113 protein-coding genes, 1 tRNA gene and 1 riboswitch (1 of these 115 only partly in view) are annotated in these 115,343 nt (G+C 44.4%); of the genes, 96 read left to right on the top strand and 18 right to left on the bottom strand.

Going from position 1 to position 115,343, the window contains the following annotated elements:
* On the top strand, positions 1–524 hold the final stretch of the coding sequence (locus tag LCM10_RS07530; protein ID WP_224875516.1) for a methyl-accepting chemotaxis protein. The gene continues 1,225 nt to the left of window position 1, outside the view; 524 of the gene's 1,749 nt are visible here — the last part of the coding sequence; its start codon lies off the left edge, out of view; its stop codon occupies positions 522–524.
* A gap of 107 nt (positions 525–631) precedes the next feature.
* Here the strand turns inward: LCM10_RS07530 and LCM10_RS07525 are convergent, their stop codons facing one another.
* Positions 632–979: a hypothetical protein gene (locus tag LCM10_RS07525; protein WP_224875515.1), complete on the bottom strand. Its 348-nt coding sequence runs from the start codon at positions 977–979 to the stop codon at positions 632–634.
* Positions 980–1,344: 365 nt separating this feature from the next.
* Here LCM10_RS07525 and LCM10_RS20765 point away from each other — a divergent pair, with 365 nt between their 5' ends.
* The 9 genes from LCM10_RS20765 (at position 1,345) to LCM10_RS07480 (ending at position 9,793) form a co-directional block, all read left to right on the top strand.
* A complete protein-coding gene (locus LCM10_RS20765; protein ID WP_224875514.1) occupies positions 1,345–2,040 on the top strand; it encodes a DUF4912 domain-containing protein in 696 nt (231 codons plus the stop codon).
* Entirely contained in the window at positions 2,037–4,343 is a 2,307-nt protein-coding gene (locus tag LCM10_RS07515; protein ID WP_224875513.1) for a glycosyltransferase family 4 protein, read from the top strand. The genes LCM10_RS20765 and LCM10_RS07515 overlap by 4 nt, the downstream gene beginning before the upstream one ends.
* Positions 4,340–5,347: a nucleotidyltransferase family protein gene (locus LCM10_RS07510; RefSeq protein ID WP_224875512.1), complete on the top strand. Its 1,008-nt coding sequence runs from the start codon at positions 4,340–4,342 to the stop codon at positions 5,345–5,347. Before LCM10_RS07515 ends, LCM10_RS07510 begins: the two co-directional genes overlap by 4 nt.
* A gap of 6 nt (positions 5,348–5,353) precedes the next feature.
* Entirely contained in the window at positions 5,354–5,935 is a 582-nt protein-coding gene (locus tag LCM10_RS07505; protein ID WP_224875511.1) for a hypothetical protein, read from the top strand.
* A 57-nt stretch (positions 5,936–5,992) separates the two neighbouring features.
* On the top strand, positions 5,993–6,142 hold the full coding sequence (rpmG, locus tag LCM10_RS07500) for a 50S ribosomal protein L33 (protein WP_064091498.1): 150 nt from the start codon (positions 5,993–5,995) through the stop codon (positions 6,140–6,142).
* A 141-nt stretch (positions 6,143–6,283) separates the two neighbouring features.
* A complete protein-coding gene (locus tag LCM10_RS07495) occupies positions 6,284–6,847 on the top strand; it encodes a 5-formyltetrahydrofolate cyclo-ligase (RefSeq protein ID WP_224875510.1) in 564 nt (187 codons plus the stop codon).
* Positions 6,840–7,628, top strand: coding sequence for a DUF92 domain-containing protein (locus LCM10_RS07490; protein ID WP_224875509.1), 789 nt, complete (start codon positions 6,840–6,842; stop codon positions 7,626–7,628). The genes LCM10_RS07495 and LCM10_RS07490 overlap by 8 nt, the downstream gene beginning before the upstream one ends.
* A gap of 54 nt (positions 7,629–7,682) precedes the next feature.
* A complete protein-coding gene (locus tag LCM10_RS07485) occupies positions 7,683–7,862 on the top strand; it encodes a hypothetical protein (protein ID WP_224875508.1) in 180 nt (59 codons plus the stop codon).
* Positions 7,863–8,227: 365 nt separating this feature from the next.
* Positions 8,228–9,793 (top strand): rhomboid family intramembrane serine protease, encoded by a 1,566-nt coding sequence (locus tag LCM10_RS07480; RefSeq protein WP_224875507.1) that lies wholly within the window; start codon positions 8,228–8,230, stop codon positions 9,791–9,793.
* On the opposite strand, the gene LCM10_RS07475 is transcribed toward LCM10_RS07480, so the two are convergent.
* Positions 9,790–10,671 (bottom strand): hypothetical protein, encoded by an 882-nt coding sequence (locus LCM10_RS07475; protein WP_224875506.1) that lies wholly within the window; start codon positions 10,669–10,671, stop codon positions 9,790–9,792. The genes LCM10_RS07480 and LCM10_RS07475 overlap by 4 nt on opposite strands.
* A 141-nt stretch (positions 10,672–10,812) precedes the next feature.
* Between LCM10_RS07475 and LCM10_RS07470 the strand changes: the two genes are divergently transcribed.
* The 8 genes from LCM10_RS07470 to LCM10_RS07435 all read left to right on the top strand — a co-directional run bounded on the left by LCM10_RS07470 (position 10,813) and on the right by LCM10_RS07435 (position 19,878).
* Positions 10,813–12,270, top strand: coding sequence for a spore germination protein (locus LCM10_RS07470; RefSeq protein ID WP_224875505.1), 1,458 nt, complete (start codon positions 10,813–10,815; stop codon positions 12,268–12,270).
* A 152-nt stretch (positions 12,271–12,422) separates the two neighbouring features.
* A complete protein-coding gene (locus LCM10_RS07465) occupies positions 12,423–12,626 on the top strand; it encodes a YqgQ family protein (RefSeq protein WP_224875504.1) in 204 nt (67 codons plus the stop codon).
* A gap of 13 nt (positions 12,627–12,639) precedes the next feature.
* Complete coding sequence (locus tag LCM10_RS07460; RefSeq protein WP_224875503.1) at positions 12,640–13,605, top strand: ROK family glucokinase; 966 nt, start codon at positions 12,640–12,642, stop codon at positions 13,603–13,605.
* A 511-nt stretch (positions 13,606–14,116) separates the two neighbouring features.
* Positions 14,117–15,982 carry an LTA synthase family protein gene (locus LCM10_RS07455; RefSeq protein ID WP_224875502.1) on the top strand — a complete coding sequence of 622 codons (1,866 nt, stop codon included), beginning with the start codon at positions 14,117–14,119 and terminating at the stop codon, positions 15,980–15,982.
* Positions 15,983–16,094: 112 nt separating this feature from the next.
* On the top strand, positions 16,095–17,291 hold the full coding sequence (locus LCM10_RS07450; RefSeq protein ID WP_224875501.1) for a M14 family metallopeptidase: 1,197 nt from the start codon (positions 16,095–16,097) through the stop codon (positions 17,289–17,291).
* Between the two features lie 301 nt (positions 17,292–17,592).
* The gene (locus tag LCM10_RS07445; RefSeq protein WP_224875500.1) at positions 17,593–18,696 is read left to right on the top strand and encodes a hypothetical protein; all 1,104 of its coding nucleotides are present in this window, start codon (positions 17,593–17,595) and stop codon (positions 18,694–18,696) included.
* 7 nt (positions 18,697–18,703) lie between these two features.
* Positions 18,704–19,015, top strand: a complete 312-nt coding sequence (locus tag LCM10_RS07440) for an MTH1187 family thiamine-binding protein (protein WP_224875499.1) — start codon at positions 18,704–18,706, stop codon at positions 19,013–19,015.
* A gap of 389 nt (positions 19,016–19,404) precedes the next feature.
* Positions 19,405–19,878, top strand: coding sequence for a DUF4367 domain-containing protein (locus LCM10_RS07435; RefSeq protein ID WP_224875498.1), 474 nt, complete (start codon positions 19,405–19,407; stop codon positions 19,876–19,878).
* An 886-nt stretch (positions 19,879–20,764) separates the two neighbouring features.
* Here LCM10_RS07435 and LCM10_RS07430 read toward each other — a convergent pair.
* Positions 20,765–20,938: a DUF2759 domain-containing protein gene (locus LCM10_RS07430; protein WP_224875497.1), complete on the bottom strand. Its 174-nt coding sequence runs from the start codon at positions 20,936–20,938 to the stop codon at positions 20,765–20,767.
* A 215-nt stretch (positions 20,939–21,153) separates the two neighbouring features.
* Here LCM10_RS07430 and LCM10_RS07425 point away from each other — a divergent pair, with 215 nt between their 5' ends.
* Positions 21,154–21,786: an MBL fold metallo-hydrolase gene (locus LCM10_RS07425; RefSeq protein WP_224875661.1), complete on the top strand. Its 633-nt coding sequence runs from the start codon at positions 21,154–21,156 to the stop codon at positions 21,784–21,786.
* A gap of 53 nt (positions 21,787–21,839) precedes the next feature.
* On the opposite strand, the gene LCM10_RS07420 is transcribed toward LCM10_RS07425, so the two are convergent.
* The gene (locus tag LCM10_RS07420; protein ID WP_032087678.1) at positions 21,840–22,085 is read right to left on the bottom strand and encodes a DUF2626 domain-containing protein; all 246 of its coding nucleotides are present in this window, start codon (positions 22,083–22,085) and stop codon (positions 21,840–21,842) included.
* 352 nt (positions 22,086–22,437) lie between these two features.
* On the opposite strand from LCM10_RS07420, the gene LCM10_RS07415 reads away from it, so the two are divergent.
* Positions 22,438–22,818, top strand: a complete 381-nt coding sequence (locus tag LCM10_RS07415) for a Spx/MgsR family RNA polymerase-binding regulatory protein (protein WP_263621383.1) — start codon at positions 22,438–22,440, stop codon at positions 22,816–22,818.
* A gap of 59 nt (positions 22,819–22,877) precedes the next feature.
* Here the strand turns inward: LCM10_RS07415 and LCM10_RS07410 are convergent.
* Positions 22,878–22,949, bottom strand: a tRNA-Gln gene (locus LCM10_RS07410).
* A 545-nt stretch (positions 22,950–23,494) separates the two neighbouring features.
* On the opposite strand from LCM10_RS07410, the gene comGA reads away from it, so the two are divergent.
* The 9 genes from comGA to LCM10_RS07365 are packed head-to-tail and all read left to right on the top strand — an operon-like array spanning position 23,495 to position 28,132.
* Complete coding sequence (gene comGA, locus LCM10_RS07405; RefSeq protein WP_224875496.1) at positions 23,495–24,535, top strand: competence type IV pilus ATPase ComGA; 1,041 nt, start codon at positions 23,495–23,497, stop codon at positions 24,533–24,535.
* Positions 24,486–25,541: a competence type IV pilus assembly protein ComGB gene (gene comGB / locus LCM10_RS07400; RefSeq protein WP_224875495.1), complete on the top strand. Its 1,056-nt coding sequence runs from the start codon at positions 24,486–24,488 to the stop codon at positions 25,539–25,541. Before comGA ends, comGB begins: the two co-directional genes overlap by 50 nt.
* 1 nt (position 25,542) lies before the next feature.
* A complete protein-coding gene (gene comGC / locus LCM10_RS07395) occupies positions 25,543–25,881 on the top strand; it encodes a competence type IV pilus major pilin ComGC (RefSeq protein WP_224875658.1) in 339 nt (112 codons plus the stop codon).
* Positions 25,868–26,320, top strand: coding sequence for a competence type IV pilus minor pilin ComGD (comGD, locus tag LCM10_RS07390; RefSeq protein ID WP_224875494.1), 453 nt, complete (start codon positions 25,868–25,870; stop codon positions 26,318–26,320). The genes comGC and comGD overlap by 14 nt, the downstream gene beginning before the upstream one ends.
* Entirely contained in the window at positions 26,304–26,621 is a 318-nt protein-coding gene (locus tag LCM10_RS07385) for a prepilin-type N-terminal cleavage/methylation domain-containing protein (RefSeq protein WP_224875493.1), read from the top strand. The genes comGD and LCM10_RS07385 overlap by 17 nt, the downstream gene beginning before the upstream one ends.
* Positions 26,599–27,048, top strand: coding sequence for a competence type IV pilus minor pilin ComGF (comGF, locus tag LCM10_RS07380; RefSeq protein ID WP_224875492.1), 450 nt, complete (start codon positions 26,599–26,601; stop codon positions 27,046–27,048). The genes LCM10_RS07385 and comGF overlap by 23 nt, the downstream gene beginning before the upstream one ends.
* Positions 27,005–27,397, top strand: coding sequence for a hypothetical protein (locus tag LCM10_RS07375; protein ID WP_224875491.1), 393 nt, complete (start codon positions 27,005–27,007; stop codon positions 27,395–27,397). The genes comGF and LCM10_RS07375 overlap by 44 nt, the downstream gene beginning before the upstream one ends.
* A 5-nt stretch (positions 27,398–27,402) precedes the next feature.
* A complete protein-coding gene (locus LCM10_RS07370) occupies positions 27,403–27,900 on the top strand; it encodes a shikimate kinase (RefSeq protein WP_224875490.1) in 498 nt (165 codons plus the stop codon).
* A gap of 40 nt (positions 27,901–27,940) precedes the next feature.
* Entirely contained in the window at positions 27,941–28,132 is a 192-nt protein-coding gene (locus LCM10_RS07365) for a YqzE family protein (protein WP_318247476.1), read from the top strand.
* A gap of 45 nt (positions 28,133–28,177) precedes the next feature.
* Here LCM10_RS07365 and LCM10_RS07360 read toward each other — a convergent pair whose 3' ends face one another.
* Positions 28,178–28,969 (bottom strand): YqhG family protein, encoded by a 792-nt coding sequence (locus LCM10_RS07360; protein WP_224875488.1) that lies wholly within the window; start codon positions 28,967–28,969, stop codon positions 28,178–28,180.
* The gene (locus LCM10_RS07355; protein WP_224875487.1) at positions 28,938–30,638 is read right to left on the bottom strand and encodes a DEAD/DEAH box helicase; all 1,701 of its coding nucleotides are present in this window, start codon (positions 30,636–30,638) and stop codon (positions 28,938–28,940) included. Before LCM10_RS07355 ends, LCM10_RS07360 begins: the two co-directional genes overlap by 32 nt.
* 176 nt (positions 30,639–30,814) lie before the next feature.
* A riboswitch (glycine riboswitch) is annotated at positions 30,815–30,906 on the top strand.
* 224 nt (positions 30,907–31,130) lie between these two features.
* On the opposite strand from LCM10_RS07355, the gene gcvT reads away from it, so the two are divergent.
* Genes gcvT through gcvPB form a run of 3 tightly spaced genes read left to right on the top strand, consistent with a single transcriptional unit; the run spans position 31,131 to position 35,061 of the window.
* Positions 31,131–32,234 carry a glycine cleavage system aminomethyltransferase GcvT gene (gene gcvT, locus LCM10_RS07350; RefSeq protein ID WP_224875486.1) on the top strand — a complete coding sequence of 368 codons (1,104 nt, stop codon included), beginning with the start codon at positions 31,131–31,133 and terminating at the stop codon, positions 32,232–32,234.
* 18 nt (positions 32,235–32,252) lie between these two features.
* Entirely contained in the window at positions 32,253–33,599 is a 1,347-nt protein-coding gene (gene gcvPA, locus LCM10_RS07345; protein WP_224875485.1) for an aminomethyl-transferring glycine dehydrogenase subunit GcvPA, read from the top strand.
* Positions 33,592–35,061 (top strand): aminomethyl-transferring glycine dehydrogenase subunit GcvPB, encoded by a 1,470-nt coding sequence (gene gcvPB / locus LCM10_RS07340; protein ID WP_224875484.1) that lies wholly within the window; start codon positions 33,592–33,594, stop codon positions 35,059–35,061. Before gcvPA ends, gcvPB begins: the two co-directional genes overlap by 8 nt.
* Before the next feature lie 166 nt (positions 35,062–35,227).
* On the opposite strand, the gene LCM10_RS07335 is transcribed toward gcvPB, so the two are convergent.
* Entirely contained in the window at positions 35,228–35,611 is a 384-nt protein-coding gene (locus LCM10_RS07335; RefSeq protein ID WP_224875483.1) for a rhodanese-like domain-containing protein, read from the bottom strand.
* A 267-nt stretch (positions 35,612–35,878) separates the two neighbouring features.
* On the opposite strand from LCM10_RS07335, the gene LCM10_RS07330 reads away from it, so the two are divergent.
* The 3 genes from LCM10_RS07330 (at position 35,879) to LCM10_RS07320 (ending at position 40,678) form a co-directional block, all read left to right on the top strand.
* Positions 35,879–36,715, top strand: a complete 837-nt coding sequence (locus tag LCM10_RS07330; RefSeq protein WP_224875482.1) for a biotin/lipoate A/B protein ligase family protein — start codon at positions 35,879–35,881, stop codon at positions 36,713–36,715.
* Between the two features lie 346 nt (positions 36,716–37,061).
* Positions 37,062–39,626, top strand: a complete 2,565-nt coding sequence (locus LCM10_RS07325) for a vitamin B12-dependent ribonucleotide reductase (RefSeq protein WP_224875481.1) — start codon at positions 37,062–37,064, stop codon at positions 39,624–39,626.
* Between the two features lie 170 nt (positions 39,627–39,796).
* Complete coding sequence (locus LCM10_RS07320; RefSeq protein WP_224875480.1) at positions 39,797–40,678, top strand: patatin-like phospholipase family protein; 882 nt, start codon at positions 39,797–39,799, stop codon at positions 40,676–40,678.
* A 25-nt stretch (positions 40,679–40,703) separates the two neighbouring features.
* On the opposite strand, the gene LCM10_RS07315 is transcribed toward LCM10_RS07320, so the two are convergent.
* Positions 40,704–41,084, bottom strand: a complete 381-nt coding sequence (locus LCM10_RS07315; protein WP_224875479.1) for an SA1362 family protein — start codon at positions 41,082–41,084, stop codon at positions 40,704–40,706.
* 302 nt (positions 41,085–41,386) lie between these two features.
* Between LCM10_RS07315 and LCM10_RS07310 the strand changes: the two genes are divergently transcribed.
* From LCM10_RS07310 to LCM10_RS07175, 28 genes are all read left to right on the top strand, one after another.
* A complete protein-coding gene (locus LCM10_RS07310; RefSeq protein ID WP_224875478.1) occupies positions 41,387–41,947 on the top strand; it encodes a YqhR family membrane protein in 561 nt (186 codons plus the stop codon).
* 91 nt (positions 41,948–42,038) lie between these two features.
* A complete protein-coding gene (gene aroQ, locus LCM10_RS07305) occupies positions 42,039–42,485 on the top strand; it encodes a type II 3-dehydroquinate dehydratase (protein ID WP_224875477.1) in 447 nt (148 codons plus the stop codon).
* 4 nt (positions 42,486–42,489) lie between these two features.
* A complete protein-coding gene (locus LCM10_RS07300) occupies positions 42,490–43,554 on the top strand; it encodes a M24 family metallopeptidase (protein ID WP_224875476.1) in 1,065 nt (354 codons plus the stop codon).
* Between the two features lie 39 nt (positions 43,555–43,593).
* Positions 43,594–44,151: an elongation factor P gene (gene efp, locus LCM10_RS07295; RefSeq protein WP_224875475.1), complete on the top strand. Its 558-nt coding sequence runs from the start codon at positions 43,594–43,596 to the stop codon at positions 44,149–44,151.
* A gap of 220 nt (positions 44,152–44,371) precedes the next feature.
* On the top strand, positions 44,372–45,295 hold the full coding sequence (spoIIIAA, locus tag LCM10_RS07290; protein ID WP_224875474.1) for a stage III sporulation protein AA: 924 nt from the start codon (positions 44,372–44,374) through the stop codon (positions 45,293–45,295).
* Positions 45,296–45,811 carry a stage III sporulation protein SpoIIIAB gene (spoIIIAB, locus tag LCM10_RS07285; protein WP_224875473.1) on the top strand — a complete coding sequence of 172 codons (516 nt, stop codon included), beginning with the start codon at positions 45,296–45,298 and terminating at the stop codon, positions 45,809–45,811. It begins immediately after the preceding gene.
* Between the two features lie 71 nt (positions 45,812–45,882).
* Positions 45,883–46,089 carry a stage III sporulation protein AC gene (gene spoIIIAC, locus LCM10_RS07280; RefSeq protein ID WP_224875472.1) on the top strand — a complete coding sequence of 69 codons (207 nt, stop codon included), beginning with the start codon at positions 45,883–45,885 and terminating at the stop codon, positions 46,087–46,089.
* A gap of 14 nt (positions 46,090–46,103) precedes the next feature.
* A complete protein-coding gene (gene spoIIIAD / locus LCM10_RS07275; protein ID WP_224875657.1) occupies positions 46,104–46,496 on the top strand; it encodes a stage III sporulation protein AD in 393 nt (130 codons plus the stop codon).
* Positions 46,497–46,519: 23 nt separating this feature from the next.
* Positions 46,520–47,713 (top strand): stage III sporulation protein AE, encoded by a 1,194-nt coding sequence (spoIIIAE, locus tag LCM10_RS07270; RefSeq protein ID WP_263621381.1) that lies wholly within the window; start codon positions 46,520–46,522, stop codon positions 47,711–47,713.
* 13 nt (positions 47,714–47,726) lie between these two features.
* Positions 47,727–48,347: a stage III sporulation protein AF gene (spoIIIAF, locus tag LCM10_RS07265; RefSeq protein ID WP_224875471.1), complete on the top strand. Its 621-nt coding sequence runs from the start codon at positions 47,727–47,729 to the stop codon at positions 48,345–48,347.
* Positions 48,337–48,987, top strand: coding sequence for a stage III sporulation protein AG (gene spoIIIAG, locus LCM10_RS07260; RefSeq protein WP_224875470.1), 651 nt, complete (start codon positions 48,337–48,339; stop codon positions 48,985–48,987). The genes spoIIIAF and spoIIIAG overlap by 11 nt, the downstream gene beginning before the upstream one ends.
* Positions 48,988–49,001: 14 nt before the next feature.
* Positions 49,002–49,559, top strand: a complete 558-nt coding sequence (locus LCM10_RS07255) for a SpoIIIAH-like family protein (protein ID WP_224875469.1) — start codon at positions 49,002–49,004, stop codon at positions 49,557–49,559.
* Between the two features lie 302 nt (positions 49,560–49,861).
* On the top strand, positions 49,862–50,362 hold the full coding sequence (gene accB / locus LCM10_RS07250) for an acetyl-CoA carboxylase biotin carboxyl carrier protein (protein WP_224875468.1): 501 nt from the start codon (positions 49,862–49,864) through the stop codon (positions 50,360–50,362).
* 14 nt (positions 50,363–50,376) lie between these two features.
* Positions 50,377–51,729, top strand: coding sequence for an acetyl-CoA carboxylase biotin carboxylase subunit (accC, locus tag LCM10_RS07245; protein ID WP_224875467.1), 1,353 nt, complete (start codon positions 50,377–50,379; stop codon positions 51,727–51,729).
* 23 nt (positions 51,730–51,752) lie between these two features.
* Positions 51,753–52,163, top strand: coding sequence for an Asp23/Gls24 family envelope stress response protein (locus LCM10_RS07240; protein WP_224875466.1), 411 nt, complete (start codon positions 51,753–51,755; stop codon positions 52,161–52,163).
* A 289-nt stretch (positions 52,164–52,452) separates the two neighbouring features.
* Positions 52,453–52,836, top strand: coding sequence for a transcription antitermination factor NusB (gene nusB / locus LCM10_RS07235; RefSeq protein ID WP_224875465.1), 384 nt, complete (start codon positions 52,453–52,455; stop codon positions 52,834–52,836).
* A 20-nt stretch (positions 52,837–52,856) separates the two neighbouring features.
* Positions 52,857–53,723 (top strand): bifunctional methylenetetrahydrofolate dehydrogenase/methenyltetrahydrofolate cyclohydrolase FolD, encoded by an 867-nt coding sequence (gene folD, locus LCM10_RS07230; protein ID WP_224875464.1) that lies wholly within the window; start codon positions 52,857–52,859, stop codon positions 53,721–53,723.
* Positions 53,724–53,836: 113 nt separating this feature from the next.
* A complete protein-coding gene (xseA, locus tag LCM10_RS07225; protein ID WP_224875463.1) occupies positions 53,837–55,207 on the top strand; it encodes an exodeoxyribonuclease VII large subunit in 1,371 nt (456 codons plus the stop codon).
* Positions 55,191–55,424, top strand: coding sequence for an exodeoxyribonuclease VII small subunit (gene xseB / locus LCM10_RS07220; RefSeq protein WP_224875462.1), 234 nt, complete (start codon positions 55,191–55,193; stop codon positions 55,422–55,424). The genes xseA and xseB overlap by 17 nt, the downstream gene beginning before the upstream one ends.
* Before the next feature lie 3 nt (positions 55,425–55,427).
* Positions 55,428–56,318 carry a polyprenyl synthetase family protein gene (locus LCM10_RS07215; RefSeq protein ID WP_412103368.1) on the top strand — a complete coding sequence of 297 codons (891 nt, stop codon included), beginning with the start codon at positions 55,428–55,430 and terminating at the stop codon, positions 56,316–56,318.
* 706 nt (positions 56,319–57,024) lie between these two features.
* Positions 57,025–57,636: a hypothetical protein gene (locus LCM10_RS07210; RefSeq protein ID WP_224875461.1), complete on the top strand. Its 612-nt coding sequence runs from the start codon at positions 57,025–57,027 to the stop codon at positions 57,634–57,636.
* Between the two features lie 31 nt (positions 57,637–57,667).
* The gene (dxs, locus tag LCM10_RS07205) at positions 57,668–59,560 is read left to right on the top strand and encodes a 1-deoxy-D-xylulose-5-phosphate synthase (protein WP_224875460.1); all 1,893 of its coding nucleotides are present in this window, start codon (positions 57,668–57,670) and stop codon (positions 59,558–59,560) included.
* A 7-nt stretch (positions 59,561–59,567) separates the two neighbouring features.
* Positions 59,568–60,401 carry a TlyA family RNA methyltransferase gene (locus LCM10_RS07200; RefSeq protein ID WP_224875459.1) on the top strand — a complete coding sequence of 278 codons (834 nt, stop codon included), beginning with the start codon at positions 59,568–59,570 and terminating at the stop codon, positions 60,399–60,401.
* A 218-nt stretch (positions 60,402–60,619) separates the two neighbouring features.
* A complete protein-coding gene (gene ahrC, locus LCM10_RS07195; protein WP_224875654.1) occupies positions 60,620–61,069 on the top strand; it encodes a transcriptional regulator AhrC/ArgR in 450 nt (149 codons plus the stop codon).
* 137 nt (positions 61,070–61,206) lie between these two features.
* Complete coding sequence (gene recN / locus LCM10_RS07190) at positions 61,207–62,916, top strand: DNA repair protein RecN (RefSeq protein WP_224875458.1); 1,710 nt, start codon at positions 61,207–61,209, stop codon at positions 62,914–62,916.
* A gap of 125 nt (positions 62,917–63,041) precedes the next feature.
* Positions 63,042–64,331 (top strand): SpoIVB peptidase, encoded by a 1,290-nt coding sequence (spoIVB, locus tag LCM10_RS07185; protein WP_224875457.1) that lies wholly within the window; start codon positions 63,042–63,044, stop codon positions 64,329–64,331.
* A 354-nt stretch (positions 64,332–64,685) separates the two neighbouring features.
* Entirely contained in the window at positions 64,686–65,465 is a 780-nt protein-coding gene (spo0A, locus tag LCM10_RS07180; protein WP_224875456.1) for a sporulation transcription factor Spo0A, read from the top strand.
* A gap of 162 nt (positions 65,466–65,627) precedes the next feature.
* Entirely contained in the window at positions 65,628–66,353 is a 726-nt protein-coding gene (locus LCM10_RS07175; protein WP_224875455.1) for a glycerophosphodiester phosphodiesterase, read from the top strand.
* 32 nt (positions 66,354–66,385) lie between these two features.
* On the opposite strand, the gene LCM10_RS07170 is transcribed toward LCM10_RS07175, so the two are convergent.
* Positions 66,386–66,625 carry a DUF2627 domain-containing protein gene (locus LCM10_RS07170; RefSeq protein ID WP_224875454.1) on the bottom strand — a complete coding sequence of 80 codons (240 nt, stop codon included), beginning with the start codon at positions 66,623–66,625 and terminating at the stop codon, positions 66,386–66,388.
* Positions 66,626–66,761: 136 nt separating this feature from the next.
* Here LCM10_RS07170 and LCM10_RS07165 point away from each other — a divergent pair, with 136 nt between their 5' ends.
* The 17 genes from LCM10_RS07165 (at position 66,762) to LCM10_RS07085 (ending at position 91,647) form a co-directional block, all read left to right on the top strand.
* On the top strand, positions 66,762–68,831 hold the full coding sequence (locus LCM10_RS07165; RefSeq protein ID WP_224875453.1) for a sigma 54-interacting transcriptional regulator: 2,070 nt from the start codon (positions 66,762–66,764) through the stop codon (positions 68,829–68,831).
* 135 nt (positions 68,832–68,966) lie between these two features.
* Positions 68,967–69,875, top strand: a complete 909-nt coding sequence (yqiS, locus tag LCM10_RS07160) for a phosphate butyryltransferase (RefSeq protein WP_224875452.1) — start codon at positions 68,967–68,969, stop codon at positions 69,873–69,875.
* 31 nt (positions 69,876–69,906) lie between these two features.
* A complete protein-coding gene (bcd, locus tag LCM10_RS07155) occupies positions 69,907–71,004 on the top strand; it encodes a branched-chain amino acid dehydrogenase (RefSeq protein ID WP_224875451.1) in 1,098 nt (365 codons plus the stop codon).
* 153 nt (positions 71,005–71,157) lie between these two features.
* A complete protein-coding gene (gene buk, locus LCM10_RS07150) occupies positions 71,158–72,264 on the top strand; it encodes a butyrate kinase (RefSeq protein ID WP_224875450.1) in 1,107 nt (368 codons plus the stop codon).
* Between the two features lie 19 nt (positions 72,265–72,283).
* Positions 72,284–73,708 carry a dihydrolipoyl dehydrogenase gene (gene lpdA / locus LCM10_RS07145; RefSeq protein ID WP_224875449.1) on the top strand — a complete coding sequence of 475 codons (1,425 nt, stop codon included), beginning with the start codon at positions 72,284–72,286 and terminating at the stop codon, positions 73,706–73,708.
* Positions 73,709–73,780: 72 nt separating this feature from the next.
* Positions 73,781–74,779: a thiamine pyrophosphate-dependent dehydrogenase E1 component subunit alpha gene (locus LCM10_RS07140; protein WP_224875448.1), complete on the top strand. Its 999-nt coding sequence runs from the start codon at positions 73,781–73,783 to the stop codon at positions 74,777–74,779.
* Positions 74,780–74,792: 13 nt separating this feature from the next.
* Positions 74,793–75,776: an alpha-ketoacid dehydrogenase subunit beta gene (locus LCM10_RS07135; protein ID WP_224875447.1), complete on the top strand. Its 984-nt coding sequence runs from the start codon at positions 74,793–74,795 to the stop codon at positions 75,774–75,776.
* 42 nt (positions 75,777–75,818) lie between these two features.
* A complete protein-coding gene (locus LCM10_RS07130; protein WP_224875446.1) occupies positions 75,819–77,129 on the top strand; it encodes a dihydrolipoamide acetyltransferase family protein in 1,311 nt (436 codons plus the stop codon).
* Positions 77,130–77,680: 551 nt separating this feature from the next.
* Complete coding sequence (locus tag LCM10_RS07125) at positions 77,681–82,042, top strand: S8 family peptidase (RefSeq protein WP_224875445.1); 4,362 nt, start codon at positions 77,681–77,683, stop codon at positions 82,040–82,042.
* Between the two features lie 223 nt (positions 82,043–82,265).
* Positions 82,266–84,080 carry a methylmalonyl-CoA mutase family protein gene (locus tag LCM10_RS07120; RefSeq protein WP_224875444.1) on the top strand — a complete coding sequence of 605 codons (1,815 nt, stop codon included), beginning with the start codon at positions 82,266–82,268 and terminating at the stop codon, positions 84,078–84,080.
* A 16-nt stretch (positions 84,081–84,096) separates the two neighbouring features.
* Entirely contained in the window at positions 84,097–86,229 is a 2,133-nt protein-coding gene (scpA, locus tag LCM10_RS07115; protein ID WP_224875653.1) for a methylmalonyl-CoA mutase, read from the top strand.
* Positions 86,229–87,260 carry a methylmalonyl Co-A mutase-associated GTPase MeaB gene (meaB, locus tag LCM10_RS07110; protein ID WP_224875443.1) on the top strand — a complete coding sequence of 344 codons (1,032 nt, stop codon included), beginning with the start codon at positions 86,229–86,231 and terminating at the stop codon, positions 87,258–87,260. The genes scpA and meaB overlap by 1 nt, the downstream gene beginning before the upstream one ends.
* Positions 87,261–87,676: 416 nt before the next feature.
* Positions 87,677–88,114 carry a BrxA/BrxB family bacilliredoxin gene (locus LCM10_RS07105; protein WP_224875442.1) on the top strand — a complete coding sequence of 146 codons (438 nt, stop codon included), beginning with the start codon at positions 87,677–87,679 and terminating at the stop codon, positions 88,112–88,114.
* Positions 88,115–88,322: 208 nt separating this feature from the next.
* Positions 88,323–89,111, top strand: coding sequence for a transporter substrate-binding domain-containing protein (locus tag LCM10_RS07100; RefSeq protein WP_224875441.1), 789 nt, complete (start codon positions 88,323–88,325; stop codon positions 89,109–89,111).
* Between the two features lie 72 nt (positions 89,112–89,183).
* Entirely contained in the window at positions 89,184–89,843 is a 660-nt protein-coding gene (locus tag LCM10_RS07095; protein ID WP_224875440.1) for an amino acid ABC transporter permease, read from the top strand.
* The gene (locus LCM10_RS07090; protein ID WP_224875439.1) at positions 89,836–90,552 is read left to right on the top strand and encodes an amino acid ABC transporter ATP-binding protein; all 717 of its coding nucleotides are present in this window, start codon (positions 89,836–89,838) and stop codon (positions 90,550–90,552) included. Before LCM10_RS07095 ends, LCM10_RS07090 begins: the two co-directional genes overlap by 8 nt.
* A gap of 111 nt (positions 90,553–90,663) precedes the next feature.
* Positions 90,664–91,647: an aromatic acid exporter family protein gene (locus LCM10_RS07085; RefSeq protein ID WP_224875438.1), complete on the top strand. Its 984-nt coding sequence runs from the start codon at positions 90,664–90,666 to the stop codon at positions 91,645–91,647.
* Between the two features lie 147 nt (positions 91,648–91,794).
* Here the strand turns inward: LCM10_RS07085 and prli42 are convergent, their stop codons facing one another.
* Entirely contained in the window at positions 91,795–91,890 is a 96-nt protein-coding gene (gene prli42 / locus LCM10_RS07080; RefSeq protein WP_224875437.1) for a stressosome-associated protein Prli42, read from the bottom strand.
* A gap of 190 nt (positions 91,891–92,080) precedes the next feature.
* On the opposite strand from prli42, the gene mce reads away from it, so the two are divergent.
* The 6 genes from mce to gndA all read left to right on the top strand — a co-directional run bounded on the left by mce (position 92,081) and on the right by gndA (position 98,846).
* Positions 92,081–92,500, top strand: a complete 420-nt coding sequence (gene mce / locus LCM10_RS07075; protein WP_224875436.1) for a methylmalonyl-CoA epimerase — start codon at positions 92,081–92,083, stop codon at positions 92,498–92,500.
* Complete coding sequence (locus LCM10_RS07070; RefSeq protein WP_224875435.1) at positions 92,500–94,047, top strand: acyl-CoA carboxylase subunit beta; 1,548 nt, start codon at positions 92,500–92,502, stop codon at positions 94,045–94,047. The genes mce and LCM10_RS07070 overlap by 1 nt, the downstream gene beginning before the upstream one ends.
* A 74-nt stretch (positions 94,048–94,121) precedes the next feature.
* Positions 94,122–95,243 (top strand): M20/M25/M40 family metallo-hydrolase, encoded by a 1,122-nt coding sequence (locus LCM10_RS07065; protein ID WP_224875434.1) that lies wholly within the window; start codon positions 94,122–94,124, stop codon positions 95,241–95,243.
* Between the two features lie 186 nt (positions 95,244–95,429).
* A complete protein-coding gene (locus LCM10_RS07060; RefSeq protein ID WP_224875433.1) occupies positions 95,430–95,906 on the top strand; it encodes a chemotaxis protein CheW in 477 nt (158 codons plus the stop codon).
* A gap of 16 nt (positions 95,907–95,922) precedes the next feature.
* Positions 95,923–97,176, top strand: coding sequence for a DNA polymerase IV (locus LCM10_RS07055; protein ID WP_224875432.1), 1,254 nt, complete (start codon positions 95,923–95,925; stop codon positions 97,174–97,176).
* Positions 97,177–97,436: 260 nt separating this feature from the next.
* Positions 97,437–98,846, top strand: a complete 1,410-nt coding sequence (gene gndA, locus LCM10_RS07050) for an NADP-dependent phosphogluconate dehydrogenase (RefSeq protein WP_224875431.1) — start codon at positions 97,437–97,439, stop codon at positions 98,844–98,846.
* A 102-nt stretch (positions 98,847–98,948) separates the two neighbouring features.
* On the opposite strand, the gene zwf is transcribed toward gndA, so the two are convergent.
* A complete protein-coding gene (gene zwf / locus LCM10_RS07045; RefSeq protein ID WP_224875430.1) occupies positions 98,949–100,451 on the bottom strand; it encodes a glucose-6-phosphate dehydrogenase in 1,503 nt (500 codons plus the stop codon).
* Positions 100,452–100,764: 313 nt separating this feature from the next.
* On the opposite strand from zwf, the gene rnz reads away from it, so the two are divergent.
* Together rnz and LCM10_RS07035 are read left to right on the top strand one after the other, a co-directional pair.
* Positions 100,765–101,694 (top strand): ribonuclease Z, encoded by a 930-nt coding sequence (rnz, locus tag LCM10_RS07040; RefSeq protein ID WP_224875429.1) that lies wholly within the window; start codon positions 100,765–100,767, stop codon positions 101,692–101,694.
* A gap of 12 nt (positions 101,695–101,706) precedes the next feature.
* Positions 101,707–102,243, top strand: coding sequence for a histidine phosphatase family protein (locus LCM10_RS07035; protein ID WP_224875428.1), 537 nt, complete (start codon positions 101,707–101,709; stop codon positions 102,241–102,243).
* A gap of 845 nt (positions 102,244–103,088) precedes the next feature.
* On the opposite strand, the gene namA is transcribed toward LCM10_RS07035, so the two are convergent.
* Entirely contained in the window at positions 103,089–104,105 is a 1,017-nt protein-coding gene (gene namA / locus LCM10_RS07030; protein WP_224875652.1) for an NADPH dehydrogenase NamA, read from the bottom strand.
* 96 nt (positions 104,106–104,201) lie between these two features.
* Positions 104,202–105,023: a pyrroline-5-carboxylate reductase gene (gene proC / locus LCM10_RS07025; RefSeq protein WP_224875427.1), complete on the bottom strand. Its 822-nt coding sequence runs from the start codon at positions 105,021–105,023 to the stop codon at positions 104,202–104,204.
* Between the two features lie 543 nt (positions 105,024–105,566).
* Here proC and LCM10_RS07020 point away from each other — a divergent pair.
* From LCM10_RS07020 to LCM10_RS07010, 3 genes are read left to right on the top strand one after another with little or no spacing between them, the layout of a single operon-like run.
* The gene (locus LCM10_RS07020) at positions 105,567–106,532 is read left to right on the top strand and encodes an MBL fold metallo-hydrolase (RefSeq protein WP_224875426.1); all 966 of its coding nucleotides are present in this window, start codon (positions 105,567–105,569) and stop codon (positions 106,530–106,532) included.
* Positions 106,533–106,547: 15 nt separating this feature from the next.
* On the top strand, positions 106,548–107,342 hold the full coding sequence (locus LCM10_RS07015) for an SDR family NAD(P)-dependent oxidoreductase (RefSeq protein ID WP_224875425.1): 795 nt from the start codon (positions 106,548–106,550) through the stop codon (positions 107,340–107,342).
* Positions 107,343–107,392: 50 nt separating this feature from the next.
* Positions 107,393–107,923 (top strand): YobA family protein, encoded by a 531-nt coding sequence (locus tag LCM10_RS07010; protein ID WP_224875424.1) that lies wholly within the window; start codon positions 107,393–107,395, stop codon positions 107,921–107,923.
* Between the two features lie 41 nt (positions 107,924–107,964).
* On the opposite strand, the gene LCM10_RS07005 is transcribed toward LCM10_RS07010, so the two are convergent.
* Positions 107,965–108,870 (bottom strand): alpha/beta fold hydrolase, encoded by a 906-nt coding sequence (locus tag LCM10_RS07005; protein ID WP_224875423.1) that lies wholly within the window; start codon positions 108,868–108,870, stop codon positions 107,965–107,967.
* Positions 108,871–109,112: 242 nt separating this feature from the next.
* Between LCM10_RS07005 and LCM10_RS07000 the strand changes: the two genes are divergently transcribed.
* From LCM10_RS07000 to LCM10_RS06985, 4 genes are all read left to right on the top strand, one after another.
* Entirely contained in the window at positions 109,113–109,967 is an 855-nt protein-coding gene (locus LCM10_RS07000) for a GRP family sugar transporter (RefSeq protein ID WP_224875422.1), read from the top strand.
* 84 nt (positions 109,968–110,051) lie between these two features.
* On the top strand, positions 110,052–110,837 hold the full coding sequence (locus tag LCM10_RS06995) for a glucose-1-dehydrogenase (protein WP_224875421.1): 786 nt from the start codon (positions 110,052–110,054) through the stop codon (positions 110,835–110,837).
* 230 nt (positions 110,838–111,067) lie between these two features.
* Complete coding sequence (locus LCM10_RS06990; RefSeq protein ID WP_224875420.1) at positions 111,068–112,330, top strand: DNA polymerase thumb domain-containing protein; 1,263 nt, start codon at positions 111,068–111,070, stop codon at positions 112,328–112,330.
* Positions 112,331–112,353: 23 nt separating this feature from the next.
* Entirely contained in the window at positions 112,354–112,689 is a 336-nt protein-coding gene (locus LCM10_RS06985; protein WP_224875419.1) for a YolD-like family protein, read from the top strand.
* A gap of 49 nt (positions 112,690–112,738) precedes the next feature.
* Here LCM10_RS06985 and LCM10_RS06980 read toward each other — a convergent pair whose 3' ends face one another.
* A complete protein-coding gene (locus LCM10_RS06980; protein WP_224875418.1) occupies positions 112,739–112,954 on the bottom strand; it encodes a CDGSH iron-sulfur domain-containing protein in 216 nt (71 codons plus the stop codon).
* 129 nt (positions 112,955–113,083) lie between these two features.
* On the opposite strand from LCM10_RS06980, the gene LCM10_RS06975 reads away from it, so the two are divergent.
* On the top strand, positions 113,084–113,416 hold the full coding sequence (locus LCM10_RS06975; RefSeq protein ID WP_224875417.1) for an iron-sulfur cluster biosynthesis family protein: 333 nt from the start codon (positions 113,084–113,086) through the stop codon (positions 113,414–113,416).
* 20 nt (positions 113,417–113,436) lie between these two features.
* Here the strand turns inward: LCM10_RS06975 and LCM10_RS06970 are convergent, their stop codons facing one another.
* Together LCM10_RS06970 and LCM10_RS06965 are read right to left on the bottom strand one after the other, a co-directional pair.
* A complete protein-coding gene (locus LCM10_RS06970) occupies positions 113,437–114,354 on the bottom strand; it encodes an aminoglycoside phosphotransferase family protein (protein WP_224875416.1) in 918 nt (305 codons plus the stop codon).
* Positions 114,351–115,283, bottom strand: a complete 933-nt coding sequence (locus tag LCM10_RS06965) for an alpha/beta hydrolase (RefSeq protein WP_224875415.1) — start codon at positions 115,281–115,283, stop codon at positions 114,351–114,353. The genes LCM10_RS06970 and LCM10_RS06965 overlap by 4 nt, the downstream gene beginning before the upstream one ends.
* Between the last annotated feature and the right edge of the window lie 60 nt (positions 115,284–115,343).

The following is a 115,343-nucleotide window of genomic DNA, read 5'->3' as shown; positions in this document are numbered from 1 at the left end:
TTCAGACAAACCTTCTTTCACTGAATGCTTCAATTGAAGCCTCCAGGGCAGGCGATGCAGGAAAAGGATTTGCTGTGGTGGCGAATGAAGTGAGAAAACTTGCAGGGAATGTGCAACAATCACTTACTGAAATCAATGCGGTTGTTCAGAATGTACAAGCATCCACCGGACAAGTGTCTACTTCACTAAAAAAAGGTTATGTAGAGTTACAATCAGGAAAAGAGCTGATTTATTCTTCCGCAGAGAATTTTAATCATATAAAACAGCAAGTTGAAGAAATGGCAGGCTTCATTTCTGATATCTCTAATAGTATTGATTTGCTTAATGAAGGTAAGGCTCAGATGAGCGGAGCTTTTCAGGCAGTATCGACTCTGGGCGAAGAACTGAATGGCGGTACCATCATGATCTCATCTTCTGTTCAAGAGCAGCATGTGATGGTAGAGAACATGTTCATGAATTCAGATAATTTGCTGAATGAAGCTGATGAACTATCCAACTTGGTGAAAAAGTTCAAAACATCTTGACCTTACAAGTAAAGCCTGGCTGTCATCTTCGTGACAGCCAGGCTTTCAGATTGTAAGAAGCTATGGAAAAAGGCACTCATCTCTGTTCTAAGCAGACCTTAGCACCTTTATAGAGACGAAATGATGTCCTGTACGTCTGCTTTGGAAAGGGCTGACTGTTTCGCGATTCGATCAAGCGGAATCCCTTGTTGATAAAGTGCGATCACCTGGTTCCTCACCACTTCATGCACCGTTCTTTTAACCGGTACAGGACGTTTCATTCCCGCATCTGCATCAAGCATCAGTTCCTCCTCCAATACCTTCAATCGCTTCTTCAGCTGATAATTCTCCTGGAGGATCGTCATCGACAGTTCTTCCACTTCTTTTTCAATCTCAGAGTATCTGTCCTTTTGAAAAAAAGACAGAATGAATAGAAGGATGGAGATCCCTAGTAAACTCGTAAGTAAAACTTCCAAAAAATCACCCCATGCTAAATAGATCTTTCTTATTTATAGCATAGAAGTTCAACCTTCTCTAGATAAGGATAAGAATAATTTGTAAAATCGCTAAATAATTTGTCGCATTCCCGTGGCGTAAATTCAATGAAAATTGTCGGTTGTAAAATGAAAACGCTTCAACCTTCATGTTTGGACTCGGATCATGAAGAATATTCCATCATCTTCCCCTCTAAATCTGGATTTCAGCGTCTTTAACAAGATACGACAAAATGCGTTTATTGTAGGTTTTTGAATACGGTGTTACGATTGAATCAAGGATGAATTGTCATAATATTTAAATGAGTTCATATACTATCTTTTTATTGCTGGGAGGTCCGGAAACCGTGTTAAATGACATCATTAAAATGAGGGAACAAGGGATATCGTTCAGAAAAATTGCAAAAGAGCTGGGAACGACTGTTGGTAAGGTTCAATACCAATGGGTGAAACATCAGAAAATGACGGACAGTGCTGAAGGGGCGGAAGCTGTGAAGGCAGTAGTAAAAACGACTGCCAAAAGAACGGGGAAAATGAAGAAAAGAGCTGCTTTACGGCCTGGAAGGTTGGACGTACCGGAAGCCCATGACTTCATGATTACATATTCCACTTTTTCAAGAGTGTATTGTTACTGGAATGTATCACAGAAGTGGATTGAGCATACCCGCTCTCAATTCAACCTGGAACCCCATTCTCCATTCGTTCTGAGAGTGTATGACATCACTTCGATCATCTTCAATGGACATAATCATCATTCATATATGGACTGTTATGTACCGCACAATGAGTGCGACTGGTTCCTGAACGGACTTAAAGAAAATAGGAGTTACTGTGTCGATCTTGGTCTCCGGTTGCCTTCAGGTGAATTCCTTGCCATCAAGCGATCGAATGTCATTCATACACCCATTGTCTCAGAGGCTGTCGATTATTGCGGCATGAAAGAGTTAAGGGCGTTTGAAGAGGGGAAGATCAGTGAACCTAAATGGGTGGAGCACGTCAGCACCTATTCTTATTATGTGACAAGTAAGGGGGATGAATCATGAACAACAATCAAACGCTCATATTCCAACCTGTATTCGAGGGCAACATGGGGTGGGATGATTTCGAACAATCCAGACAGGCACACGTCAAACTATTTAATGAGCATGTGAAGTTGCTCGACTTCCTCGAAGGAAATGAAGATGAGCCAATTTCGATCATCTTGAATCCTCTGGTCTTCGGCATCTTTACTTCAAATGAATATATGGAGGCGGTCGATCAATTCCTTGAAGAAAAGATCGGGGCTTACCAAGAGGAGAAAGAGAAAGCGGTCCTTCTATATTCGAAGTGGTTGAAATGGAATAAAAACATGGCTCAGGCATATAAGGGGATCGTTCAAGAAGGAAAGGCGCTCATCATTCCAACGACTGTGAACAGCCTTCCTCTTACCCATTACCGGACATCCACTTCCATGCAGATCCAAGTGAGGGCAAGTGTTGAATTATACAAAAGGTATCTAGGGGTAGACCCTGAGTTTTTTTGGCTTCCAAAAGCTGCATATGTCCCTGGGATTGATCTTTACCTTCTTAAAGAGGGGATCAAGGCAACGTTCATCTCTTCCTTTTCCTTCGATTTCAGCGAGAAAGAAGAAGTTGGGGCGAGAATCCTAAGAAGTCCAAGAGGTCTGAGTTTAATCCCGGTTCATGAAGGGGACAAGAACGAAGCATTTGGAGTTCCCCATGCGACTCTGCATTTAGGCACTATGGTAGAAGAGACTGATGAAGAGACACTCACTTCCATTCAACACTGGATCAATGCTTCCGCTTCCTTGGCGAGGGTTGGATTTGGCTATATCGGCATGGAAAAACAAGAGCCGATTATAGAAGATGCTCAAATGAAGGAAATCAGGAAGGTTCACGAATTGGAAGAAATCTTGGAGAGAGTGAAGTCGGAAACGGTGGTAAACAGTCAAGAATATCATCAAATCATGAGGGAATTCATCTCTTTATTGCATCGGGTTGACAGCGGCATAACCGAAATTGATCGGTTCAAACAAGTCATTACTTTAATCATGGATGGAAGAACGGAGGATCCCCTTTATCAACATCAGCTGAAGCAGAATAAAATTCCTTCGGATGACATTTTGGAGGCAATCTCTGATTACAGGCCATCATCACCACACAAGGATAGCCGGGATGCCGTTTTGATTCTCAGCTGGGAATATCCCCCGAATATTGTAGGTGGACTGTCGCGACATGTATACGACCTCGCTAATAACCTCGTCAGGAAAGGAAAAAAAGTCCATGTGCTGACGGCAAGGTCCAAGGATTCATTGGCCATTGAAGTAATAGAGGGAGTGACGATCCATCGGGTCCATCCATTGCATCCATATGAAGAAAATTTCTTCAAGTGGGTTTTTGACCTTAATCAATCCTTCATTCAATATGCACATGATCTGATAAAAGAAGAACGGATCACTCATATCCATGCCCATGATTGGATCGTATCCACATCTGCCATCAAGCTGAAGGAATATTACTCCTTGCCCTTGATTACAACGATCCATGCGACCGAACATGGAAGGAATCAAGGAATTCATACCGAACTTCAAGAGAAAATCCATCGTGAAGAACAGCTGCTGGTTTCCCTTTCCGATTATTTAATCGTTTGCAGTGATCATATGAAGGAAGAAGTGCAGTCTTTGTTTACCTTCGAGGCACCGATTGAGGTGATCCCAAATGGCGTAGAACTTGAACGCATGGTAGACGTTCAGTCCATTCAAAAGATTGGTGTGGACCGGCCTTATTTCTTCTCGGTCGGACGGATGGTACATGAGAAAGGGTTCGAAACATTGATCCGTACTGCTGCACTTATGAAAAATGATGGACATCACATTTCATTCATCATCGCAGGAAAAGGTCCAATGCTTGATCATTATCGTCAGCAGGTGAAACAAGGCAATCTTGAAGACACGGTGATTTTCACCGGCTTCATATCGGACGAAGAGAGAAACAGCTACTTGAAAAACTGTATCGCAGTCATCTTTCCAAGTCTATATGAACCATTTGGAATCGTTGCTCTGGAAGCGATGGCTTTCAGAAAGGGTGTAGTGGCATCCGAGACAGGCGGACTGAAGAGCATTGTAAAGCATGAGCAGAGCGGCCTGTTGTTCCAGCCAGACAATGAAAATGATCTTTATGCTCTTCTTCAATCATTGATGAATGAGCGGGGAAAATCTGAACGATTGGGCGAAGTCGGATTCAAGTTGGCGCAGTCGATGTTCAGCTGGGAGAGGATTGCAGAAAGGACAATGCATGTTTACGAAGATGTCCTCCTTCAGACAAAAGTAGAAGGATTGCGACGATGAAAGCCGTCATTCTGGCAGGAGGAGAAGGGAAGCGGCTGAGGCCTTATACGATTACCGTTGCAAAGCCGATGGTTCCGATTATGAACAAGCCGATCCTTGAATATAGCATTAATCTGCTGCATTCATACGGCATTAAAGATATCCTCATAACCACTTGCTATAAAAGCGATAGCATAAAAGAATATTTTGGGGACGGAAGCCGATTTCATGTGAATATCAGTTATCTCGAGGAACGTAGACCCCTAGGGACGGCAGGCGGGATCTTCTCTGCAAAACATCTTCTAAAAGAGCCTTTCTTAGTCTTAAGTGGAGATGCCTTTACAAATCTTCCAATCGATAAGGTGATCGACTTTCATAGAAGAAAGAAGGCGGCCATGACGATGGTGTCGAAGGAAGTGGCCGACCCGAGAGAGTATGGTGTATGCCAGACCAATCAAAATAGGGGACTTATAGGTTTCGAAGAGAAGCCTGCACATTGGCAAGGTAACGAAGTGAATACCGGCGTATATATCGTCGAGCCTTTCTTACTTGAGAAATACGCTCGCAAGGGTCCGATGGATTTCAGTCAAGATCTCATCCCTCGCCTTTTAGATAATCATGAGTCGGTATACGTGTATAAGACAAATGCATATTGGAGGGATATCGGTAATCCTGAAGAGTATAAAAAGGCACGTGAAGACTTATTGAGGGGACAATTCGCACCCGAACGCATATCAGGCTCCTTTCCGATGATGGATCCATCGATCTTGGCCCCATTCATCACCAGGGTTCAAGTATCCTGCCCGAAAGTGAAAAAGCCATTCGTCATGGCTAAGCTCCTGGAAACGGTTCCTGCCACGGATGAAGAGGAATTCATGATCGAACATCGGGATGGGGGCTGGACGAGAATCGTAAGCGATCCAGACAGGGGCTTCATCATCTACTCGAAAGCGGAGCGCGAGAATCTAGCAAGGGAGCTTGCCAGGTATTACGGAAAAAAAATAAAAACATGGCAAAAGGTGTAGAGGCTGATGAATGATTTTCAAAAACCAAACAAATTCCATATTCAAGGAATCGCCTGGAAGGAAGCCAATTCGTATATACCTCTCGAAAAACTCGAGCATTCATTTAACGGGATAAACGTCCATCTTTCTAAAGGAACAGAGGAATGTGGGGATTCGTTAACATTTGAATTTGAAAATGTTACAAAAGAAACGAGGAAATTAAAAGTGTTCTTCCTGGTGGAATGGCTAGCATGTTGCGAGGAAACGATCGGTGTCCTTTCCCTCTCTAATGATGCATTCTACAATTACCGGAAACAGGATATGGCGATGTCCAATGTGGTGACGTGTGCAGACAATGTCAAAAAAACACTTTATCCGTTGAATCTGAAAGGGCTCAAACTCTGGAAAAAGTCCTTAAAAACGGGCATTCTTCATTACTATCCAATAACAAACGGACTCCATATGATGGCCTATATGCTTGAATATACATTCAAGCCATTTGAAGTGAAACAAGGGAAAATATTCGCGGTTGAAGAGGGTTTGCACGGAGAAAAACCAATTTTAGCCGAGAGAATAAAAAACGGACTAGCATTTCAGCAGGAAAAATGATATTATAGAAAAGTCGTATGGATAGATGAAGATAGAGAAGTTTGGAGGGAAATCATAATGCGTGTAAACATTACTTTAGCTTGCACAGAAACTGGTGAGCGTAACTATATTACTACTAAGAACAAGCGTAACAACCCAGACCGTCTTGAGCTAAAAAAATATTGCCCGAAATTAAAGCGTGTGACTCTTCACCGCGAAACGAAGTAAGCAGCCGGATTTTATCCGCTGCTTTTTTTTTGCCATCAGCTTTTCCTAAGGCGAAAGAGATTTTATTGGGTGGCTTAAAAGTTACAAGGTGAGATACCGTTCTGACTGCTGATATAATTTGTAGTTAAGAGGAGGGCAATCATGGATAAAAAAACGTTGAGAGCTAAACAACTTGAGACTTTGAAGGAAATTCCCACTTTAGAATATGAACAAAAGTGCCACAAAATAGAGCAAAGGCTTTTTCGCTCAGAGGAATGGTCGGACAGTCAGGTGATTGCAGTCACCGTTTCTAAAGCTCCGGAGGTCAATACATGGAATGTAATCAAACGAGGCTGGGAGCAGGGAAAGACCATCTGTGTACCCAAGTGCACACCGCAAACGAGACAGTTATCCTTTTATGCACTGGATTCATTTACATCTCTGGAAAAAGTCTATTATGGCCTTTACGAACCGAAGCCAACCATTTGCGAGTCAATACATAAAGAACAGATCGATGCAGTCATCGTCCCCGGGCTTGCTTACACTTCAAGCGGGTACCGTTTGGGATTCGGAGGCGGGTATTACGACCGGTTCCTTTCTGGATACGAAGGGTATACCCTATCCTTGGCTTTCACAGAGCAGATTGTGGAGACACTGCCCGTTGAGCCATTTGATATCCCGGTAGCAAAGCTCATAAGTGAAGACGGATGGTTACACTGTGAATGAATCGCTTGCTTTCACAATCCTCTTTATCGTGCTTGTGTCTTACGGTGGTTGGAAAACTAAGAACTTAAGTATTTCCGGAAGCATTTCCGCTTTTGTATTCGGCTTGATCCTCACCTTTTCTTATGATTGGAAAGCCCTACTGTTAGTAGGTGCATTCTTTCTGAGCTCCAGCATCTGGTCGAAGCTTTTTTCTCAATCTAAAGAAGAGATCAAGGGACGTTTGGAAAAATCGTCTGTGAGAGACTGGCAGCAAGTATTGGCTAATGGAGGTCCTGCCGCCATCTTCATCCTCCTATATTACTTTACGGGAGAAGGTGTATGGCTTGTCTCATTCGGCGCAGCGATTGCGGCTGCGAATTCTGATACTTGGGCATCAGAGATCGGCCCATTGAGCAGTGATCCGCCTTTTTCCCTCCGCTCGTTCAAGCGAGTGGAAAAAGGGACATCAGGTGCTGTGTCTTACATCGGTACGCTTGCTGCTTTTACAGGTTCATCCTTTATCGCGATTCTCTTCATGGTTCTTATCGGTCCTTTCGAATGGGGAATCTTCTTATTGATCAGTGCTGCAGGATTCGTGGGCAACCTCATTGATACGGTAGCGGGCGCGTATGTACAAGTGGAGTTTACATGTCCTGTATGCAATGGTAAGACAGAGGCTACCTCACACTGTGGTACGAAAACGGTAAAAAGCAAGGGAATCGGATGGGTGGATAACGAAAGTGTCAATTTCGCTTCAAGTCTTCTTGCGGGACTGTCCATCCTTCCGTTCTATTCGCTTTGAAAAAACAATGGATAAACTGGGGGAGGAAGTATCAAACTAAACCCAGGAGGGATCATGATGAACGGATGGACGAAATGGATCGTACTGGGCAGCCTGATTTTATTGCTGATTCCAAATCGATATCGAATACTCAATTTGCTTCTAGGGAATAACTTTATACGCCGTTTTGCTGTACAGGGAGCAATGAGCATCCCTGGACTTCGCTCGAAGTTCATTCAAAGTACATTCCGCTAAAAGAAAAGAGTCTGGGACAAAAAGTTTTAGACAAAATGAAACCCGAACTAATCAGTCTGTTGAGAGACAAATTAGTTCGGGTTTTTATATTGTTTAAGTATACGATTAGATTTTACTGCTATGTAGAGATTGATTGGAGTGGGGCTCAGCTTGGCGAGGACGCTCACGGGCTACCCGCGGAAGGCGAAGTCTTATACGGAAATCATTAGCGGTATTAAAAACTGGAACTGATTTTGTTCGATTTTATATGTTGATTTCTAACTATATCCCAACCTCATTTTCTTTAGCGTTTTCACTCCAGCATCTTAATAGCTTTACATCGTAAAAATAGACAGGGTATAGTAGCATTAAATCAGAATGCAGGAATGAGACATCCTGTAAATCAATGGAAAGTAGTGGATGTAGTGAATTTAAAGTATCATTACCTCTTTTGGAAAATGACCCATTATCTTATCAAACATAAACGATACAGGGTGTTGAACCTTTCACGGGAGCAAGACGAAATTTGGCTGGAATCGACCGAATTGAAAGAGCCTGACATCATCAGGCTACGCCTGAAAGACCTTGACTGGGGAGGCTGGGTGAAAAGGGATATCGAGTTGACGTCGCAAAATGCAGAACGCATTCGAAAAAAAAGACATAAGCGCAGGCTGAAACTAAAGAATCTGTACATATCGACTTACCCTCCGGTGGATGATGAGGGTAATTTATTCGGGGTGCAAGCAACTGAAAGAGAACGAAACGTCATAGAATCCTTGTTGGTTGATGAGGCTGCGGGAACGGAAACACTTAATAACGATGATTTATTCAGTGAAGGTGATTGGGACCTTCCGGAGGATGTACTCGAAGCACATGTTGAATGGATGAAGAATAATGCCTTAAGTGCATCGAATGAACAACTTCAAACAGAAAGGAAGTTATTTCAACGAGGAAAACCATTATTCACGTATCTATTCATGGCAATACAGGTGATCATGTTTTTAGTTTTGGAGATGAATGGAGGAAGCCAAAATCCCCAAACCTTGATCGAATATGGGGCCAAGTATAATCCGTTGATCATCGAAGGGGAATGGTGGAGACTTGTGGCACCGATCTTTCTGCACATTGGATTGCTCCATTTACTAATGAACACCCTTGCCCTCTTCTACTTAGGGACGGCCGTTGAGAAAATTTATGGAAGGACCCGATTTGTTCTCATCTATCTGCTATCCGGGATTGCCGGATCTTTTGCCAGCTATTTATTTACAACCAACCTCTCTGCAGGGGCAAGTGGCGCCATTTTTGGATGTTTTGGCGCACTACTATATTTTGGTGTTCTTTATCCGAAAATCTTTTTCAGGACAATGGGTACGAATATCATCGCGGTCATTATACTGAACCTGGCTTTCGGATTTACAATCCCGGGCATTGACAATGCGGGACATCTGGGAGGGCTGACCGGTGGTTTTCTGGCTGCAGGTATCGTCAGTGTGCCAGGGGTCTTACGCCCGGTAAGGCAGTTGCTGGTCCTTTTGCTTTCTGTTTTACTGGTCGGCGCTTTTTATGTGAACGATCAGCAGGCATCCCCATCCGAGTGGGATGTGAATACTTTAAATGGTGTGGCTCAGGAGAAGATTTCCAACCAGGAATGGGAGGAAGCTGAAAAACTATTGAGCGATGTGGTCGACAATGGTTCCCCGAATGCAGAAACCTACTTTTATCTCTCTTATGCAGAAATCAAGCTGGGTGACTCGCTCCAAGCGAAGGATAACCTGATAACTGCGCTCGATAAGAGGGACGATTTTCACGAAGCACATTATAACCTCGCCCTTCTTTTGGCTGATAGCGGCGAATATGATGACGCCTTGATTCATGCAGAAAAAGCCTATGAATTAAACAATCAAGAAGAAAAATATAAGGAACTTATCAATCAACTAAAGGAACGGAATTAAAGGACGGGAATCTGTTGCTTTAATAATGAAGGGGCTCCCTTGTTATCAATCAAGAGTACAAGGACTTCTTTTTTATCTTTTTTGATCAGAATCAACGGGATGGTGCTGTCGAGGGAATCAACGATGGTACCATCTTCTTTTTTAATTCCTAAATAATAATTTTTATATAAACCCTCCCATAGATTTCCGATCAATCTCTCCCATGACATCTTGTCAAATCCTTCTAGAGGCTCATTTTCCATGGCAGGGAGCTCTGTGAGTGGGAACGCATGGTATTCTTCGACCTGTATCCCAAGAGATTCGATGCCTTTCTCCCACAAGAAGTCCAGTTGTTGTGACGAAACCCGATCCAGGATGCTCTTCCACTCTTTCTCTGCATCATTGCCAGGCTTTCTGAAAGAGTTCAATGGACTGAAATTGGAGTCTATTACATAGAGGCGGTCCTCGGTCATCTTTTGTGAGCTTGTATACTTTTCATCATCATCATGAATCTCGGAATAATGAAAGGACAGTGCCTGTAAGAGACTGCTCTCCTTTCCTTTGATCGTCTCTTCCTGGACGATTTGATCGGTGTCCTGTTCCCATTCATTCATCTTTCCCTTCAAACGTCCATTGATGAATAGGAATCCGACATCCTGACGTAGATATGCGGGTGTATCAAGTTTAGATGAAGTCTTCCAGTTCACCTCATAATGTTGATTTTTCTTCTCAGGTTGAAGTGTGAGGAGGGTACTCGCAGATTCATAGGTAACGTCCTCGTTGATCGGGAAAAAAATGATGCTTTCACGGGTTTGGGGTTTATAAATGAATTCGATTCCGATGGCCAATATGACCATGAAAATCAAAAAGGGGAGAGCATGGATGACCTTTTGTTTCATAAGCTTCACTCCAATGGTTTGTCCGGTGCTACATTCATATGCCGGCGAGTGGTTAATTATGTTACCATGTATGATTTATCCTTCCATTGTCTAGGATGGTAAAGTGGTAAAACATGTTAATGGATGAGGAGTGAGGGCTGGATGACAAATGAAAAAAAGCCTGTCTCTATAAAGATTGAAGAGAATACAAGATATTTGAAAGATGTGCTGGCTGTCGATAAGAGCTTCGATGTCATACAGCTGGATTTAGAATATGCCGAAAGAAAAATGGCCATGTTCATGGTCGATGGCTTCGTCAAAGATGACATCATGCATTATTTGATGAAACTCTTATCAGGTCTGGATCCGGATCAATTGGAAGAAAACACGTTACACAAATTGTTGAAAACGTATATCCCTTATATTGAGATCGAACAGGTTGACGACCTTGATAAAGTTGTCGATTTAGTGCTGGCTGGTCCAACCGCACTAGTGGTGGATGGAATCGATAAGATCATCATCATCGATGCCAGGACCTATCCAGTACGTGGGCCGCAGGAGCCGGATATAGAAAGGGTAGTACGGGGTTCGAGGGACGGATATGTTGAAACAATCGTCTTCAATACCGCATTGACAAGAAGAAGAGTACGGGATCCTTCTCTCAGGATGGAGTACATGCAGGTCGGGAGAAGGTCAAAGACGGATATTGTTGTTTCCTATCTTGAGGATATAGCAGACCCGGAATTGGTAAAAAAGATCAAAGACTCGATTTCCAAGATTGATACCGATGGACTTCCAATGGGCGAAAAAACACTGGAAGAATATATTTCCGGGCGGCATTGGAATCCTTATCCAATGGTAAGATATACGGAGAGGCCGGATACAGCGGCCACTCATCTTTATGAGGGACACGTGATCATCATGGTCGACGGTTCACCGAGCGTCATGATCACGCCGACGACGTTTTGGCATCATCTGCAACATGCGGAGGAATACCGCAATAAGCCGACTGTCGGGGCTTACTTAAGATTTGTTCGGTTCATCGCGGTCTGGAGTTCCATTTTCCTGCTTCCGCTATATTACTTATTTGCGGTACAACCAGACTTACTCCCTGCACAATTCAGTTACATCGGGCCGACTGAAACCGGAGAAGTCCCTTTATTCCTTCAATTCCTATTGATTGAGATCGGAATAGACATACTCAGGATGGCGGCCATCCACACGCCTTCTTCCCTTGCGACGGCACTAGGGCTGGTGGCCGCATTGATGATCGGTCAGGTAGCCGTGGAAGTCGGGTTATTCGTCAATGAAGTCATCTTATATCTTGCGATTGCTGCAATCGGTACATTCTCGACTCCAAGTTATGAGTTGAGCCTTGCGAACAGGCTTGTGCGGATCTTTCTGCTCGCATCGACATCCTTATTTGGAGTCTACGGTTTTGTAGGGGGCACTTTTCTCTGGTTGATTGCATTATCACGGATGAAATCATTCGACATCCCTTATATGTGGCCGTTCATTCCGTTTAACTTCCGTGCGTTCAGGGACGTGTTCCTGAGGTCACCGATCCCTCTCAAAAATCGGAGGCCGCGTTTCCTTCATCCGAGGGATCCCGATCGTTAAGAGGTGTTGCATGAAGACTTCCTTAAGGTTTTATTCCTGTAGGAAGTCTCTTTTTTATTTCAATCTGCTCTCCTTTATTTCGATAAGAAAGAATTGAGTACACTGCCTTTTTATCATATACTTTAAGGTGAAGAAAGAAAGCAGGTGTAAGAATGAAAACGATTTATGATATCCAACAGTTCCTTAAATCATATGGGACAATCATCTATGTTGGACATCGTCTTTCAGACCTGCAGTTGATGGAAGACGAGCTGAAAGAGTTGTACAAGTCCCAGTTGATCGATACGAGGGATTTCCAGACAGCTTTGCTGATATTAAGGCAGGAAATAGCGATAGAAAAAGAAAAACAAGAATAAGGGTGATTCTAAGATGGAAAAATGGCTGGTAGGTGTAGATCTCGGAGGTACGACGACGAAGATCGCATTCTTGAGTAAATACGGTGAATTGTTACATAAATGGGAAATCCCCACGGATACTTCTGAGAACGGTAAGAACATCATCGTCAATATAGCGAAAGCCATCGACAGGAAATTGGGCGAGTTTGATCAATCCAAAGATAAATTGGTCGGGATCGGCATGGGTGCACCAGGTCCGGTTGATGTGACAAAAGGGATTATTTACGAAGCCGTGAACCTTGGCTGGGATCAAAATACTCCATTGAAAGACCTCCTGGAGGTGGAAACAGGACTCCCGGCTGTCATTGACAATGATGCCAATTGTGCTGCACTCGGAGAAATGTGGAAAGGCGCCGGAGACGGTGCAAAGGACCTCGTGTGTGTCACACTTGGCACAGGTGTTGGAGGAGGAGTCATCACCAATGGTGATGTTGTGCATGGCGTAAGGGGTGCCGGCGGTGAGATTGGCCATATTACAGTGGTGCCCCAAGGCGGATTTCAGTGTAATTGCGGTAAAACTGGCTGTTTGGAAACGGTCGCTTCTGCCACCGGTGTCGTCCGTCTGGCAAATGAACAATTGGATTCGACCTCAACTGAATCGGTTCTAAGAGATACACGCAACCAAAAGCGTGAAATCAGTGCAAAAGATGTGTTTGACGCCGCTAGAAATAATGATGAACTTGCAAAGGGAGTAGTCGATCAGCTTGCCTTTTATCTTGGCCTGGCACTTGCAAATGCAGGGAATGTATTGAATCCGGAAAAGATTGTGATCGGAGGCGGAGTATCAAGGGCCGGTGATATTCTGTTGAATGGGGTGAACGACTATTTCAAACAGTTTGCCTTCCCGACGGTTAGGACTTCTACTCATTTGAATATTGCCACGCTCGGAAATGATGCTGGAGTGATCGGGGCAGCATGGCTGGTAAAGAATAAAATATAAACGAAACTGGGGCGCCTTTTGGCGCTCTTTTTTTGTCTTTGTGTTTAGGGCACATGCCTAGTTAGTGAAATCAGTCCTTCATATGGAAAAAATCCGACAACCTACGGAATTGGGCAGCGGTGTCTAACAGAGGCATCCAAAAGATCACAACAAACTTTGGGAATAGAGCTTTTCTGAAACGTATTAATGTTAGCGGACAACCGGACTAGTGGGTAACATGTCGTGTTTTGATAGCAGAGGTAGAGCATATTTGTGGTGCTAAAGAATCATTTTTAGATAATGGGGACAGGATGAAACTTTTTACTGTTTCATACGTCTAATAGGATGGGTAGGAGAATAAGGTGTAAAATATCATTTTAACCTATTGGTATTAATTGAGGTTTGACGTTTTGTAAAAAAAGTATTAAGATAACTCATGGTTCTATTTTAGAAATCCCTTAATTTACCAGGGAATAACTTACAATTTATGTTACATACGAAGGACCAGCGTAAGTAGCAAGGAGGTAACAAAATGAATAATAAAAAGATTCCAAAGGCTCCGCTTGTCGTCATTGCGGCATTATTGCTTTGGATCAAAACGTACATCGTCTATAAAACTAGCTTTGATATAAAAATAGAAAACACAATTCAAGAGATCATCCTCTTTATGAATCCGCTAAGTTTCTTACTCTTCATCTTCGGAATCGGGTTATTGATGAAGAAGGATAAGTCCCGGACCCGTTATGTGATCATCACGAGCTTCATCTTATCATTCATCCTTTATGGGAATGTTGTTTTTTATCGATTCTTTGATGATTTCTTGACGCTTCCTGTTCTTTTCCAAACAAGCAACTTCTCTGATCTCGGAGGAAGTGCGAGTGCAATCATGAGCTGGAAGGACCTGTTCTATTTCTCTGATGTCATCATCTTGATCGCTTTGATCAAACTTATACCGTCAGGGTTCTCGCTTGGTAATTACAGTCGTGCGAGCAGAAGGGCCTATTTCCTTGTTGCGACTGCTCTTATGTTCTTTAACCTTGGCCTCTCTGAATCGGAAAGGCCTCAGCTTCTGACAAGGACGTTCGACCGCGAGATGCTAGTAAAGAATATTGGGACATACAATTATCATTTGTACGATATCTTCCTTCAATCGAAGTCTTCTGCACAGAGAGCATTGGCAGACGGAAGTGAGCTTGCAGGGATTGATAACTATATTAGAGCAAGTTACATCGAGCCAGATGACGAAATGTTTGGTGTAGGGAAAAACAAGAACCTGATTATCGTATCAATGGAATCACTTCAGAACTTCGTCATCAATGAAGAAGTGAACGGACAGGAAATCACACCATTCCTGAATGATTTCATCGGTGAGAGTTACTATTTCGATAATTTCTATCATCAAACACAGCAGGGGAAAACATCTGATTCCGAGTTCCTGCTCGATAATTCACTTTATCCACTGAACAGGGGTGCGGTATTCTTTACCCACTCAGGTAATGAATTCGAATCAATGACAGAGAAACTAAATGAAAATGGTTACTACACAACAGCCATGCATCCTAATAATAAGAGTTTCTGGAACCGTGACATCATGTATGATTCACTGGGGTATGACCGTTTCTATTCATTGAAGGACTACGAAGTGACAGATGAAAACTCTGTTAACTGGGGGATGAAGGATATCCCGTTCTTTGAACAGTCCGTCGAGCATATGAAGGAAATGCCGAAACCGTTCAGTACGAAGATGATTACACTGACAAATCATTATCCTTTCACGTTGGATGAAGAAGATCAATTGATTGAACCGTATACATCAAAGGATGGTACAGTCAATCGTTACTTCCAAACCGTCCGTTATATGGATGAAGCATTGAAAAACTTTATTTCCGACTTGAAGGAATCAGGCTTGTATGAAGATTCCATCATCGTAATGTACGGTGATCACTATGGAATTTCCGAGAACCATAATACAGCCATGAGTCAGTATCTAGGAAAGGAAATCACTCCTTTTGTGAGTACCCAGCTGCAAAGGGTTCCGCTCATCATCCATGTTCCTGGACAAGAAGGGAAGACGATTTCCAAAGTTTCCGGTCAAATCGACCTTAAACCGACGATTCTCCATCTGATGGGAGTCGACACAAAGAAAGAGATCCAATTCGGTGCAGACCTTTTCTCTGACCAACACGAGGACTTCGCAATCCTGAGGGATGGGCGCTTCATCACAAAGGATTATGTATATGCCGGTGAAACATGCTGGGATAAGGGTACAGAAGAAGAAGTCGAAATGAAATACTGCAAACCATACCAAGAACGTGCAACTGAAGAATTAGAGTATTCCGACAAGATCATCTACGGAGACCTGCTTCGTTTCTACGAAGAAACAGAATACCGGGATTAAGATCAATAACTGGTAAGAAAGCTTGCGAATTGAATTCGCAAGCTTTTTTTTGTCATGATTCATGGAGTCTTTCATATGAGTAAGTAAGGATGGTATCAGGGAGGTCATATCCGTGAAAATCACTGTTAGAAAAGGCGATACATTCTGGTACTACAGTCAACTTTTTTTCTTGCCAATAGATTTACTGATCGACTCAAATCCTTCATTGGATCCCGATGACTTGAAGATCGGTGCGGAAGTGGAGATACCGGGATTCGTAAAGGAACGTTATACAATCCAACAGGGGGATACATTCTGGAACCTCGCCCTTCAAAAAAATATTGGTGTGGATGCTGTCTTGTTAGTAAATGAAAATATAAATCCTAACACATTGAATATAGGGGCAACCGTCAATTTGCCTTCGAGGGTCATCAAGCCGATTGTTAACGGAAGGCAGGCTTACACATCGGAAGTGCTGAAGAAGGACCTTGAAAGACTGAAAGAACGATATCCCTTCATTAGGTTGAACTCAATCGGAGAAAGCGTAATGGGGAAACCCCTATATGAAGTTGAGATTGGCAATGGAAAGAAAAAGGTTCATATGGATGCATCATTCCATGCTAATGAGTGGATCACATCGTCAGTCTTGATGACATTCATAAATGAATATCTGTTATCATTGACAAATTCGGGACGGATTAGGGGGGTGTATACCCCATTGGTGTACAGGGATGTAAAAATCTCTTTCGTCCCGATGGTCAACCCGGACGGGGTAGATCTTGTGTTGAAAGGACCACCTGCCAATTTGAAAGATCAGTTGCTCAAAATGAATAGCGGAAGCACTGATTTTACCGGATGGAAGGCAAATATCAGAGGGGTGGATCTGAATAATCAATTTCCGGCTAAATGGGAAATCGAAAAAGAGAGAAAGGAACCGAAGTCACCAGCCCCGAGGGATTTCCCAGGTGATAAGCCCCTTTCAGAACCCGAGGCAATCGCGATGGCAAACCTTGCAAAAGAAGAAGAATTCGATCGATTGCTTGCTTTACACACACAAGGAAAAGAGTTTTACTGGGGATATGATGGCTTGGAACCGGATGAATCAAAACGCCTAGCGAAAGATTTCTCTAGAGTAAGTGGGTATGAATCGGTTAGGTATATAGACAGTTATGCAGGTTATAAAGACTGGTATATTCAAGAGTTTCAGAAAGCGGCGTTTACACTCGAGTTGGGAAAAGGAATCAATCCGCTTCCGCTGTCTCAATTCGATGAGATTTATCGAGATACATTGGGGATTTTTCTTGTCACGATGTATAGATGGTATGAATGAAGGGTGAAATAAGAAAAATAGGTGATTTTTACTGTTTTTTTTGAAGGGAACATAGTAGATTTTTCAGTGTGGGAGGAGTAAAATTAATCATCGAGTTTTTTCTGGCGAGGAACGATCCTCTAGAATATAAATCCTTTTATTGGATATGTGATGACCACCGTGTGACAAGGCTGATGATGCGAACGTCACATTTCATGGTCATCATTTTTTGAATTATTGACATGTTTTTAACATTATTTTGAAACATTTTTCATGATTAAACGTACTACTTAATAGGAGAGATTTGGAAGGGGGAGTTTTTTTGAAAAGATACAATCTGATCGTATGTTTCTTTTTTGCAGTCATCATGATAACAGCATGTCAATCACAAGACGCTAAAACTCCCCCGTCTTCAGTCGCTTCCCAACCGAAACCAGTGTTTCATCAAATAAAAACGCATATTCTCCAATCGGAGTCATTCAAAGAGAATATCGACTGGTTATCAGACACAGAGATCTTGACTGTCAAAGACGAAAACGGATCAACCGCTTTATATATAACGGACCTAGTCGATGGAACGAGCAAGAAAATCTATGAGTTATCTGCTCCGTATGTACAATCGATCGTTTCACCTGACAGGGATAAGATCCTGATCCACTCTGCCCCATCTACATACTCTGCCTTGATCACGATTATCGATCGTAATGGGAAGGAAATCGTTCGTGAAGAGGTTCCATCCTATGAGATGTCGGTTGAATGGAATGCCTTCAATACGGATAAACTCCTGATTACAAGCTTTGCAGAAGATTGGAGCTATGAAGTGAATGAGCTTGACTTAACAGACACTGAAATGGAGGCAATCGAAATCGAGCAGCCTTTCTTTAAATGGAATTCAGAAGTTTCTGTCCTTTATCAGGATTGGAATGATGAAGAGTTAAGTGTTTCAGCCCCTCTGGTAAGTGAGAATCTCTTGGATCGGAAAAGGCAAATCATCGATCCTTGGAGCATCCATTTCAATCGTTTCCGAGAGTTTTTGTTATCGGTCCATGAGAGCGGGGAAGCGGACGACTCTTTTTCCTTCCAATTGTTCAATGAAGAAGGGGAGGTCCTGTCCCAATTCAACATGATCCTTCTAAGCCGGTATTCTGATTGGTTCATTCCATACTATGATATGATAGAGGAGAAGAAAGAGTTGATCATCTTCAAGGCAAACGATAATGGTTCTTTTGATTCTTATTCAGGTGCTTTTTCACTTGTGAAGTGGGATGTAATCAAGGGAAATGAAAGTATCGTATATGAAGACCTTCCACTGGAAGAAATTCAGTGCTCCCCTCAAGGTGATTATTGCTTATATGGCAATCGGCTTGAAAAGGTGATAAACATGAGAGAACCTGTTGTTTTGCAATTAATACAAGAGGAAGGATAGATTTATCATGGCTATTGTTGACGTTACGGTCATTCCAATCGGTACAGAGACACCAAGTGTAAGTTCCTATGTCGCTGACCTGCAAAAAATACTAAAAAAACATGAAGCGGAAGGAACGATCCGTTTCCAACTGACTCCGATGAACACCATCATAGAAGGGGAATTATCCACCCTGCTAGGAGTCATCCAAGAAATTCACGAAGCCCCATTCCAAAAAGGGATAAAGCGTGTTGCGACCAACATCAGGATTGATGACAGAAGGGATAAAAAGGGGACGATGGAAGGAAAGCTTTCTTCCGTTCAACGGCATATGGAGTGAATTGAAAAAAAGCGGTCACCTTGATGAGTAAAGGGTTCCGTTTTCGGGTGCATTTTGTATAAACGACTTTAAAACTGACCTATGGATTGGCATAGGTCAGTTTCTTATTATATCAAGGGGTTAAAGCGTGTGAATGGCAGTCCAAATGACAAGTTTTAATCCGGACAACAGCTATTGTCCTCATAATAAAAGGTGCCAAAATGAGGGTCAATTGCCTCGCCGTTTTGACTGTCAAAAATAATTCGGCAACCTAACCTATGGTGAAATAAGGTTAGGCAGAGAAATCTTCTATTCCATTAAAGGGCAGGTTAACGGAATAAGTCAGTGTGCCTACATATGAAACTTTTTCAAACCTAACACGTAAATAAAAATATAAGGGGGAAATTTTTATGATGAAAAGAATACTATTTTTACTATTGTCGTTACCATTGTTTTTAATGGGGTGTAACCAAGGCTCCTCGAATTTAGAAGAATACAATCAAAGTGAATTGAAAGAAAAAATAAGTGAGCAGCTACTCCAACCTAAGCTTCCAGCAAAGCTGCCGTTTGAGTTAGCAGAGTCATCATTTGATGCAGGTCCTTCTGGGAATGAAAGTACCAAAATAATCATTGATTTCTATGGAGAAAAAAATGAGCATTTAGGACTCGTCGCTTCAAGTAAAGTCAGTTTAAGCTCGGATTTAGAAAAAGAAAGTGTAGATATCGGAGAAATAAAAGGAAAATATGCAGAAAACGAAAATGGAGTAAAATATTTAATGTGGAAAGAAGGGAAAATAAATTATACATTACAATATTTTTCTCAGGCTTCTGAAACGAAAATTGAAAAACAGGAACTTATTGATACAGCAAAGTCCTTTGAATAGTTTATTCTATTAAAGGGGGCTATAGCTGAAGATTGGCAACTGATCTTCAGCTTTTCGTATATTCGATTAAAGGAGCAGGATTGTTGAATAGTACAATAATTGTGTATTGTGTTTAGGACCACAAATATAAAGGAGTTTTTTGCAATATGGCTTTATTATTTTTACTATCTCTTATAGTGGGAATATATTTGTTAACATTGGGAATTTGGGAGTTAAGAGAAGGAAAAAACAGAAAAAAGTACACTACATATACTGTTATTGGTTTATTTTTGATTTTTGTTTTTCCAAGGTTATTTTCCTCATTCTAAGAAGACAACCTTCTTCAGCTATAGGGGGCTTTAATGGAAGATCGTTGTGCCGGTACCAATTACTATTACAAAAAGAAAAGAGGCTGGGACAAAAGTGTTTTACCCTAAGTAAAACCCGAACTAATTTCGGTTATAAAAGACAAATTAGTTCGGGTTATTAATTTGAACAAAAGGACATTTGAATTTACCTCTATCTAGCGGTTGATTGAAGTGCAAGATGAAGACTCCTGCAGCTAGACATGTGAGACCCCGCAGGCGAAGCCGAGGAGGCTCACGGGCTACCCGCGGAAAGCAAAGTCTTGCACGGAAATCATTAGCGGTAGTAAGAGACTACACTCAAATTGTTGGTCTTTATGTGGAAGTTTTTAAGTTTTGTCCCAGCCTCTTTTTACTTTTTTATAGCCGCCAGTTTGGGTGTCAAAATAAGTAGTGTCATTAGGAATTATTTTTTGGGTTATAGCACCTCAAAACGGAACCCTTTACTTGATGAGGCACCCGCCTTGTTTATATGGAGTAGTAACTTGCCAAAGTAAAAAGCCTTCCTGTACAGGAAGGCTTTTTACTTTGAATCATTCGATTTAGTGACCACCTGGATATCCAGAGTGAAGGACAGTCATAATCGTAAACCAGCCAAAAACGCCAAGTGTCGCCAATGAAAATACAATGCCGAGAGCATTTTTGTTTTTGAATGTGCTTACTACTGCAAACAAAGCCAATAATGAAACCAGTGCTGTAATAATTACAAGACCCATTTATATGACCCCTTTCATGTAAAAATATGTTTTACTAACCGCTTACAAAATACTGATATTTAATATGTACATAAATGCACTCATTAACATTTTATAGTTTTTTCTATTATTTGTCGAGGTTAAAAATTGACACTTCTATGGCATTTGTTTTTCTCTTCCTCATTGCTTCTGCTACAATAGCAGTATCTTGTTAAAGTAAATGGAGGTAGAAAATGATGCAATGGAAGCGCATGCCGTTAGGACCGCTGCAAACCAATTGTTACATTCTATGGGATGATGCCAATAGATGCTTGATCATTGATCCCGGTGCTGAAGGTGAAAAATTAGTAAGCTGGCTGGATGCACAAAATTTAAAGCCTGTGGCAATCCTATTGACTCACGCTCATTTCGATCATATAGGCGCTGTCGATACTGTGAGGAATACATATCATGTACCGGTATACCTACACGAGAAGGAAGCCGAGTGGCTGATCGATCCAGGGTTGAATGGCTCAGGGCTTTTTGGAATGGGGAATATTCAAACTGCGCCTGCAGATCACCTACTATCATCAGAAAAAACGCTATCGATCGGCGGTTTTACACTGGGACTATTTGAAACTCCGGGACATTCACCTGGAAGTCTTTCTTATTATGTACAAAGTGAGGGAATAGTATTTGCCGGGGATACACTTTTTATGGGGAGCATCGGCCGAAGCGATTTGCCCGGCGGGAATCATGAACAATTACTCTCAAGTATTCATGATCACTTACTGACTCTTCCGGAATCCACCGCGGTACTTCCGGGACATGGCCCAGAAACGACAGTTGGTGAAGAAATGGACGGAAATCCTTTCTTGAACGGTTTTTAATATCGGTAGACAAAAAAATTCCCTTTAGCCATTTGGCTAAAGGGAATTTTTTATTAGTGTCCTCCTGCACCCGGAGTCATCATAAAGGTCGTCCAGTAAGTAAACCCAGCGAAGAACACAGTCAGATAGGCACCGAATATGTAGATATACATGCGTTCGGATAGTTTAAGATAGCTTAACATAATGAAGAATCCTGTTTGGCCTAAAAAGATTAATGATGTCGTTGTCATATCACCAAGATAGAACATTACAGCAAAAATTCCAGTCCAGAATCCAAGAACTCTGTACATACGATCCATATGTAACCCTCCTTTGCACCCTAAGTCCATCATTCAATATTATAAATGAACATTACTATAAAAGTAAATATCTGTTTGATGATAGTTTGTGACGATTAGGTGATATCTACTCAAATTAATTTTTTTTGATAGAAAATGCCTTTAGAAAAAATGTGGTGGCAATCACTTTGTACAACTTATATATAACCCTAATCGTACCTTCTGAATAGGATTGGACCGGGATTGATCATCACTGTTACAAAATGTTCAAAAATACTGGAGGGAAAATACTGTACAAAAGTTATACATAGGGTATACAATGTATGTAATCAATAAAGTGAATTGCTTCTTACACAAAAAGGAGGAAACGATAATGGGGAACTTGACGTTTTTTACGTATCCGAGCTGTACCTCTTGCAGGAAAGCTAAAAAATGGTTGAACGCGAATTCCGTTGATTTCAATGAACGCCATCTTTTCAGGGAGACGCCTACCCGGGAAGAATTGGTACAATTACTTTCCTTAACGACTGAAGGCCTTGACGAAATCCTGGCAACACGGAGCCAGACATTCAAAGAATTGGGGAAAGACGTGAATGACCTTCCGCTTTCTGCCGTAATCGATTTGATGATCCAAGAACCGAAGCTCCTTCGTCGTCCGTTACTCACTGACGGCAAGAAATTGGTGGTCGGATACAACCCGGACGGTCTGAAAAGCTTCTCGGATAAAAAACCAGCTCTCCAAAAAAGCAGTTAAAGAGGATTGGAAGGATTGACAAAGGCAGGCATTTTAAAAAATGCCTGCCTTTGTCTGTACTGGGCTAGCTGGATTCGAACCAACGCATGTCGCAGTCAAAGTGCGATGCCTTACCGCTTGGCTATAGCCCATCGGGTTACAAAAAATAGTATGAGAAGTTTGGATGGGAAATATACAGTGAGTTTAAATTTTTTTATTTTTTTATGAGGAGAGAGTTCAATCTCGGAGTGTGTGTCTAGATTATAATTATTCTTATAAGATCATAAAATCCGAATTGGGATCATATTTTTCAGTTTAGGATCATAAGTCTTTAAATTGGAGCGTATTTTTTGTCGAATGGATCATAAAAGCCGTTTAAGGATCATAAATCCTCTTAAGCCAGTAAATTTGACGTCACCCACAGGTCAATATCAATAAAAAATGATACATAATCCTTAAAACGAGTACTATTCCTTCGAAAAAGAACGATTTTTTGTTAACTTCACGACTGATTCCCATTGAAATCAGTCAGGTGATATCTGCAAACTAAATTTCACAAAAGCCACCCAAGAAAAAAACTCCATTCCACAATAAAAAAATAAAGGGATTTGTAAATATTTGTCGTATATAGAAGTTAAGGAAAAAGAAAGGTGGTGCCACTACGATTTATCAATCGGTAGAAGCTCTATCAGAAATCATGCTTAAAGATGCAATTAGGGGTGATGCATCCGACATTCACTTTATCCCCAGACTCAATGATTACCACATCCAGTTCCGCAAAACGGGGGTGCTCTCCCCATTTCAATCAATTTCCCATGATCAAGGTGAAAGACTCATCGCCCATCTGAAATTCATGGCGCAGATGGATATCGGGGAAAAACGCAAACCTCAAAGCGGCTCCTTCAACACAACGATCAGTGACTCACCTGTGTCCCTTAGAATCTCCACCCTGCCGACCAATCATCTCAAAGAAAGTCTAGTCATCCGGATCCTTCCCCAGGAATTCCAAGTCCCACTCGAAAAAATGTCCCTTTATCCTTCTTCTGCAAGAAAACTTCTCGCCCTGCTTATGTATTCCCATGGACTCATCATTTTCACAGGCCCTACAGGCAGCGGAAAGACCACGACCTTATATTCGCTTGTCCATCATTGCTCTTCTGCTCTCAACCGCAATGTCATCACCTTGGAGGACCCCATTGAGAAAGACCACGAAGATATGGTTCAGATTCAAGTGAATGAAAAAGCCGGGATTACTTATTCCACGGGATTGAAAGCAATATTGAGGCATGACCCCGACATTATCATGGTTGGAGAGATCCGTGACCGGGAAACTGCTGAAACCGCGATCCGTGCGGCACTTACTGGCCACCTGGTTTTAACGACCTTACACACCAAAGATGCCAAAAGTGCGATTTACAGGCTGATGGAACTTGGCGTCCACTGGCATGATATTCAGCAGACTTTGATTGGGGTTTCAGCTCAAAGGCTGGTGAAGCTCAATTGTTCGGTTTGCGGGACTGTATGCAAGGCGGATTGTAAAGGCAGACACATGTTGAAAAGGACCTCGGTCTATGAAATTCTGACGGGGAGTGCCCTTAAGGAAGTGATAAGAGAAGCAAGGGGAGAAGATGCATATTATCAATATCCCACACTTCGAACACTGATCAACAAGGGGGTGGCATTGGGATTTGTTCCGAATTCTGAGTTCCACAAATGGATACATGAAGAAAATGGATGATCAAGGAAAGTTCCTGAAGAGGACAGGTGATCTCCTGGAGAAGGGATATACATTTTCAGAAGCAATTGATTTTCTTCTTGTTCCAGGGCAGAACGGCTCAGGTAAATTAAACAGGAGGATCACCAACTCTCTGCACAAGGGAGAATCACTCTCTTCGATATTTGACCGTCAATTCAACATGCCGAAGCAGGTATCAGCGCAGATATATTTTGCAGAGCACCATGGCGAGATGAGTTCCACCCTTAAAGAAGCCGGGGAGTATCTGCTGAAGATGAGTGAAGGTAGACAAAAATTACTGAAGGTCCTCCACTATCCTCTTTTTCTCGTCATGTTCGCGATTATGCTAATGATCCTTCTCCGAAGGGTCCTGTTCCCCCGCTTTCAATCGTTATATCAAACACTCGGTTATGACCAATCAGAAAGTTACAATTACCTCTTTTGGTTCATCGAAAGCTTTCCTTCGTATTTCCTGTGGTTCATCCTGATTGCGGCAATGACCATTCCATTCATCTATTTATCAAAAGATAAATTATTACAAGTAAAACACATCAAGTTCCTGACAAAGATTCCACTGCTTTCTTTTTTCATCAAACACGGGCAGACCCACTTTTTTGCGAGGGAACTAAGCTTTCTCCTTAAAAACGGCGTGTCGATCACTGAATCGTTGAAAATCATTGAGAAACAGACATACCGGCCTACCCTGCAATACATTTCAAGGAACCTGCTGAACGGGTTGAAGGAAGGCAGGCCGCTTTATGAATGCACCTCAAGGGTTTCCTTTTTTCAAGAAGAGTTGTCCTACGTTGTTTCCCACGGTCAAAAGAACGGGAGGCTTGCAGATGAATTGAAGATGTATAGTGAAATTTGCTTTTCAGAATTAGAAGAGAAGGGGAACGGGATGCTGAAGTACATCCAGCCGGCGATCTTCACGTTTGTCGGCTTGTTCATCATGGCCATTTACTTTTCCATCATGATGCCGCTGTTTCAAATGATGCAGGGCATTTAATCTGAATAAAAGGAGGATCTCTATGTTAAAGAATGAAAAAGGTTTTACCATGATTGAGATGATGATTGTGTTGTTGGTCATCTCTGTCCTGTTATTCGTTACGATCCCGAATGTTACAAGTCAGAGCAATAAGATCAATTCGAAAGGATGCGAAGCGTTCATCAATATGGTGGAAGGACAGGTAGAAGCGTACAAAATGGATAACGGCAGTGCCGTACCGGTCACGATGGCACTGCTCGTTTCAGATGAATATATTAGTGCGGAGCATCAAACATGCCCAAATGGACAATCATTGACCATCGATGCCGAGGGGAATGTGGATGTAGTTGCTGCAGAGTAAAGGGATTTCTCATCAAGGCGGTTACACATTCATTGAGATGCTCCTTGTATTATTGATCGTAACGGTCCTCTTGTCGTTTACTGCGTTCTCAACTGCACCATTGAAAGCTCATACTGAAAAAAACCATTTCATCTCTCAGCTCCAATCGGACTTGTACCTCATACAAAGCCAAAGCTTCTTTTCACAATCCTCAACGACCTTGCTGTTTTATCCTTATGCAAATAAATATGTAGCGAAAGATTACTTTGGGAATACGCTTGTTTCACGGACTCTTCCTCATGGCATCCACATTTCAGAGAACAACAATTTAGATGAAATCATTTTCAACCCATCGGGCAATACCAACCGGTTCGGTTCAGTGTATTTCAGTAATGGGGATACAACGATCAAATTATCATTTCAAATCGGACAGGGAAGATTTTATGTTCAAGAATTCTGACGGTTTTTCACTTATCGAAAGTTTGGTCGCGTTTAGCTGCTTCATGGTGATGCTTGCATTTTTCTTCCCCCTAAGCATCAGGATGATCACCACACTGGAAGCAAAACAGCAAAGGGTGGAAGCCATGAAGTTCCTTCAGGAAGGAATTGAGCATGCAGTCGTGACGGGTGACTATAAAAACAGTACAAGGATGTATAAGGGAGACCTTTACACGTTGAGTTGGAAAGAGAGCGATCATTCCATTGCTTGTGTCATGTTCAAAACGAAAGGAGGTACCAATGAAATATGCGTTTCTGAATAATAAGGGATTCACCCTGCTCGATGCCATGCTGTCCTTTCTCATCTTTTCTTTCCTATCATTAAGTATTCCACTCATCATCAAAGGACTTCACACCATCGAAAAGGAAAGTATCCCTCCGAGGTACTATGAATGGAATCTGTTCAGTGAGAGTCTAAGGATGGAAGTGTGGGGAGGAAGCGGATTTCTCTTTTCCAATGAAGGAATCACGTTTGAAAGCAATGGGAAGGTCATAACCTATGAGCGGTATCAAGATTCAATAAGGAGGAGGGTTGACGGACAAGGACATGAGGTAGTGCTTCAAGGGATCGATTCGTTTGAGTTTTCGGAGGTCCCGAAAGGAATCATGGTTTCCGTCGTTTTTAAGGAAGGGGAGAGTGTGGAGAGTGAATTTTATCATTACACAGACATTCAAACGGAAATACCTTAATAATAGAGGCTTCCTGCTTCCCTATTCAATGCTTTTGTTCATGATCGTCCTCACGGCAGCTGTATTGTCGTCCAGCCTTTTTCTGAGTAAATACCGTTATCTATCTAATATGGAAAAGGTATATGAAAGAAAACTGAGCATTGCCCATGGTGCACTCATTGGGATGGAACAACCTGCATCCTTCTCAGTCAGGCATAAAGGAGATTTCGGTGAAACAGAAGTAGTCAGTTCTTTTCTGAACGAACAAGAATTGCTGATGGAGATCACCTTTCAATCCAATGAGAAGGTTTTTAAGCCGGTCTCTGTTGTGTATAATAGGGAAACAAAACAAATAATAGATTGGAAGTAGTGTGCATGGCGATTTTTTTAATAGGTTTCATGGGAGTGGGGAAGACGACTGTAGGCAGGGAAATCGGGTTACTCCAGGATCTCCCCGTCATTGATATGGATCACTTCATAGAAGAGCAGGAAGGCCGAGCGATTAAGGAAATTTTTCGGGAAGAGGGCGAAGATTATTTCCGTACAATCGAAACACAGGCCTTGAAGGAACTGAAAAAGAAGGAAGCAGTGATCACAACAGGCGGAGGGGTCATTGAACGAATAGAGAACAGGGACATGCTTATGGAAAGCGGGAAGGTAATTCACCTTTACTGTTCATTCGAAGAATTGTGGGGGCGGTTAGAGGGAGACAGTGAACGGCCGCTCGTTCAGAAAAATTCCAGGGAGGAACTGCGCAATCTGTATAACCGCCGGATGCCCCTTTATAGAAGTGCCAGCCATTCAGAAATCGACACCACGGGTAAGTCGATTGAAGAAACGATAAACGAATTGAGGCACCTCGTTGGGTCATGATTAAATTTTGGCCGTGAGGATATAATGATAAAAGCGAAAGGTGGTGCCCCCTGTGTCTGTAAATGATTACGTTAAATTCATAACTCAAACGTTTGTACAGCATTATGAAAAACCATCGAATGAAAGAAAGTCCCTTAAACACAAAAGGAAAAGTGAGCGCCCCCCTTTTATGCTGCGCTGGTTTGGGATCCTTCCTTATGCTTTTATGGTCTTGTTTAAGAAGAATAAATAGAAACCGCCACTGCTTTTTTTGCAGGGCGGTTTCGTTTTTTAAACCTTACTGAGGCTGTTGCAGGTAAAAAATCCCCCCATTGATGATATCGATTGAAATCTTGGGTTCATATTGTTCCTTTAATGCCTGTTTTTCAAGTTCATAGGCTTCTGGCATCTCTTCATGATCACCGTAGAAGTGATCCAACAGCCGCAGGTCTTCATCCCACCTCTTCCTCGCCTCATCTGCCCAAGTGAACGACTCGGTTTGTACTCCCTGCATGAGGTGACTTTGAATGCGGTTGATCCCGCTTTTAGGTTTGATGATCGGTGTTAGTGTGAAAGAGAAGTCCGGAATTTTAGGCGTCAATTTCTTAGATAGTAAAAAGGAGTGAAAATCTTCTTTGATCTGTCCGTTGATTAAATTGAGACCGATGCTCTCTATGCTGTCTTTCTTCAAATTCGTCACGTGAGACAGTTTGATATTCAGTCCGAGCCAAGGATGAAGCGGTACTTGCTGTCCGCTGAAACCATTCCGTTCTTCATATAGTCGGATGTAGCCGGCAAGGTTCCTGGTTGAACGGAATATTTGATGCAGGCGTGGCGATCCAAAATGAATCAGTTCCCCCTTGAGGTCCTCCGGGGCTTTTTCCCCGTCTGTAATGAGTGATAGTGTCATCGGATTGGGCACACCACCTGTCTTCTCTAGGTAATGCCAGTAAAATGGCCTATTCATCAGTTCTTTATCGAGATCAATCGTCAATTGAACGGTCATATAACCTTCTCCGCTTGCAAGCAATTCACATCCGTTTGCAGTGAAGTATCGCTCAAGAAATCGATGAATTTCGTGTTGCTGCATTGGCTCTTTCCTCCTTTAGTTCTTCGGCAAATTGAATCATGCTTGTCAGGTTCTCCATCTTTATCTTTAATTCACCCTCGGATTTTGAAGTGGAAAGGATGTCAGTGACATGCTCTTCAAAATCAGCGAAATCAAGGCGCGTGAGGATCTCATCCAACTGCCCTATGACCCTTTCGAACAAGTTGATTTTTTCATAAAGTAACTTCAGGATATGTTCTTCGACCGTATCACGGGTGGCGAAATTGTAAATATGCACATCCTCTGTCTGCCCCAGACGATGGACGCGGCCGATTCTCTGTTCAAGTCGCATCGGGTTCCACGGTAGATCAAAATTGATAACATGGTGGCAGAATTGAAGATTGATCCCTTCGCCTCCCGCCTCTGTTGCTATCAAAACCTGGGCATGATTTTGGAAAAGCTGGCGCATCCAATCTTTTTTCCCCCGTTTAAATCCTCCCCTGAATGGAACCGATACGATGCCGTGCTGTTTCAAGAACCATTGCAGATATAATTGAGTCGCCCTGTATTCGGTAAAGATGATCACCTTATCATTTATTTGTTGAATCAGCTCCAACGTTTTTTGTGCCTTTGAATTGGTTGTTACATTCTCGACTTTTTTCATCAGAGTGCCAATCGTATTCTCAAATGCTTGAGAAGGGTGTTCTTTTTTCTCAATCATGTTTTTCAATGTATAAAAAACGGACTCCCTGCTGCTGCAAGCTTCCCGCTGCAGTGTGAGAAGTGAAAAGGCACTTGAGCTCGATGAGTCATCATAGCTCCCCCTCAGCATATTAATGCTGTTGTATAGGTCTCGTTCCTGTTCATTGAAATCAATGAGTATCGTTTTAACATGACGTTTTGTCCATTCAATGCCTGTATCGCTTCTCCTATTCCGGATCATAACTTTATTGATTAGGTGATTTAAATGTTCATCATCCTGGACGGTACGATCCCCTTGTTTATATCGATCTGCAAAACCGGATTCGTTTCCTAAATGACCAGGCTTCAGTAGTGAAACAAGGTGGAAGATTTCTTCTACCTTATTTTGGATAGGAGTCGCAGTCAGCAGTAAACAGAACTTCTTTTTCAAGTTCTGGACAAACTCATAGTTTTTGGTTTTATGATTTTTCAGTTTGTGAGCTTCATCGATGATGACGAGATCATAGTCCTGCTCATACACTTTTTCCCTGTGGGGACTGCGTTTAGCAGTGTCCATGGAAGATACGACAATATCACACTGGTCCCACACATAACTTTTTCGCTGCGGGACGGCTGGAATAAAGAACTTGCTGTTTAATTCATATGCCCATTGTGAGACCAGTGAAGCGGGGACCAGGATCAATACCTTTTTCACTAATCCCCTTATCATGTATTCCTTCAGTACCAGACCTGCTTCAATTGTTTTTCCAAGTCCCACTTCGTCTGCAAGAATCGCTTTGCCATTCATCGTTTCCACAACTTGTCTGGCTGCTTCTAACTGGTGGGGGAGAGGAGTTACATTTGCCAAATGTTTTGGTGCTTGCAGGCCTTCAAAGTTCGGAATTGCGAGGTGCCTCTCACATTCGACTGCAAGCTTATAAAGCTCCCAATTACCCCAGGGACCGTCATTGTTGATCAGTGTCTCAAGACCTTCGCCCCACTCCTCATTAAATAGAACATCAACATTCATGCGAAAAACATCTCCTTAATGATCGAAAAATGATTGCTCAAAACTTATATTTGATGGTAGGATGAGAATAGATAACCTAATGTTTTGAAAACTGTAATAATCCGAACATTCACATCGATAACATTTCTACTGTATATACTTCTAGTATGACCAAATGTTGCATGGAATATTGGCGAATGATAGCAAGGGGAGAGACTGTGCCGAACAGCGCCGAAGGAGCAAACATCTTACATGTGAATCTCTCAGGCAAAAAGACTCTTGTTGGACGCAACTCTGGAGAGTGTTTCCGTATGGAAACCACCAAAGGGGAAAGCCGGTTTGTCGGTAAACTTTCAGGTGAAAAGGACAGAGAAACTTCTTTTATATAAAAGGGGTTTCTCTGTCCTTTTTCTTGCGGTCCCATGCACGAAGAATCGGTATGGAGATCTGCAGGGTGTTTTGGAACCAGAAGGCAGCAGAAGAAATACTTGATGAAATTAAGGGGGAATTCCAATGGCAGATTTAAAGCAGACACCTCTATATGAAGTGTACAAAGAATATGGAGGGAAAACGATCGACTTCGGAGGCTGGGCTTTACCGGTTCAATTCTCAAGTATTAAAGAAGAACATGAAGCCGTCAGGACCCGTGCTGGTCTTTTTGATGTTTCACATATGGGGGAAATTGAAGTGAAGGGTGAAGGCGCCCTCGAATACTTACAAAAAATGATGACCAATGATGTGTCCAAAATAAAGGACGGCGGTGCCCAATATACGGCAATGTGCTATGAAGATGGCGGGACCGTGGACGATCTTCTCGTTTATAAAATCAAAGACCATGATTATTTACTGGTCGTCAATGCAGCCAATATCGATAAGGACTATGAATGGTTGAAACAGCACCAGACTGATGGTGTTGAACTGAATAATATCTCTGAACACATGGCTCAGCTTGCATTGCAGGGCCCGCTCGCCCAGGATGTTTTGCAGAAGCTTACGAACAATCATTCATTAACGGATATCGGGTTCTTTAAGTTCCAATCCGAAGTGAGCATCAACGGCCGTCGTGCCCTTGTTTCCCGTACTGGATATACAGGTGAAGACGGTTTCGAAATTTACTGTGACGCTAGTGATGCAGTAGCTATCTGGAAGGATATCCTGGATGCAGGAGAAGCAGAAGGTGTTCTTCCGTGTGGATTGGGTTCCAGGGATACCCTTCGTTTCGAAGCGAATCTTGCGTTATATGGTCAGGAGCTCTCGAAGGATATTACGCCGATCGAAGCAGGCATCGGATTTGCAGTAAAGGTGAATAAAGAGATCCCTTTTAACGGGCAAGAGGTATTGAAGAAGCAGAAAGAAGAAGGTGCTTCAAGGAAACTCGTTGGCATTGAAATGATTGATCGGGGGATTCCTCGCCATGGCTATAAAGTATTCTCCGGCGAAGAAGTAATCGGTCATGTGACAACCGGTACTCAATCTCCTACCTTAAAGAAGAACATCGGCCTTGCGCTGCTGTCGAAGGAATTCACTTCAGTGGATGCAGAAGTCCAGGTGGAAATCAGAGGGAAGAAGTTACAGGCAAAAGTAGTTCCAACACCATTTTATAAGAGAACGAAATAATAGGGGGGCATTTCGGTCATGAAGCATCGTTATTTACCGATGACAGAGCAAGATCAGCGGGAAATGTTAGACAGCATTGGAGTTAATAGCATCGACGATTTATTTGAGGATATCCCTGAGAAGGTCCGCTTCAAAGGTGAATACAAGATCAAACCTGCAAAATCAGAAACAGGATTGGTGAAAGAACTGACAAAAATGGCTGCAAAGAATGCGGACCTAAAAAGTCATACATCCTTTCTTGGGGCTGGCGTTTATGATCACTATGCACCGATCATCGTAGACCACGTCCTGTCAAGAAGTGAATTCTATACAGCTTACACACCTTATCAGCCTGAAATCTCGCAAGGGGAACTGCAAGCGATATTTGAATTCCAGACGATGATCTGCGAGCTGACTGGTATGGATGTGGCGAACTCTTCCATGTACGACGGAGGTACGGCTCTTGCCGAAGCAGCGATGTTGAGTGCAGGTCAGACGAAGCGCAAGAAGGTGCTTGTCTCAAGTACCGTCCATCCTGAATCCCGTGATGTGTTAAGGACTTATGCAAATGGACAATACATCGATGTTGTGGAAATTCCGCATAACAACGGTGTTACGGATGTCGAAGAATTAAAGAAATTGATGGGCAGCGATATTGCAGCCGTGATTGTCCAGTATCCTAACTTCTTCGGAAGAGTGGAGGAGTTAAAAGCGATTGAAGAAGTGGCGCATAGCGAGAAGGCCATGTTTGTTGTCTCCTCGAATCCCCTTGCTCTCGGCGCACTGACACCTCCCGGGAAACTTGGTGCTGACATCGTGGTCGGGGATGCACAGCCGTTCGGGATCCCGAGTGCTTTTGGTGGACCTCACTGCGGGTATTTCGCAGTAAGTAAGAAGTTAATGCGGAAAGTTCCGGGGCGCCTTGTTGGTCAAACGGTCGATGAAGAAGGGCAAAGAGGATTTGTCTTGACGCTTCAGGCTCGCGAGCAGCATATCCGTCGTGATAAAGCGACTTCCAATATTTGTTCGAATCAGGCATTGAATGCCCTTGCAGCATCTGTTGCCATGACGGCCCTCGGTAAGCAGGGTGTGAAAGAGATGGCGATCCAAAACATCCAAAAGGCCCATTATGCGAAAGAAGCAATCAAAAACAAAGGATTTGAAATTGTATTCGAAGGTCCTTCATTCAATGAATTTGTTGTTAAAGTGAATGCTCCTGTCAGAGAAATAAACCAAAAGCTCCTGCAGAAAGAAATGATAGGTGGATATGACCTCGGCCTTGTCGATGAGAACCTTAAGAATCATATGTTGGTGGCCGTAACAGAACTTCGCAGCAAAGAAGAAATCGATGCATTTGCACAGGAATTGGGGGATTGTCATGAATAACAAACAAGATCAGCCTCTTATCTTTGAATTATCGAAAGAAGGACGTGTCGGATACAGTCTTCCTGAATTGGATGTACCTGAGGTCGATGTTGCAGAATTGATCCCTTCTGATTATATCCGAACAGAAGAACCTCATTTACCGGAGGTTTCTGAACTTGATATCATGCGTCACTATACAGCATTGTCCAAACGGAATCATGGTGTGGATTCAGGGTTCTATCCACTTGGATCATGTACGATGAAGTACAATCCGAAGATCAATGAAAATGTCGCCAGGTTGAATGGTTTTGCCCATATCAATCCTCTTCAGGAGCCTGAAAGCGTACAGGGTGCACTTGAATTGATGTATGATCTTCAGGAACATCTGAAAGAAATCACCGGCATGGATGAAGTGACCCTTCAACCGGCTGCAGGTGCACATGGTGAGTGGACCGGCCTGATGATGATCCGGGCTTACCATGAAGCGAATGGTGATACAAAACGTACGAAAGTCATCGTCCCGGATTCCGCTCACGGAACGAATCCTGCAAGTGCGACTGTTGCTGGATTTGAAACTGTAACCGTTAAGTCTGATGATAACGGACTCGTGGACCTTGAAGACTTGAAGCGTGTTGTTGGGGAAGATACAGCAGCATTGATGCTCACCAACCCAAATACGTTAGGGTTATTTGAAGAAAACATCCTTGAGATGGCTTCGATCATTCACGAAGCTGGCGGAAAGCTTTATTACGATGGTGCAAACCTGAACGCCGTATTATCCAAGGCAAGGCCAGGGGATATGGGCTTCGACGTCGTTCACTTGAATCTCCACAAAACCTTTACGGGGCCGCACGGTGGGGGAGGACCAGGAAGTGGTCCTGTCGGAGTGAAGGAAGATTTGATCCGTTATCTTCCTAAGCCTGTACTTGTGAAAAACGGCGATCAATTCGAATTCGACTATAATCGCCCGGATTCCATCGGTCGTGTGAAACCTTATTACGGTAACTTCGGTATCAATGTACGTGCCTACACATATATCCGTTCCATGGGTCCGGATGGCTTAAAGGCTGTAACTGAAAATGCCGTACTCAATGCGAACTATATGATGAGAAGATTGGCACCTCATTTCGATCTGCCTTATGATCGTCACTGCAAACATGAATTCGTCATCAGCGGGAAGCGCCAGAAGAAGCTCGGCGTCCGTACACTTGATATTGCGAAGAGGCTGCTTGACTTCGGTTACCATCCGCCAACCATCTACTTCCCGTTGAACGTAGAGGAATGCATGATGATCGAGCCTACTGAAACAGAGTCGAAAGAAACATTGGATTCATTCATTGAAGCGATGATTCAAATCGCAAAAGAAGCAGAAGAAACACCAGAGATCGTCCAGGAGGCACCACACACAACCGTGATCAAGCGCATGGACGAAACCCTGGCAGCAAGAAAACCGATTCTCCGCTACACTCCAGAGGTTCAGTAACGCATTAAAGCGATGAGGGACGTACCTTGAAATGAATAGAAAAAGGATTGCCGTCAAGGCAATCCTTTTTGCTTATTTATTGGCCTTTTTTTATAGGGGGTTGTCCACCCGGGCTGGGAACCTTCGTCAAGTTCCCAGCCTAGGTTCAATAACCCGGTTAAAAGGACTATTTTTTATGTTTGATCTTACCTGTCCATTTTTTGAATCCGCCCTGAAGGTGGTGAAGGTTACGGTAGCCTTTGCGGTGAAGCATCTGGGCTGCGCGCGCACTTCTCATCCCGCTTTGACAATACAGGTATACAGGCTGATCGTTGCGGATTTCTTTTTGTCTCATCTTCATTTGTGATAGAGGAATATTACGGGCGCCAAGGATATGACCGTTGTCAAATTCGTTGGCTTCCCTTACATCGATGAGCTGGGCTTTACGGTAACCAGCTTTGAACTCTTCCTCGGTCAGCGTGTTGACCACTCTTTTTTGATTAAAGTACGTGAATAAGGAATACGCAATGATCCCTCCAAGTACCACTAACAAAATATACAAACCATCCATCTTGCTTTCATGCTCCTTTCTGCAAATGCACTAACTACTATTATATTCATGATTACCGATAGAATCAAAAGAAATTTCCCGTATGATGACATCATCTGAAAGGGGGAGTGGGATCGGTGACTGTCCCGTAGATGACTGATTACATCTCACATAGCGTGTTTCCCCCAAGTATGCAAAGACTTTCCAATCTGTTTTTCTTTGTTTTTTTAAGGGGATTTGATAGACTAGTAACGGATTCAATACATAATGATCAAATGAGGTATGTATATGACGAAAGAAACATGGAGATTCATTGATTCCGGTAATTGTTCACCATCCTATAATATGGCACTCGATGAAGCGTTGCTTGATTGGCACAGTGAGGGGAAAATTCCTCCAACCATCCGTTTTTATGGCTGGGATCCGGCTACTTTGTCGGTCGGCTATTTTCAAAAAGTGGAAAAAGAAATCAACATGGATGCCGTCAAGGAACATGGACTTGGCTTTGTAAGGAGACCCACTGGTGGTAGGGGTGTCCTTCATGATAAGGAACTCACATACAGCGTCATCGTATCCGAAGAACATCCCGAGATGCCAAAGACTGTCACCGAAGCATACAGGGTCATCTCAGAGGGGATCCTAAAGGGATTTCAGGGCCTTGGACTGGAAGCTTACTTTGCTGTCCCTAGAACAGCGGAGGAACGGGAAGGGTTGAAAAATCCGCGTTCCGCTGTATGCTTCGATGCACCCAGCTGGTATGAGTTGGTGGTGGAAGGAAGGAAAGTGGCCGGAAGTGCACAGACACGTCAAAAAGGGGTCATCCTTCAGCACGGTTCCATCCTTCTGGATTTAGATGAAGATATGTTGTTCAGTCTCTTTAAGTATCCATCCGAAAGAGTAAAGGAGCGTATGCAAAAAGCGTTCAAAAATAAAGCGGTGGCCATGAATGAGATCTCGTCTAAGCGAATCACGATGGACATGGCGAAAGAAGCTTTCAAGAAAGGCTTTGAAGATGGGCTGGATATTCACCTTGAACCATATGAACTTTCGGAAGAAGAAACACAATATGTAGAACAGCTGGCTAAAACACGATATGAATCAGATGAATGGAACTTTAAACGATAGAAAATTTTTGTTTGGAAAAAAGCGATGCGTGTCGCTTTTTTCCTATTTTACCAACTATTTCTGAGAGCGGGAGATTTTCAACTCTCAAATTAATAGATTTCCGTGTGAAATAGGAATATTATCTATTGGATTCTCCTGTTTTCTATTATTTTCTGCCTATTAAGCGTTTGACAAACAACTGAAAACTTGACCTCAACACAATATATGGTGTGTCGAAAAATATATTATACACCATATATTGTGTTTATTTATTGATTTTAGAATTGGCCTGTGATAACGTATTAATTGTTAAAGTAATGATTTAAAGATGATAGATGAAATATTTAAGGTAGAAGGAGCTGTCAATATGACTGTTGCGTCGAAGAATACAATGAAATTGAACAAAGAAAGATTGAATCAGGATATCGGATTGTTCCCCCAAGTGCATCCCATCACCCCGGAAATGAAAACCACTCATAAAGGTGTGTCCCGCCTGGTAATGATCGACCGCTATTCTTTCAAAGACACTGAGAAGATCACCCTAACAGCTGGCGACTTCGTCGTATTGACGATCAAGGAAGATCCAAAGTTTCCTGCAAGGGGGCTTGGATATATAACGAGCATCGATTGGGAAAGCAAAAAAGCGGATGTATGGATCGAAGAGGAATACAGAAGTGCAATCGATAAACCACATGAGATCGAAACGGGTATCGTGACGCGTACACTCGATGTGATTGAAAAACCTTTGGAAGTGTACTATGAACAAATCGCAAGGCGTAACGCAACAGGCTTGGCAGAAGTGGAAAATACCCCTGAAAAGAAACAAGAATGGTTTGAGAAGTTCTATCATGAGCTCGTCAACCTGCATTTCGTACCTGCAGGCCGTGTGTTATATGGAGCTGGTGCAGGCACTGATGTAACGTACTTCAACTGTTATGTAATGCCATTCGTACAGGATTCGCGCGAAGGGATTTCAGAGCACCGCAAGCAGGTCATGGAAATCATGAGCCGCGGTGGCGGTGTAGGGACGAACGGTTCCACCTTGCGTCCACGTAACACCCTCGCCAAAGGTGTAAATGGCAAATCTTCCGGTTCGGTTTCATGGCTTGATGATATCGCGAAGCTGACTCATCTTGTCGAACAGGGAGGTTCAAGACGAGGTGCCCAAATGATCATGCTTTCCGACTGGCATCCTGATATCATTGAATTCATTATTTCGAAGATGCAGAATCCCCGCATTCTCCGTTACCTGCTCGAGAATACCGAGGATGAAACGATTAAGAAAGCTGCAGAAGATAAATTGAAGTTCACTCCGCTCACGGAGCAAGAAGAAGCGATGTACCAAGGAATCCTTAACTACAGGCAAATCCCTGGTTACGGTGGATTCGATGAAAAGATCTTGAAATCAGCAGAGGAAAAATTAAGGACGGGTGGTACCTACAGTGTACATAACCCTGAATTCCTAACAGGAGCAAATATTTCTGTCTGCCTGACAAGTGATTTCATGGAAGCAGTGGAAAAGGATGAAGAATACGAGCTGCGCTTCCCGGATGTAGAAAGCTATGACAAGGATCAGATGCACTTCTATAATGAAGAGTGGCATAACATTGGTGATGTACGAGAATGGGAAAAGCTTGGATATAAAGTAAGGACATACAGGAAAGTAAAGGCGAAAGAGCTTTGGAACCTGATCAATGTATGTGCCACTTACTCGGCGGAACCAGGTATCTTCTTCATTGATAATGCAAATGACATGACTAATGCAAAGGCATATGGTCAAAAAGTGGTGGCGACCAACCCATGTGGGGAACAACCACTTGCCCCTTATTCAGTGTGTAATCTGGCAGCGGTCAATCTTGCGCAATTTGCGGACAAGGATTCAAAGACGGTCGATTTCGAGAAATTGAAGAAAACGGTTGAAGTTGGCGTCCGTATGCAGGATAACGTCATCGATGCAACACCTTACTTCCTTGAAGAAAATAAAAAGCAGGCGTTGGGTGAACGACGCGTCGGCCTAGGTGTAATGGGGCTTGCTGACTTGTTGATCTACTGTGAGAAGGAGTATGGCTCAGAGGAAGGCAATAAGCTTGTCGATGAAGTGTTTGAGGTGATTGCGACGACCGCATATCGTGCTTCTGTCGAATTGTCCAAGGAGAAAGGAAGCTTCCCGTTCCTGACAGGGGAAACAGAAAAAGAGACTATGAGGCTTCGTAAGGCATTCGTTGAGACTGGCTTCATGAGAAAAATGCCTGAGGACGTACGGAATGACATTATAGACCATGGTATCCGAAACTCTCATCTCCTGACGGTTGCGCCTACAGGGTCTACCGGTACAATGGTGGGGGTATCAACGGGGCTGGAACCGTATTTTTCATTCACTTATTACAGAAGTGGACGTCTTGGCAAGTTCATTGAAGTGAAAGCAGATATTGTGGAAGACTACTTAAAACGCAATCCTGAAACAGATCCGGATGCACTTCCAGATTGGTTCGTTTCATCAATGAACCTTGCTCCGGAAGCTCATGCCGATGTGCAATGCGTCATCCAGAACTGGATCGACAGCTCCATCTCCAAAACGGTGAACGCCCCTCGCGGCTACACAGTGTCAGAAGTGGAAAAGGTGTACGAACGCTTGTACAAAGGCGGAGCCAAAGGTGGCACGGTCTATGTCGATGGAAGCCGCGATTCACAGGTGCTCACACTGAAAGCGGAAGAGAACAGCTTTGACGATGAAGCGGAGCAAGAGGAAGTAAAGACAGAAAAAAAACCGATTGTATTGCTTGATACGATCCAGGATGTACGCTCGACCGATGTAACAATCGGATCTGAGGTAGGAAATACATGTCCCGTCTGCCGTAAAGGAACGGTTAAAGACATGGGCGGCTGCAACACTTGTACAAATTGCGGTGCTCAGCTGAAATGCGGACTATAATTCTTTTTTGGTAGGAAGAGGACTCTTGTCCTCTTCTTTTTTTGCATTCTTATAAGTTTAAGCCCCGACTTCCATCGCTGACGTCTCCCTGGATAGGCACAGTATTTTTTGTTCTAAATCCCCATTAATTAAATTAAAGATGTATAAACAGCTTTGAAGGAGTGGAGCCTGTGGACATCGATGGAGTATTTTCTGGCGGAGGAGTTAGGGGGCTCGCCTTGATAGGTGCCTACCAGGCGATCGAAGAAAAAGGTTTACGCTTCAAAAGAGTGGCCGGGACTAGTGCAGGTGCCATAGTGGCGGCATTTGTCGCAGCGGGATACACTAGCGGCGAGTTAAAGGATATAATGGAAGAAATGGATCTTGGACATTTATTGGACTCGAATGCCGTCCTTCCGATCCCCTTCTTAAAATGGTTTCGAATCTATTATCGCTTGGGTTTATACAAAGGAGCGGCACTTGAGAGGTGGATTGAGCAAAAGCTTAAAGCAAGGGGAATTTATACATTTGCAGATCTCCCTGATAAGTCCTTGAGGGTAATTGCTTCGGATATCTCCAATGGGAGACTCCTTGTATTACCTGACGACCTGGAGAAATACGGGGTCCCCCCGGAGACATTCCCTGTTGCACGAGCGATTAGAATGAGTGCAAGCCTTCCTTATTTTTTTGAGCCTGTTAAACTCCGTTCGTTGGAGGGGACCAGTTTACTGGTGGACGGTGGTGTCCTCAGTAATTTTCCGATGTGGCTGTTCGACCGGGAAAATGTGAAAAAAGTACGGCCGGTGATCGGTGTGAAATTGAGTCATGATTTCATGGAGCGGCCGAAAAATAAAATCAACAATGCCATTGAACTATACAGTGCACTATTTCAGACCATGAAAGATGCGCATGATGCGAGATATATATCAAGGAAGCATGAGAAGAATATCATTTTCATCCCTACCAAAGGGGTTTTGACGACTGAATTTGAACTTTCTGATGATAGTAAGGAAGAGTTGTTTCAGATGGGGAAGCACCAGGGGGAACAGTTTCTGAAGAAGTGGACGTATTAATAGATAAAAAACAATCGGACTCTCATCAAAAAGAAGCCCGATTGTTTTTTTTATTCTTTTTTCCTTCAATGACCGTAAGATTTGCACTCGATTTACTACGGTTGGTCCGTTTCTTGGTCAATGGTGAAACAGAAGGTTTATTTGCCTTGCCTGCCGATCGTTTCTTCAGCCTTTTCTTTGATTGTTTGGCTGCTTTAAGAAACGCTCTTTGTTCGTTGCTTCCAGTACCACGTTTTTGGCTGAACCATTTCCGATAAATAAAATAGATGACACCAACGACGGCTGCTGTTACAAGTAGCTTACGGAGAAGTCCCAGGGGATTTGTCATTAGCCAAGATCCCAATCCAATGACCGCTAAGATGATTAAGGTATATATCATGATATTACGAGCGTTCAACAAAGCCACCTCCTTACGAATTCGGTCCTTATATCATTATTTTAGACAATTAATTTGGATTTTAATCGTTCTTTTGGGTGCAATTTCCCTTTTATGATACCAAGGGAAGAGGGGAAATACTTTTAAAGCTTCATCTTCATCTTCATATGGGAAGTTACGACCTTCCCATACTCTACATTTTACTAAAAATTCTTAAAAAGAACCAGACTGGTGAACTGAAATGTTATGACCGACCAATTGTTGAAGAAAAAGGGAGTTTATGCAAAAGTTTTTTATGGAATGGGACATACTATGAGCGGAGGTGTTCAAAGATGTCCGAAGATAACAAACAAAGTGAGAAGGATATTAAAGGAGACCAATCAAACCCGAGCCTTGAGCAGAACCAAAGCGAAAAGCCGATGTCTTTCATTGCAATCGTCGTGTTGACGGGGTTTATTGGTGGCCTTCTGTGGAGTGCAGTTGCGTACCTTTCGTATTATTTTTCCTTCACAAAGATCGAACCGAATATCGTCTTCGAACCGTGGGCGGTCGGAGATTGGAAAGAACAGTGGATAGGAATCATTCTCTCGATCGTGGCTTATGGGATCATTTCTATCGGGGTGGCACTCGTTTACTATGGACTGCTTAGGAAATTCAAATCAATGTGGGTGGGTGCAGGGTATGGCATTGTCTTGTTTTTTGCTGTATTTCTGATATTGAAACCTTTATTTCCAAGCATGAAGTCCCTGACGGCCACTGATTACCATACATTGATCACCACTTTCTGCATCTATATCCTATATGGTGTCTTCATTGGCTACTCGATCTCGTATGAAGAGAATGAGCTGAGACATCAGGAAATGAAGGAAAAGTCAGGCGAAGTAGTGCAGTGACCTCCCTGTTATCAGATAATTTAGTAGTTATGCACAAAAGGTTTATGTTAGAATGTTCATGTTGAACATTCTATTTTTTTAGGGGTTAATCATGAAAAAGATATTATTGCTAAACGGCCCGAATCTTAATAGGTTAGGAAAGCGTGAACCTGAAATCTATGGTCACACGACCCTTCAGCAGCTTGAGGCGGGGCTGAAGGAACAGGCGGAAGCGTACGGCTATCAGCTGGTATGTGCTCAGTCAAATCATGAGGGAGAGCTGATTGACTATATCCACAGTGCTGAAGATGAAGGGTATGGAGGGATCATACTGAACCCGGGGGCATTCACCCATTATTCATATGCACTGAGAGATGGGGTTGCTTCTGTGACGCTGCCTGTCATCGAAGTTCACATTTCCAATATCCATAAGCGGGAGAGTTTCAGGCATCACTCCGTCATTGCGGCGGTAACGACCGGACAGATTGTCGGTTTAGGACTTTATGGTTATGAATTAGCCTTGAATGCAATTATTAATCACATAAAAGGGAGAGTGTAAGGGGATGAAAATTGAACGACTGCGAAACGCGTTTTCTGAAAGCGGAATAGACGGGATTTTGATCACAAGTACATACAACAGACGTTACATGACGAACTTCACGGGTTCTTCAGGGGTGGTCTTGATATCGGCTGACAAAGCATTATTCATAACGGATTTCCGATATACAGAACAAGCGGCGGAACAAGCTTCCGATTATGAGATTGTTCAGCATAAAGGCCCGATCCAGGAGGAAGTGGCCAAACAAGCCGCTGCGCTGGGGATCAAGAAGCTTGGATTTGAAAAGGATTATATGACATATAGTGCGTTTGAAAGATATCAAAAGCTTTTGGAAGCGGAATTGGTGCCTGTGTCCGGTGTTATTGAAAAGTTACGCTTGATTAAGACTCCTGAAGAGCTTAAGATAATTAAGGACGCGGCAGACATAGCGGATGCGGCATTCAAGCACATATTAGATTTTATCAAGCCGGGTGTGACAGAGCTTGAAGTTTCAAATGAATTGGAATTCTTCATGAGAAAAGCAGGTGCAACTTCTTCATCATTTGATACCATCGTGGCATCAGGGACCCGCTCTGCACTGCCTCATGGAGTGGCAAGCGATAAAGTCATCGAAAAAGGTGATTTTGTTACATTGGATTATGGTGCATACTATAAAGGATATTGTTCTGATATGACTCGTACATTATCTGTTGGGGAGCCAAGTGAAAAGCTGAAGGAGATTTATGATGTTGTCCTTCAATCACAGCTCCTTGCCATGGAAAAAATCAAGCCTGGGATGACAGGGAAAGAAGCAGATGCGATTGCTCGCGATTACATAACAGATAAAGGTTATGGTGAGTGCTTCGGACATACATTAGGACATGGAATCGGTCTTGAAGTTCATGAAGGACCGGGACTTTCTACACGTTCTGATGTAGTACTCGAGCCTGGTATGATTGTAACGGTTGAACCGGGAGTGTATGTACCTGGGGTAGGCGGTGTGCGTATTGAAGACGATACACTCATCACCGAGGATTCCAACGAAACATTGACACACTCAACTAAAGATCTAATCATTCTACCATTTTAGTCCTTGTAAGAGGTCTAATTGACAATAGGAGGAACAAACATGATTTCAGTAAATGATTTTCGTACAGGTTTAACAATCGAAGTGGATAATGGAATTTGGAGAGTTATGGACTTCCAACATGTAAAGCCTGGAAAAGGGGCAGCATTTGTCCGCTCTAAACTTCGTAATCTTCGCACAGGTGCCGTGCAGGAAAAAACGTTCCGCGCAGGTGAAAAAGTGGCGAAAGCTCAGATTGATAATCGCAGAATGCAATACCTGTATGCGAATGGAGACATGCACGTATTCATGGATAATGAGAGCTATGAGCAAATTGAACTACCAGCAGCATCAATCGAGTATGAATTGAAGTTCCTAAAAGAAAACATGGAAGTCCAAATCATGATGTATGAAGGTGAGACGCTTGGAGTTGAGCTTCCGAATACGGTTGAGTTGACTGTAACGGAAACGGAGCCTGGCATCAAAGGAGATACAGCTTCCGGTGGGTCTAAACCGGCTACGGTTGAAACAGGGTTAGTCGTAAACGTACCATTCTTCGTGAACGAAGGGGACGTACTCGTCATCAACACAACTGACGGGACATACGTGTCACGCGGGTAATCACATACGAAAGAACCACCTCAAAGCCTGGACAGGTCAAACTGTCCAGGCTTTTTTTGTTCACTTGATTCTTTATCACGTTAATGTGACGAGGGACGTACCTTCTGAATTCTGTGTCATATTATCCTGTCAGAAGAATACATTGTATTATCTGGAGGCTTGTACGTGAGTCGTGAGTTAAAGCGGCAAGTCCGGTGGAATCAGAAGAGGAGGTACTCTTATGCAAGAAGTTCTAGCCCTGCTACCCAGCTCTATATCTGAAAGAATCCTTTCACTTCCACAAAACATCCTGGATCTTACCGAGGAAATAAGAATCCGGACGAACCGGATACTGGAAGTCACGGCAAGGGGGATTCCTCATTTCCTCCCATATACGGTTACACAGGAAGACTGTGAACAGCTCATCAATAAATTATCTCACCATTCCTTTTATACCCTTGAAGAAGAACTGAGGAGAGGATACATCACGATCGATGGGGGACATAGGGTGGGGCTGGCCGGAAAAGTCATTTTAGAGAAGGGATCGGTCAAGGGGATCCGTCATCTGGCCTCCTTTAACATTCGTGTTGCGAGGCAGAAGATCGGGATCGCCGAGCCACTCATACCCTACCTATTCGATGGAAGCTGGAAACATACGATGATCATCGGTTCGCCTCAAACCGGTAAGACGACCCTCCTCAGAGACTTGGCGAGAATCATTTCATCAGGCATACCGGAGAAGGGGGTCCCTCCCTTCAAGGTTGGGATTGTTGATGAACGCTCCGAGATTGCAGGCTGCGTGAATGGGATCCCGCAACTGTTATTCGGTCCACGGGTGGATGTGCTCGATGCCTGTCCTAAAGCGGAAGGGATGATGATGCTCATCCGGTCGATGAGTCCCGATGTCTTGATTGTAGATGAAATAGGACGTGCGGAAGACGGCCAGGCCATTCAGGAAGCAGTGAACGCAGGCATTGCCCTGATCATGACCACTCACGGAGCAACCTTGAAAGAGGTGACGAAGAGACCGGTCATCAGTGAAGTCATCGGATTGCGGAGCATTGAGAGGTACATTGAATTAAAGAGGGGAACAGACCCTGGACAAGTGTCGGAAGTGTGGAATGACCGTGGAGAATCTTTAATGAATAAAGTGGGTGTGAGGTAAATGATTAAAATCTTGGGTGCCGTCTTCATTCTTCTCTCTACTTCATGGGCTGGCTTTGAAGTATCCAAGTATCTGACGGAAAGACCGAGGCAGCTTCGGATGCTCAAAGTGGCCCTTCAGTCCCTTGAAGCTGAAATAACATACAGTCACACTCCCCTCCATGAGGCGACAAGGAAAATCTCGAAACAACTTCAAAAGCCTGTCTCTTGGTTCTTTGAGAACTTCTCGAAAAAACTGACAGAGAAGGAAATCTCGGTGAAACAAGCGTGGGAAGAAAGCTTAGATGAAGTATGGAAATTAACCGCGTTTAAGTCAGGGGAATTTGAGATATTAAAACAATTTGGTGAAAACCTCGGTAAACATGATCTGTTCACACAACAAAAACATATTCATCTTGCCTTGAAACACTTGGATCGGGAAGAGATAGAGGCAGTCGAGAAACAAAGGAAGTATGAAAAAATGACAAAAAGCCTCGGTTTTTTATCAGGCCTTCTCCTCATCATCCTCTTGCTTTAAGGCGGAAGAGAAGAATCCACGAACGGTGCGGCCACAGCGCGATTGATTTAACAAATCAGGAGGGAAATATTATGGGAATCGATGTAGATATCATATTTAAAATTGCTGGGGTGGGGATCGTTGTCGCCTTCTTGCACACCATCTTGGATCAGGTGGGGAAAAAAGAGTACGCACAATGGGTTACACTGTTCGGCTTCATCTATATTCTCTTCATGGTTGCATCAATCGTGGATGATCTGTTCCAAAAAATCAAATCAGTGTTCCTATTTCAAAGTTAAAGGGGGAGTCAGCGATTGAAATCATACAAATTGTCGGCATCGCCCTCGTATCCACGTTTCTGGCTTTAATCGTAAAAGAACAGAAACCGAACTTTGCTTTTTTGCTCATCGTCTTTGTTGGATGTTCCATCTTTCTATACTTGATCGACCAGATCTACACCATCATTCATATGCTTGAGAAGCTTGCGGCCAATGCAAATGTGAACCTCGTATATGTTGAAACGATATTGAAAATCATCGGCATCGCCTACATAGCGGAATTCGCGTCTCACATTACGAAAGATGCCGGTCAGGGGGCGATTGCTGCAAAGGTGGAACTTGCGGGGAAAATCTTGATACTGGCCATGGCGGTACCGATCTTGACTGTAATCATTGAAACAATCATCAATATGATTCCGTCGGGGTAAGAGAGGATGAAGAGGTGGGAATATTGCAGCAATTATACCGAATACTCGTCGTAGCACTATTATTCTTTTTCATTGGAGCCTCTATAGGACAAGCAGAAGGCAGTGAACAACAGGCAGACAAGGGACTGCAGCAAAAGGTGCTGGACAGCCAGCTAGAGGACTTGGGGATCGATGAATTGAAACAATTCTGGACAAGCATCGTCGATCAATATGGAGGGTATCTTCCAGAGAGCCAAAAGGGGAGCTTGGTGGATTTCATACAAGGGGAAAAGGAATTCTCGATGAAAGCCTGGTTCAGTGGGGTGTTGAGGTTTGCCTTTCAAGAGCTGGTCATGAACGGAAAGCTATTGGGGACGTTGATATTGCTGACGATCTTGAGCATGTTCCTTCAATCTCTCCAAAATGCATTTGAAAGTGGAAATGTAAGCAAGGTCGCATATGGGATCATCTTTATGGTATTGATCATCATTGCGTTAAACAGCTTTCATGTTGCCATTGATTATACGCAGGAAGCAATTTCGACGATGATCAATTTCATCATCGCCTTGATTCCTTTGCTGCTCGCCTTGATCGCGGCATCGGGAGGAATTGTATCCGCCGCATTTTTTCATCCGGTCATCCTGTTTTTGATGAATACGAGCGGCTTATTGATACAAAATGTCGTTTTGCCGCTATTGTTCCTATCAGCTTTGTTAAGCATCGTAAGCACACTGTCCCCGCATTATAAAGTAACCCAGCTTGCCAATTTACTTAGAACCTGGAGCATCGGGCTTCTCGGCGTTTTCATGACCGTATTCCTTGGAGTGATTTCCGTCCAGGGTGCAACCGCTGCCGTGACGGATGGCATCACAATCCGTACCGCCAAATTCATCACCGGGAATTTTGTCCCTGTCATCGGTCGGATGTTCACCGATGCCACCGATACAGTCATCAGTGCTTCAGTCCTATTAAAGAATACGGTGGGGATTGCGGGGGTGGCCATCGTGTTGATCATCGCCGCCTTCCCGGCCATCAAGATCCTGATGATCGCGTTCATTTACAAGCTGGCCGCCGCTCTTCTTCAACCGCTTGGGGGAGGTCCTGTGATTGAATGCCTCGATACGATTTCAAAAAGTGTCATCTACGTATTCGCGGCACTTGCGATTGTATCCTTCATGTTCTTCTTAAGCATCACCGTCATCATTGCGGCCGGAAATATTACCATGATGGTTCGATAAAGGAGGAGATACAATGTCATTCCTGACTGAATGGATTACGAATATCATCGTATTTGTACTGTTGGCGACCGTCATTGACATGCTCCTCCCCAGTTCGAATATGCAAAAATATGTGAAGATCGTGACGGGATTATTATTGATCACCATCATTCTCACGCCTTTATTAAAGTTGATGACTTCCGATGTCGACGCAATTGTGGACTCTTTCCACCTGAAGGGATCTTCGCAAGATCATTCTGTAGAAAATTTAATCGAAATGAAGAAAAAAGAAATACAAGCCTCACAACGTGCATATATTTTAGAACAGATGGCTGTCCAAATGAAACAACAAGTTGAAAAGGAGTTGATGGATGAACACGGAAAAGTCATTGAAGAAGTGGTAGTAAAAGCAGATGATTTGGAAAACATCCCAGATAGTATCACAGAAGTGACGGTGTACCTCTCTTCAGCTAAAGAGGGGCAAGCGATTGAAGCCGTCAGGAATGTGGAGATCGATACGGGAGAAAAGACACTCGTCAAAAAGACAGATCATAACGGATCCCAGATGGCCTCCTTGTTAGCGAAAGAATGGAACCTTTCACCCGAAAAAATAATCATAGCCGAGGGAGGGGCGGGAAGCGAAAATGAACTTTAGTAAAGGACCCGTAAATCTCATAAAAGAATGGTTGTCGAAAGAAAATGCACAATCACCTCCTGAAAACAAGAAAGGAAAGAAATTTCAGTACTTTCTGATTGTCCTGCTGCTTGGGGTCGCTTTCATGCTGATCAGTGATCTCTGGAAAAGTGAACCAAGTGTCGCGGTTAACGGGGATGTCACTCCGGAGGATAAAGAAGGTGTCGCTGCATTCGGAACGAATAACAAAAAAGACACATCGATGCGTGGTTATGAGGATCAATATGAAAATCAGCTGAAGGAAGCGCTTGACCAGATTGTCGGCGTCAGTGATGCACTCGTTGTCGTAAATGTAGAAGCGACCGAACAAAAGGTGTATACAAAGAATGAAAAAAACCAGTCCCAAAGCACCACTGAAGAAGATAAACAGGGTGGGAAACGCTCGATCGAAGAAAAAACGAGCGAAAACGAGATCCTGATCATCCGGGATGGTGATAAGGAAGTACCTGTCATCAGTGAAACCAGAAAACCTAAAGTCAGCGGAGTCCTTGTGGTAGCAAAGGGTGCCGATAACATACAAATCAAAAAATGGATACTGGAAGCTGTTACCCGCGTCCTGGACGTACCGGTTCATCGGGTATCGGTTCTACCTAAAGATTAAGGGGGAAATAATAGATGTTATTGAAAAAACAAACAGTTTGGCTTTTAACAATGTTAAGTCTTGTGATTGTACTTTCGGTTTACTATATCACTTCGCCGACACAACAGGTGACAGACATGGCCTCCGAGCAAAATGATGGAAGCAAACAAGCGAAAGAAGGGGACAATAAAGAAACGATGTCAAACGGTGACGTGGAAGTCGTAACCGATTCAGCTGGTAACGAAGTATTCGAAGCAATGAGAATGGAAGTGGAAGATCAGCGTGCGCAGCTTCGTGAAGAATTAGAAGCAAAAGTCGGAGATCCCGAATTATCTGCAGAAGAAAAAAGTGCAGCATATGAACAAATGGAAAACTTGAGAGAACTTGCAATGACAGAGTCCGTGTTGGAAACAACGATCAAGACGATCGGTTATGACGATGCATTGGTAAGAGCGAATGGGGAAAGCATCCGAATCACCGTGAAAACGGATAAAGAGCACACAACCGCCAATGCAAACGAAATCATCCGCCTTGTAATGAGTGAAGTAGGAAATGTCAAGCCAGTGGCAGTGGAATTCCAACCATCCAACTAATTGTATATAACCAAAGCAGTCCTTTCAAAAGGGGCTGCTTTTTTATTTCGTTGCCCTCAAGTGGTTGTTTTTTATTGAGTTGTCAACATATCACGGCCACCCCGTTCTATATTTAACTAGAGTACCGTCACGAAAAACAAAGGTATTATTTTATTTTTTTGAAAAAAAGAGCTAAAATAGAAATGAAGTATGTATGCGCTTCAAAAATGTGGCGTTAAGTACATGTTGAATTTATACGAGGTATTATCGTATGATATTAGTAGTTAGTCATAATTTTTCAAACTATAAGAGGGGTGTCCAACGTGTTAAAAATTCAAGAAATCCGTGAAATCATCAAACTCATCGATCAATCCAGTGTGGATGAGTTTTCATATGAGTATGAAGGTTCCAAGATTGAACTGAAGAAAAATGCAGCTGCACCGCAATTCATTCAGCAAGAAGTACAACAGCCTGCTCCACAAGCCGTGCAACAGGCACCAGCTCCAGCACCTGTACAGGCAGAAGCTGCGCCTTCCCAAGCGGAAGAAAGTAAGCCAGCAGAAGCGAAAGCTGATGATTCTAACTTACATAAAATCACTTCTCCGATGGTAGGAACATTCTACCAATCTTCTTCTCCTGATAGTGATGCTTACGTGAAAGTAGGCTCTAAAGTGGATGACAGTTCAGTTGTCTGCATCGTTGAAGCAATGAAGCTATTCAACGAGATTGAAGCGGAAGTGAAAGGTGAAATAGTAGAAATCCTGGTTAAAGACGGTCAATTAGTAGAATATGGACAGCCGTTATTCCTAGTCAAACCTGAATAAGGAGCGATAACTTTATGATCAAAAAGGTATTGATAGCCAATAGAGGAGAAATTGCGGTTCGCATCATCCGTGCTTGCCGCGAAATGGATATAGAAAGCGTAGCTGTTTATTCTGAAGCGGATAAAGAGGCGTTGCATGTACAGCTTGCAGACGAAGCATATTGCATCGGACCTACATCTTCAAAAGACAGTTACTTGAACTTTACCAATATCATTTCCGTTGCGAAGTTAACGGATTGCGATGGGATTCATCCTGGATATGGATTCCTTGCAGAAAACTCCGATTTCGCTGAACTTTGTCGTGAATGCAATATCACCTTCATCGGACCATCTCCGGAAGCCATCTCCAAAATGGGGACGAAGGACGTGGCACGTGAAACGATGCGCGAAGCAGGGGTACCGATCGTCCCTGGTTCGAAAGGAATCGTGAAAGACGCGGATGACGCGGTCAAGCTTGCTGAATCCATGGGCTATCCCGTCATCATCAAGGCGACGGCAGGTGGAGGCGGTAAAGGGATCCGCGTTGCCAAAACGCAGGAAGAGCTTGTGAAAGGCGTCAACATCACCCAACAGGAAGCAATGACCGCTTTCGGTAATCCGGGTGTTTATATCGAAAAATTCATCGAGGACTTCAGACATGTGGAGATCCAGGTCCTTGCAGACAATTTCGGTAATGTCATTCACCTAGGGGAACGTGATTGTACGATTCAACGCCGTCTTCAAAAGCTGATCGAAGAAACACCATCACCTGCACTGAATGAAGAAATTCGTGCCGAGATGGGTGAAGCTGCAGTAAAAGCAGCTCAAGCGGTTGATTATACAGGCGCAGGCACGGTAGAATTTATCTATGACTACAACAATCAATCGTTCTATTTCATGGAAATGAATACTCGTATCCAAGTGGAGCATCCTGTAACGGAACAGGTGACAGGAGTGGACTTGATCAAGGAACAGATCAAAGTGGCTTCTGGTGAGAAACTGTCTCTTACCCAGGAAGAAGTCACCTTCACAGGATGGGCAATGGAATGCCGGATCAATGCAGAAAACCCTGAAAAGAACTTCATGCCTTCTGCAGGAAGGATCGAAATGTACCTTCCTCCAGGCGGACTTGGCGTAAGAGTCGATTCTGCTGCATATCCTGGTTATATGATCCCTCCTTATTATGATAGTATGATTGCGAAAGTCATCACGTATGGAGCGACACGTGAAGAGGCGATTTCACGTATGAAACGTGCCCTGAGTGAATTTGTTGTAGAAGGGGTGCATACAACCATCCCGTTCCATTTGAAACTATTAGAACATGAAACCTTTGTAGGTGGAGAATTCAATACGAAGTTCTTGGAAAAATACGAAGTAATGAAATCCTAGTGTGAATTCAGGAGGTGCCAGACATGGCGGAAAATCAAAACCTTTTACAAATGTCTCACGGTAAAGACGGCCTTGGGAAGATTGAAATCGCACCTGAAGTAATAGAAGTGATTGCAGGAATCGCAGCATCGGAAGTAGAGGGTGTATCCCAAATGCGAGGAAGCTTTGCAACAGGTGTAGTCGAGCGTCTTGGAAAGAAGAACCACGGTAAAGGTGTAAAGGTGGAGCTTGCAGAAGAAGGAATCATCATTGATGTCTATTGCATCATGAAATTCGGAGTCTCAATTCCTACCGTTGCACAAAAGATCCAGGATAACATCCGTCAAGCCCTATCGAATATGACGGCACTTGACGCAGATGAAGTAAACGTCCATATCGTGGGCGTGCAGTTTGAGAACCAAACCATCGAAGCAGAAATCGATGAAGAGATGTAAGGAATGATTGAGGGAACGGCCTTTATAGGTCGTTCTTTTTTTGTTGACCTTGTTCCTACACATTGTTGTATTTTCTCGGAATATGGCAGCGGTGTTTAAACGATTCATTTTTATTTGTCAGCGCTTTAGAATGCAGGTGGAAATAAATGGAATCATCAATCTTCGTTAACAAAGCCTCACAATCTATTCAGAATATTATTTTTTCTCCATTTGCGTGCGTATCGACATCGGTTTATGCTATTATCAAAGGTATGAAAATTGACAAAGATTAAAGGAGTAATAATAAGACATGAAGAGAAGAGTTGCTCGTGAGAAAGCTTTACAAGCTTTATTTCAAATAGATATGAGCGGTATTGAACCCCAGGAAGCATTAGTGAATGTTGTTGACGGAGAAGAAGTGGATGCATTCTTGGAAGGGCTTGTACTAGGATTTATGGAAAATAAAGAGAAGATCGACGGCATAATAAGAGAAAACTTGGAGAAGTGGTCGTTTGACCGCCTTGCGAAAGTGGACCGGAATATTTTGCGAATCGGGACATTTGAATTGCTTTTTGGAGAAGATGCTCCGGATAAAGTCGTCATTAATGAAGCGGTTGAAATTGCGAAGACTTTCGGCGATGATCAATCAAGTAAATTTGTGAACGGCGTACTCTCTAAAGTAAGTCAATCTTAACCAGGATAGGGGCTTTTGATATGTCAGCGGAACTCATTGACGGCAGGCTCATTGCTAACTATTACCGTGAACAATTGAAGAAAACGATCCATGAGTTGAAAACAGAGGATGTGATTCCTGGACTAGCCGTGATTCTGGTCGGTGATAACCATGCTTCGGGCACGTATGTACGAATGAAAAGAAAAGCGTGCGGCGAGCTGGGGATTCATTCTGAGTTATATCATTATGAAGAATCCTTAACACAGGATGAATTGGTCCTTAAGATCGAAGAGTTAAATGGAAGAGATGACATCCATGGCATCCTGGTGCAATTACCACTGCCCCAGCACATCAACCCCATTACGATCATTGAAACCATTTCACCTTCTAAAGATGTGGATGGATTTCACCCCGTCTCTATAGGTAAGATGGTGACAAATCAAGATACGTTCTATTCTTGCACACCTCTCGGGATCATGAAGATGCTTGAGTATGAAAATGTCGACATCAAAGGGAAGCACGTGGTGATCCTTGGAAGAAGTAACATTGTTGGCAAGCCTGCAGGTCACCTTTTCCTCAACAGGGATGCGACGGTCACCTACTGTCATTCACAGACAACGAACTTGTCCGAGTACACGAAGAAAGCGGATATCCTCGTTTCAGCAGTCGGTAAGCCTGATTTGATCAGGGCTGAAGATGTCAAACAAGGAGCGGTTGTCATAGATGTTGGAATGAACAGAAACGCGGAAGGGAAATTATGCGGGGATGTCAACTTCCACGAAGTAAAAGAAGTTGCGGGTAAAATTACCCCTGTGCCGGGAGGGGTCGGTCCGATGACCATAACCATGCTTCTGTATAACACTGTCAAGTCTGCACGCTGGCAGCTTGTCAATCGCCAAAATGGATAAAACATAGTAGACTATAGATAACAACTAAGAAGGGACGGCATACCAGCTTGTCCCTTTACGTATTCCTGCATGCTAAAATAAGGTGAAACTGTTTTTAAAGGAGTAAGGTGAGTATGGAACAGGATCAGTCCAGATATTTAACGGTACAAGCACTGACGAAATACATAAAGCGTAAATTCGATAAAGATCCCCATCTGTCGAATTTGTTTGTCAGAGGAGAAATATCCAACTTTAAACAGCATTCAAGCGGACATATGTACTTTACATTGAAAGATGACCGGGCAAGGATCCTTTCAGTCATGTTCTCAAGCCATAATCAACAGCTCAAGTTCAGGCCGGAAAGCGGTATGAATGTGCTGATACGCGGTGATATTTCCGTTTATGAAGCTGGTGGACAATATCAGATTTATGTAAAGGAGATGCAGCCGGACGGAATCGGTGAGCTTTACCTTGCATATGAACAATTAAAGGAAAAGCTTGATAAAGCCGGCTACTTTGATCAAGCGAGAAAAAGGATGATCCCGAAGTTCCCTTCCAGGATTGCAGTCGTTACATCCCCGACCGGTGCCGCGATAAGGGATATCATTACAACGATCAAGAGAAGATATCCAATCGGTGAAATCCTCATTTTCCCTGCCCTGGTCCAAGGTGAACGGGCGGCCGGTTCGATTGCGGGAGCCATAAAAAAAGCGAATGAAACTAAGGGTATCGATGTCTTGATCACGGGCCGCGGCGGTGGTTCCATTGAAGAGCTTTGGGCATTCAATGAAGAAATCGTGGCACGGGCGATTGTCGAATCTCGAATACCGGTGATTTCCGCTGTCGGACATGAGACGGACTTCACGATCGCAGATTTTGTAGCCGATCTGAGGGCGCCGACACCGACGGCAGCAGGTGAACTGGCGGTGCCTCATATCGATGATCTGCTCGAACGGATCATGAACCGTAAGTTAAGGATGATTAAATCATTCAAGGCAAAACTCCAATCTGAACGAAATCGCCTCAACGGCTTAACGAAATCATACGCATTAAGGAACCCACATACGTTGTATCAACAAAAGGTCGAGCATGTCGACAGATTGACGGAACAGTTGCAAAGAAATATTTCCTTGAACATATCCAGACAGAGGGATTCCCTGAAAGTGTTGGTTTCAAGGTTGGAGCGCGTACACCCATCCTTTACACTTAAGATCCAGCAGGACCGGGTGAAGTTCTTGCGGGAGCAAGTGGAAAAAGAGTTCAAGGGAGTACTTAAAGATAAAGCAAATAAGTTTCAATCGATCATCTCAACATTGGATGCACTGAGCCCATTGAAGGTCATGGAAAGGGGTTATAGCCTTGTCTATGGACCCAATGGAGAGCTGGTCAAATCCTCCCAACAAGTCTCAAGAGGGGACAAACTTGAAATCGGTGTCAAAGATGGTGCAATAATATGTGAAGTAGATACGATAAAGGAGCGAATTGATAATGGCAAAGACGAATGAAGAGCTGTCATTTGAAGAGGCAATGAAGCAACTGGAGGAAATCGTCGATAAATTGGAAGAAGGGGAAGTCCCTCTAGAGAAAGCGTTGCAGTTCTACCAAAAAGGGATGGAGCTATCCAAGTATTGTCACGATACCTTGAATAAAGCGGAGAATCAGTTAACCAAGATGATCACGGATGAAGGTGAAAAAGACTTCGAAATCAAAGAGGAGGAGTAGCACGTGAGCCTTCATGCTGACCTGGAAGTGTTCCAGCAAAAATACAAGAAGAAGATTGAAGAAATCATGACCGGTTATGTCGATGAGAAGAGTCTGCCATCCACTATTAGGGAAAGCATGATGTATTCTTTGAAGGCTGGCGGTAAAAGGATCAGGCCGATCCTACTATTGGCTGTCATCGAAGGATACGGAAAAGATCCCGTCCTCGGTATGAGAACGGCCGCTGCACTGGAAATGATCCATACATATTCTCTTATCCATGATGACCTTCCTTCTATGGACGACGATGATCTCAGGAGGGGAAAGCCAACCAATCACAAAGTATTTGGCGAAGCCATGGCCATTCTTGCCGGTGATGGGCTCTTAACCCTTAGCTTCCAGATCCTCACTGAAGATCCATTGCTCTTGAATGAACAAAAAGTCAACCTAGTGGCCTTGCTAGCGAAATGTGCCGGGGCAGAGGGGATGGTAGGTGGACAAGTCGCTGATATCGAAGGGGAAGACAAAACGCTGACAGTGGAAGAACTTGAGTCGATCCATGTCCGGAAAACAGGGAGATTATTAGTATTCAGTGCGCTTGCCGGGGCAATCATTTCCGGGGCTACACAAAAGGAACAGACCCAGCTTGAAAATTATGCTTACCATATCGGATTGGCATTCCAGATCCAGGATGACATCCTCGATATCGAAGGGGATGAAGAACTGATCGGCAAACCTGTCGGAAGTGATGAATCCAAGAAAAAAAGCACCTATCCGGGACTGTTGACTATGGCTGGGGCTAAGGATAAACTACACTACCATTTAGATGAAGCACTTCAATCGCTGAATGGCCTGGAGATGGATGTGTCATTACTGAAGCAAATTTCACATCTCATTGTCAATCGTAACCATTAGGGTTCATAATTATTTGAGGAAATCATAAAATATGATATAATACAGATATAAACATTTGGGTGGTGCAGTATTCTAGTCAATCCACCAATCCTGAAGGTGGGCCTAAAAATCCACTAAAGGGCACATCGATGAAGTTCCTGGACTTGGCTTGAGGCGCCCAGCTTTGGGTCATATCTGGGAGTAAGGCTTGAGGGCGATCCACAATGGCATGTGGGCGTTGACCCGCAAGCCGCGGAGGCTCTGTATCTTACGCTGGCATAATGCATGTGCAATAAGTACAGAGTATGAACCTGCGATCGTGATTGTAATAATCACTAGCAGCGTAGCCTGCCTTGAGTGAAGAGAGAGGGGATTATGGTTACAAAGTACACATCAGTTGGCCATTGATATGTGCTTTTTCGTCCATATGAAATCCTCTTTGCAAAAGAGGCTAAGGATTGTGTTAAGGATTGTTGAGGAAAACTCCTAGACTGTTCATTGGACATATATTGAGGATTATAGTGCGGACTAAGTGGTAATCCAGTCTAGCTTGTGGTGACGCGGCTAAGTCGGGTTTAAAGGGAAACCGCCGGTATGGCAACATCCGGTACCTGATTGGGAAAACCTACTGGACCTAAGCTGCAATTTTTACTCTCTATATGACCATCCAATTACATAGTACACAAACGATATATTTACACAGTAGAAACGGTGTGTGTAGACGATAATGAATGATACATTGAAAAACTCAATAAAATGGAGTGTCAGTATTGCCGTTATCACATTAGTGTTAGCGGCTATTTTTTCAGTTACATCAAATATGGTACTTAATGGAGTAGCTTGGGGAACAGGGCTTTTAGTGGTCCTTCTCATCGTTTGCATCGGTATTTTCTTTGATATGCTTGGAATTGCTGCGACAGCTGCGGATGAGACACCATTCCACTCAATGGCGGCAAAGAAGGTATACGGAGCAAAGTATTCCATTCGCATCGTCCGTAATGCCGATCGATTTGCAAGTTTCTGTAACGATGTGATCGGCGATATTTCGGGAATCATCAGCGGGACGGCTTCTGCTATTGTCATCATTCAGTTGGCGGTTTCCTTTCAATTGGAAGGCGGATCCCTTAAAGAGTATGTCGTAAGCGTAACGCTGACCAGCATCATCGCCGCCCTTACCGTTGGTGGCAAGGCACTGGGGAAAACGTTTGCGATAACTTACTCAAAGGATATAATATTTAGAGTCGGTACCGTTCTTCAATTTGTTGAAGATCGATTTCATATCGTGTTGATAAGTGATAAAAAGGATCAAAAGAAGAAAAAGCGAAAATCCGATAAATAAACTATTTTAGTCATGAAAGCGAGTGGACCCAATGGATTTATTATCAATAAAGGAGCCTTCTTTCCTAAAGACCCTTAGTAATAAGCAATTAGAAGAGCTCAGTCAAGAGATACGCCAGTTTCTGATTAAGAATTTATCTAAAACTGGGGGTCATATTGGTCCGAATTTGGGTGTCGTGGAGTTGACGGTCGCCCTTCATAAACATTTCAATAGTCCTGTTGATAAAATAATTTGGGATGTAGGGCATCAGTCCTATGTACATAAGATCTTGACCGGTCGGGCTTGTCAGTTTGATACATTGCGTCAGTATAAAGGCTTGTGTGGATTTCCTAAAAAATCAGAAAGCGAACATGATGTATGGGAAACGGGGCATAGTTCCACCTCCCTTTCCGCTGCAATGGGGATGGCAATCGCGCGTGATGTGAAAAAAGAAAAGTCCTTCATCATCCCTGTCATCGGCGACGGTGCCTTGACAGGTGGAATGGCTTTGGAAGCGCTGAATCACATCGGTCACGAAAAGAAGGACATGATTGTCGTACTGAACGATAACGAAATGTCCATCGCCCCGAATGTAGGCGCATTGCATAGTGTTCTTGGCAGGCTCCGCACCGCAGGAAAATATAATTGGGTAAAAGATGAGTTGGAGTATATCCTCAAAAGAATCCCGGCAGTAGGCGGGAAACTTGCTAGCACGGCTGAAAGGGTAAAGGACAGCCTGAAGTATCTGTTTGTCTCCGGGATGTTCTTTGAAGAACTCGGTTTCACTTATCTTGGCCCAATCGATGGCCATGACTTCGAAGAATTGGAAGAAAATATCCAATACGCAAAGAAAACCAAGGGACCTGTGCTTCTACACGTCATAACGAAGAAAGGGAAGGGGTTCCATCCGGCAGAGTCTGATAAAAAAGGCGACTGGCATGGAACCGGCCCATATAAGATTGATACAGGTGATCTGATCAAACCGATCAATGCACCTCCATCATGGAGTGGACTTGTAAGTGAGACGGTAAGGAAGATTGCCAGGACAGACGAAAGGGTTGTAGCCATTACACCGGCGATGCCGGTGGGATCCAAACTGTTGGGCTTTGCTGAAGAATTCCCGGACCGCATGTTCGACGTGGGGATCGCGGAACAACATGCCGCCACCGTTGCCGCCGGGCTTGCTACCCAGAATATGAAGCCATTCCTCGCCATCTACTCTACATTCCTGCAAAGGGCGTATGATCAAGTGGTGCATGACATTTGCAGGCAAAACTTGAATGTATTCATCGGGATCGATCGTGCGGGTCTGGTCGGAGCCGACGGGGAAACCCATCAAGGTGTATTCGATATCGCCTTCTTAAGGCATCTGCCAAACATCGTCATCATGATGCCGAAAGATGAGAATGAAGGCCAGCATTTAGTCAATACGGCATTACAATACAATGACGGACCGATTGCACTTCGATATCCTAGAGGGAATGGTTATGGAGTACCGATGGATGGGTCATTAAAGACGATTCCGATCGGGAAGTGGGAAACACTAAAAGACGGGGATGACGTGACAGTCCTGACATTCGGCACAACGATACCTATGGCACTCCAAGCCGCAAATGACCTTGAGGAACAAGGGGTTTCCGTGCGGGTGGTCAATGCTAGGTTCATCAAGCCGATGGATGAAGAAATGCTAAAGTCCATCTTTGAACAAAGCATGCCTGTCCTTACGATCGAAGAAGCGGTCCTTCAAGGTGGATTCGGGAGCGCAGTTCTGGAATTCGCTCAAGAAAATGGGTACAGGGATGCAGTCATCGACCGAATTGGAATCCCTGATTATTTCATCGAACATGGAAGTGTGAAGGAATTATTGAACGAAATCGGCATGACGAAAGAAAATGTCATGGACCGGATCCTGACAATCACTCCAAATAAACAAAAGAGGGCTTAACAAATTTATGAAGGTAAAAAAACAACGACTGGACGTCCTCTTAGTTGAAAGAGGACTTATTGAAACAAGGGAAAAAGCGAAAAGGGCGATCATGGCCGGCCTTGTCTACTCAAATGAGGAAAGGCTCGATAAACCCGGAGAAAAGGTGAATGAGGATGCCGAGCTGACCATCAAAGGTAAGATGATGCCATACGTTAGCCGTGGGGGACTGAAGCTTGAAAAGGCTTTGAAGGTTTTCGATCTTGATGTAAAGGATAAAGTCATGATCGACATCGGTTCTTCCACTGGTGGATTCACAGACTGCGCCCTCCAAAATGGAGCAGTGAAGTCCTATGCGATCGATGTCGGCTATAACCAATTAGCCTGGAAGCTAAGACAGGATGAACGGGTTGTTGTGATGGAAAGAACTAATTTCAGGTATGTGACCCCAGCCGATCTGCCGGGTGAGATGCCTGCCTTTGCATCGATCGATGTCTCTTTCATCTCGCTTTCACTGATCCTTCCTGTACTGAAGACCCTGTTGGTACCAGGCGGAGATTGCGTCGCGCTCATCAAGCCACAATTCGAAGCCGGAAAGGAACAGGTCGGTAAGAAAGGGATTGTACGCGACCCTAAGGTTCATCATGCAGTCATCGAGAAGATCATGGATTTGGCCGTCAGGGAAGGATACGCGATCCATGGACTATCCTATTCCCCGATCACCGGAGGAGACGGCAATATCGAATTCCTTATCCATATCCGTTGGACGGGGATGGATGATGATGGGAAATCACTTTTGACCGTCACCCCTCAAGAAGTGATAGAAGAGGCGCACAGTCAATTCAAGGCCCCCAACCAATAAACGTCCGGACTGCTCCTGTTGGGGGCAGTCTATTTTTTATGGCCAAAGGGTCTTATGTGAAAAGGGGTACACCAGCCGTCCATATGCCCATCGGTAGCCGTTTAGTCAATCTCATCTACCTCGGCTTTTCTGTTGTACTTATCCCTGAAATAGGCTACTATAAGCGTAGAGGTATAATTATACAGGCTTAATTTGATGTAAGAGGTGTAAGTTCTATGATGAACAAAGGACAACGACATATTAAAATAAGGGAAATCATTACGAATAGAGACGTCGAGACACAGGATGAACTGGTTGACAGCCTCAAGAATGCAGGTTTCAATGTCACTCAGGCTACGGTTTCAAGAGACATTAAAGAGCTGCATTTAGTCAAAGTCCCTCTGATGGACGGGCGCTATAAATACAGCCTTCCTGCAGATCAACGGTTCAATCCTCTTCTAAAATTGAAAAGGACCCTGACGGATGCATTTGTCAAGATCGATACAGCAGGACACATGCTTGTCATGAAAACCCTTCCCGGCAATGCCAACGCCATCGGCGCACTAATCGATAATCTGGACTGGGAAGAAATTCTTGGCACGATCTGTGGGGATGACACATGTCTCATCATTTGCAGGACGGAAGGCGAGACGAAAGTCATCACAGAGCGCTTCCTTGATATGTTATAAATAAGATTTGTCCGGATAGAAGTACTTTATATCATGATACGGGTGGAATGGAAGCTCCACCCGCTTTTAACTTTTAAAAAAACGTTGCATGAGCCCTATTAAGGGATTTGTACCTTATCAATTGAGGTGATCTTTTCTTGTTACAGGAATTATCCATTAAAAATTTTGCCATTATCGACTCATTGGCACTTTCATTTGAAGAGGGACTCACTGTCCTTTCGGGGGAGACGGGGGCAGGTAAATCAATCATCATTGATGCAATCCACCTCCTCGTCGGAGGACGCGGTTCTGCTGAATATGTGCGTCATGGTGAGAAAAAGGCCGAGATAGAAGGCTTATTCATTCTCGATGACGATGCCCACCCTTGTTATGAGAAAGCTTCTAGTTTTGGAATCGAAATTGAAGAAGGCATGATCATCCTCCGGCGGGAGATTTCTAATTCAGGTAAAAGTGTTTGCCGGGTGAATGGGAAATTGGTCACAATCGCCATCATGAGGGAGATCGGCGGGGCGCTGATTGATATTCATGGGCAACATGAACACCAGGAATTAATGAATGAGCATCTGCACCTTTCGCTTCTGGACCAATTTGGAGGCAGTGAGATTCAGCAGAATTTAACATCATATAGGGAAATCTATAAAGAATATAGCGGGATTCATAAGCAGTTGATCAGGCTCAATGAAAATGAACAAGAAATGGCACATCGGCTGGATCTCATTACGTTTCAGTTGAAGGAAATACAAGACGCGGATTTGAAGTTGAATGAAGACGACGAGCTTTTAGAAGAGAAGCGCAAGCTGACGAACTTTGAAAGATTGTTCGAAGCTCTTCAAACTTCGTATAACAGCATTCAAGATGAAGGCAAGGGACTTGATTGGACAGGACTTGCGATGAGTCATCTTGAAACAGCGGCGGATCTTGATCAACGTTATCAAAAAACGCTGGAATCGGTTTCGAATGCTTTTTATGTGCTCGAAGATGCCGTTCATCAAATCCGGGGTGATCTTGATCAGTTGGAGTTTGAGCCCAATCGGTTGGATTTCATTGAAACAAGACTGAACGAAATTAACGGATTGAAAAGAAAATACGGTTCCTCGGTGGAGGAAATCCTCTCTTACAGCTCCAAAATCGAAGAAGAAATAGAAACGATTGTGAACAAGGATTCCCATATTGTAGAACTGGAAAACAAATTGTCCTCCCTGGAAAAAGATCTCGTGATAGAAGCGAAGAATCTGACTCAATCAAGAAAAAAATGGGCCAAGAAATTGACGAAAAGCATCCACGAACAATTGAAGCAGTTATACATGGATAAAACAAAGTTCGAAGTCCGTTTCAGCGGTGATGAAGATCATCAACTTTTCGAGTTTTCGCGGTTTAAAAAAGACGGATGGGATGACATCGAGTTTTATATTTCCACAAACCCTGGCGAGCCTTTGAAACCATTATCAAGGGTGGCTTCTGGCGGCGAGCTATCGAGGATCATGCTGGCACTGAAGACGATCTTCTCCAAGCATCAAGGCATTACGTCGATCATTTTTGATGAGGTCGATACAGGAGTGAGCGGTAGGGTGGCTCAAGCCATTGCTGAAAAAATATATCAGGTTGCAACCCATTCCCAAGTTATGTGCATTTCACACTTGCCGCAGGTTGCCGCAATGGCAGATAGTCATTTGTTCATTTCAAAACAGCTTCAAAATGGCAGAACAAGTACCTCTGTCAAGCGACTGGAGGAAAATGAGAAGGTTAGAGAAATTTCCCGGATGATTTCTGGGGTGGAAATTACCGACCTGACACAGGAGCATGCAAAAGAGCTTCTCCAATTGGCGAGTTCAATTAAAAATATTTGAAAAAGCTATCCATACAGGGTAGCTTTTTTTCTTTATTACCAGTTATAAATGTAGGTATTAAAGGCTAAATTAAGACTGTAGCCAAGTAAGTGAGTGTGCAACCTGAAGCGAGGAGAGTGAAAAGAGTGAGTGTAGATTTTTTCAGGAAATTCATAGGTGGAATTCTCCTTGTTTCGCTTTGTTTTTTTGGATTTTATGAACCTGTTCAACAATTAGTGAAGATGCCGAATTCAATCAGCGTGATGGAAGGGGATCAAGTTGCTCTCCCTAAGGCTTCATCCGTTACTGCGATGAGTTCGTATAACAATAAAAATGTCGGGGTCACTGATGAGAAGGGACTTCTATCCATCCAGGGCAAATCGGTAGGAAAAGATGAAGTCGTACTCGAATTGGCCGGGCTCCCGGTGAAAAAAGTGAATGTAGAAGTACTGAAAGATTTTAAAGTCATTCCGGGAGGTCAATCAATCGGAGTCAAGTTGAATACCGTCGGGGTGCTGGTCGTTGGCCACCACTTGGTCGCAACGGAGAAAGGGAAGGTGTCCCCCGGAGAGAAAGCGGGAATTCAAGTCGGGGATATGATTACAGAAATTAACGGCAAGAAGATCGAACAGCTTGCTGATGTAGCTCCTTTCGTTCAGAAGGCTGGAGAAGAATCGAAGAGTATGGATGTTGTATTGAAGCGGGAAGACGAAGTTGTAAAAACGTCATTGCTCCCCTTGAAAGAAGAGGGGGAAGAAACATACAAGCTTGGTCTGTATATTCGTGATTCTGCAGCGGGCATCGGCACGATGACGTTCTTTGATCCAAATTCCAAGAAATACGGGGCATTGGGGCATGTGATCTCGGACATGGATACAAAGAAACCAATCGTAGTGGAAGACGGTGAAATCGTAAATTCTGAAGTGACATCGATTGAGAAGGGAAGCGGGGGTAAGCCCGGGGAAAAGCTTGCGCGCTTTTCTGCAGACCGTAACGTCATCGGGAATATTACCCGAAACAGTCCTTTCGGGATCTTTGGCAAGCTGAATCAGTCAGTAGAGAATAACGTGCTCGATAAGCCGATGCAGATCGCCTTGTCGCACCAAGTGAAAGAGGGGCCAGCTGAGATCCTGACCGTAGTGGATGGAAGTAAAGTGGAAAAGTACGACATTGAAATTGTCAGTACGATCCCGCAAAAGTTCCCTGCCACAAAAGGGATGGTCATCAAAGTAACTGATCCTGAATTATTGGAAAAAACGGGCGGGATCGTCCAAGGGATGAGTGGGAGCCCGATCATTCAGGATGGGAAACTAATCGGTGCAGTCACCCATGTATTCGTCAACGATCCGACCAGCGGATATGGAGTTCACATAGAATGGATGCTGAGTGAGGCCGGTATTGATATTTATAAACAAAATCATGAAAGAGCAAGCTGACTATTTCAAACCCTTGTAAGGTGCCCGGATCATCGTGGTACTTGGAAGGGTTCTTTTTTTGCTTGTGAAACGGAACAATTTGTCGGAGAAGGTACCGGATTATTATAAGGGCAACTTATCACAAGGATTTGTAATAACACTGTAATATTGTTAAAATAAAGATTATTCGACAAAAGTGCGTTTGATTATCGAAAGCGGTCGAAAATTAGAGGAAAACTAAGTAAACAAGAGAAAATAATATATTTTTTGGTATTTTTTAAAAAATAAAAGGATTTTTGGTTGCATTGTCGAAAAAGTAATTTAGAATAAAAAATAGACACATGAATTATTATGGATTCGAGGAGGAAACCTGTAGTGAAATCAATTAAAGTTTGTGTAGTGGATGATAATAGGGAATTAACATCTTTACTGGAGGATTATATCGCGTCGCAAGATGATATGGAAGTGGTCGGGATCGCTCATAACGGCCAAGAGTGCCTAGATTTAATGGAAGAAGTCAATCCGGATGTTTTGGTACTGGATATCATCATGCCGCATCTGGATGGTCTTGCGGTACTTGAGCGCCTCCGTGAGAGAAGTACCATTCCCAATGTCATCATGCTTACGGCCTTTGGCCAAGAGGATGTAACGAAGAAGGCCGTCGACCTTGGAGCATCTTATTTTATCCTTAAGCCATTCGATATGGAGAATCTTGTCAGTCATATCAGGCAAGTCAGCGGAAAATCAAATCCAATCATTAAGAAACATTCCTCATCCAGATTAACTACAGAATCCAAGCCGAGAAACCTAGATGCAAGTATTACGAGCATCATCCATGAAATTGGTGTTCCTGCACATATCAAAGGATATTTATACTTAAGAGAAGCGATTTCCATGGTATATAACGACATCGAGTTGCTTGGATCCATCACAAAGGTTCTTTATCCTGATATCGCCAAGAAGTATAATACAACGGCATCCCGTGTGGAACGTGCAATCCGTCATGCAATCGAAGTTGCATGGAGCAGGGGGAATATCGATTCGATCTCTTCCTTATTCGGATATACCGTCAGTATGTCCAAGGCGAAGCCTACAAACTCTGAATTCATCGCGATGGTGGCGGACAAGCTGCGACTAGAGCACAAGGCTTCTTGAAAGGATAAGTGATCCTTTTCCCATTGTCATAGACATATACACACAGAACCCGATAAATGGATCATTTATTGGGTTTTTTATTTCTTCAAGAGGGCAATTACACATATAATTGCGGGAAGGAATTATGAAATGAAGTAAATTTTATTTACGGGAAGTGACGAAATGACACTGATATTTGCCCATAGAGGATCGGCGGGAACTCATCCCGAGAACACGATGGACGCTTTTCTTGAGGCGGAAAGAGTCAAGGCGGATGGGATTGAATTGGATGTCCAATTGACGAAGGATGGTGAGGTAGTTGTCATCCATGATGAAACGGTGGATCGAACGACAAATGGCAAAGGATATGTAAAGGATTCCCACTTTAAGGACCTGAGGAAATTACATGCCAATTATACGTTCAAGAAGAAATATTTCCACAAACATAAGATTCCGACTCTTGAAGAGGTATTTGACTGGATGAAGGAGAATCAACTTGTTTGTAATATTGAGTTGAAGAACAGCATCATTGAATATGAAGGCCTTGAAGAGAAAGTGATAGACATGATCAATCGATACAGCTACACGGATCGTACGGTGATTTCTTCTTTTAATCATTACTCCATTGTCGCTTGCAAGCAGCTGGATCCTTCGTTGAATATCGCGCCATTGTATTCAAATGGGTTATATATGCCTTGGCTCTATGCAAAATCCTTAGGGGCGGAAGCCATTCACCCCAATCAGAAAGTGGCATCGGATGACATCGTCATCGATTCAATGAAGAATGGCATTGCGGTCAGGCCATATACCGTCAATAAAGAGACGCAGATGAAGAGGTTCTTCGCAGTCGGATGCTCTGCAATCGTGACCGACTATCCCGAACGGGCCATAGCGGTGCGGGGGGGATAAAAGTAAAAAAAGCTAACGTCTGCTACGAGACGTTAGCTTTTTTTGTTGAAACGGTCTTGTACTTTGTTTCTTTTGCGATCCCTGTGAAGAATGAAGCCAGCAATAAATCCCAGGCCGAGGATGAATAACATCAAGCCTGTCAGGAATTGCAACCAAAGAAAGGGGAACGGCGCCTGTAGAATGCCGAATGACATATCCCGCATTAATTTAATACCCAGTGCTGCCAGTCCCCCGGGAATCACCATGATGATCAGTGCTATGATACGTACCATTATGGACAAAGCTCCTTTGTATCTACTACTAGAAATTCTAACTCCAACTAGAAAATTGTCAAGCAGTTGGCTGTATTGTAAAATAGAGAAGGTACATGAAATAATTTGCACGTGTTTAAACTTGGGGTGAAAAATATTGCAAAATGTGTTGATTATCGGAGGGGGCAAAGGTGGTACGGCCATCTTGAAGATCCTCCGCGAAGTCACGTTGATGAAAGTGATCGCTATCACGGATGTTAATGAAGATGCCAAAGGATTACAAGTGGCGAAAGAGTGTGGAATTCCCTTCGGAAGGGATTGGAGGGAATTCCTGGACGATACAGTTGATATTGTCATCGAAGTCACCGGGGATCAACAAGTCTTTGAAGAGGTAAGGGAAGCCAGGGGGAAGAACACCGTGCTCATTCCGGGCAGTGTCGCATTCTTGATCTCAAAATTATTGGAAGAAAAGGAAGACCTTATTCATCAGCTGACGAGTGAATCATTCAAACGTGATCTGATCTTCAATTCAACCGACGATGGAATGGTCGGTATAGATTCAAAAGGGATTGTCATGTTGTTCAATAAAAGTGCGGAGCGCATGATCGGTGCTGATGGGGAATACGTCATGGGCAAGCATATCAACGATGTGATTCCTGAAAGTAAGCTTACCACAACATTGGAGACAAGACGGACTGAGGTCAATCAGGAAGTTGTACTGGAGAATGGCCTGAAAATCATTTCCAACAGGATTCCGATGATTACGGAAAATGATGAAGTGATGGGAGCATTCACCGTATTTAAAGACATCACTGAAGTTGTGAATCTTGCGGAAGAAATAACGAATCTGAAAGAAATCCAGACGATGCTTGAAGCAATCATCCATTCAAGTGATGATGCCATCTCGGTGGTCGATGAAGAAGGTAAGGGCATCCTCATCAATCCGGCATATACAAGGATAACGGGGCTGACTCAGGAAGAGGTAATAGGAAAGCCTGCGACCACAGACATATCCGAAGGTGAAAGTATCCACCTGAAAGTATTGCAGACAAGAAGGGCCATTCGTGGAACAAGGATGCGGGTGGGGCCGAAGCGGAAGGAAGTCATCGTGAATGTTGCTCCGATCATTGTCGATGGAAAGCTGAAAGGTAGTGTTGGCGTCATCCATGATATGTCTGAAATTCAGTCACTCACTCAGGAGCTTGACAGGGCGAGGAAAATTATCAGGACCCTAGAAGCGAAATATATGTTTGAAGATATCATAGGTGAATCCGAAGAAATGAAGATTGCGGTAGAACAAGCAAAGCTGGGTGCGAAGACCCCTGCCACCGTTCTGTTGAGAGGGGAATCAGGCACCGGTAAGGAATTGTTTGCACATGCCATACATAATGCAAGTGACCGCAAGTTCAATAAATTCCTTCGGGTGAATTGTGCTGCCATTTCGGAAAGTCTTCTTGAGAGTGAGTTGTTCGGATATGAAGAGGGGGCGTTTTCCGGTGCGAAACATGGAGGGAAACGTGGAATTTTTGAGGAAGCGGATAAAGGAAGCATATTCCTGGATGAAATAGGTGAGCTCAGTGCAGGTACACAGGCCAAATTACTGAGGGTCCTGCAGGAGAGTGAAATTGTGCGGGTAGGCGGCACGAAATCAATCAATATCAATGTCCGGGTCATCGCGGCAACAAACGTGAATCTCGAGAAAGGCATTGCTGATGGTTCATTCAGGGAAGATCTGTATTATCGATTGAATCGGATGCCGATTCAAATTCCGCCACTCAGGAACAGAAAGAGTGATATCCCGTTGATCTGTGAGAGTCTCATTACGAAACTCAACCAGGATTATGGGAGAAATGTTGAAGGTATCACTGAAAAGGCTGTCGGTCGGTTGATGGACTATCACTGGCCGGGGAATGTACGTGAACTTGAGAACGTACTTGGGAGGGCGATGATTTTCATGGAGTATAACGAAACCTCTATCGATGAACATCACTTGCCTGCCCTGGAAAAAAGAGAAGGCGAGAAGCCGGCCTATAAAGGGTATATAGGTGTCACTGAACCGAAGGATTTGGGCTCGCGGCTTGAGGAGTATGAAAAGAAGATAATTCAAGACGTTTTAGAGCAGAATAATGGTAATAAGACAGCCACCGCTAAGATACTTAACGTTTCAGTGAGGAACTTATACTACAAACTTGAAAAATACAACATTGAAAAAAATAGCATGAAATAATTTGCATAGTGTGAAATAATTTGCATGCATCGTAATCGGTGATGAAGCGTTTTCAGTGGTTTTTAAAGTTGGCACGCTTTTTGCATGTATGGATAATGGGAACAATATTTTTTGAAGGGGTTGAAACATACATTCATGAATCTACAGTCTTTAGTGGAGAAAGCAACCCAGAAAGCGAACTCTGTTGTAGCCGTAGCTGCTGCAGAAGATAAAGAAGTGCTGGAAGCCGTTGGTATGGCAGTGGACAAACAGATGGCCGACTTCATCCTCTTTGGAGATAAAGAAAAGATTGAAGCCATCCTAGGAGAGGTTGCCCCGCACCTACTCTCTAACGATGCGCTCAGAATCAAGCACGCTGCTTCACCTGTCAAAGCTTGTGAACTCGCAGTGAAGTCAGTCAGGGAGAATGAGGCAGGTGCCTTAATGAAAGGGAATGTCCCGACTGCAGTCATATTAAAAGCAGTATTGAATAAGGAATGGGGTCTGCGCACGGGCAATGTCCTGTCCCATGTTGCTGCGTTTGAAATAGCAGGTTTCGATCAACTCATCTTTGTGACGGATGCTGCCATGAATATCGCACCAGACATAAACCAGAAGGTACAAATTATTCAAAATGCGGTTGCGACCGCATCCTCGATAGGTGTGACCATGCCGAAAGTGGCTCCACTCGCAGCAGTCGAAGTGGTGAACCCTTCCATGCAGGCAACCGTTGATGCAGCATCGTTGACGATGATGAATCAAAGGGGTCAAATCAAGAATTGTATAGTCGATGGGCCTCTTGCCCTTGATAATGCAGTCTCTAAGCATGCTGCAGAGCATAAGGGAATCCACAGTGATGTGGCCGGACAAGCCGATATCCTGCTTGTGCCGAATATTGAAACAGGCAATGCATTATACAAATCACTCATTTACTTTGCCAAAGCGAAAGTAGGAGCAGTGATCGCAGGTGCAAAAGCACCGATCGTGTTAACATCCAGAGCAGACAGTGCCGAAAGTAAATTATACTCACTTGCACTGGCGATTTGCTCTGCTACGAATGAATAAATCAACTTACAAAACTGGGGAGGAAATACAAATGAAAATTTTCAGCTATATGGAACAATATGATTATGAGCAATTGGTATTCTGTCAGGACGAAGTGTCCGGCTTAAAGGCGATCATCGCCATCCACGATACAACGCTTGGTCCGGCACTTGGCGGAACCCGCATGTGGACATATGAATCCGAAGAAGCAGCAATCGAAGATGCACTTCGTTTAGCTCGTGGGATGACTTACAAAAATGCTGCAGCAGGACTTAACTTAGGTGGAGGGAAAACGGTTATCATCGGAGATCCTCGCAAAGACAAAAACGAAGAAATGTTCCGTGCTTTCGGACGTTACATCCAAGGATTGAATGGACGTTATATCACGGCTGAGGACGTGGGTACGACTGTAGCCGATATGGATTTGATCCATGAAGAGACTGATTACGTAACGGGTATTTCACCTGCATTCGGTTCTTCAGGGAACCCTTCTCCGGTGACCGCTTATGGAGTTTACCGCGGTATGAAAGCAGCGGCTAAAGAAGCATTTGGTACAGACTCACTTGAAGGGAAAACAATCGCCGTCCAAGGTGTAGGGAACGTTGCTTACAACATGTGTAAACATTTACACGAAGAAGGGGCGAAACTGATCGTAACGGATATCCATAAGGAATCAGTAGACCGTGCAGTGAATGATTTCGGTGCAAAAGCGGTAGATCCTTCAGAAATTTACAGCGTAGACTGTGACATCTTTGCGCCATGTGCACTGGGAGCGATCATCAATGATGAAACGATTTCACAAATTAAAGCGAAGGTGATTGCAGGCGCTGCAAATAACCAACTTAAAGAGACTCGTCACGGAGATGCCATCCATGAAATGGGTATCGTATATGCACCTGATTATGTCATCAATGCCGGTGGAGTCATCAACGTAGCGGACGAACTTTATGGTTATAACAACGAAAGAGCCATGAAGAAAGTAGAACAGGTTTATAACAATGTAGAACGCGTAATTGAAATCGCGAAGCGTGATAACATCCCTACCTATGTAGCTGCAGATCGCATGGCGGAAGAAAGAATCGAAAAAATGCGTCGTTCAAGAAGTCAATTCTTGCAAAACGGACAACACATCTTAAGCAGACGCGGATAAACATGGGGAACGCTTGACTTCTATGAAGTGAAGCGTTTCTTACCTGAAAGCTCTGTTAACAAAGAAAAGGATGCGAACAAGGGGTTATCTGTCATAGGGGGAAATTCAAATACAGAACTATACAATACAGCTACCCAAATGGAGGTAACGGCAGTGCAAGAAATGAAACATCGAATCTTAGTCATTAATCCAGGATCGACATCCACAAAGATCGGGGTCTTCGATGATGACCGGTCGATCTTTGAAAAAACGATCCGTCACGAAACAGAAAAAATAAACGAATTCCCAAATATCATCGACCAGTATGAATTCCGAAAGGACACCATTCTTCAGACTTTGGATGAAGAAGGTATCAATATCAGTAAACTCAGTGCGGTATGCGGACGTGGCGGTTTGCTCAGGCCTATTGAAGGTGGAACGTATCTTGTGAATGATGAAATGCTTAAAGACTTGAGGGATGGATATTCCGGTCAGCATGCTTCGAATCTAGGTGGGATACTGGCCTTTGAAATTGCATCAGGGCTAAATATTCCTTCCTACATCGTCGACCCTGTCGTGGTGGACGAGCTTCAGCCTCTTGCACGGATTTCCGGATTCTCACTCATTGAACGCAAAAGTATTTTCCATGCGCTGAATCAAAAGGCCGTGGCCAGAAGAGTCGCGAAACAAATCGGGAAAAGGTATGAAGATCTCAATCTAATCGTTACCCATATGGGGGGCGGAATCACAGTCGGGGTCCATCATAATGGCAGAGTGATCGACGTGAACAATGGTTTACATGGAGACGGTCCATTCAGTCCTGAACGTGCAGGTACCGTACCTGCAGGTGATCTGGTTGATTTATGCTTCTCCGGTCATTATTACAGAGATGAGATCATGAAGAAACTGGTCGGTCAAGGTGGATTGGTAGGTTACCTTGGTACGAGTGATGCCGTGAAAGTGGAAAAGATGATTGAAAACGGCGATGAAAATGCAAAAGAAGTATACGATGCCATGGCTTATCAAATTGCCAAGGAAATAGGCTCAGCCAGTGCAGTTCTTAATGGAAAGGTCGATGCCATTGTCCTAACGGGCGGCTTGGCATATGGAAAAGAATTCGTCAAAGCCATCAGTGAAAGAATCAATTGGATTGCAGACGTCATCATCCATCCGGGTGAAAATGAGCTGCAGGCCCTCGCTGAAGGTGCATTGAGAGTGTTAACCAATGAAGAAAACTATAAAGAATATCCTGGGACGGTAAAGAAAGAAGCCACGGTATAGACATGAGGAGGATGGAACTTTGGCACAAGAATATGATCTAGTCATTCTGGGCGGGGGTACAGGCGGTTATGTAGCCGCAATCCGCGCCTCACAATTAGGTTTAAAAACAGCGATCGTTGAAAAAGGGAAGCTTGGGGGCACTTGCCTTCATAGAGGTTGCATCCCTAGTAAAGCGCTTTTACGTAGTGCGGAAGTATACGCGACGGCTAAGCACAGTGAAAATTTCGGGGTGAACATCAATGGAGTGGAACTGGATTTCACAAAGGTCCAGTCACGTAAAGACGGAATTGTCGAGCAGCTTCATAAAGGTGTCCAGCACTTGATGAAACAAGGGAAAATAGATGTATTTGAAGGCATCGGACGCATTCTAGGGCCTTCCATCTTTTCCCCAATGCCCGGCACCATCTCAGTGGAGATGAATAACGGCGAAGAAAATGAGATGTTGATTCCGAAGAATGTAATCGTTGCCACGGGGTCTCGCCCTCGTTCACTTCCTGGCCTTGAAATTGACGGAGAATACGTCCTGTCTTCTGATGAAGCGCTTTCGCTTGAAGAACTGCCGAAATCAATCATCATAGTAGGTGGTGGCGTGATCGGGATCGAGTGGGCTTCCATGTTGTCGGACTTCGACGTCGAAGTAACAGTAGTCGAGTATGCGGACAAAATCGTCCCGACGGAAGATCATGAAATTTCAAAAGAAATGCAGCGTTTGATGAAGAAGAAAGGCGTTAAAATCGTGACAGGTGCAAAAGTCCTTCCGGAATCACTTCAAAAAGGGGAAGGAACCGTAACGATCAACGCAGAACATAAAGGCGAAGAAAAATCATTCACAGCCGAAAAAATCCTGGTTTCAGTCGGCAGGCAGGCAAATGTAGAAGGCATCGGCCTTGAAAACACGGATATTAAAATCGAAAAAGGCTTTATCGAAGTGAATGCCTTTTTCCAGACAAAGGAATCTCACATCTATGCAATCGGGGATGTCATCGGCGGCCTTCAGCTTGCGCATGTCGCTTCTCATGAGGGGATCACGGCTGTGGAACACATGGCTAATGAAAATCCACATCCGATCGATTATTCACTTATCTCGAAATGCATTTACAGCAATCCGGAAATCGCCAGTGTAGGCATGACCGAGCAAGAGGCAAAGGAAAAGGGCTTTGAACTTAAAGTAGGGAAGTTCAGCTTCAGAGCCATTGGAAAGGCGCTTGTATACGGTGAGTCTGATGGATTCGTGAAAATCATTGCGGATAAAGAAACGGACGATATCCTCGGTGTCCATATGATCGGTCCACATGTAACCGACATGATTTCAGAAGCAGGACTTGCACGTGTATTGGATGCGACACCTTGGGAAATCGGTCATACCATCCATCCGCATCCTTCCCTATCAGAAGCGATCGGTGAAGCCGCACTCGCAGTGGACGGAAAAGCGATCCATTCATAAAATCATGAATTTTTTTGAGGGAGAATGACTTCTCCCTCACATATAGACTTTAACCTGCAGGAGGTAAATAAGATGGCTGAGAATCGTCATGAAGAATTAGGTCTCTCAAATGAAAAAGTGTTAGAAATGTATGAAACGATGCTACTTGCTAGAAAAATCGATGAGCGTATGTGGTTATTGAACCGTTCCGGTAAGATTCCTTTCGTTATTTCATGTCAGGGACAAGAAGCAGCACAAATCGGGGCTGCATTTGCACTCGACACTGAAAAGGACTATGTCCTTCCTTACTATCGTGATATGGGGGTTGTCCTTACGTTTGGTATGACTGCCAAGGAATTAATGCTTTCCGGTTTTGCCAAAGCAGAAGATCCAAACTCAGGTGGGCGCCAGATGCCAGGACACTTCGGTCAAAAGAAAAATAATATCGTGACCGGCTCTTCACCTGTTACGACCCAGGTCCCACATGCTGTCGGCATTGCACTCGCTGGTAAAATGGAAAAGAAAGACCTGGTTACGTTCGTAACATTCGGCGAAGGTTCTTCCAACCAGGGTGACTTCCATGAAGGCGCTAACTTCGCTGGTGTACATAAGCTTCCGGTTATCTTCATGTGCGAAAACAATAAATACGCAATCTCTGTTCCGATTGAAAAACAATTGGCGTGTGAAAACGTATCGGACCGTGCAATAGGATACGGAATGCCTGGTTATACCGTTGATGGAAATGATCCTCTTGAAGTATATAAAGCAGTTAAAGAAGCAGCAGACCGCGGCCGCCGCGGCGAAGGCCCTACACTGATCGAAACGGTATCATACCGTTTGACTCCTCACTCTTCTGATGATGACGACAGAAGCTACCGTTCTCCAGATGAAGTGGCAAAAGCTAAGACGAACGATCCGATCATTACGTTCGGTGCTTATTTGAAAGAAACGGGCGTCATGAACGATGAACTTGAAAAAGAAATCAATGATCGCGTGATGAAGCAAGTGAATGAAGCAACAGACTATGCAGAAAACGCTCCATATGCTGAGCCTGAATCAGCAATGAAGTATGTATACGCAGAAGAAGAGTAAGGGGGAATAGATAATGCCAGTAATTTCATACATTGATGCCGTAACAATGGCAATTAGAGAAGAAATGGAACGAGACGAGAAAGTATTCGTCCTTGGTGAAGATGTCGGGAAAAAGGGCGGAGTATTCAAGGCGACTCACGGATTGTATGATCAATTCGGGGAAGAACGTGTGATTGATACACCACTTGCTGAATCTGCCATCGCAGGGGTGGGAATCGGTGCTGCAATGTACGGTATGAGACCGATCGCTGAAATGCAATTCGCCGATTTCATCATGCCTGCCGTTAACCAGATCATTTCTGAAGCGGCACGTATCCGTTATCGTTCAAACAATGACTGGAGCTGTCCGATGGTCATCCGTGCACCATACGGAGGCGGCGTACACGGAGCATTATATCACTCACAATCTGTTGAGGCAGTATTCGCCAATCAGCCTGGTCTGAAGATTGTTATGCCGTCGACTCCTTACGATGTAAAAGGGCTACTGAAAGCGGCAATCCGTGATGAAGATCCGGTTCTATTCTTTGAGCATAAACGTGCATACCGCTTGATCAAAGGGGAAGTTCCCGAAGATGATTATACGCTTCCAATCGGAAAGGCTGACGTTAAGCGTGAGGGTGAAGACATTACTGTCATCACATACGGACTATCCGTCCACTTCGCCCTACAGGCAGCGGAAAAGCTTGCGCAGGATGGGATCGAAGCGCATATCCTTGACTTAAGAACCATCTATCCGCTGGATAAGGAAGCGATCATCGAAGCAGCATCAAAGACAGGTAAAGTACTTCTTGTGACGGAAGATAATAAAGAAGGAAGCATCATGGGTGAGGTTTCGGCAATCATTGCAGAGAACTGCTTATTCGAGCTTGATGCACCGATCAAACGTCTTGCAGGACCTGATGTCCCTGCAATGCCATATGCACCTACTATGGAGAAATACTTTATGATCAACCCGGACAAAGTAGAAAAAGCGATGCGAGAGCTTGCAGAATTTTAATTCATTTAACATATTGAATGCAAAACGTTAGGAGGGTTCCTCATGGGTATTGAAAAGATGAAGATGCCGCAATTAGGGGAAAGTGTTACAGAAGGTACAATTAGTAAATGGTTGGTATCGCCCGGTGATACGGTTAACAAATATGATCCGATTGCAGAAGTGCAAACGGATAAAGTAAACGCTGAAGTTCCATCTTCTTTTACTGGGACGATCAAGGAATTGATCGCTGAAGAAGGGGATACACTTGAAGTCGGCGAAATTATCTGTTCGATTGAAGTAGAGGGAGCAGGCTCTGCCCCTTCGGAAGATGCGCCAAAGGAAGAGAAGAAGGAAACTGCAGCTGAAAAGAAACCTTCGCAATCACCTGCTGGGGCACCTAAAAAAGAAGCTGGAAACAAAGCCAGGTATTCTCCTGCTGTATTGAAGCTATCCCAAGAGCATGATATCGACTTGAATCTTGTGGAAGGGACCGGTAACGGAGGACGCATCACAAGAAAAGACCTGAAGAAAATCATCGAGTCAGGCAATATTCCTAAAGCAGCAGATGCTGCACCACAAGCGGAATCTGCACCTGCTCCACAGCAGGCTCCAGCACAGCCTGCTGCAACTCAGAAGCAGGCAGCACCTGCACCGAATGTACCAGTGATGCCGGGAGATATCGAAATTCCGGTTACAGGCGTTCGTAAAGCGATCGCTTCCAATATGGTAAGAAGCAAGCACGAAGCTCCTCACGCATGGACGATGATGGAAGTCGATGTGACAAACCTGGTGGAATACAGAAATTCACTTAAGAATGAGTTTAAACAGCGTGAAGGCTTCAACCTGACATTCTTCGCCTTCTTCGTTAAAGCTGTATCGCAAGCCCTTAAAGAATTCCCGCAAATTAATTCAATGTGGGCAGGCGATAAAATCGTTCAAAAGAAAGACATCAACATTTCGATTGCCGTTGCAACGGATGATGCATTATTTGTCCCTGTCATCAAAAATGCAGATGAAAAAACGATTAAAGGCATTGCCCGTGAAATTACGGAACTTGCTGGAAAAGTTCGAAGCGGCAAGATGAAATCAGAAGATATGCAGGGTGGAACCTTTACAGTGAATAATACCGGGTCTTTCGGCTCTGTCCAATCGATGGGTATTATCAACTATCCACAGGCTGCGATCCTTCAAGTTGAATCAATCGTAAAACGTCCTGTCGTCATGAATAATGGCATGATTGCCGTACGCGATATGGTGAATCTGTGTATGTCACTTGATCACCGTGTCCTTGACGGCCTGGTTTGCGGCAGATTCCTGCAAAGAATCAAAGAAATTTTGGAGAATACGTCTAAAGAAAACACTTCTGTATATTAATAATCGGGCTTTATCTTGTAAGTGAGGTAACCTAGGTTCGAAAAAGGACTGACCTGAGCGGTTAGTCCTTTTTCTTTTTTTTGTAAATGGTTATTAGTTCCTTGAACGAAGTGCTCACTTCCTCTGAATTCTGGGATATAGTACCGGAATATTCCTAGAAGAATAATCTTCAAAGAATATCACTTTTTCACGTAGTACTTTGTTTACGGTTGGATTTCTTGAATAAATCAGCCTATCCCCTATTTCTTATTTTTAATAAACAATTTTATTGTGATGTAGGACCTCCGCCCATTTACCCGCGTTTTTTCAACTGTAATCAACCATTATTCCTGAAATTATGGAATACGTGCGACTTTCATCCTTTTTTAAAAATATAGGAATCCTACCATTCGTTCATTTTCTGAAAATTCAGATTTGAAACGACAATTAATTACAACATTTTACAATTATACTTGGTTATCTTTGGTGTAACACCTACATTTTTCCAAGTGGGTGAGTATGAGGAGGTGAGTCTTGGAAGGAAACATCAATTACATTCGGGAGGGAATTAAATGAGGGGAAGAAGTAAAAGAAAGTGGTTTTCGATTCTATTGACCCTAGTAATGTTCATTCCACTAATGTTTCCATTTAACACAAACGCAGCAAGTACCTCAATGCCAAGTTTATCAAAAGGCAAAGCTTCTACATCGGCAAATGATACTGCAAAGGTAAGTCCACAATCGAAAATCACATCAACATTGCAAGATCAATTCAAAAAAGATAAGCACGTCACATACTTAGTGAAGTTCAAGGAGCAAGTGGACACTAAGGGCGTAGCGGAAAAAGCGACTGAAAAAGCCGACAAACTAAAGCTTACAGCTAACGATAAAAAGCTGCTGAAGCGGAATATGGTAGTTTCAGAACTACGTGCCACTGCACTTGAAACTCAAGCAGAAGTGAAAAAATACTTAAACAAACAGAAAAAGAGCGGTGCGGTTAAAAATGTAAAAGAATTTTACGTTGTGAATGGTATGGCTGTCACGAGTACAAAGGAAGTCATGGAGAAAATCGCTCATTTCCCTGAAGTGGCGAAAATTTTGCCGAATGAAACACGTCAGCTCATCCAGCCGGTTAAAGCAGAAGGTTCTGCAGCAACGATGGTTGTGAAAACGGCTGAAGAAGCGGACAATAATCCAGCTTCCATCGAGTGGAACCTCGAGCAGATTGGTGCTCCGGCCGTATGGGATATGGGGATCGACGGGGCTGGGACAGTCGTTGCTTCCATCGATACGGGTGTTCAATGGAATCACCCGGCATTGAAGGAAAAATACAGGGGGTATGATCCACAGAACCCGGATACACCTGACAATGAATTCAACTGGTTCGATGCAACAGCAGGTCAGAGCACTCCATATGATGACAGGGGGCACGGCACCCATGTAACTGGTACAATGGTAGGCTCTGAACCAGATGGAAACAACCAGATTGGTGTGGCTCCTGGAGCAAAGTGGATCGCGGTTAAGGCATTCACTGCCAATGGAGGAACAGATGTGGACTTATTAGAGGCAGGGGAATGGATACTTGCCCCGACTGATGCAGAAGGCAATCCACATCCTGAAATGGCTCCTGATGTAGTCAATAACTCTTGGGGAGGCGGCCCCGGCTTGGATGAATGGTACCGTGACATGGTTGCTGCGTGGAGAGCGGCGGAGATCTTCCCAGAATTCTCCGCAGGAAACACGACTTTATTCAACCCAGGTGGGCCAGGTTCGGTAGCGACACCTGCGAACTATCCTGAGTCGTTTGCTACAGGGGCGACTGACAGCAGTAATCGCCTCGCAAGTTTCTCATTGCAAGGGCCATCACCTTATGGTGAAGTCAAACCTGAAATCTCAGCTCCAGGTGTGAACATCCGTTCATCTGTCCCTGGAAGCAATTATGAAGGCGGCTGGAACGGTACATCGATGGCCGGTCCTCACGTATCAGCGGTTGCCGCATTGTTAAGACAGGTCAATTCAGACTTGACCGTTGATGATATTGAAGAAATCCTGACTTCAACAGCAGTGCCGTTGACTGATGGCACATTCCCTGAATCTCCAAATAATGGGTATGGTCATGGGCTTGTGAATGCATTTGATGCAGTCTCATCAGTCATGAGCGGAATCGGTAAGATTGAAGGGAATGTATCAAAAGAAGGGGACGATTCAGAAGCACCTGAGATCTCCCATAATGCCCCGCTAGAAGCATTTAAAGAAATGAATTTACCGCTACAAGCGGATGTAAGCGATAATATCAGTGTAACAAGTGTATCACTGAACTATCAGAAAGCGGATGGTGAGTGGGTTTCTATTGAGGCCGCGAGAACATCGGGCGACTACAAAGAAGCTACCTACGAAGTTGACATTCCTGGAGAAGATTTAACGGGCGATAGCGTGAATTATAAATGGAGTGCGCTTGACTTCGGCGGAAATGAAGTTGAAAGTGACACGTACACGGTTCCTTTGTTACCAGGAATCACAGTAGGCTATGAGCAGGACTTTGAATCATCCCCGGCAGGCTGGACTTCATACGGAGAGGCAAACAGCTGGGAGTGGGGGGCACCGACTACAGGGCCAGGAAGCGCAGTATCCGGAGAGAAAGTGTATGCCACTAATCTGGATGGAACCTACGATAATAGAGCGAATATGTCCCTGCAAATGCCTCCGATCGATCTGCCGGAAGGAAACAGCTACCTGCAGTTCAAGCAGTGGCATGAACTTGAGCGTAATTACGATTATGGTCATGTATTTGTCTCAACAGATGGAGAGAACTGGTCACAGGCACTTCGCGTAAACAACGTGACGGACGGATGGGTGGATGGCGAGGTTGACTTAAGTGCCTATGCCGGCCAACGTGTCTACCTGGCATTCAATGTGACAACCGACGGAAGTGTCGTCAAACAAGGATGGTACCTGGATGATGTCAAACTGAGTGCAGAGTCCATCATGCCGGCTGGCAAAGCTCAGTTGGGATTGGAGTCGGAGAGCAGTGACGGTTCTTCTTCGGTTTCCAAGAAACCTAGTGTGTACCCAGATAAGATCGAAATGGGGCAACCTGTAAAGGCTGGGCTACCGGAGAATGGTACTGCACCTGCACCGGCATTATTGCCGTTACAGGCTGAGGTGACTGTACTTGAGACAGGGCGCTCTGCTTACACGAACCCTGCAGATGGATCTTATCAAATGACGCATGCAGCTGGTGAATTCACGCTTCAAGCTTCAACTTACGGTTACAGGTCAGAGGTACAAAGTGTAACAGTGGAAGCGGATGGAACCTCTACAGCCAACTTCACGTTGGAGGAAATCCCTCGTGGAACCGTTTCAGGAATCGTTACGAATCAAGTGACGGGTGAACCTGTTGAAGGCGCTACCGTATTCCTGATGGAAGATGCCGTCGTGACACCAGTTGAAACGAATGCAGAAGGTGAATATGAACTCGAGGCCTATGAAGGTGAATACACGTTGAAGATCGTTGCTCCTTACTACTATAGTCAAGAAGTCAGTGTGACGATCGAGGGCGGTGAAGCCGGGTCAGTCGATATTTCATTGGAACCTTTCATCGGATATCCAGGGGAAATCGGATACGATGACGGAACGGCAGAAAACGCACGTGCATTCTATGATGCAGGTAATGGATGGGCAGTGAAGATGTCACTTGAAGAAGGAAATGATTCTGCGATGGTAACAGGCGGATTATTCCGTTTCTGGGATACGGAATGGCCGGTTCCAGGCGGAACTGATTTCCAAGTGGCTGTATATGATGCTTCAGGAACAGACGGAGCCCCTGGTAAGAAACTTGCAGGCCCATTTGATGCAACAGCACTGAGAAATGGCGAATGGACGCATATTGATCTTAGTGAACACGGAATCATTGTCGATGGAGACTTCTATATGGTCTACATCCAATCAGCACCGAATCCCAACTCACCTGGTCTAGGGACAGATGAAGATGGTGAATACGCTGCGCGCAGCTGGCAATTCGTAGGCGGTGCCTGGTCTCCTTCTCCTGAGGATGAAGGAAACTATATGATCCGTGCGACTGTCAATTATGAAGTGACCGCACCAGTCATCACTTCACCTGGAAATGAATCATTTACGAATCAAGATTCTGTAACAGTCGAAGGTACTTCGGCTCCAACAACGACTGTTCATGTGTTTAATGGAGAAGAGGAAGTGGCCACGGCTGAAACCCAAGAAGATGGTACTTTCTCAGCAGAAGTTACACTAAACGACGGAGTAAATACTCTTACAGCAAAAGCTTCCACTGAACAAGGCATGACGCCTCCTTCAGAGCCGGTGACAGTCACTCTGGATCAGGTAGTTCCAGAACTGGAAATCACTTCACCTGAAAACGATTTGAAGACGAACCGAGAAGCCATTAACGTAGAAGGGAACTTCACAGAAGAAAACCTTCAGTCGATCAAGGTCAATGGTCAGGATGCTGAAGTGGAAGAAGGAAGCTTCAGTCATAGAATGTTGCTTGATGAAGGAGAAAACGTCATCACCGTGGTGGCGAAGGACAAAGCAGGTAATGAAACAGAGCAAAGTGTAACGGTATTCGCTAAGTTTGGAGAGATCGAAATTGAGAATCTCATTCCTGCCGAAGATCAATACCTCAAAAAAGGTCAATCAGTAAAAATCGAGTTTGATAGTGAAGCAGGGCTTGACGCTACATTTACAATCTTGATGCCACTTACCAATGCAGGCGCACAGCTTACAAATGCCAATGAGCTCCCAATGAGGGAAGTTTCTGAAGGTCATTATGTGGGTTACTATACAGCAACTGATAACGTGAAAGCATCAGGAGCCCTCATCGAAGTGAAAGTTGCCGATGAATATGGCAATGTCACGACGAAGCGAGCGGGAGGAAAGTTGTTCCTTAATACTAAAAAATAATGATAACAGGGAGGAGCTGACACAGTCGGCTCCTCTTTTAAGTTTCAATGAACGATCATTGAAGAAGATTGAAGAAATCGGTGTTTTTTTATATACTAAAATAGTATTAGAATAAAAATTTTGAATTTTCGTCCAAAAGGGCCGGAAGAAAGAAAAGATCAAAGGGGCAAGTAAACATCATTTTGAAAACGATTACAAAAATGCAGAGTGAAAGAGGGGTATTATGAAGCTTAGTGAGATGAAAGACCAAACATTCAATCCTGCCAGTTTGCAAGAATGGCAGGAAGCGGCTGAAAAAGCTCTGAAAGGGAGAAGTGTCGAAACGTTACATACGAAAACGTATGAGGGAATTGAACTTAAACCTTTATTTACCGAAGAAGATCTACCAGCCATCAACCGCGTGGATGCTTATATACCGGATATCAATCATAAAATCTCCAGCCTTAATGAGTGGAGGATCGCTCAAACAATCAAAGGGGAGACATGGGAAGAACTGTCCCGATCCACACAAATGGCCGTATCAAGGGGACAGAACTGCTTGTCATTTTCAATAAAGGGAATGGAGTTCGGAGAGGGGTTTGAAACCTTCGTCAAAAGATTCAAAGGCGAAGCCCTACCGTTTTTTAATATCGAGAAAAACAATGAGACCTTACTCGATCACATGTCCTCTCTGGCAACATGTGATGAGAATCCAAATGAATGGAAGGGGGTCATCGGGTATGATCCCCTCTCAGAGTCCGGATTCCAACAAGGGGAATATCAGCTTGATGATTGGGCTGAAACGGTTACTGTGGCCACTTCGGCCCTTCCGGAAATCAAAACGATTGTCATTAATACGACACCTTATCATGGTAGGGGAGCGAACGCCGTTCAAGAGCTGTCCTATGCACTCAGCACGGGCGTCCATTATATCGAAACATTCCAACAGAAGGGCTGGTCCCCTGTAGAGATTGCAAAGAAAATGCATGTTCATTTTTCAGTAGGGAGTCACTTCTTCATGGAAGTGGCCAAGATAAGAGCTTTCAAAAAGTTATGGAAGGACATTCTTTCTTCTTATGGCATCGATAAGGATGTATGTGATGATTGTATCAGCTTAAGTGCAGAAACCTCGCAGTTTAACAAATCCTGCTTGGACGAACATGTGAACTTGCTTCGAACTGGAGGGGAGGCGTTTTCGGCAGTCCTTGCCGGCGTCAATTACCTGATTGTCCATCCTTTTGACGGTATAAAAGGTGAAACAACACCATTGTCTGAGAGGATTGCACGCAATATACAGCTGATCCTGGGAGAGGAAGCTCATTTAAATAAAGTATTCGACCCTGCAGGGGGTTCTTATTATGTGGAGTGGCTCACGGAAGAGGTCGGACGAAAAGCCTGGGAGGAATTCCAGCACATCGATCGCGAAGGAGGGATCCTGGATTCATTGAGGAAGGGAAAAGTCGAGGAGAGCGTGAGCAAGGTGCTAAAAGCGAGGGTGAGTGATTTATCAACCCGTTCCCAGTCCATGATCGGTACCAACATCTATGCCAATCCTGAAGATTTGCTCACAGGTGTGGAAACGTTGAATCAAGACAGACTTTCACTACCATTTGAGAAGCTTAGAAGAAGAGCTGAAGAATTGGTGAAGTCAGATAGGAAACCTGTTGCTGGTATCATTGGATTGGGAGAATTGAAGAGCCATAAGGCACGCGCGGATTTTGTGGGTGGATTTTTATCCACTGGTGGCATTCATTCTCATCTTAGTGATGGATGTTTCACAAAAGAGGATATTTTAATGTTCATTGAAGAAACCAACTATCCTTATTATGTCGTTTGTGGTCAAGATGAAGAATATGATGCATGGTTACCGGTGATCATCGAGACAGCGGCCAACTTTCAGTCCAAGATAAAGGTGGACGTCGCAGGTAAATTCAATGCAGAGAGAATGAATGAATGGACTCAGCTTGGATTGAATGGATCGATCTATTACAAACAGAATATGCTCGATAAACTGAATGATTTACTTTCAATCTGGGAGGAGGAGAAGCAAAATGATTAAACCCGACTGGCAGGCAATGGATCCGTACTCACAAACGAAGGAGGCGGAACGTTTTTCTGCTCCAAGCAGGACCTATGAAACAAATGAGAAACTAACGATTAAGTCCCTCTACACGGAGGAGGACACAAAAGATATCCCTCATCGTCAAGATCTGCCTGGACTTGCACCATACACAAGAGGTCCATATCCGACCATGTATGTGAACAGGCCATGGACGGTCAGGCAGTATGCCGGATTTTCCACTGCAGAGGAAAGCAATGCGTTTTACAGAAGAAATTTAAGCATGGGACAGAAGGGACTGTCAGTGGCTTTTGATTTAGCGACCCACCGGGGATATGATTCAGACCATCCACGGGTGGTCGGCGACGTTGGGAAAGCGGGGGTTGCGATTGATTCAATCCTGGACATGAAGATATTGTTTGACGGTATCCCGCTTGATCAAATGTCGGTATCGATGACAATGAATGGAGCTGTCCTGCCGATCTTGGCATTCTATATCGTCACCGCCGAAGAGCAAGGGGTTTCCCAGGAAAAACTGTCAGGCACCATTCAGAATGATATTTTAAAAGAATACATGGTGAGGAACACTTATATCTATCCGCCGGGAACATCCATGAAAATCATTGCGGATATCTTTGAATACACGTCCAAGAACATGCCGAAATTTAACAGCATCAGTATCTCAGGCTATCATATGCAGGAAGCCGGGGCGCCTGCGGACATCGAGCTTGCCTACACATTAGCGGACGGGCTTGAATACGTCAGGACAGGACTGAAAGCAGGGATTGACATTGACTCTTTCGCCCCGCGCCTTTCTTTCTTCTGGGCTGTCGGGATGAACTACTTCATGGAAGTGGCGAAGATGAGGGCGGCAAGAAGGATCTGGGCGAAAATGATGAAAACGTTCAATCCGAAGAACCCTAAATCGATGGCGCTCAGAACCCATTCCCAGACATCAGGATGGAGCTTGACGGAACAAGATCCATTCAACAATGTAACCCGTACGTTGATTGAAGCTCATGCGGCAGCAATGGGGCATACCCAGTCCCTTCATACCAACGCCTTGGATGAAGCCATCGCCTTACCGACTGATTTCTCGGCACGGATCGCCCGCAATACGCAATTGTATCTTCAGGAAGAAACGGGTATCACGAAAGTCATTGACCCATGGGCAGGTTCCTATTATGTTGAATCATTGACAGAACAGCTTATGGAGAAAGCTTGGGAGCATATCGAAGAGATTGAAGAGCTTGGTGGCATGACGAAAGCGATTGAAACAGGACTGCCGAAAATGAGGATCGAGGAAGCAGCAGCCAGAAGGCAGGCAATGATTGATTCAGGTAATGAATCGATCATTGGAGTGAATAAGTATCGCCTTGATAAAGAGGATGAGATTGAAACGCTTGATATTGATAATACAGCCGTCAGAAAGAAACAGATTGAGAGAATACAGAAGTTAAAAGAAGAGAGAAATGATGAAGAAGTTGTAAGGGCCCTGGATGCTTTGACAAAAGCAGCCGAAACAGGCGAAGGAAACCTCCTGGAAAAAGCAGTGGAAGCAGCACGAAGAAGAGCCACATTAGGAGAAATCTCTGATGCGGTGGAAAAAGTATCGGGCAGGCATAAAGCGACGATCAGGAGTATCAGCGGCGTGTATAGCTCAAATTTCTCGAATGAACAGGAAATTGAAGTCGTTCAGGAAATGACGGAAGAATTCTTTGAGAATGAGGGGAGGAGACCTCGTATCCTGATTGCAAAAATGGGACAGGATGGACACGACCGGGGAGCGAAGGTGATTTCCACCGCGTTTGCAGATCTTGGATTCGATGTTGATATCGGGCCTCTGTTCCAAACGCCGGAGGAAACGGCATTGCAGGCAGTCGAAAACGATGTTCATGTGATTGGCTTCAGTTCACTTGCAGCCGGACATAAAACGCTCCTGCCTCAGCTTTCGGCGGAACTCAAAAAACTAGGTAGAGAAGATATACTCATTGTCGTGGGAGGAGTCATCCCGGCGAAGGATTATGAATTCTTGTTGAACAATGGTGCGTCAGCCGTCTTTGGTCCGGGAACGATCATCCCTGTCGCTGCACAGAAGGTGATTAAGGAAATTTATGAAGTGCTCGGTTATGAGGAAGTGACCGACTAATGAACAGCCAATATCCGGAAAAAAAACGGAGATTCGTAAAGAAAAAACAAGATTCCATCAGTATCACAACATTGAAGAAAGGGATCCTCGACGGAAACCGCAGTTCCCTCGCCAAAGCAATCACGTTGATTGAAAGTAATGCCTCTCATCATTACGAATGGGGGCAAGAACTTCTTGGGGAAGTGATGCCCCATACAGGTAACAGCCTGAGGATCGGCATCACTGGAGTCCCGGGTGCGGGAAAAAGCACGTTCATCGAAGCGTTTGGCGAGATGCTGTGCCATCAAGGGCATAGGGTCGCGGTCCTTGCCATCGATCCGAGCTCTTCTTTATCCGGGGGCAGCATTTTAGGGGATAAGACAAGGATGGAGCAACTATCCAAAAACCCGAAAGCCTTTGTCAGGCCGTCCCCGACGGCAGGGACCCTAGGCGGTGTCCATCGAAAAACGAATGAAACCCTGCTTCTGTGCGAAGCGGCCGGCTACGACATCATCATCATTGAAACCGTCGGCGTCGGTCAAAGTGAAGTCATGGTCAGGCAAATGGTTGACTTTTTCCTTTTACTTGCCATCACAGGAGCAGGGGATGAGCTGCAAGGGATGAAAAAGGGCATCATGGAACTTGCAGATGCCATGGTCGTCAATAAGGCGGATGGAGACAATAAGCCGCTTGCCGAAAAAACGAAGCGGGAACTCAACCAGATCCTCCACTTTCTCGTACCGGCAACAAAAGGATGGAGTTCAAGGGCATATACATGCTCAGCCCTTGAGAAAAGCGGTTTGAGGGATTTATGGGATGTTATAAAGGAATTTGAAAAGCAAACAAAAGAAATAGGCAGTTTTCAGGACAGGAGGACCCTTCAAAAGAAGGAATGGTTCTATACAATGTTAAAGGATCGTATCCTATCAGACTTCTTCCTCGATGAAAGAGTAAAACCAGCCGTTCCGCAAATGGAGGAAAAGGTGAAGAAAGGTTCCCTTACCACTTCGAAAGCAATCGAAGAGCTGCTTCATCTTTATAAACAGCCTTGATCCTTTTATAAGTTGAAGTCAATGGCTAAGCTCCAAGATTCTCTATGGATTTAATTAAACATTGTAGATTGTTAGTGAGGACATAATTATTACTCTCTATTCTCGAGCTCTGCTAAACTTTTTCTTAACTCGTTCCAGCTGTTGATTGTAGTGCAAGACGAAGACTCATGCGGGAGAAGTGACTAATGTGAGACCCCACAGGAGCGAAAGCGACGAGGAAGCTCGCGGGTCACCCGCGGAAAGCGAAGTCTTGCACGGAAATCAACAGCGGCGATCAAATTAATAGATATGATTTGTTTAGGAATCAATCATTTTCAATTGAAAATAAAGGGTCAAACTTGTTATGATGGTGATACATCAAACTTCGTAAACAGTGAAGAGTGATAACATAGTGCATTGAAAAGGAGAGTCCAATTATGGAAATGGATTTCAATCTATTTATGAACGATATTGTCCGCCAGGCCCGCCAAGAAATGGAAGCGTCAGGCTATGCTCAATTAACAACAGAGGAAGAAGTGGACCAGGCTTTTGCCAAGCAGGGAACAACACTTGTCATGATCAACTCTGTATGTGGATGTGCTGGAGGCATCGCCCGTCCGGCAGCGGCTCATAGCATCCATTATGATAAGCGCCCCGACCAGCTGGTAACGGTATTTGCAGGTCAGGATAAAGAGGCAACGGCTAAAGCACGTAGCTATTTTACAGGCTATCCGCCATCCTCCCCTTCTTTCGCCCTTCTGAAGGATGGGAAGTTGATGACCATGGTGGAAAGACATGAAATCGAAGGTCACGACCCGATGTCGGTTGTGAACAAACTGCAATCCTACTTTGATGAGTATTGTGAAGAAGTATAAACATTCATAGTAAAGACCTGATAGAGAACACTCTATCAGGTCTTTTTTTATTATCAGGTGTCTTTACGCTAGATAATTTTCAGAAAATACAAACATTAATTTATAAATATAAAAGTTATTGCATAAATATATAAAGATGTTAAACTACTACTATACTAATTAATATACAAATATATAAATATTTATTCAAAACAAGGAGGAAGACAAATTGAAGAAGTCATTATCATTCATTTTTATTTTACTAGTACTATCCTTTAGCCTTGCTGCATGTGGCACAGACAGTAACGGTGCGGACAAAGCTTCTGGAGATTCCAAGAAATTGGTGATGGGTACATCCGCCGATTATAAGCCATTTGAATATGTGGACACTGCAAATAGTGATGAGTTCATTGGGTATGACATCGATCTTGCCAATATGCTTGCAGATGAATTGGGGTATGAGGTTGAAATCAAAGATATGGAATTCAGTGGATTGATCACAGCCCTTAAAACGGGTCAAGTGGATTTCGTGCTTTCAGCGATGACACCTACTGCTGAACGTAAGAAGAATGTAGATTTCAGTGAGGTCTATTACACCGCAAAGAATATGATCATTGCAAAAAAAGAGAGTGGAATCACCGACGAAGAAGGATTGAAAGGGAAAACGGTAGGCGTTCAATTAGGGTCGATCCAACAGGATGAAGCTGATGAAATCGCAAAATCCATTGATCTGAAAGTGGAAACGAGAGACCGAATCCCTGAACTCATCCAGGATCTTCAAAACGGCCGATTCGATGCGATCATCATAGAAAATACAGTGGCAAATGGATATTTGGAGAAAAACGAGGAACTTCAAGGGACCACGATGGAGGTCAACGAGGAAGAAGCGGGATCTGCGATCGCTTTCCCGAAAGACAGTGACATGACAGAAGAATTCAACACAGCCTTGAAAAAGCTAAAAGACAATGGCGAATTGGATAAGTTGGCCGAAAAGTGGTTCAACGGTAAAGAAGAGTAAAACGGAATAGAAGGCTGACCTGCCACAAGGTTGGCCTTTCTTACTTTATTGAGTGAGTTGGGGGTTTTAACATTGAAACTGGATTTTGCACAGCTGCTGCCATCCATTCCCTTCATCCTTGAAGGATTGAAAGTGACGTTGTTGATTGTCGGGGCGGCAGGTGTATTAGGATTCTTATTCGGAATCATATTATCACTTTTGAAAATCAGCTCGATCAAACCGTTAATGTGGTTTGCCGATGCATATACTTCAATCTTCAGGGGGACGCCACTCGTTCTTCAATTGATGATCATCTTTTATGGATCACCACAGCTTTTCGGTACACAGATCGAACCTTATGCAGCGGCAATATTATCATTTTCCCTGAATTCAGCTGCATATATCTCAGAAATCATCCGAGCTGGCATCAATGCCGTGGATAAAGGACAAAAGGAAGCTGCCATGGCCCTTGGGATCCCATATAGACAAACGATGATGGATATCATCCTGCCACAGGCAATCAAGAACATCCTTCCTGCCCTGATGAATGAATTCATCACATTGACCAAGGAATCAGCGATCGTCACTGTCATCGGGGCGATGGATGTAATGAGGAGATCATACATGGTGGGAAGCGACCTGTATTCATTCTTCGAGCCGTTGCTGCTTGCGGGACTCATTTATTATGTAATGGTCATGGTATTGACGCTTCTTGGGAAAGGTCTGGAAAGGAGATTGAAAGGGAATGATTAAAGGAACCGGGATCAATAAATCATTTGGTGCACTGAACGTTTTGAAGGGTATCGACTTGACGGTTGAGAAAGGTGAGGTACTGGCGGTCATCGGACCATCCGGTTCGGGGAAATCGACATTGCTGAGATGCCTGAATCATTTAGAGAAACCTAGCAGTGGGTCCATTCAATTTCAAGGACAGGATTTGAACGACAAGAATGTCGGTCAAATCCGTCAGGAAGTCGGGATGGTCTTTCAACATTTTCACCTTTTCCCGCACAAGACCGTCCTCGACAATGTCATCTATTCACCGATGAAAGTGAAGAAAGTGAAGCGTGACAAAGCGGAAAAGCTCGGGATGGATTTATTATCGAAAGTAGGTCTGAAAGAAAAGAGTGCAGAATATCCCAATCGTCTTTCAGGGGGGCAGAAGCAGCGTGTTGCGATTGCCCGTGCCCTGGCCATGGAACCGAAAGTCATGTTATTCGACGAGCCGACATCTGCACTTGATCCGGAAATGGTAAAGGAAGTGTTGGCGGTCATGAAGGATCTTGCTCAAAGCGGGATGACCATGATCATCGTCACCCATGAAATGGGATTTGCGAAAGAAGTGGCAGACAGGGTCATTTTTATGGATGATGGCATGATTGTCGAGGAAGGCATGCCTGCAGAATTTTTTCAACAACCGAAAAGCGAAAGGGCGAAAGAATTCCTGGAGAAAGTACTGTAGCGAGTTCAAGCCGATAGAGAAGAAGGATGACCATTTGGGTCATCCTTCTTTTTTGTTAACGCTTCGATATGGTATTCTTAAAGAATCATTTGATCGGTTAGGAGAAGATTCATGTTTCGTATAGGATATCGTACACTCAAAACCGGGATCGGGACTGCCCTGGCGATCAGTATCGCTCAAATGTTCCATTTGGATAATTTTGTATCTGCGGGGATCTTGACCATCCTCTGCATACAGAATACAAAGAAAAAGTCTGTCAAGGCTTCGACCAGCCGTTTCCTTGCATGCATCATAGCAATGCTCTTTTCAGCGGCATTTTTTGAATTCATCGCCTATCATCCGGTCGTGATCGGCCTTCTTCTCCTGGTGTTCATCCCGACAACCGTAACGCTTGGGATCAAAGAAGGGATTGTCACGAGCTCCGTCATCATCCTACATATCTATTCAGCCGGCAACGTTACATTGGGGCTGTTCGAAAACGAGCTTGGAATCATTGTGATCGGGATTGGAATTGCCCTTATCATGAACTTATATATGCCGAGCGTGGAAACGAAGCTGGAAGACTATCAAGTGAAAATTGAGGAGAATTTCTACAAGATTTTCTGCGAACTGATCAATCATCTTAAAACGAATGAGAGTGATTGGGATGGAAGGGAAATCACCGAAACGGAAGAGCTCTTGAAAGAAGCAAAGAACCTTGCATTTAAAGAAGTTGAAAACCATTTTCTCCGCCATGAAGACATTTATTACATTTATTTCAAGATGAGGGAGAAGCAATTTGAAATCCTGCAGCGGATCCTGCCGATCGCTGCTTCCATCTCACTAGAGGTAGAACCTGGAAAGAAAATCGCACAGTTCCTTGAAGAGCTCAGCCAGCATATTCATCCGGGAAATACGGCCTTATTCTATTTGAAAAAGCTTTATGATATGAAAGTGGAGTTTGAACAAATGGAATTGCCTAAAACACGTGAAGAATTCGAAGTGCGCGCGGCCCTTTATCAATTTGTCCGGGAAATGGAACAATATCTACTTATAAAAAGTTCCTTCAAAGGCATCCAGAAAGGGGAAAGGAAAAGGGACGTTCACCTTACCTGAAATTGTGGACGTGATTCCCTCAACCTAGACAAGTCTCGATTGTCCCACTTCTCGCGCATGAAAATCTTCTTTGAACATGTACAAAAAAGGAATTGCCCACTGCTAAAACAAGTCAGTGGGCAATTCCTTTTTTGATGATCGATGACTCTATAATAAGAACGTAAGCCCTGCCATGATGGTGGAGGCAATCATGGCAAACAGCATCAAATACACAACAAGCTTTTGCATCTTTTTGTTACCCATTTTATCTCTCCATTCTTTCCTTCTATCTGGAACAATATATACCCATATTTTATCGTTTACCCGTCAATAAAACAACCTGTCCATTTAAAGAAAACGCTTTACTATTTCGAGGAATCAGCAGGAATTTCGACATGCAGAGTCGAATGGGTAGAGTGTGAAGTAGCAGAAATACAGTTGGGGGATGGTAAGAATGAACAAAGTGGATCACATCGGGATAGCGGTATCATCAATTGACCATGTTCTTCCATTTTATGAACAAACGCTTGGTTTGAATGTAATGAAGATTGAAGAAGTTGAAACAGAAGGTGTAAAGGTAGCTTTTATTGATGGGGGAAATATTAAATTAGAGTTACTGGAACCTTTACATAATGAAAGCCCCATTGCTAAGTTCATCGAAAAAAAAGGCGAAGGGATCCATCATGTTGCCTTTGGAGTGGAAGGAATCGACCAGCGCATCAACGAGCTGCGTGAAAAAGGTGTCAACATGATCAATGAAACGGCTAAACCGGGTGCTGGCGGTGCCATGGTTGCATTCATGCACCCAAAATCCTCGCACGGCGTGCTCTATGAACTTTGTGATAAATCAAACATCAGGGAGGATCTTTCATAATGGATATCTATGAAAAAATTAACGAATTATATGACCGCAGGAGAGAAGTAGAACTTGGTGGCGGGGATGCAAAAATCGATAAACAGCATGAAAAAGGAAAGCTGACGGCAAGGGAAAGAATCGATATCCTTGTCGATCCGGGTAGTTTCGTTGAATTGAACCCTTTCATTGAGCATAGGTGTTCGGATTTCGGGTTGAACGAAGTGAATGGCCCCGGCGACGGCGTAGTGACTGGTTACGGAAAAGTGAATGGAAAACCGATTTACCTCTTTTCACAGGATTTTACCGTGTTCGGCGGTGCACTTGGAGAAATGCATGCGAAGAAAATCTCCCACGTCATGGATCTGGCCGTGAAAAACGGGGCTCCCTTCATCGGGTTGAATGATTCTGGCGGTGCCCGTATCCAGGAGGGAGTCGTGTCCCTGGACGGTTATGGCCATATATTCTACCGGAATTCCATTTATTCAGGAGTGATTCCGCAAATTTCGGTCATCATGGGTCCTTGCGCAGGAGGAGCGGTGTATTCCCCTGCCATCACCGATTTTGTCTTTATGGTGGATGAGACAAGCCAAATGTTCATCACGGGTCCTAAAGTAATCGAAACGGTTACCGGGGAGAAGATCAGTTCGGAAGACCTTGGCGGGGCGAAAGTACACAACACGATCAGTGGCAATGCTCACTTCAGGGGGAAAACAGAGGATGAAGTGCTTCTCGAAGTACGCAGGTTATTAAGCTATCTCCCTCAGAATAATGAGGAGAAGCCTCCACGTCTTGAAGCTTCAGAGGAAGATGACTATCGTTCCAATCTGACAGACTTGATTCCTTTCGACGCAGTCCGTCCTTATGATGTGAGGACCGTCATCAATGAGATTGTTGATGAAGACAGCTTCATGGAGGTACAAAAGGAGTTCGCGAAGAATATTGTAGTCGGACTTGCCCGCATAAAGGGCGAAGTAGTGGGGCTAGTATGTAATCAACCGAAGTTCATGGCTGGTGGTTTGGATATTGATTCTTCGGATAAAGCGTCAAGATTCATCCGTTTCTGTGATTCTTTCAATATTCCACTAATTACGTTTGAAGATGTGACCGGCTTTTTCCCTGGAATCAAGCAGGAGCACGGCGGGATCATCCGCCATGGTGCCAAGATCCTTTATGCCTACTCTGAGGCAACCGTTCCGAAGATGACAGTCATCTTACGGAAGGCGTATGGCGGGGCGTATGTGGCGTTGAATAGTAAATCGATCGGTGCCGATCTTGTTTTTGCTTGGCCAAATGCAGAAATTGCCGTCATGGGACCACAAGGAGCAGCCAACATCATATTTGCTAGGGAAATTGCAGGCAGTGAAAATCCTGAGCAGCTCAGGGAACAGAAAATCGAAGAATATCGTGAAAAATTTGCCAACCCTTACGTTGCGGCTTCTAGGGGAATGGTCGACGACGTCATCGATCCACGTGAGACCCGTATTAAGCTGATCCAAGGTCTTGAAATGATGAGGAACAAGAAGGAAGAACGGCCACGGAAAAAACACGGAAATATCCCGCTGTAAAGGAACTTTATTTGTCCGGCATTCATATTCACGATATACTAGTACAGTGAATACATATTGTGGAGGTCGACCTAATGATAAATCAAGAACGTCTATTAAATGAATTTTTGGAATTGGTACAAATCGATTCAGAAACGAAAGATGAAGCAGAAATTGCAAAGGTCCTGACGAAGAAATTCACTGACCTTGGCGTGGATGTTTATGAAGATGACACGATGGGTGAAACAGGACACGGTGCAGGAAATCTCATCTGTAACCTGAAAGGGGATAAGGAGGGCGTTGACACTATTTATTTCACGTCCCACATGGATACGGTCGTCCCTGCCAAAGGAGTCAAACCGACCCTGAAGGAAGATGGCTATATCTATTCTGACGGAACAACAATCCTTGGAGCAGATGATAAAGCCGGGCTTGCAACGATGATCGAAGCCGTAAGAGTCTTGAAGGAACAAAATATTTCACATGGTGATATCCAGTTCATCATCACTGTCGGTGAAGAGTCAGGACTCGTTGGTGCAAAGGCACTGGATTCTTCACTCGTCAAAGCGAAATATGGATTTGCCCTTGATTCTGATGGTGAAGTCGGTAATATCATCGTGGCAGCTCCAACACAGGCGAAAGTCCTTGCGACGATTTATGGAAAGACCGCTCATGCTGGAGTTGCACCTGAAAAAGGTGTATCTGCCATTACGATTGCAGCGAAAGCCATTGCGAAAATGCCGCTGGGGCGCATCGACGAAGAAACGACTGCGAATATCGGACGTTTCGAAGGCGGTAAAGCAACGAATATCGTGTGCGATCAAGTGGATATCCTGGCAGAAGCTCGTTCATTGGTCCCTGAAAAGATGGAAGCCCAGGTTGAAAAAATGAAGGAAGCATTCGTAACGGCTGCTGAGGAAATGGGAGGAAGTGCCGAAGTTGAAGTGCATGTCATGTACCCAGGTTTCAAATTCAGCGATGGAGACGAAGTGGTTGAAATTGCAAAACGTGCTGCAAAGAAAATCGGCCGCCCAAGTGAATTGCTTACAAGCGGAGGCGGAAGTGATGCAAATGTCATCGCTGGCTTCGGGGTACCGACTGTTAACTTAGCGGTGGGCTATGAGGAAATCCACACGAAGAATGAGAGAATGCCTGTGAAAGAATTGAACAAACTTGCTGAAATGGTCGTTGCGATCATTCAGGAAGTCGCTGAATAAAAAGATTCATATTCTTGCCCGTTCGGAGAAGTGTCCATTAACAATGAAGTTGATGGGCACTTCTTGTTATATTCACAGCCGCTTCTATAATAGTGGTTTGAAGGTGGGAGGTCTTAAATCTCTCAAAAACAGCTAAAATATGGTACATTAGAATTACATTACAGAAGTTGAGAGGGGACAACACTCATGTTGACAAAAGTAGTCGTTTTCCATGCAGGTAGGGAAGAATACGCAATTGGGATCGAACATATCGTTTCGATCGAAAAGCTTGAAGGAGTAAATCCCATCCCTCATTTGCCTGCTTACGTAACAGGACTAGTAAAGGTAAGGAATGAACTGGTTCCTGTATTGGATCTGTCATCCATTCTGTATGATGAACCATTGAATGTTAGAGATGGTCTATTTTTGCTGGTTGTAAAAACGGCAGATCTGCAGGTTGGACTAGTCGTGAAAGAAGCGAAGGAAATCCTGGAAGTAGCCGACTCATCCATCACGGATGTCGGGCTCCTGGCCTATTCAAAGACAACCTATTTCGATAGTGTCATTAATCTTGACGATCGAATGATCACAAGGATCGATCCACAGGTTTTGGTGAACAGTTTGGAAGGCATCAAGGAAATTACGGACTATGTATTGAAGGAAAAAACACTACAAAATCAGTGATGAAAGACATGATTTTATGAATGCATTTTACCCAAAGAATGGAAGAGTCATCCTGCATGTTGATATGAATAGCTTTTATGCATCGGTGGAGATGGCTTATGATCCTAGTCTGAAGGGAAAACCGCTCGCGATAGCCGGTAATCCAAAGGAAAGAAAAGGCATAATCGTGACCTGCAGCTATGAAGCACGAAGCTTTGGTGTGAAAACGACAATGCCACTCTGGGAAGCGAAGAAGCTGTGCCCTGATTTGATCATCATGACCCCGAATTTCGATCGGTATCGGTCCGCTTCGAAAGGGATGTTCGATATCCTGAGACAGTATTCGCACCTTGTGGAACCGGTATCCATTGATGAAGGGTACATCGATATCACCGATTCCCAAGAACTGGGTACCCCAATCGAGATCGCTTCTTCCATTCAAGCACAGATTAAAAGTCAGCTGGATCTGCCTTGCTCGATTGGCATAGCCCCAAACAAATTCTTGGCGAAGACTGCTTCCGATATGAAGAAGCCAATGGGCATCACCGTCCTCCGAAAAAGGGATATACCTGCAAGGCTCTGGCCGCTTCCGGTCATTGAAATGCACGGTGTCGGTGCGAAGACAGCGGAAAAGTTGAAGGGCATTGGCGTAGAGACGTGCAAAGATCTAGCCTATGCAAATGATATCCAGCTTAAATCATTACTTGGGATTAACGGTCTAAGGCTTAAAGAAAAAGCGAATGGGGAAGATAAAAGGCCAGTGGACCCTGATTCTATTTATGATTATAAAAGCGTCGGGAATTCGACTACCCTCCCAAGGGATACGACCAATCAGAATGATCTCCTTTCCACCATTGATAAGCTGTGCAGCAAAGTATCCGCCAGGTTGAAGCAAAAGGATGTAGTGGGGACGACCGTCCAGATCATGATTCGGGATAAGTTCCGTAAGACGATTACAAGAAGCAGGAAAGTGGAGAATCCGGTCATGAATAAAGAAGATCTTTCTCACTATGCCCGGGAACTGTTCATGAAACATTGGAACGGTGATCCGGTCCGTCTTCTTGGTGTGACTGTCCAGGATTTGCTGGAAAAAGGTGAAGCGACCGAACAGCTTGACATCTTTTCATACGAAAAGGAAGCCAAGAAGGAACCTCTTTATGATGTTCTGTCTCAATTACAGGAGAAATTTGGGAAAGACTCGATTACGAAAGGGGTCAAGGGCAAAGATAAGAAGCCCATTCATGATAAAGAACGGGATACAAGTTTCAATAAGGACTTCTTACGCGAATAATGGGCATCCTAACACGGAAGAAACGGCATGCCTTGTTCCCTTGAATCGGATTAGTTGCATCAATGATGCATTCTTGTTAGATTGAAATGGATTGTCTGACGTCTTTGGTAAGTAAGCTGATCCAATAACAAATAGGCGCTGTTCAGGTTGGTGATTCGAAAGCTGGAGTGGACAATCCATAGGAGAGAGGGTCACCTGAAGATAAACCTGAACAAAGTGAAGAAACAGCATAAACATACACAGAAAGGACGATGACTGATATGTCTCAGCAAGAAATCGGTGTTATCGGTTTAGCAGTAATGGGGAAAAACCTTGCATGGAATATTGAAAGCAGAGGATATTCTGTGTCTGTATATAATCGCTCCCGTGAAAAGACGGATGAAATGGTGAAAGAATCCAATGGAAAAAAGATTGTTCCTACATATTCCATTGAAGAGTTCGTCAACTCCCTAGAGAAGCCACGAAAGATCCTTCTCATGGTGAAAGCGGGTAAAGCAACGGATGCTACAATCGATCAATTGAAACCTTTCCTCGAAAAAGGTGATATCCTGATCGATGGAGGAAATACATTCTTTGAAGATACGAGAAGACGTAATGGGGAACTGAGTGAATCGGGTATCCACTTTATCGGAACCGGGGTATCCGGGGGAGAAGAAGGAGCGCTTACGGGACCATCAATCATGCCAGGCGGTCAAAAAGAAGCGTATGATCTGGTCGCTCCGATCCTGAAGGATATTGCAGCGAAAGTAAATGGCGAAGCCTGCACAACGTATATCGGTCCTGATGGTGCAGGTCATTATGTGAAGATGGTCCATAATGGAATTGAATACGGTGACATGCAGCTCATAGCAGAATCGTACTTCTTGATGAAGAACGTTCTCGGACTGAGCGCTGAAGAACTTCATGAAGTATTCGCGGAATGGAACAAAGGGGAACTTGACAGCTATCTGATAGAAATCACGGCCGATATCTTTACGAAGAAAGACGATGAAACTGGCAAACCGATGGTCGATGTCATCCTCGATAAAGCGGGACAAAAAGGTACCGGGAAATGGACGAGTCAAAGCGCCCTTGATCTTGGAGTATCCTTGCCGATCATCACTGAATCGGTGTTTGCCCGTTTCATTTCAGCCATCAAAGATGAACGTGTCAAGGCAAGTAAAATGTTAAAGGGACCAGATGCAGGAGCGTTCAAGGGAGATAAGGAAGCCCTCATCGAATCAATCAGAAAAGCGCTGTATATGAGTAAAATCTGTTCCTATGCACAAGGATTCGCACAAATGCGTGCAGCGAGCGATGAATATGACTGGAACCTTCAATACGGCGACATTGCGATGATCTTCCGTGGAGGCTGCATCATCCGGGCTCAATTCCTTCAAAAAATCAAGGAAGCGTATGATCGCGAATCGAATCTTTCTAACCTTCTTCTCGATCCTTACTTTAAAGAGATTGTGGAAAGCTACCAATATGCGCTCCGCGAAGTCATATCCGTTGCGGTACAAAATGGTGTGCCTGTGCCAGGTTTCTCTGCTGCTCTTTCTTACTATGACAGCTATCGCACAGAAACCCTTCCGGCAAACTTGATCCAGGCCCAACGCGATTATTTTGGTGCACATACGTATCAACGTGTCGATAAAGAAGGAACGTTCCATACTGAATGGATGAAATAAATTTTTTGTGGACATGAAAAAACGACCAGGGATTAATCCTTGGTCGTTTTTTAGTTTCATCCGATCATCACTCATCTTGGTGATGATCGGATGAGAATTCATTTAGCACTGTTCTACATCCAAGTCCGCTATCGGCCACCAGTAATAACCGTCTTTGGCGAGTAGGTTATCGGCCGCCTTTGGTCCCATGGAACCTGAATCATAATTCGGGAATTGTTCATCCCTTGTTTTCTCCCATACTTCAGAGATTTTATCGACAAATGCCCATGAAAGCTTCACTTCATCCCAGTGAGTGAAATTAGTCGCGTCCCCACGCAAGCAGTCATTCAACAGCTTTTCGTATGCTTCTGGAGTATTCATTCCATCGACACTCGTATTGGCAAAGTTCAGCTTGACCGGAGTCGTTTCGATGTTCTGTCCGGATTTCTTCACGTTCAGGTGCAACGTGATTCCTTCTTCAGGCTGAATGTGAATCACAAGAAGATTCGGTGCCAGTGGCTTGTCTGTATTATAGTATAGATTCATCGGGATATCTTTGAACTGAATCACAATCTTCGTTGATTTGGCCGCCATACGCTTACCTGTGCGGATATAGAAAGGAACACCCGCCCAACGGAAATTATCAATCATCAGCTTTCCGGCAACGAATGTTTCGGTGTTGGATAAGTCATCCACGTTGTCGGCTTCGCGATATCCTTTCACTTTCTCCCCTTTTGAAGTACCAGGTCCATATTGACCGCGGACAAAATAGTCCTTCACTTCTTCTGCCTCAAACGGGCGGAGGGCTCTTAATACCCGTACTTTTTCACTTCTGATTTCTTCAGTCGTCAACTTGATCGGCGGTTCCATCGCAAGCAGGGCCACCATCTGAAGCATATGATTTTGAACCATATCTCTTAGTGCGCCGCTTTTTTCATAATAGCGCCCACGCTCTTCAACTCCGAGTTCTTCAGAGGAAGTCACTTGGATGTTTGAAATGTATCGATTGTTCCATAGTGGTTCGAACATGGCATTGGCAAAACGGATGACTTCGATGTTTTGCACCATTTCTTTACCAAGATAGTGGTCGATACGGTAAATCTGATCTTCTGAAAATGACTCCCTGATGTGGGCATTCAATTCTTCAGCAGATGGCAAATCATGTCCAAAAGGCTTTTCAATGACTAAGCGCTGGAACCCTTTTGTATCCGTCAAACCTTGTGTCTTTAATTGTTCAGTGATGGTACCAAAGAATTCCGGTGCCATCGCCAAATAGAAAATACGGTTGCCTTCAAGTTGATAATGCTCGTCCAACTCTTCGGAGAGCTGCTTTTGTGCCTGATAAGAATCATTATTCGATAAATCATTTTGATGATAGTAGAAATGGGAAACGAATCCATCGATGTTATCATCGTTACCAAGGGCATTATGTACCGAAGTCCGGACATGTTCCTGGAACTCTTCATTTGACCAGTCACGGCGTCCGACACCGATGACAGCAAACTTTTCAGAGATTTTTCCTTTGCGGAACAAATGATAAAGGGATGGATATAGTTTTCTTTTTGCTAAATCCCCGGTAGCTCCGAAAATCGTGATCAGAGAAGAGGGTGTGTTCGTTTTTTTCACGTTTATGACCTCACTTTATCTTGTTGCTGATCTTTTGTTTTTATCTATTACAATTATTTAATTTTAAAGACTAAATGCGTAATTAGCAAATCATATGCTGACGAACTTCATTCCGGGTCACATTTTTACATCCTGCGCGGATTCAGGATATCTGGCTCTCAACAAGCTCCCCGTTTAAAGTATCTTCGTCTTTATGTTGGCTTATTTCTCTTATCTTATGACAGGTTTCTCTGAAGAAGCGTTGCTGGAATGGTTTGGGGGATAAATATGCTATGATAGGGATATTATCGTTGGCAAGTAGGAGTGAATGTAAATGGAACTATTATTTTTGGGGACTGGAGCGGGAGTGCCGGCAAAGCTCCGCAACGTATCCAGTATCGCGTTGAAACTACTGGAAGAGAGAGGGGCCGTTTGGCTATTTGACTGTGGAGAAGCCACTCAGCACCAGATTTTACATACGAGCTTAAAACCGAGGCGGATTGAAAAGATTTTCATCTCCCATCTTCATGGAGACCACATTTATGGATTACCCGGCCTTCTTGGCAGCCGATCATTCCAAGGTGGTGAATCAGGACTTACCGTTTATGGGCCCAAGGGCATCAAGCAGTTCATTGACGTATCTTTATCAATCAGTCAAACTCACTTGAAATACCCACTTGATATCGTCGAAGTGGAAGGAGACGGGGTCATCTTTGAGGATGAGAGTTTCAAGGTCACTGCCGGGGAGCTCCAACACGGCCTCACCTCTTTCGGATACCGGATCGAGGAAAAGGATAAGCCTGGGGAGCTTCAGGTCCATTCCTTGAAAGAAAGAGGGGTTGAGCCAGGACCGGTCTATAAAAAGCTGAAGGCAGGCGAAAGGGTTACACTCGAAGACGGGAGCGTCATTGATGGTCGAGAATTCATCGGGCCTTCAATTCCTGGCCGTATCGTCACGATCCTTGGAGATACAAGGTTCTGCCAGAAGGCAATAGAGCTTGCAAGTTCAGCAGACGTTCTGGTCCATGAAGCCACTTTCAATAAAGATCAAGAGGAAATGGCCCATGAATATTTTCACTCAACTAGCACACAGGCCGCCGAGGCTGCCGGTGAAGCCGGAGTGAATGTTCTGTTCCTGACCCATATCTCCTCAAGATTCTCAAAGGAATCGTGGCCGGAACTAGAGAACGAAGCCAGGGAAGTGTTTCCCGAGAGCTACATCGCAAAAGATTTCCTCGAGTATACAATTCCATTGAAGAAATAGGGGGAAGATGATGTGAAAACCTTGTACATCGTTCGTCATGCCAAAGCAGAAGGGCAGGACTTTCATGCTCCTTTGACACGAGAGGGGGAAGAACAGGCAGGGCAGCTTGCTTCTTTTCTGAAGGAATATCCGGTTGAAGCCATTTTTTCAAGCCCATTCAAGAGAACGCTGCAGACCATTCAACCGTTCGCTGACTGCACCGGTATTCCCATTAAGGAAGATGAACGTCTGGGTGAAAGGATCCTGAGCGAAAGGGATCACCCCGACTGGAAAGAGATGCTGCGGAAAACCTTCGAAGATTTCTCCCTGTCCTTTCCAGGGGGAGAATCCAATGAACAGGGGTTGGGGCGGGCATCGTCCTTCATTGAGGACATGCTAAAAAGCAAGGAAGATCATATTGTCGTGGTGAGTCACGGTAACCTCACTACTTTGTTGCTGCGTTACTTTGACGAAAAGTATGGATATGATGAGCTATTTGCTTTGAGTAACCCTGATGTGTATCTTGTGGAAGTGGATGAAGGGCTGATTCGGAGGATTTGGGAGCCGTGACTTCGGAAGTGAGTAGTCGAATATTTTTTAAAATGCTTGCGTGAGCTGTTCGTGTCGGCTCATGCAAGCATCTTTTTATGTCCTTTGTGGTTGATTTGGGAGACGATGTTGATTATATAGGTAGTGAATTTGATGAGGTTTCGTTTTTTGGCCGGAATTTTGGCCGGAATCGAGGAGGAAGCCAGTCTTCTGTCGTGTGTTTATGCTTGATTTTTTGAATTTATGCTCCAATTAGGAAATATATGCTCCTAATTCAGGATTTATGCTCCAATCAGGAAATATATGCTCCTAATTTAGGATTTATGCTCCAATTTGAAAATATATGCTCTAATAATAATCATTCTAATTAACTTGCCCCGTCCAAAACAGGACTGTACCATCATAAAAAGAAACAACCGAGCACAAACTGCTCGGTTGTCAACGATGGGCCTGATGCCACCCGCCTCTGATCAAAGCCCTTCCGCTTTTCTATTGTCCAGCTCCAGGGCTTAGAGGCACATGTCATAAGTCAACCCGACCAAGAAGGCAAAGGGCGCCTTCCTGGCCGGTTCGCCTGATGCCACCCGCCTCTATTCAAAGCCCTTCCGCTTTTCTCCTTGTCCAGCTCCGGCGGCTAGAGGCTCGAGACATAAGCCATGCCATCCAAAAAGGCAAAGACCGCCTTTATGGCTGCCCTGTCTTATGCTTGTCGCCTCTGGTCAAGCCGCTTCCCCTTTTCTATTGTCCAGCTCCAGGGCTTAGAGGCACATGTCATAAGTCAACCCGTCCAAGAAGGCAAAGGGCGCCTTCCCGGCCGGTTCGCCTTATGCCACCCGCCTCTATTCAAAGCCCTTCCGCTTTTCTCTTCACCAACCTCTTTCATACTGTTTCGGTGCTTCGATGTCTTCGTTGAGTTCATTCGCTGCTGTTCTCGGCCAGTATGGGTTCCTTAGCAGTTCCCTTCCGAGGAAGATCAAGTCGGCACGCTCATTTTGCAGGATTTCTTCTGCCTGGAGTCCTGAGGTGATGAGTCCAACGGCTCCAGTAGGGATGTCTGCACCAGTCCGGATCGTTTCTGCCAGTTTCACTTGATATCCCGGGTATACTGGAATGCGCGCAGGTACGACGGCACCTGAGCTGACATCGATCAAATCGACTCCTTGTTCTTTCATCCAAGTGGAAAATAAGACATAGTCTTCTGCATCCAACCCTTCTTCTTGATAATCCTTGGCAGACACACGTACGAGGAGGGGACCGTCCCATACTTCTTTCACTCCGTCGATCACCCTTTGGAGGAAGCGGTAGCGGTTTTCGGCAGATCCTCCATATTCGTCCGTTCGTTTGTTGGACAGTGGAGACAGGAATTCGTTGATCAAATACCCATGGGCACCATGTATTTCAATCACATCGAATCCGGCCTTTTTCGCCCTTTCCGCTCCCTTTATGAATGCTTCGATCGTCTCGTCGATGTCCTTTACGGTCATTTCCTTGGGCGTTTTCATTTCATCATTGAAAGGGATTGCGGAAGGAGCGAGGATTTCACCATCCAATACCGCTTTTCTTCCGGCATGAGCCAATTGAATGCCGGTCTTGGCGCCTTGTTCCTTTATCAAGCCGACTAATTCGCTTAAGCCTTCGATATGCTCATCACTCCAGATCCCGAGATCCTGAGGCGAGATCCTGCCCTGCGGCGTGACGGCAGTCGCTTCCTGTATGATCAATCCTGTACCGCCCACCGCCCTGCTCACATAGTGAGTACGATGCCAGTTCTCCACTTTACCGTCTTCGTTGTGGGAAGAATACATGCACATCGGAGCCATTACGATCCGATTTTTCAGTTCGAGGCTTTTGAGCTTATATGGTTCAAATAACTTGGTTTTCATCATCAATCTCCTTCCGGCCATTTATTTCGAGTATCTAACTAGTTATCCGGCTCCATTATAGCAACACTGTTTGTTGAATGGGAAGAAATCTGCTTTTCACCTCATTCGATTTATGGCCAGTTCATTTCCCATTTCCTCAGCACGGTTCCTTGCTGCATCCACACACTTCATGAAGGCTTCACCGATCCCGGATTCTTCTAGGATGCCGATTCCCGCTTCCGTCGTACCGCCAGGGCTTGTTACATTTTTCCGAAGCATCCCGGCTTCCAATCCTGAATGTTCAAGCATACTGGCTGCTCCTGAAATCGTCTGTAAGATCAATGCTTTTGCCAACTCTTCTGGCATCCCGGTATCAATCGCCGCTTTTTCGAGCAGTTCCACAACATAATAAATATAGGCCGGCCCGCTTCCTGACACTGCCGTGATCAAGTTCATCTGGTGCTCTTGTACTTCAGCGATGTATCCGACAGAGCGGAAGAGTTCAAGCGTCCATTCCCGCTGCTTTTCAGTCAGCAACTCATTGCAGGTGATGGCAGTCGCCGACTTTCTGAGAGAAGCACTTGTATTTGGCATGGCCCTTGCAATCGCTCCGTCAAACGCAAGGGATTCCCTTATATGTTGGAGGGAGATGCCGGCTAAGACAGAAATGACGAGTGTATTTGAGGAGAGAGATCTTCTAATTGAAGGTGCTGCGTCATGGAAATCCTTTGGTTTCATGGCCAATATGACGACATCGAATTCAGGGGCGAGATGTCCACTCACGCCTTTCACATCAAAATGTTCTGCAAATTCCAGCAATCGTTTTTTGTTGGAACGATTGGTGATAGTCACATTTTCCCTTTCTAATACCTTCGCCTCAATGGCTCCGCTTACCAGGGCGTGTGCCATCGAACCTGCCCCGAAGAATAACGTTTTCATTGTACATCCCCTCCCTGAGATTATGGTGTCTAGCTTACTAGTTAAAAGATCTTACTAACGAAACTGCGTTAATGAGTAATGCCGGTTCGAGTTTGTGAACGGAAGTCAACATCGCTCCTATCAGAACCAATAACAAAAGAAAAGACCCTTCATCCATAAAGGACGAAAGGGTCATGCTTCCGTGGTACCACCTTGTTTTATTCAACCAGGAAAACTGGATGAATACACTCTTTTCCGTTTAACGCCGGAAACGTTCCATTTTAAGACGCTCTAAAGGCAGGTTCACAGAAGAAGAGGACGACAGTGCCTTCCAGCCCATGAGCACCGTTCTCTTGCGCCATTCATCTGTTACTATTCTTTATCATCGCTTTCACAATATATTATAGGTGATTATCTTAAAAAAACAGCTTGTCTGTCAAGTGTTATTTTCAGTATATTCGCAAAAAAAGAAAAATGACAAAGAAAGCAATTCACTGTACACTATAAACTGAAGGGTCATTCATTTTTCGTTGCTGAAATAATACACTGGAATGTGGTGAAATAATGTCTATAACTAGCTTTGTGAACAATATTGCCAAGATCACATTATCGACACCTTATGCAGTCGGTGATGTGAACGTCTACTTGATCAAAGGGGATGTACTGACGCTGGTGGATGCCGGTCCGCTGACAGAAACCGCCTGGGGACAGCTGTCCGCTGCACTTGCCACCCTGGGCTATTCCCCGGGTGATATTGAACAGATTGTTCTTACGCATCATCATCCCGACCACGCAGGCATGCTGGAACGTTTTTCAGAGTCTGTGAAGATAATCGGTCATCCTTATAATCAGTACTGGATCAATCGTGATGAGTATTTTCATAGGGTCTACGATGATTTCTTTTATCGGCTTGGAGTGGAGTCAGGACTCCCCGAAGCTTATCTTTCTGCTGTTTCAAAGTTTAAAAGTCCTCTCAAATACATGGGGAACAGGGCGTTGGACGGTGTTGTAATGGAAGGGGAGGCCCTGCCCGGACTTCCGGATTGGAAGGTCATTGAAACGCTGGGGCATGCCCAAAGTCATCTATCATTCTTCCGGGAAAGTGACGGGGTGATGATTGCAGGTGATCATATCCTTGCTCATATTTCCCCTAATCCGATCATCGAGCCTCCGTTCGAAGGCGGGATTGAACGCTCGAAGCCACTTCTTCAATATAATCGGTCATTGATGAAGCTGATGGATATTCCAGTTTCATTTGCTTATACTGGACACGGGAAAGAAGTAGAAGATGTTCATGGCCTGATCCCTAAGCGGATGGCGAAACAAGAAGAAAGGGCGAAGGCGGTCCTTGAAATGGTACAGGGGAAACGGCAGACGGTCTTTGAATTATGCAGGCATTTATTTCCTGCCGTTTATAAAAAGGAACTGGGGCTTACCCTGTCAGAAACGATCGGACAACTGGACTATCTTGAATCTCTCGGATCCATCCGAAAGGAAAAGGGAGACAGTGCATTTCACTATTACGCATAATCGGGGTGAACGACGTTGAATAAGAGATTGAAAGGTAAGAACATCATCATCACAGGTGCATCAGGTGGGATCGGTGAACAAATGGCTTTGAAAATTGCTGAAAATGGTGGGAATCTGGCCTTGATTGCCCGCCGTGGCCATTTGTTGGAGGAATTGAAGCAGAAAGTTGAGAACAGCTATCAATCGAAAGTGAACATTTACCCATTGGATATTGCGAAATATGATGAAATCCCGGGTGTTTTCCAAACAATCCTGAATGACTTCGGGGACATACATGGCTTGATCAATAATGCGGGTTTCGGGGTTTTCAAGGAAGCGCATGAGGCCCCTTTTTCAGAAGTGAAAGGGATGTTCGAAGTGAATGTCCTGGGGTTGATGGCCGCAACAGGTGCGATCTTGCCTCATATGCGCGAGCGCGGGTCAGGTCATATCGTCAATATCGCTTCTCAGGCAGGTAAATTTGCGACCCCTAAATCGAGTGCTTACTCGGCATCGAAACATGCCGTGCTCGGATACACCAACAGCCTGCGAATGGAGGCTGAACGATATGGGGTCAACGTCACGGCGGTCAATCCGGGACCGATAGCGACCGACTTTTTTTCAATCGCCGATGAATCGGGAACGTATGTAAAGAACGTGGAGAAATGGATGCTCGACCCACGGTTTGTTGCAGAGAAAGTAGTGGACTCGATGTTCACGCGCAAAAGGGAGATCAACCTGCCCGTATGGATGAATGCAGGGAGTGTCGTTTATCAATTGTTTCCATCTTTTGTAGAAAAAGTAGGAAATAAACTTTTTTTCAAAAAATAGTGAAACCATATAGTACTTTAGTACGTCTAATCTTATAAGGGGGGGAGTCTATGAATAAACGTTCCATGTTCTTCATGCTGTGTGTCTTTTTTCTTATAGCCGGATGTCAAACAGCTGGAGTCGCAAAGCCTCAGCACAATGAAGATTTCATAGGCTTCGCGACTGATATAGACCTTGAAGGTCAGAAAGTACTGATCAATGATATATGGTTTTCGTTCACTGATGAAACAGAATTTACATCTGATACAAAGGATTCTTTACATAAGGAAGATTTAACGATCGGGCAAAAGGTGAAAGTGAAATTTGATGGAGTCACGGATGATTCTTTTCCTGCAAGTGCATCTGCACGTCAATTCATATTACTGACAGACGTCAAAAGCGACAAGCAGCGGGATGCGGTGAAATTAGTCGTGAATGATCCGCGCTTTTCCAAGGTTGTCATGCAATCGATGGAAACGAATCAAACAGGTCTTTACTCCCTCCGCTTCAAAGATCTAACCCTTAATAGCGACGTACATGTGCTCGTCAGCATCGATGATGAGCGCGTCATTGTACCGATGCCCACTACAGTCAATCAATGAAAGAGCGGCCATCTTTGTGGCCGCTCTTTTTTCATTTGGAATCATACATGTTTCATGACGGCGTCCGCGACCAAATCCGGGTTTTCCATGTGGATATTGTGCCCGTGATTAGTGGGGATGTCCGTTACATGGTCTGTAAGACATTTGAGTGTCTGCTGGTAGCGGATCCATTCCTCGGATTCATTTCCCGATTGGATGACAGTGATGGGAAGTGATCGGTCCAAGGGAAGGCTGTTCACTACCTGCTTGGCAGTCATCTCACTGTCCCGCAATTCTTTGAATACCGCCTCATAAGCATGGGGGCTGTATCCGACAAACCGATGATAGCTTTTTAATTCGGGAAAAAGATATTTCCCGCCGACCTTCATACCTAAGAGGCGTGGGATTCCGGTGTAGGCAGTGTAATACCCAACCTTCATCATCTGAAGGCTCTTCTTCCATTCGTTCTTTCTACTTGCGTCAAAGTGTTCTGTTAAATACCTTTCCTCGCCGACAGCATCGACAAAGACGATCCCCTTCACCTTTTTCCTGTTTTCGCTTGCAAATAATCGTACATTCAGCCCTCCGTATGAATGACCAACCAGGATCAAAGGAGACGTCACATCCATTGCGGCAAGCAGCGCCTCTATATCTTTCACTGTGTTCAAACCATCTCCGTGGGTTCTTCTGTCGCTCCAGCCATACCCCTTCCGGTCGAAGGATATCGTATGGGCATGGCGGCTCACTATTTCCTGTACCCTGTGCCAATGCAGGGATTGACCGGATAATCCCGCATCCATCAAGACCGTGATCGGTCCACTCCCTTTCTCGATTACATGAAATGTACCCCTTTCAGTCTGAACCAATCTACCTGGAGGAGGCTGCTTTTCCTTCCTTCTTATAAGCGTATTCGCCAGACTTGCGGGGAATAAGAGGGAGGCGATGGTGATGCTCGTCCAATTCTTCATATGTATTCTCTCCTTTTCATTCTTACCATCTTCGCCACCAAAGGAAAAAAATCCTTCTCCCGACAAGGGCGCATCTTCTGAAAAATCATCAGTACGGGACATGTGCCTTATCGGGGATTATGTTTGGACAAAGGAGGGTATGCATCAAGAGAAGAGGAATCTCAAGTTTTATCAAATTGTATGCCTATTTTTTCCCTTTGGTGGAAAACTAACGTCATTGATGAAGAAAAGGATGTGAATGTATGACGGGGATTCTACTAGCCCTCATCCCTGCAGTGGCATGGGGGAGCCTTGTGTTTGTAAGCGTCAAACTCGGAGGGAATGCCTATAGTCAGACAGTCGGGATTACGATTGGCTCCCTGTTGTTTGCTATTGGTGTTTTCTTTTTTAAATCACCGGAATTATCCATGCTCGTATGGTCGGTCGGCTTCGTATCGGGAATATTCTGGTCGGTTGGGCAAGTCAACCAGCTCGCTAGTGTCAAATTCATCGGGGTAGCCAAAACGGTACCCATTTCCACTGGGATGCAATTAATCGGTACAACATTATTTGGCGTCCTTGTGTTTAAGGAATGGACCACGACCCAAACCATCCTGCTCGGCAGTGGAGCTGTCATCGCCCTGATCATCGGTGTCATCATGACTTCCTACACGCAAAAGGAAGAGGGTGAGGATAATCAACAGTTGAAAAGAGGACTTCTCACATTATTTATTTCAAGTCTTGGGTACATAGCGTATGTGGTCATTGTCCGCTGGTTCAATATCGACGGCTGGGAAGCAATCCTGCCTCAGGCCATCGGGATGTTCATCGGGGCTGTCGCCATCACCATCCGGCATAAGCCTTTCACTAAATACACAGTCCGCAATATCCTGACCGGCCTCATGTGGGCGACAGGGAATCTGGGGCTATTGCTCGCCCTTCCGAGAATAGGGGTCGCCACAAGCTTTTCCCTTTCACAAACCGGTATCGTCATCTCAACCATCGGCGGACTTTTCTTCTTGAATGAAAAGAAATCGAAAAAGCAAATCCTGCTTGTGATCGCAGGGTGTGTCCTGATCATCATCGGAGGAGTGCTGCTCGGCTTTACCAAAGGATAACCATTTGTGATTTTAAAAAGGTGTCATGGTTCCAAAGGGAATGCGGCCGGGTGGGTAACAAACGAACTTAAAGGAGGAAGTCAGATGTATCCAGATTTAGAAGGGAAAGTGGTCGTGATAACAGGTGCTGCAACCGGGATCGGGAAGGCGATTGCGACGCGTTTAGCCAAAGAGGGATGCAAGGTTGTCATCAATTATTTCAGTGAAGATGAAAACCCGGGTGATTTGCTGAAGGAAATCGAACAAAACGGAGGTACAGCCTCCATCATCCAGGGGGATGTAACAAAAGAGGAGGACGTTGAAGGCTTTGTCACGTTCGCTCATGATACGTACGGAAGTCTGGATATTTATGTGAACAATGCCGGCATTGAAAATGAAGTGCCATCTGAAAGGCTTTCCCTCGAAGATTGGAACAAAGTCTTGAATACAAATTTAACCGGAACCTTCCTTGGTTGCCGGGAAGCGGCGGAATACATGCTGAAGAATGGAATCAAAGGGTCCATCATTAATATTTCATCCGTCCACGAAATCATTCCGTGGCCCCATTTTGTCCATTATGCTGCCAGTAAAGGCGGAGTGAAGCTGCTGATGGAAAGCTTGGCTTTGGAATTCGCGCCCGATGGAATAAGGGTCAACAATATCGCACCCGGTGCCATCGATACGCCCATCAACGCTGAAAAATTTTCAGATCCAGAGAAGAAAAAGGGAGTTGAAAAACTGATCCCGCTTGGCTACATCGGTGAACCTGAACAAATCGCTTCCTGTGCTGCATTTCTTGCATCAGAACAGGCAGGCTACGTCACAGGAACGACCTTGATTGCAGACGGGGGAATGACCAAGTATCCAGGGTTTCAAGCCGGGAAAGGATGACGAGTTGGATTTAATATGGAGGAGTCTGCCCTTTGACGGGGCAGGCTTTTTTGTGTTTGCGGATTGAGGTCGGCCGCTTTGTTTCCTCGCCACCCACCTCCAACCAATTCACCTCCGCTTTTTAACTCCATTCCCAGTAATTTAAGTTGAAAGCGAACGTATATTCGTATAGAATCATAGGTATAATATACGAGAACGAATGTTCTATTAAGAGGTAAGGAGTGAGGAAGATGACTGTCGATTACAGTGGGCTGCCGCACCACAAGATTTTATGCATCGATATGAAGAGCTTTTATGCCAGCTGTTCGGCTGTCATGCTCGGACTCGACCCGCTTCAATGTCATTTGGCGGTAGTGGGGGACCGGGATCGGCAGGGGAGCATCGTACTGGCTGCCTCCCCGAAACTAAAGAAGGACTTCGGAATTAAAACGGGGTCGCGAATGTTCGAAATTCCAGATGATCCCCGGATTCAACTTGTAGAGCCGAAAATGGCCACATATGTGCGCATTTCCACCGAGATCACCCGCTTGTTTCATCGGTACGTTCCAAAAGACGCCATCCATACGTACAGTGTCGATGAAAGCTTCATCAAAATTGATGGGGCCACTCATCTGTGGGGGGACGCCATGACCATCGCCCGTAAAATAAAAGATGATATGGAGAGGGAATTTCAGCTTCCATGTGCGATAGGCATCGGACCCAATATGCTTCTTTCCAAGCTTTGTCTGGACCTTGAGGCAAAGAAGGAGGGGATTGCAGAGTGGAGGTATGAAGACGTGCCGGAAAAGCTGTGGCCACTCTCCCCTCTCAGTGAAATGTGGGGAATCGGCCGCCGCATTGAAAAGACGCTGAACAGGATGGGGATTTTCTCGGTCGGACAGCTCGCGCAATATGATTTGGAAAAACTCGAAGCGAAGTTCGGGGTCATGGGCAATCAGCTTTATTATCATGCCTGGGGTGTGGATTTATCCGAGATCGGTGCTCCGATCATGGAAGGCCAGGTCAGTTTCGGGAAGAGCCAGATCCTCCTCAGGGATTACAAGGAAAGGAAGGAAATCAAGTCTGTCATTCTTGAAATGTGTGAAGAAGTGGCAAGAAGGGCGAGGACGCATCATAAGGCTGGCAGGACGATCAGCTTCGGGATCGGGTACAGCCAGGAAGAATTCGGGGGCGGATTTCACCGCTCGAGGACAGTGGAAGATCCGACCAATATCACAATGGACTTATACAGGGTCTGCCTCGAGCTTTTTGAAGAAAATTATAACGGAAAGACGGTCCGGAAAATATCCATCGCCCTTTCAAATATCACGGAGGATGAGACGATGCAGATGTCCTTATTCGATCCCAACCGCTGGGAGAAGCGCGAATTGGGATATGTGGTGGATAAAATCCGCCGCAAATACGGGTCTGCATCCCTGCTCAGGGCCGTGTCCTATACGGAAGCTGGAACGGCAAGACACCGTGCACGGCTTGTCGGGGGACACAAATCATGATGAAATCCGGGAGGTGAACAAGTGTGATTCGTGACCGTGGAAGAATTAAATGGACGTCCATGATGCTCCCTGAACATGTGAAATTATTGCGGGACTGGGCGAAGGAAGATACGTATGAAAAGAGAAAAGAGCTTGATGAACAAGAATTGGAAGTATTGAATGAAGTCGTCGCGGAGGCGATGGAGTTCGGTAGAGCCGTATCCATCACGCATTATGTGAATCATCGGCATGAGAGGGTTGTTGGCATCATCCATCATGCAGATGCGCTGGAAGGGAAGCTGCATGTGGTGGACATGGATGAGAAGGTTCACTACATTCCCTTGACCGCCATTTCGAACATCGGCTTTTTTGAGGGATGAGCCGTAAAAAAAGAGAGACTCAGAAGTCTGAGTCTCTCCGTTTTCATGATTATTCTTCATCCAGTACTTTCTCCGCACGTACACAAGACTCGAATTTTCCCTTGTGTGAAGCGTCGCAGAACGGCATTTTAGTGGATAAACCGCAGCGGCAGAGTGAGAAGACTTGCTTTGTCGGAAATACATTACCGTCCGCGTCAACCAGTTCCACATCACCACTGACACGGAAAGATCCATTATCATTGACTTTGATTTGCGCTTTTGCCATGAAAAACCACCCTTTCTATATAAATGCAAAAGTTTCCCCATCATGATAGTAAAATGAAAAACGGAAAAATGCAATATAATAAAGAGATCAGAAGAAATGTGATAGGATGGGAAGTGAGGAGGTAGTCACATGAAGATTCAATTTACAGATGCGGCAACACAAAAAATCAATGATAAAATAGCCGGGAAGGAAGGCTACTTAAAGCTGAAATATGACACAGAAGGATGCGGATGTGTAGTAAGCGGCATTCCGACCTTGTGGTATGTGACAGAACCGGATGGAACGGACGACGTGACGGTGGAAACCAATCGCTTCCCGATTTTAGTGGAAAAGTCAAAAACGGTGTTTCTTGATGAGGAATTGAAGATTGATTTCTCGACGAGCAGTAACACATTTCAATTAAAAAGCCCGGGACAGATCATCAACGGACGTATGAATTTCCTTCTGTATCCGGAAAGATAAAAGAAAAGCTGGTTCCCTAATCAAAGGGAGCCAGCTTTTCTTTCCGCTAAGAGCTTTTCAAATATGTCTGCAATGGCCATTCCGTTTTCCCAGCAATCACCGCCATCTTCGGTACACCAACAGGCAGACAGGACGGAATGACAGAACCCATATGCCAAGAGCCTTTCGTAGGAAAGAGTGAGCAGGGAAGATAACGTAGTAGTCCGGAATCGCAGAAGTTCAAGCGGATCTTCGTGATGCTTCCAGTGATTCAGCATGTACTGGATACAGTCATATTCCCGTTCTCCGATCAAGCCCTTGGGATCGATGGCTGTCCAGCCCGAAGAGCCGGAATACAGGATGTTTTCGTGATGCAGATCACCGTGAAGCAAGTAACATTCCTTTGAAGAGCTTAGAAGTTTATGGAACAGTGATTCTGCTTTTGAAATCATTCTTTCAGGTAAGGGACCGGTCCCGTCGTGAAAACGAGCCCTATATCGACTTATTCCTTGTGACCAGCCCTCAACATCAGGAAATGAGTGGGAGGGCGGAGGCTTTCGCCATAACTGAGCGGCCACGGAGGCGAAGACCTTTAGCTGTGCCATTTCATCATGTAGGGTATGTAAAGCATTGCCGGGCTGTACATGCGACAGGAGCATCCAGCCTGCTTCCTGATCGAAATCGATTAATTCCACCATGGCATCACCGGTGAACTCCCGGAGTGCATGGAACTCATTCGAAAACTCCTTATTTGGGTATCCCATTTTTAAAACGGCGGCAGTCCCGTCTGCTAGGACCAATGGGATAACGAAATTATAGCTTAAGGAAAAAGGCGAGCCGAGAGTCAGGTTGCGCTTTTCCTGAAGGGACCGGATGGTTCGTTCAGCCTGTTCGATCCAGGTCGAGCCCGCCTCCCCATGCATTGCTTTCATCTTATCTTGAAAATAATCCGGAATCACCGGGCATCCTCCTTTTCGGGGGTGACGACTTCATCCAGGAACTGTTGGATGACACGGTCATACTTCTCGGGGTCTTCATTATAGGATTGTGCATGAGTTCCACGGAAATCCAGGTGAAGCATTTTCGCACCTTGCTTCTTATGGAATAATTCTTCGGTCATTTTCGGCAGGATGTAATCATCCTCCATGCTGTGGATGAACAAGACAGGCTTTTGAATGTTTTGGATGACCGAAATGGGCGACAGCTCCTTTAATGAATAGCCCTCGCGCCATTTTAACGTGCGATTTACGAGCGGCAGCAGAAGCTTTGCAGGCAAGTTTAGTTCGACACTCATCCGATAGGCAAGCTGTTCACCGAAATCGGAATATGGACAATCCGCAATGTAGAAGTCTGCGCGGTCCTCGACACCACCTCCGTAAAGAAGGGTCGTGGCTGCCCCCATCGACTCCCCGTGTATGCCAAGGAAGACATCATCGCCGACGCGCCGGATCAACTCATCGACGACAGCTTTTAAATCAAACTTTTCATAGTATCCGTAGCTGGTCGTTTCCCCTCCAGAATCACCGTGGCGTCGGTGATCGTAAATGACGGCGTTGAATCCCTTCTTGATGAATAGGTTCATGTATTTGATGGAGTTAAGCTTGTTTTCAGTGACGCCGTGCGCGAAAATCATGTATTTCTTATGAGGGTGGGGTGTCACGAAAATGGCATTGAGATCGTATCCGTACGGAGAAGGAATGGACACCTCTTCTTTCGGGAGGGCATCAAATTCATCCTGGATGAGACGGAGTGCATTGACTTCCCGCTCACGGACAAGTTTCTCATCTTTCTTCGGAAGGTATAGGAAAGCATTCGTGATGTAATAGCCTAATCCACCGATTCCGAGAGCGGAAAGGGCTCCTCCTAAGAAGAGAGATCGTTTCTTCATATCTTTCACCTCATTGTAAATAAGTGGTGCATTTATTTTATCATGATGAGGAAAGAAGTG

The sequence above is a fragment of the Rossellomorea aquimaris genome (genome assembly GCF_020171925.1).
Taxonomy (GTDB): Bacteria; Bacillota; Bacilli; order Bacillales; family Bacillaceae_B; genus Rossellomorea; species Rossellomorea aquimaris_F.
The sequence above is the reverse complement of the archived record's forward strand: the minus strand, read 5'-3'. Positions and strand labels throughout refer to the sequence as shown.

What these genes read in the sequence shown, in the direction of transcription:
- spoIIIAA (WP_224875474.1), top strand. Translation starts at nt 44,372, where the DNA reads ATGCAAGAAGTTCTAGCCCTGCTACCCAGCTCTATATCTGAAAGAATC.
- LCM10_RS07485 (WP_224875508.1), top strand. Translation starts at nt 7,683, where the DNA reads ATGATGAACGGATGGACGAAATGGATCGTACTGGGCAGCCTGATTTTA.
- LCM10_RS07335 (WP_224875483.1), bottom strand. Translation starts at nt 35,611, where the DNA reads ATGGATGGTTTGTATATTTTGTTAGTGGTACTTGGAGGGATCATTGCG.
- gcvPB (WP_224875484.1), top strand. Translation starts at nt 33,592, where the DNA reads ATGAATAACAAACAAGATCAGCCTCTTATCTTTGAATTATCGAAAGAA.
- proC (WP_224875427.1), bottom strand. Translation starts at nt 105,023, where the DNA reads ATGAAAACGTTATTCTTCGGGGCAGGTTCGATGGCACACGCCCTGGTA.
- LCM10_RS07055 (WP_224875432.1), top strand. Translation starts at nt 95,923, where the DNA reads ATGAATGCATTTTACCCAAAGAATGGAAGAGTCATCCTGCATGTTGAT.
- prli42 (WP_224875437.1), bottom strand. Translation starts at nt 91,890, where the DNA reads ATGGGTAACAAAAAGATGCAAAAGCTTGTTGTGTATTTGATGCTGTTT.
- LCM10_RS07435 (WP_224875498.1), top strand. Translation starts at nt 19,405, where the DNA reads ATGATGAAAAGAATACTATTTTTACTATTGTCGTTACCATTGTTTTTA.
- LCM10_RS07060 (WP_224875433.1), top strand. Translation starts at nt 95,430, where the DNA reads ATGTTGACAAAAGTAGTCGTTTTCCATGCAGGTAGGGAAGAATACGCA.
- LCM10_RS07325 (WP_224875481.1), top strand. Translation starts at nt 37,062, where the DNA reads ATGACTGTTGCGTCGAAGAATACAATGAAATTGAACAAAGAAAGATTG.
- LCM10_RS07425 (WP_224875661.1), top strand. Translation starts at nt 21,154, where the DNA reads ATGCAATGGAAGCGCATGCCGTTAGGACCGCTGCAAACCAATTGTTAC.
- scpA (WP_224875653.1), top strand. Translation starts at nt 84,097, where the DNA reads ATGGATCCGTACTCACAAACGAAGGAGGCGGAACGTTTTTCTGCTCCA.
- LCM10_RS07125 (WP_224875445.1), top strand. Translation starts at nt 77,681, where the DNA reads ATGAGGGGAAGAAGTAAAAGAAAGTGGTTTTCGATTCTATTGACCCTA.
- ahrC (WP_224875654.1), top strand. Translation starts at nt 60,620, where the DNA reads ATGAACAAAGGACAACGACATATTAAAATAAGGGAAATCATTACGAAT.
- meaB (WP_224875443.1), top strand. Translation starts at nt 86,229, where the DNA reads ATGAACAGCCAATATCCGGAAAAAAAACGGAGATTCGTAAAGAAAAAA.
- bcd (WP_224875451.1), top strand. Translation starts at nt 69,907, where the DNA reads ATGAAAATTTTCAGCTATATGGAACAATATGATTATGAGCAATTGGTA.
- LCM10_RS07495 (WP_224875510.1), top strand. Translation starts at nt 6,284, where the DNA reads ATGGATAAAAAAACGTTGAGAGCTAAACAACTTGAGACTTTGAAGGAA.
- LCM10_RS07020 (WP_224875426.1), top strand. Translation starts at nt 105,567, where the DNA reads ATGTCTATAACTAGCTTTGTGAACAATATTGCCAAGATCACATTATCG.
- LCM10_RS07135 (WP_224875447.1), top strand. Translation starts at nt 74,793, where the DNA reads ATGCCAGTAATTTCATACATTGATGCCGTAACAATGGCAATTAGAGAA.
- accC (WP_224875467.1), top strand. Translation starts at nt 50,377, where the DNA reads ATGATCAAAAAGGTATTGATAGCCAATAGAGGAGAAATTGCGGTTCGC.
- LCM10_RS07430 (WP_224875497.1), bottom strand. Translation starts at nt 20,938, where the DNA reads ATGGGTCTTGTAATTATTACAGCACTGGTTTCATTATTGGCTTTGTTT.
- LCM10_RS07385 (WP_224875493.1), top strand. Translation starts at nt 26,304, where the DNA reads ATGTTCAAGAATTCTGACGGTTTTTCACTTATCGAAAGTTTGGTCGCG.
- LCM10_RS07170 (WP_224875454.1), bottom strand. Translation starts at nt 66,625, where the DNA reads ATGGTACGTATCATAGCACTGATCATCATGGTGATTCCCGGGGGACTG.
- LCM10_RS07240 (WP_224875466.1), top strand. Translation starts at nt 51,753, where the DNA reads ATGGCGGAAAATCAAAACCTTTTACAAATGTCTCACGGTAAAGACGGC.
- xseA (WP_224875463.1), top strand. Translation starts at nt 53,837, where the DNA reads ATGGAACAGGATCAGTCCAGATATTTAACGGTACAAGCACTGACGAAA.
- LCM10_RS07460 (WP_224875503.1), top strand. Translation starts at nt 12,640, where the DNA reads ATGGAAAAATGGCTGGTAGGTGTAGATCTCGGAGGTACGACGACGAAG.
- LCM10_RS07175 (WP_224875455.1), top strand. Translation starts at nt 65,628, where the DNA reads ATGACACTGATATTTGCCCATAGAGGATCGGCGGGAACTCATCCCGAG.
- efp (WP_224875475.1), top strand. Translation starts at nt 43,594, where the DNA reads ATGATTTCAGTAAATGATTTTCGTACAGGTTTAACAATCGAAGTGGAT.
- LCM10_RS07210 (WP_224875461.1), top strand. Translation starts at nt 57,025, where the DNA reads ATGAATGATACATTGAAAAACTCAATAAAATGGAGTGTCAGTATTGCC.
- comGF (WP_224875492.1), top strand. Translation starts at nt 26,599, where the DNA reads ATGAAATATGCGTTTCTGAATAATAAGGGATTCACCCTGCTCGATGCC.
- gcvT (WP_224875486.1), top strand. Translation starts at nt 31,131, where the DNA reads ATGGCAGATTTAAAGCAGACACCTCTATATGAAGTGTACAAAGAATAT.
- LCM10_RS07475 (WP_224875506.1), bottom strand. Translation starts at nt 10,671, where the DNA reads ATGAAACAAAAGGTCATCCATGCTCTCCCCTTTTTGATTTTCATGGTC.
- LCM10_RS07360 (WP_224875488.1), bottom strand. Translation starts at nt 28,969, where the DNA reads ATGCAGCAACACGAAATTCATCGATTTCTTGAGCGATACTTCACTGCA.
- dxs (WP_224875460.1), top strand. Translation starts at nt 57,668, where the DNA reads ATGGATTTATTATCAATAAAGGAGCCTTCTTTCCTAAAGACCCTTAGT.
- LCM10_RS07200 (WP_224875459.1), top strand. Translation starts at nt 59,568, where the DNA reads ATGAAGGTAAAAAAACAACGACTGGACGTCCTCTTAGTTGAAAGAGGA.
- LCM10_RS06975 (WP_224875417.1), top strand. Translation starts at nt 113,084, where the DNA reads ATGAAGATTCAATTTACAGATGCGGCAACACAAAAAATCAATGATAAA.
- LCM10_RS07510 (WP_224875512.1), top strand. Translation starts at nt 4,340, where the DNA reads ATGAAAGCCGTCATTCTGGCAGGAGGAGAAGGGAAGCGGCTGAGGCCT.
- namA (WP_224875652.1), bottom strand. Translation starts at nt 104,105, where the DNA reads ATGAAAACCAAGTTATTTGAACCATATAAGCTCAAAAGCCTCGAACTG.
- rnz (WP_224875429.1), top strand. Translation starts at nt 100,765, where the DNA reads ATGGAACTATTATTTTTGGGGACTGGAGCGGGAGTGCCGGCAAAGCTC.
- LCM10_RS07130 (WP_224875446.1), top strand. Translation starts at nt 75,819, where the DNA reads ATGGGTATTGAAAAGATGAAGATGCCGCAATTAGGGGAAAGTGTTACA.
- LCM10_RS07455 (WP_224875502.1), top strand. Translation starts at nt 14,117, where the DNA reads ATGAATAATAAAAAGATTCCAAAGGCTCCGCTTGTCGTCATTGCGGCA.
- LCM10_RS07005 (WP_224875423.1), bottom strand. Translation starts at nt 108,870, where the DNA reads ATGAAGAATTGGACGAGCATCACCATCGCCTCCCTCTTATTCCCCGCA.
- LCM10_RS07470 (WP_224875505.1), top strand. Translation starts at nt 10,813, where the DNA reads ATGACAAATGAAAAAAAGCCTGTCTCTATAAAGATTGAAGAGAATACA.
- LCM10_RS07065 (WP_224875434.1), top strand. Translation starts at nt 94,122, where the DNA reads ATGATAAATCAAGAACGTCTATTAAATGAATTTTTGGAATTGGTACAA.
- nusB (WP_224875465.1), top strand. Translation starts at nt 52,453, where the DNA reads ATGAAGAGAAGAGTTGCTCGTGAGAAAGCTTTACAAGCTTTATTTCAA.
- LCM10_RS06965 (WP_224875415.1), bottom strand. Translation starts at nt 115,283, where the DNA reads ATGAAGAAACGATCTCTCTTCTTAGGAGGAGCCCTTTCCGCTCTCGGA.
- LCM10_RS07355 (WP_224875487.1), bottom strand. Translation starts at nt 30,638, where the DNA reads ATGAATGTTGATGTTCTATTTAATGAGGAGTGGGGCGAAGGTCTTGAG.
- LCM10_RS07370 (WP_224875490.1), top strand. Translation starts at nt 27,403, where the DNA reads ATGGCGATTTTTTTAATAGGTTTCATGGGAGTGGGGAAGACGACTGTA.
- LCM10_RS07010 (WP_224875424.1), top strand. Translation starts at nt 107,393, where the DNA reads ATGAATAAACGTTCCATGTTCTTCATGCTGTGTGTCTTTTTTCTTATA.
- spoIIIAF (WP_224875471.1), top strand. Translation starts at nt 47,727, where the DNA reads ATGTCATTCCTGACTGAATGGATTACGAATATCATCGTATTTGTACTG.
- LCM10_RS07480 (WP_224875507.1), top strand. Translation starts at nt 8,228, where the DNA reads ATGAGACATCCTGTAAATCAATGGAAAGTAGTGGATGTAGTGAATTTA.
- LCM10_RS07090 (WP_224875439.1), top strand. Translation starts at nt 89,836, where the DNA reads ATGATTAAAGGAACCGGGATCAATAAATCATTTGGTGCACTGAACGTT.
- spoIIIAB (WP_224875473.1), top strand. Translation starts at nt 45,296, where the DNA reads ATGATTAAAATCTTGGGTGCCGTCTTCATTCTTCTCTCTACTTCATGG.
- LCM10_RS07515 (WP_224875513.1), top strand. Translation starts at nt 2,037, where the DNA reads ATGAACAACAATCAAACGCTCATATTCCAACCTGTATTCGAGGGCAAC.
- folD (WP_224875464.1), top strand. Translation starts at nt 52,857, where the DNA reads ATGTCAGCGGAACTCATTGACGGCAGGCTCATTGCTAACTATTACCGT.
- LCM10_RS07120 (WP_224875444.1), top strand. Translation starts at nt 82,266, where the DNA reads ATGAAGCTTAGTGAGATGAAAGACCAAACATTCAATCCTGCCAGTTTG.
- LCM10_RS07140 (WP_224875448.1), top strand. Translation starts at nt 73,781, where the DNA reads ATGGCTGAGAATCGTCATGAAGAATTAGGTCTCTCAAATGAAAAAGTG.
- rpmG (WP_064091498.1), top strand. Translation starts at nt 5,993, where the DNA reads ATGCGTGTAAACATTACTTTAGCTTGCACAGAAACTGGTGAGCGTAAC.
- LCM10_RS06990 (WP_224875420.1), top strand. Translation starts at nt 111,068, where the DNA reads ATGACTGTCGATTACAGTGGGCTGCCGCACCACAAGATTTTATGCATC.
- LCM10_RS07415 (WP_263621383.1), top strand. Translation starts at nt 22,438, where the DNA reads ATGGGGAACTTGACGTTTTTTACGTATCCGAGCTGTACCTCTTGCAGG.
- LCM10_RS07085 (WP_224875438.1), top strand. Translation starts at nt 90,664, where the DNA reads ATGTTTCGTATAGGATATCGTACACTCAAAACCGGGATCGGGACTGCC.
- LCM10_RS07300 (WP_224875476.1), top strand. Translation starts at nt 42,490, where the DNA reads ATGAAAATTGAACGACTGCGAAACGCGTTTTCTGAAAGCGGAATAGAC.
- LCM10_RS07000 (WP_224875422.1), top strand. Translation starts at nt 109,113, where the DNA reads ATGACGGGGATTCTACTAGCCCTCATCCCTGCAGTGGCATGGGGGAGC.
- LCM10_RS07505 (WP_224875511.1), top strand. Translation starts at nt 5,354, where the DNA reads ATGAATGATTTTCAAAAACCAAACAAATTCCATATTCAAGGAATCGCC.
- LCM10_RS07465 (WP_224875504.1), top strand. Translation starts at nt 12,423, where the DNA reads ATGAAAACGATTTATGATATCCAACAGTTCCTTAAATCATATGGGACA.
- comGA (WP_224875496.1), top strand. Translation starts at nt 23,495, where the DNA reads ATGCTTAAAGATGCAATTAGGGGTGATGCATCCGACATTCACTTTATC.
- gndA (WP_224875431.1), top strand. Translation starts at nt 97,437, where the DNA reads ATGTCTCAGCAAGAAATCGGTGTTATCGGTTTAGCAGTAATGGGGAAA.
- LCM10_RS06980 (WP_224875418.1), bottom strand. Translation starts at nt 112,954, where the DNA reads ATGGCAAAAGCGCAAATCAAAGTCAATGATAATGGATCTTTCCGTGTC.
- LCM10_RS06995 (WP_224875421.1), top strand. Translation starts at nt 110,052, where the DNA reads ATGTATCCAGATTTAGAAGGGAAAGTGGTCGTGATAACAGGTGCTGCA.
- yqiS (WP_224875452.1), top strand. Translation starts at nt 68,967, where the DNA reads ATGAATCTACAGTCTTTAGTGGAGAAAGCAACCCAGAAAGCGAACTCT.
- LCM10_RS07105 (WP_224875442.1), top strand. Translation starts at nt 87,677, where the DNA reads ATGGAAATGGATTTCAATCTATTTATGAACGATATTGTCCGCCAGGCC.
- LCM10_RS07310 (WP_224875478.1), top strand. Translation starts at nt 41,387, where the DNA reads ATGTCCGAAGATAACAAACAAAGTGAGAAGGATATTAAAGGAGACCAA.
- spoIIIAG (WP_224875470.1), top strand. Translation starts at nt 48,337, where the DNA reads ATGAACTTTAGTAAAGGACCCGTAAATCTCATAAAAGAATGGTTGTCG.
- spoIIIAC (WP_224875472.1), top strand. Translation starts at nt 45,883, where the DNA reads ATGGGAATCGATGTAGATATCATATTTAAAATTGCTGGGGTGGGGATC.
- aroQ (WP_224875477.1), top strand. Translation starts at nt 42,039, where the DNA reads ATGAAAAAGATATTATTGCTAAACGGCCCGAATCTTAATAGGTTAGGA.
- xseB (WP_224875462.1), top strand. Translation starts at nt 55,191, where the DNA reads ATGGCAAAGACGAATGAAGAGCTGTCATTTGAAGAGGCAATGAAGCAA.
- LCM10_RS07420 (WP_032087678.1), bottom strand. Translation starts at nt 22,085, where the DNA reads ATGGATCGTATGTACAGAGTTCTTGGATTCTGGACTGGAATTTTTGCT.
- LCM10_RS07070 (WP_224875435.1), top strand. Translation starts at nt 92,500, where the DNA reads ATGGATATCTATGAAAAAATTAACGAATTATATGACCGCAGGAGAGAA.
- LCM10_RS07330 (WP_224875482.1), top strand. Translation starts at nt 35,879, where the DNA reads ATGACGAAAGAAACATGGAGATTCATTGATTCCGGTAATTGTTCACCA.
- mce (WP_224875436.1), top strand. Translation starts at nt 92,081, where the DNA reads ATGAACAAAGTGGATCACATCGGGATAGCGGTATCATCAATTGACCAT.
- LCM10_RS07255 (WP_224875469.1), top strand. Translation starts at nt 49,002, where the DNA reads ATGTTATTGAAAAAACAAACAGTTTGGCTTTTAACAATGTTAAGTCTT.
- LCM10_RS07440 (WP_224875499.1), top strand. Translation starts at nt 18,704, where the DNA reads ATGGCTATTGTTGACGTTACGGTCATTCCAATCGGTACAGAGACACCA.
- gcvPA (WP_224875485.1), top strand. Translation starts at nt 32,253, where the DNA reads ATGAAGCATCGTTATTTACCGATGACAGAGCAAGATCAGCGGGAAATG.